This is a genomic window from Rhodococcus sp. NPDC059179 (assembly GCF_042754885.1).
In the GTDB taxonomy this organism is placed as follows: Bacteria; Actinomycetota; Actinomycetes; order Mycobacteriales; family Mycobacteriaceae; genus Rhodococcus_G.
The window spans coordinates 1-89882 of record NZ_JBHZBV010000012.1 but is presented as its reverse complement, the minus strand read 5'-3'; the positions used below and the strand labels follow the sequence as shown (position 1 = coordinate 89882).

The following is an 89882-nucleotide window of genomic DNA, read 5'->3' as shown; positions in this document are numbered from 1 at the left end:
AAGTTAAACCCGCTGGCGCCCCGGCCCCGGCGGGGCGGGCCCTAGACCGGGGGGGGGGGGGTTGCGCGGGGGCTTAAACCCAACCCCCCCCCCCCCGGGGGGGGGGGGGGGGGGCCCCCGCGGCCGAACTGTGCGCGATCGGCACCCTGGTGGGGTGAAAATCGCGCACGGGCGCCGGAGGTGCTACTTGCTGACGGTGATGTCCACGTTGTGGACGCCGTTGCCCTCGGGGGTGACGGTGGTGTCGCCGTTGCCGGTGCTGGACAGTGCGCGCACGGTCCAGGTGCCGGGGGCGGCGAAGAACCGGAAGTCGCCGGTGCCCGAGGCCACGACCTCGGCGGTGAACTCGCCGGTGCCGTCGAGCAGGCGGACGAACGCGCCGCCGACCGGCTGGCCGTCAGCGGCCAGCACGCGGCCGGTGATGACGGTCTCCTTCTCGACGTCGACGCCTGCGGGCAGGGTCTGACCCTGAACAGGTGCTCCACACATAACTAGGCTCCCAACTCGATCGGTGCACCCACGAGGGAGCCGTACTCAACCCAGCTGCCGTCGTAGTTCTTGACATTGTTCTTGCCGAGGATCTCCTGCAGCACGAACCAGGTGTGGCTCGAGCGCTCGCCGATCCGGCAGTAGGCGATGGTTTCCTTGCTGTCGTCGAAGCCCTTGGCCGCGTACAGAGCGGTCAGGTCGTCGTCCGACTTGAAGGTGCCGTCCTCGTTGGCGGTGGTGCTCCACGGGATGTTGATGGCGCCGGGGACGTGGCCACGCTGCTGCGCCTGCTCCTGCGGCAGGTGCGCGGGCGCGAGGATCTTGCCGGAGAACTCGTCGGGCGAACGCACGTCGACCAGGTTCTTGCTGCCGATCGAGTTGATGACCTCGTCGCGGAACGCGCGGATCGAGGTGTCCGGCTCGGCGGCCTTGTACTCGGTGACCGGGCGGGTGACCTCGGCTGCCGACAGCGGGCGCCCGTCGAGCTCCCACTTCTTGCGGCCGCCGTCGATCAGCTTGATGTCCTGGTGGCCGTACAGCTTGAAGTACCAGTACGCGTACGCGGCGAACCAGTTGTTGTTGCCGCCGTAGAGGACGACGGTGTCGTCGTTCGAGATGCCCTTGGCGGACAGCAGCTCGGAGAACTGCTCGCGGTTGAGGAAATCGCGACGGACGGCGTCCTGCAGATCCTTGCGCCAGTCGAGCTTGACTGCACCCTCGATGTGGCCGCCGTCGTAGGCCGAGGCGTCTTCATCGACCTCGACGAAGACGGTCTTCGGTGCGGTGAGGTTCTGCTCGGCCCAGTCGGCAGAGACCAGGACGTCGGAGCGAGCCATGGTTTTCCTTTCGATACTTCTTGCGTGGGTATGTGGGGGTGGTGCGGCCTAGGCCGGGTGGATCGGGCGGCTACGCCGCGGTGATCGATGTCGACCTGCGGAAGCGGGCCACGAGTGGGTAGATCTGGCAGCCGAGGCAGAACGCGAAGGCCGCGTTCAGCAGTGCGGCGAAGAGGGCGAACCCGGTGGCGACGGTGCCGACGACCGTGAGCCCGGTCAGGAACCCGACCACGCCGACGACGGCGAAGGCGAGCCCGACGAGCTGGGCGAACCGCAGTGGGGCGACCGGCTCACGCTCGGTGGTGGGGGACAGCCGCGGCGCGACGAATCGGGCGAACACCTGGCCGTACGGGCTGTTGCGGGGGCCGCGGGCGGCGCCGAGCCCGAACACCACGGCCTGCGCCGCGAGCAGCAGACCTGCTGCGACCAGTGAGAACGTCGAGAGGACGAGGACGGCGACGAGGACACCGGTGGTGATCCAGGCCGCGAACCGCGGACCGCGGACGTCGACCTGGTCGGGGAGTCCCGTGCCGGACCGGGGGGTGGTGGCGGTGGTGGACATTGGAGAATGCTCCTGCGCTTGAACGGATGCCTTGACGTGCGGAGATGAACCGCGGGTATTCCGGAAAAGTGATCACGGCGCGGTGCTCAGGCAGAAGGTGCCGGATGAGCGGAAAGCGTCAGCCGTGGAATCAGCAGCAGGTACAGCAACAACCGCCGAGGCGGCACAGGTCAACCGTGCGGCGTCGGGTGAGCATGAGCTCCTGGCTGGTTTGCACGTGAGCAGCTTACCCGTTTCCGGGCGAGTGTGAATCCCCGGGTGCGCACAGGGGCAGCAGCGCCGCCCGCAGATCGGCGGCCGTCGGCACCCCGGACACCCGGTACCGCTGCGCACCCGCGGCGTCGAAGATGAATGTGGTGGGCAGCGACAGAACGCCCAGTTCGGCTGCGAGCGCGGTGTTCTCGTCGATGTCGACCTCGATCTCGACGGCCCGCGTCGAGGTCGGGTCGAGCTCCTCGTCGAGGGACTCGAGGACCTGGCCGATCACCCGTCGGACGGCCGCGCACGGCCCGCACCAGTCGGCGGAGAAGTGCAGGACGGCCGGTCCGGCGCCCGCGACCCCCGCCTCGGCGAGCAGCGCCCGGCGGGTGTCGGTGCCGGAATCGGACGGTGCGGTGGCGCGCACGGCGCCCGACCTGGCCCGCAGCACCAGCCCGACCGCCACGGCCGCGACGAGGACCAGCGCGAGCACCAGCAGCCCGGTCATACCGGTCACGGCGTCTGCAGATCGTCGAGGTTGATCACCACGTTGTCGCCGGAGCCCTCGATCACGACCTGCGAGCCCTCCGCGTAGACCTTGGTGGGCAGCACGCCGAAGGGCAGCCGCTGCGCGTCGACGGTGCGGGTGAAGAGTCCGAGCACGGCGGGCTTGAGCGGCCCGGGGACGGTGAAGTCCGCGTTGCCCTCGGGGCCGAAGTAGAGGTCGGTCGCGACGATCTTGACGTTCTCGCCGTCGAGCAGGAGGTCGGCCTGCACGCTGATGGAGGCCCGCAGCGGTCCGATCGGAACGGTGCCGGTCAGCACCACGCCCCCGGTGGTGGTCATCCCGGAGCCGCCCGAACCGCCGGTGCCGTCGGACTTGTCGGCGGGCGGCGCGGACACCTGCAGGTCCGGGATGCCGAGGAACTGGCCGAGTGCAGTGGCGTCGATCAGGACCCGCCCGTCGAGCTGGTCGACCGGGACGGTCTTGACGCTGCCGTTGACCAGGTCGGATGCCGGGATGCTGACCCCGCGCAGGTTCGCCTCGATGGTGACCTCGCCGAGGACCTGGCTGTCGACACCCCTGGCGCGGATCTCCACGTCCTTGTACTTGCCGTTCGCGGCCTGGGTGAGGAACGGGAAGCCGCCGATGGTCACGTCGGGATCCGAGTTCAGCTCGCCGCCCTCGCGCAGGCTCCGCGAAACCCGATATTCGGAGTAGGCGGCCGCGCCGAAGTCGACGACCACGGCGAGCGCCACCAGCAACACCAGGCTGAGAATCAGTTTCCGCACCGCACCATTGTCGCTGACCGCAACGGGGCTGTGTGCGGTGCCCACCGGGCACGGCACGTTAGTCTGTTCGAGTATCGCGTCACTGTCGGCCGTGCCCGGGCACATGAAACGGCGAGAAGGGGAGGCCGCGTGGAGCTGCTCCTGCTGACCTCGGATCCACACCCTGAGTCGGTGCTGCCCTCACTCGCGCTCCTGGCACACACCGTGCGACCTGCCCCGACCGAGGTTGCGTCGCTCCTCGAGGCCGGTTCTGCCGATATCGCGCTGGTCGATGCCCGGACCGATCTGGCGGCCGCCCGTGGCCTGTGTCGGCTGCTCGGCAGCACCGGCTCAGCGGTTCCCGTCGTCGCCGTCCTGACCGAGGGCGGACTGGTCGCGGTGAACGCGGACTGGGGTCTCGACGACATCCTGCTGCCCGGCACCGGGCCCGCCGAGCTCGACGCCCGGCTTCGGCTCCTGGTCGGGCGCAGCGGCGGCATCGCCAGCCCGGAGAACTCCGGCAAGATCACGCTCGGCGAACTGGTGATCGACGAGGGCACCTACACGGCCCGGCTGCGTGGACGCCCCCTCGACCTCACCTACAAGGAGTTCGAGCTGCTCAAGTACCTCGCACAGCACGCGGGCCGGGTGTTCACCCGCGCGCAGCTGCTGCAGGAGGTCTGGGGTTACGACTTCTTCGGCGGCACCCGCACGGTGGACGTGCACGTGCGACGGCTGCGCGCCAAGCTCGGACCCGAGTACGAGGCCCTTATCGGGACCGTGCGCAACGTCGGCTACAAGGCCGTTCGGCCCAGCCGCAAGTCCGGCGCCGCGCAGCAGCCGGCCGATGACCAGGGCGACGACGACGGTGGCGCCGTCGACGATGCGGAGCTGACCCCGGCCAACGGCACGGTTTTGTAGTGCCCGAAGCAGCGATGAGCTGGTTCTCCCTGCTCGACGACGACCAGGTCGCGCAGGTGCACGGAATGCTGGACCGGGCGCTGGCCGCGGACGGGACCGCACCGCTCTCCGAGCAGGCGGTGCACCACATCGTCGGACGCTCGGAATCCCGGCACCTGCTGTGGACCCTCGACGACGTGATCGTCGGTTACGCGGGCCTCGAACCGCCGCATGCGGAGCATCCGGCGATGGTGGAGGCGGTCGTGGAGCCGGCCAATCGGGGCAACGGGATCGGCCGCGCGCTGGTCGCCGAGGCCGTGTCGCACGGCGGCGAGGGCGCCCGGGTCTGGGCGCACGGCGACCTGCCCGCCGCCCGCGCGGTCGCCGCACACCTCGGCCTGCGCCCGATCCGCGAGCTGCTGCAGCTGCGCCGCCCGCTGGACCGACCCGAGCTGCCGGACGTCGCGGTGCCCGACGGCGTGATCCTGCGGACCTACGCCGGGCCGCAGGACGACGCCGAGCTGCTCCGGGTCAACGCCGCGGCCTTCGACTGGCATCCCGAGCAGGGGTCCTGGACGGAACGGGAGATCGCCGAGCGACGCGCGGAGCCCTGGTTCGACCCCGCGGGCCTGTTCGTCGCGGCCGACGCGGAGACCGGCGCCTTCCTCGGGTTCCACTGGACGAAGGTGCACCAGGCGACGTCGGAATCCGCCGAGCTCGGCGAGGTGTACGTGGTGGCGATCGACCCGGGGGCGCAGGGCAGGGGCCTCGGCCGGCTGCTCACCGTCGCCGGACTGCGGTATCTGCGCGAGCGCGGGCTGGGAACGGTGCTGCTGTACACCGAGGCGGACAACGTCGCGGCGCTGCACACCTACGAGCGGCTCGGGTTCGAGCGGTTTCACGTGGATGTCGCCTACGCCTGAGGGCGGTCCGCCCTGGCCGGGGGTGATATTTGCCTCACCGGCGATGAGTTCACCCTCCGTTCACCATTCTGGGACGCTCTGTCCACCACCTACCCCTACCTTTCTCGTTGGGCGGCGCCGTGCTGCCTGGTGCAACGTTCATGCGAACTGCGCCACGGAACACCGCCCGACACGGGCGTGAAGTTGAGCCTCCCGGAGGAAATAGCGTGAACCTCAAGCGCAGTGCTGCGATGTTCGGTGTGCTGGCCGCAGGTGCCATGACCCTGGCCGCGTGCGGTAGCGACGACAACTCCGCCTCGGGCACGTCGGTGGACACGTCCACCTCGAACGCCGCCTGCGAGGGCAAGGGCACGCTGTCCGGCGCCGGTTCCTCCGCGCAGAAGAACGCGATGGACGCCTTCACCGCCACGTACATCGCGGTGTGCAAGGACAAGGGCAAGACCGTCAACCTGGCCTACAACCCCAGCGGTTCCGGCGACGGCCGCACCCAGTTCATCGCCAAGCAGATCGACTTCGCCGGCTCCGACTCCGCCATCAAGGGCGACCAGGCCGCCGCGGCCAAGGAGCGCTGTGCAGGCAACGACGCATGGAACCTTCCGCTCGTGTTCGGTCCCGTCGCGATCGCCTACAACCTCGACGGTGTCGACGACCTGACGCTCAACGGGGAGGTCATCGCGAAGATCTTCAACGGCGGCATCAAGAAGTGGAACGACCCGGCGATCGCCGCGCTCAACAGCGGCGCGACGCTGCCGGACCTGGACATCACCGCGATCGTCCGCTCCGACTCCTCGGGCACCACCGACAACTTCCAGCAGTACCTGACCACCGCCTCGAAGGGCGCGTGGACCCAGGGCGCGGGCTCCGACTTCACCGGCGGCATCGGCGAGGGCGCGAAGGGTTCGGCAGGCGTCGCGCAGGCCGTCGCGGGCGCGCCCGGCTCGATCACCTACGTCGAGAAGTCCTTCGCGGACCAGAACAAGCTCAAGTCTGCCCAGATCGACAGCGGCGCGGGCGCGGTGGCGCTGACCGAGGAGTCGGCCGCCAAGGCCATCAGCGGCGCCGCCTTCAAGACCGAGGGCGTCGGCGACCTCACGCTGGACCTGAAGTCGATCTACGGCACCACCGAGGCGGGCGCGTACCCGCTGGTCCTGGCGACCTACGAGATCGTCTGCTCCAAGGGCTACGACGCCGACACCTCCGCGGCCGTCAAGTCCTTCCTGACCAGCGCAGCCAACGAGGGCCAGGCCGAGCTGTCCGAGCAGGGCTACGTGCCGCTGCCCGCCACGGTCAAGGACAAGCTGAACGCGTCCATCTCGGCCATCGGCTGAGTGTTCCGACCGGTCCACGCTCTATATTCATACGAAGAAGATTGCGAGCGCAGATGAGCGACGCGCCCACCCAATCGGCACCTCGCACCCCCACCCCCGGTGATGTCGGGACCGGGGTGGGCGGTCCGCTCGGAACACCGGAGGCACCGATCACGCCAACACCTGCAGCCTCGTCCAAGACGGTGACGCGCCCGGGCGACCGGGTCTTCACCTCGATGGCGACCGGGTCGGCCGTGTTCATCACGGTGCTGATCGCAGCGATCGGTGCCTTCTTGGTCTGGCGGGCGGTGCCCGCACTCGCCCGCAACGAGGTGAACTTCCTCACCAGTTCCAAGTGGGACACCCAGGACATCAACGAGATGGCGTTCGGCGTCCTGGACCTGTTCCAGGTCACCGTGCTGGTGTCGGTGTTCGCCCTGCTGCTGGCCATGCCGGTGGCGCTTGGCATCGCGATCTTCCTCACCGAATACTCGCCGAAGCGGCTCGCGCGGCCGCTGGCGTACGTGATCGACCTGCTGGCCGCGGTGCCGTCCATCGTGTACGGCCTGTGGGGCCTGCTGATCTTCGCCCCCGCGATTAAGCCGCTGGCCGTCTGGCTGAACGAGAATCTCTCGTGGTTCCCGTTGTTCGCCACCGGCTCGGGTTCGATCGCGGGCGGCGGCACGATCTTCACCGCGGGCATCGTGCTCGCCGTGATGATCCTGCCGATCATCACCGCGGTCACCCGCGAGGTGTTCGTGCAGACCCCGACCGCCCAGATCGAGGCGGCTCTCGCGCTCGGCGCCACCAAGTGGGAGGTCGTCAAGACCACCGTCATCCCGTTCGGAAAGTCCGGCTACATCAGCGGTTCCATGCTCGGCCTCGGCCGGGCGCTCGGCGAGACGATGGCCCTCTACATGATCCTGCGCACCACCTCGAAGGCGTTCGGCTGGTCGCTGTTCGACAGCGGCTCCACGATCGCCTCGAAGATCGCCCTCGGTTACGCGGAGTTCAACAACGACATCCAGGCCGGCGCCTACATCGCGGTGGGCCTGGTGCTGTTCATCCTGACCTTCGTGGTCAACGCCGCGGCCCGCGCCGCGATCGCCGGAAAGAGGGACTGACATGACGGTGACCCTCGATCGTCCCGTCAAGAAGCCGACCTTTCAGGGGGTCAGCGGGCGGCGACGCTTCGCCGATCTGACGGCGGCGGTGCTCGTGACCCTCGCGGTGCTGGTGGCGCTGGTGCCGCTGGTGTGGGTGCTCGTCACCGTGATCGCCCGCGGACTGCCCGCGCTGACCAGCGCTACGTGGTTCACGCACTCGTTGAGCGGCCTGTCCGCGTCCGCCACCGGCGGCGGCATCTATCACGCCCTGATCGGAACCCTGATCCAGGGATTGGTGTGTGCGGCGCTGTCCATCCCGCTCGGACTGTTCGTCGCCATCTACCTGGTGGAGTACGCGGGCAGGTCAAAGCTGGGCCGGCTGACCACGTTCATGGTCGACATCCTCAGCGGCGTCCCGTCCATCGTGGCCGCGCTGTTCATCTACGCCCTGTGGATCGCGACCTTCGGCTTCCCCAAGTCGGCGTTCGCGGTGTCGCTGGCCCTCGTGCTGCTGATGGTCCCCGTCGTCGTCCGGAGCACCGAGGAGATGCTCCGGATCGTGCCGCAGGACCTGCGGGAGGCGTCCTACGCGCTCGGCGTGCCGAAGTGGAAGACGATCATGCGGATCGTGGTCCCCACCGCGCTGCCGGGCATCATCACCGGCGTCATGCTGGCCCTGGCCCGTGTGCTCGGCGAGACCGCGCCGCTGCTGATCCTGGTCGGCTACGCACCCTTCATCAACTTCGACATGTTCAACGGTGAGATGGGGTCGCTGCCCGGCGTCATGGTCGCCGAGATGAACAACCCGACCGACGCAGGCGCCAGCCGCATCTGGGGTGCGGCGCTCACGCTGATCGTGCTGATCGCGGTGCTGAACATCGCGGCGAAGGCGATCGGTCACCTCTCCCGGGTCCGGAGCAAGTGACCCCCAGGGCAGGAGCGAAGCCTGCGCAGCGACCAGATCTCAGTACCAGAATGCTCACACAACCCCGAGGGAGCCACCATGGCCAAGCGTCTTGATCTCAAGGACGTCAACATCTACTACGGCAAGTTCCACGCCGTCGCGGATGTGGGTCTGTCCGTGCCCCCGCGCAATGTGACCGCCTTCATCGGCCCCTCGGGTTGTGGCAAGTCGACGGTGCTGCGCTCGCTCAACCGCATGCACGAGGTCACCCCCGGTGCCCGGGTCGAGGGTGCCATCCTGCTCGACGGCGAGGACATCTACGGCTCGCAGGTCGATCCCGTCGGCGTCCGCCGCACCATCGGCATGGTGTTCCAGCGTCCGAACCCGTTCCCCACCATGTCGATTCGGGACAACGTGGTGGCCGGGCTGAAGCTGCAGGGCGTGCGCAACAAGAAGCAGCTCGACGAGGTCGCCGAGCAGTCGCTGCGGGGCGCCAACCTGTGGAACGAGGTCAAGGACCGTCTCGACAAGCCCGGCGGCGGGCTCTCCGGCGGCCAGCAGCAGCGTCTGTGCATCGCCCGCGCGATCGCGGTCTCGCCCGACGTGCTGCTGATGGACGAGCCGTGTTCGGCGCTCGACCCGATCTCGACGCTGGCGATCGAGGACCTGATCACGGAGCTGAAGAAGGACTTCACCATCGTGATCGTCACGCACAACATGCAGCAGGCCGCGCGGGTCAGCGACCAGACCGCGTTCTTCAACCTCGAGGCCACCGGCAAGCCGGGCAGGCTCGTCGAGATCGACGACACCGAGAAGATCTTCTCCAACCCCACCCAGAAGGCCACCGAGGACTACATCTCGGGCCGGTTCGGATAACCGCTCTTTCCGAACGGGCTGTTGTCGGGCGTCGCTCTCGGGCGATGTCCCGAGAACAGCCCGTTCGTCGTTCGGCGCCTGCCGCACTAAAACGCCCCGACCGGAACTCCGGTCGGGGCGTTGCTGGTTGTCGGGGTCAGGACTCGAGCGAGGTGGTCTCGTCCGGGTCGACCGGCATCTTGCCGGTGACGAGGAAGATGACCCGCCTGGCGACCTCGACCGCATGATCGGCGAAGCGCTCGTAGAACCGGCCCAGGAGTGTCACGTCGACGGCCGCGGCCACGCCGTGCTTCCACTCCCGGTCCATCAGCACGCTGAAGAGGTGACGGTGCAGGTCGTCCATCGCGTCGTCCTCCTCGCGGAGCTTCGCAGCCCGCTCGGGGTCGCGGGTCTCGAGGACCTCGCGCGCGCCTGCGCCCAGTGCGACCGCGATCCGGCCCATCTCGGCGAAGTAGCCGTTGACCTCCTCGGGCAGCACGTGGTTCGGATGTCGGCGGCGGGCGATCTTGGCGACGTGCAGCGCCAGTGCCCCCATCCGGTCGATGTCCGCGACGATCTGGATTCCGCTGACCACCGACCGGAGGTCACCGGCGACCGGCGCCTGCAGGGCCAGCAGGGCGAACGCCCGCTCCTCGCAGGAGACGCTGAGCTCGGTGATCTGGTCGTGATCGCTGATGACCTGTTCGGCGAGCGACAGGTCGGCCTGGAGCAGCGACTGGGTCGCCCGCTCCATCGCCGCGCCTGCCAGGCCCGCCATCTCGCCGAGCATGTCGGCAAGCTCGGTCATCTGTTCGTTGTAAGCCACGCGCATGGGATCCAAGCCTACGGCGTGTGGGGTACCAAGTCACGGTCGTTGGGTTAACGAGGCATGAATGACAGTGCACGTCAGGACGGCAAAAGCCGGCTATCCGCAGGAATCGTCCGCCGCGTTGGTGAACGCCAGATCGGCTGGCAGGGCGTCGGAGGCGGTGCCGTCCGAGGAGGTGCTCTTCGGGGCCAGCGTCGGGGTGAGCGCGGTGCCCTCGGGCTCCGGCTGGGCGACCGTGCCGGAGAAGCTCGACCCGAGCACCACCTCGACGATGCCGCCGAGGTCGGAGGACTCCTGCAGCACCGCACCGGGCAGCGAGGACGCCACCGTGGCGGCCTCCGCCTCGAGCCCGGGGGAGTAGCGGACCAGCGTGTTCGTGCTGGTGCCGGTGTAGTTGCCGACGCTGTAGATCTGGAATCCGTGGGCGCCGAGATCGTCGGCGGCGGTCGCGGCGAGTCCGGTCACACCCGATCCGTTGGACACCTGCAGCGAGACCGACAGCGGGCTGACCGCCTCCAGCCGCGGCTGCGCGGGCGCCACCGGCTTCGGGGCGGTCGCCGCCGCCGACGGAGCCGGTTCCTTGCGCTCCTCACCGGGGAGCGGCTCGTCGTCGATGATCGCCTCGAAGATCGCGTCGATGTCGTCCAGGCGCGGGATCTCGTTGCCCAGCTCGTTGGTGCCCGCGGTGGGGACGGTGAGGAAGGTGACCGCACCCGCATCGACGTTCTGCAGCGACCGGCCGAGCATCACCAGCGACTTGGTGTCGATGTTCTGCACGAACGTGTCCCGGGTGAAGGCGTTGATGAAGCCGTTGAGCTTGCCCGGGTCGAACAGCACCTTGTTGGACAGCGCGCCGCGCAGCAGGGATGACAGGAAGACCTGCTGGCGCTTGATCCGGCCGTAGTCGCCGTTGCCCTCGGCCTCGACCTTGCGGGCCCGAACGTAATTCAGCGCGGTGGCGCCGTCGATCGTCTGCGTGCCCGCGTTCGGAAGGACGGTGCCGAGTTCCCCGTCGATCAGGGGCGTGGTGGTGCAGATCTGCACCCCGCCGACCTGGTTGACCATCGATTCGAAGCCGGAGAAGTCCATGCCGACGAAGTGGCCGATCTTGAGGCCCGACATCTTCTGGATCACCTTCACCAGGCACTTGGGCCCGCCGTACGCGTAGGCCGAGTTGAGCTTGTCGTTGTCCGCGGGCGGGTTCATCGCGGTCGAGTACTGGCCCTTGTCGTTGTCCCAGTCCGCGCAGCTGGGCCGAGCGATGTCCAGGTCGCGCGGGAAGGAGACCGCGACCACCCGGCTGCGGTCGGCGGGGATGTTGACCAGGATCACCGTGTCGGCGCGGGCGCCCTCCGCGTCGGCGACCGAACCGGCGCCGACGCCGCCGTTCGCGCCCGCCCTGGTGTCGGTGCCCACGATCAGATAGGTCTCGTCGCCGGTCTGTCCGCCCGGGTCGACGACGTCGGTGCTGTCGAGGTCGAGCGCGGCCACCTGGCTGAAGCCGTTGTCGGTGGCGCGCAGGTAGCCCCACGCGACGCCGGTGATTCCGACGGAGGCCGCCGCGGCCAACGCGACTGCGCCGCGGCCAAGTACCCGCCAGCGTTTCTGCTTGCGGCTCTTGCTGGCGGCGAGCCGGGTCTCGCCGGGGGCGCCAACCCGGGCGGGCTCGCCCGCTGCGGGGCCGACGTGCTCGGGGGTCGCGCGGTGCAGCCAACCGGTGGTCGGCGGCGGAGGGGCGGGGGTCGGATCATGCCGCGGGCGGGCAGGCGGCAGCGGCGACATCGCGGGCGTCTTCATCCGGCCGGTGTCGGACGGGGGCGGGGTGACGCGGTTCATCAGGTCGGCGACGGAGAGTCGCTCGGTGTGCTCGCCCGGTTCGCCGCGTCGGCGTCCGGTCGACTCGATCCGGCCGCTGTCGGTCCACTGCTGGTCGGGCGGTGCCGGGGCGGGGTGCTGCGGCTCTGGTCGGTACTGGGGCCGGCTCACCTGCGAGAGCGGTCGTTCCCAGGGTGCGCGACCTTCAGGCACGGGGCCCGGAGTCTGATCGTCGCCCACCTACTTCAACCCTGCCTCTCGCGTCCGAAATCTCCGCCACCCCGGACGGTCCCAACATGATACTGATCGGGACCGCTGGTTCCAGTCGGGTCAGCCGCCCGAGTGCATCAGGTCGGCGCCCGCGGGCACGAGACAGTCCTCCGGATCGTCGAGCCAGCCCTCGGGCAGGGAGACCTTGCCCGGCGACCCCTGGCGTCCGCGCGGTCCCTCGGCGTCCTTGGGGAACGGCACCGTCGGGTCGAGTTGGACGAGCAGGTCGTCGAGTTCGGTGAGGGTGGACACCATCGCCATCGCCACCCGCATCTCCGACCCGGCTGGGAATCCGCGGAGATACCACGCGACGTGTTTGCGCAGTTCCCGCAGGCCCTTGTCCTCGCCGTGGTGGTCTGCCAGGAGTTCGGCGTGCCGCCGGATGATCGTGGCGACCTCGCCGAGGTTGGGCGGCGTTGGTTCCGGGGTGCCCGCGAGCGCGGCGCTCAGCTCGGCGAACAGCCAGGGCCTGCCGAGGCAGCCGCGGCCGACGACGACGCCGTCGCACCCGGTCTCCGCCATCATCCGGACCGCGTCCTCCGCGGCGAAGATGTCGCCGTTGCCGAGAACCGGGACGTCGGTGACATGTTCCTTGAGCCGGGCGATCTCGTTCCAGTCCGCGGTGCCCGAGTATCGCTGCGCGGCGGTGCGCGCGTGCAGGGCCACCGCGGCTGCGCCCTCGCCGGCGGCGATGCGTCCCGCGTCCAGGTGGGTGTGGTGGTCGGCGTCGATACCGACCCGGAACTTCACCGTGACCGGGATGTCGGTGCCCTCGGTCGCGCGGACCGCGGCCGCGACGATCTGGCCGAACAGGGTGCGCTTGTAGGGCAGGGCGGCGCCGCCGCCCTTGCTGGTGACCTTGGGCACCGGGCAGCCGAAGTTCATGTCGATGTGGTCGGCCATGTTCTCGTCGACGATCATCTTCGCGGCGGCATAGGTGGTGGCCGGGTCCACGGTGTACAGCTGCAGCGAACGCGGCGTCTCGGTGGGCCCGAACGTCGTCATGTGCAGGGTGGCGGGCTGGCGCTCGACCAGTGCCCGCGCGGTCACCATCTCGCAGACGTACAGCCCCGAGGTGCTGCCGGAACGGGCCAGCTCCAGCTCGCGGCACAGGGTGCGGAACGCGACGTTCGTGATGCCCGCCATCGGGGCGAGCACGACGGGGCTGCGCAGCTCCAGTGAGCCGATTCGGAGTGTAGACATCTGATACCTCGATAGAAATGGCTGTGCCCGGCACCTTGTTTCGGTACCGGGCACAGGATAGCTGGCGCTGTCAGCGCCGCTGTTGGCTCCGCTGTTGGTTCAGGAAGCCTGCTGCTCGCGCTTGGCCGCCTCGCGGGCAAGCATGCGGTCGCGCTGCTCCTCGAACTTTACGGCCTGCGCCTCGAGGTTCTCGAGGAACTTGGCCAGGTCCTCGCGAATCTGCTCGCCCTCGGCGGTGAAGTCGGTGCGCTCGAAGATGTTCCACTTGCGGAGCACCGGCATCACCACCTCCTCGAGGTGCTGACGCAGGTCGTAGATGCCGTGCTTGGCCATCAGCACGCCATTGCGACGGAAGTTGGGCATGCCTGCCCCGGGCATCTGGAAGTTCTGGACGATCTCGTTGATCGATCGCAGCGCCTGGTCCGGCGCCAGGTCGAGGGCCGCGGCGCAGACGTTGCGGTAGAAGATCATGTGCAGGTTCTCGTCCGCGGCGATGCGCTGCAGCATCTTGTCGGCGATGGGCTCGTTGCAGGCCTTGCCGGTGTTGCGGTGCGAGACGCGGGTCGCGAGTTCCTGGAATGTCACGTAGGCGACGGAGTGCAGCAGGCCTGCCGCGCCGCCGTCGGGCAGCGAGGAGTAGCCGTTGGTCATGTGCTCCATGCGGAAGCGCTCGAGCTCGACGGGGTCGACGGCGCGGGTCACGACGAGGTAGTCGCGCATCACGATGCCGTGCCGGTTCTCCTCGGCGGTCCAGCGACCGACCCAGGTGCCCCAGGCGTGGTCCATCGAGAAGTTCTCGGCGATCTCGCGGTGGTAGGACGGCAGGTTGTCCTCGGTGAGGAGGTTGGTGATCATGGCGGCGCGCGCGACCTCGTCGAGCTGAGACTGCTCGATGTCCCAGTCGTCGCCGCCCATGGCGGCGAAGTTGCGGCCCTCGTCCCACGGCACATAGTCGTGGGGATGCCATTCCTTGGCCATGGAGATGTGCCGATTCACGTTGTCCTCGGCGACCTGCGCCAGCTCCTGAAGCAGTTCGAGTTGGGTCAGATCCCTGGCCATACGCATGCCCTCCAAAATGTCGTCTGAAATCGGCTCAACGTAGCCTACGGGACCGTAACCACGTTGTGAATCGTTTCGAACTGGTCACAGCCCTGGGAAGTTACTGCCGGGTACAGGCCAACCCCCCTCCAGCACATCGGCCCAGCGCGGCCGTTCGTTACAGCGCGGCGTGGGGGAATTCCGGTGAAAGCCGCCGACAGAAAAGGCGGCGCCCCGATATTCGGGACGCCGCCATTCGGCAGGGCTGTGCGTCGGACTACTTGCGTCCGCCGCCGAGGAGGCCGCCGAGCAGATCACCGAGGCCGCCGGCCGCGCCGCCGCCCGACGCGCCGCCGAGGAGGCTGCCGAGGACGTTGCCGAGGCCGCCTGCCGACTGCCCGCCGCCGCCGAGGAGGCCGCCCAGCAGGTCGCCGATGCCGCCGCCGCTTGCCTGGGCCTGCGCGGGTGCGGCCGCGCCGCCACCGGAAAACTGCTTGGCGACGAACGCCAACACGATGGGCGCGAGGATCGGGAGCAGCTTGCCGACGAGGTTGCTGCCGCCGGCACCGCCCGTGCCGCCCAGCGCGCTGATGACCTGGTTGGTGTTGTCGCCGAACACATTGTTGACGATCTTCTCGCCGTCGGCCTGGTCGACCTGGTCGATGTCGACGCCGCCGGTGAGCAGGGCGGGGTCGGCGTGCTGTGCGAGCGCGTTCTCGAGCGAGGCGGCGCCCGCCGGGTCCTGAGCGTTCGCTTCGAGGCCACCGACCAGGGTCGGGATGGCCGTCTTCACGGCAGCGGTCGCGGTCTGCTCGTCGACCCCGAGCTTCGCGGCGATCTGGCTGATGGGGATCTGGGACAAAAGGTCGTCAAGTGATGCCATGAGAGCCCGCCTCTTCGTGGACGCTCTTTTCTCGAGTGTCCGGTGCATCCGAGACTAGTGACCGTCGCGACGGGTTGGGCAGATTCGGCGCGCGAACCGGCGCGTCGGTCTAGACGGTCACGGCGGACTTCTCCCGCGGCACGAGGCACGCGAGCAGCGCCACGACGAGACCGCCCGCCACCAGGTTGAGGCCCGTCTGGTTGCTCAGCAGGTTCGACGCCTGGTCGCGGAACTGGTCGCCGAATCGTTCGTCAACTCGAAAGAAGAACGCGCCCAAGGTGATCGCTCCGGCGAGGATGCCCAGCCAGCCGAGGATCCGGGAGCCGGTGAGCGCGCTGAGCAGGATGAGCGCGGCCGCGATCAGCAGTAGCAGCGCCATCGACTTGTAGAAGGTCACCGACTGATCGCCGAGCTGCTCGAGGGCCCAGCCGGCGGGGAATCCGTTGCGGAGGTCGTCGATCTCGACATTGGTGGGTTCGGTGCCTCGCATGATCGGCAAGAAGGCACCGATTCCGATCGCGATGCCGCACAAGAGCAGAACGAAGTGGACCCAGGTTCGCATGGCGTTCTCCCTCAGGATCGAATTCGGGTGTCACGCGTGCATGACTCACGGTAACAATCCGGCCGCTCTGTCGCGCGGAAGTGGTCCGATGGGCGCAGGATTCAGCGAAGGGCCACGGACGTCAGGTACCCAGGAGGACGGCAGCATGACCGAGAGCAATGCGGCAACCGGCGCGGCGCCCCCCGAGAAGGGCGGCCTGCCCGGCTGGGCGAAGAAGGTGATCGCCGGGCTGATCCTCGTTGTCGTCCTGGTCATCACGTACTTCATCCTGGCGGCCTTCCTGCCGCGGTGGTGGGCGCAGCAGGCCGGAGCGTTGTCGTCGGGCAGCTTCACCAAGGGCATCGCCTGGGGGCTGATGTACGGAGTCCTCTGTACGGCGGTGCCGCTGTTGTTGTTCTTCCTGGCCTGGCGGGTCCGCGGCAAGAAGCACAGCCGGGTGGTGCAGGTGGTTGCGGTGGTCCTGGGAATCGTTGCGGCGCTGCCGAACCTGCTGACCCTGACCGTGGTGTTCGGGGGAAACGCCGCAGCGCACGCGGGGGAGCGGATCCTCGACGTCGACGCGCCCGGATTCCGGGGCGCGTCGGTCGTCGGCGCGATCATCGGGGCGCTCGCCTTCGCGGTGTTCGTGGCGCGCAGCATGTCCTACCGGCGTCGCGGGGCCGAGCTGAGCAGAATGCGTGAGGATGCCAAGGCTCGCGAGGAGGCGGCCACGCCCGACGCGGGCGGGGCGAACCCCGACCGGCACGGCTGAGCCCTCGCCCGATGATGCTGCGGACGAAGCGAGGTCAGGCGTGCTGACGTGCGCTGGTCAGCGGCAGGGTCTCCGGCTGCCGACCCACCAGGCCGAGTGCGCCCGCCACCGCCACGATTGCCCCGGCCACCACGGTGACGGTGGCCGCGGTGGTGGTGCCGCTCGGGAAGTCCATCGCCAGCGGTGTGGCAAGCAGGAAGAGTCCGAGTGCGATGAGACCCCAATGGCTCAACCGCGATTCGGTGGACATCGCCCACAGTCCGGCGGAGTAGGCGAGCAGGCCGAGGATGAGGATGGCGCCGGTGATCTGCCGGTAGCCCTGGTCCGGCACCCACATACTCAGGAGCACGAGGGCGATTCCGGTCACGACGACGATCATGTCGCGGCGTACCTCGCGGACGTGTTCGGAATCTCTCATGGCGGCCTCCCTGGTGGTTCGCCGTCACGCTCATGGCTTCAGGGATCGGAGCGTGACGTCACTCGCTTCCGATGTCACCATTCTGGACCGGAGGTGGGAGGGTGTCGAGCCTCGAATCGGCTTCGGTGACCACTCAGTCCAGGCCGACGTTGCCCTGCGTCGGGCTGCTGAAGCGGGGCTGCGGGGCGGGCGCGGCGCTCGGCGTCGCGGCCGAGTCCGTGAGACTGGTGGTTTCGGGGTGGCTGAAGAGCGGGCCCGAGGGATCGATCATGTGTTCCATTGGGTGAGCATGCTCCAATCTGGCGCGGAAGGCCATCGACGCGGCTGCGGCGCGTCGCGGCGGCCTCGGATACGAAATCGCCCCACCAGGCGATGGCCTGGTGGGGCCTGTGGTGCCCCCAGTAGGGCTCGAACCTACGACCTGCGGATTAAAAGTCCGTAGCTCTACCAACTGAGCTATAGGGGCGCGGTGCAGAAGTCTAGTGGCTTCACCGTGTCCGCGAGGACGGGACCCCGGCAATGGGAAGTGCGCCGATCTCGGCCACGTCGGCACCCGTTCGTGGGTGGGTGCGCGATGATGACGGGGAGGTCAAGGGAGGGCCGATGGAGAAGCCACGAATCGACCCGGTTCAGGTGTCGTGCAAGGTCCGAAACCGGCTCTACCGCAAGGCGGTGCTGGCAGGCTCGGATCTGCCGCTGGACGAAATCGCCTCGCACCGCTCCGACGACGACGCGCTCATCTGGGTCGATCTGCTGGCCCCCACGGTCGGCGACATCGTCGCGTTGTCCCCGTTGATCGGCGGCGCGGTGGCGCTGCACCCGTTGGCCGTCGAGGGGGCGATCACCGGACATCAACGACCCCGACTGGTCAGGTTCCGGGATCACAGCATGTTGCACACGCGCGCTGTGCGTTTCGATGCGACGAGCGGCCAGCTCAGCTCAACGGACATCTCGATATTCATCCTCGACCGTGCGCTGATCACCATCCGGTCCGATGACGGTTTCGCGGTCGATCCGATCCTCGGGGACTGGGACGACAACCCTGATCTCGCGGGATACGGTGTCGGATTCCTGCTGCACACGTTCCTCGACGAGATCGTGGACGGGTACTTCGTGGCCCTCGACGCCCTCGACGAGGAGATCCAGGGCCTGGAGGACGAGCTGCTGATCGAGGACGGTGCGCAGAGCGCGGGACGGTCGAAGAATGCGGTGCAGTTGGAGAGCTTCAGGCTTCGCAAGTCCGTCGTGCGGCTGTCGCGGGCGGTGCTGCCGATGAACGAGGCCTTCAGTGCGCTGCTCCGGCAGGGCGCGCACGTGCTCCAAGCCGAGATGACGCCCTACTACCAGGACATCTACGACCACTCCCTGCGTGCGACCGAGCGAATCGACGGCCTGCGAGACACCATCGAGTCCATCCTCGCGACCCACCTTGCGATGCAGGGCAATTCGCTGAACGAGATCATGAAGAAGCTCACCGCATGGGCCGCGATCATCGCCATTCCCACCGGGGTGACGGGCTACTTCGGCCAGAACATCCCGTTTCCCGGTTTCGGTCAGGCGGAGGGGTTCTGGCTGAGTGCGGTCCTGCTCGTCGGGCTCGCGTTCGGGCTCTGGCTGAGTTTCAAGCGCCGAGACTGGCTGTGAGGCCGCGAACTGGAGCGGCGCGAACACGAACGGCTCGGGTGCGCACCCCCTGCGCCGCACCCGAGCCGTATTAAATCATACCACCCGGTGTGTTCTGCGGTTTGGACACCTTACCCGCAGGTAGGCGGATAACGCGGGAGGTTGACGCGAAATTGTCCGAATTAGGGCTATGGTGACAACGAGGTCGTCTGGTGGCCTGTCGGGGCACGGGATAGAGCTGCACGGTTTCGGAGGCGACTGGCTCACATGGCACGTCAACAGGAACGCGCGCGCAGGACGCGCGCCGCGATTGTCGAAGCTGCGGCGGTGGAGTTCGCCCGCCGGGGTTATGCCGCGGCGTCCGTGAACACGATTCTGGAGGGGTCGCACGCCACGAAGGGCGCGATGTACTTCCATTTCGAATCGAAGGAGGAGCTGGCCCGGGCCGTCCTCTCCTCGGCGCTCGAGCGCTACACGGAGACCACCGATCGCTGGAAGGCCGTCGAGGCCGACCCGTTCCAGGTGCTGCACGCGATCATCGTGGACCTGGCGGAGCGGTTCGCCAACGACGTCATCGTCCAGGCGGAGTTCCGTCTGATCATCGAGCCCGAGTTCTATGCCGAGGTGCGGTCGGGCGGTTCTCAGGTGTGGGGTCACACGGCGGTCGAACTCGTGCAGCGCGCGCAGGCCGACGGGCAGCTCCGGCCGGGCGCAGACCCCGATACGTTCACCCGCGTCCTCGGTGCAGCGCTGGCCGGCCAGCGGTACATGCTCGACCTGACCACCGACAGCACGCCGCTGCGCGATCGATTCGAGGAAGCGCTCGCGGTTGTGCTCGAGGCGCTGGCGTCGCAGGAGTGGCTCGAGGGCTGGCGACGCACCGGTTGGCTGGATCTGAGTGCCGATGCGGCGGTCGTGACCCCCGAAAACGGGCCAGAAACCGGCTCTGACCATTCGATTTGAGTTTTTCCGAATCCGTGTCTTAAGCTATCCCAGCTCCCAACGGAAAGCCGTTGAGGGAATTGCCGGAGAGATCCGGTGGGCCCCCTTCGTTTAGCGGCCTAGGACGCCGCCCTTTCAAGGCGGTAGCGCGGGTTCGAATCCCGTAGGGGGTACGTTAGACCAGTAAGATCAAGTGTTGTTGACACCAACACTTTGCAAGGCCCTGTGGCGCAGTTGGTTAGCGCGCCGCCCTGTCACGGCGGAGGTCGCGGGTTCGAGTCCCGTCAGGGTCGCAAGGTGCCGTTCATTCGGCACAGTGCGATAGGCATTCGGTTCGGGTGCCACCCGGCCAGGTAGCTCAGTTGGTACGAGCGTCCGCCTGAAAAGCGGAAGGTCGCCGGTTCGATCCCGGCCCTGGCCACCACGAGTGGTACATCAACTCCGGCTTCGAGTTCAACTCGAGGTCGGAGTTTTTCGTTTCAGGCGCGCATCGCCAGTTTCCGTCGGGCAACCACGTGATCTCCCCAATGTCACAGTGATTCGGCTCAGTCGAATCACTGTGACATTGGGGAGATGGTGGACTAGCTGGCCGAGGCCCAGCTGTCCGGGCCGAACACCTCGTAGTGGATGTGGTCGGCCGGGACCTGACGCGCGATCAGCGTCTCGCGGACGGAGAGCATGAAGGGCAGCGGCCCGCACAGGTATACCTGGGTGCCCGATTCGATCTGGAGGTCGGACAGGTCCGCCCGGCCGAGGTGCGTGGTCTCGCCTGCCGCCCGCGTGCCCAGGTCCTCGTACCACCGATGCATCACCGCGAACGGCATCCGCTGTACCAGTTCGGTCAGCTCCGCCCGGTGTGCGTGCTGGGCGGGGGAGCGGTCCGCGTGCAGCACGGAGACCTGGCGCGGGTCACCGGTGGCGGCGAGGTGGTTGAGCATGCCGATCATCGGCGTGCAGCCGATCCCGGCGGACACGAGCAGCAACGGAGCGTCGTCGTCCTCGAGGACCAGGTCGCCGAACGGCAGCGACACGGATACCTCGTCGCCCTCGAACAGGTTTCGGTACAGGTGATTCGAGACCTCGCCGGCCGGAACCGTCGACCCGTCGGGCCTGCCCTCCGCCGGGACGGCCTTGATGCTGATCTGCCACTCGGACTCGGACGGCGCGCCGACCAGGCTGTACTGCCTGATCTGGCGGGCGCCATCCGGCAGTTGGACGCCGATGGAGACATACTGTCCCGGCCGGTACGCGGGCAGGGGTTCGCCGTCGGCCGGGCTCAGGATGAAGGTGACGGTGTCCGCGGACTGGAGGACGCGCCTGCCCACCACCATCTGGCGCCAGACGTCACCGGCTCGGACCCCGGACGAGGAGTAGAGGTCCGCCTCGAGTCCGATCAGGGTGTTGGCCATCAGCCAGTAGACCTCGTCCCACGCGGCCGCGACCTCCGGGGTGACGGCGTCGCCCAGGACCTCCACGATCGCCTCGAACAGGTACTTGTGCACGATCAGATACTGATCCGCGGTGATGCCAAGCGAGGCGTGCTTGTTCGCGATCCGCGACATGATCAGTTCGGTGCGCGGGGCGTCGGGGCTGACCTGCAGCGCCGCGAACGCCGCGATCGCGCCGGCGAGGGCCTTCTGCTGCTGGCCCTGCTTCTGGTTCCCCCGATTGAACAGATCGCGTTCGAGTTCGGGGTGGGCGGCGAACATCTTCGGGTAGAAGAGCGCGGTGATGTCCTCGATGGCAGCTCCCACGGCGGGGAGGGTCGCCTTGATGACTTCGGTCGATGCTGGAGAGAGGGTCATGACCCGACGGTATTAAACTTGCATATGAGATGCCAGTATTGTGACGCACTCCACTACATTGCGTAGTAGGCCGTCTACCTGTGGGTTCGCCGAAATCTCAGGCCGCGTCCGGCAGGTCTGTGGGGCGGGCCGCGGCGTGAGCGGCCAGGAACAGCTCGGCGTCGTCGCCGCGGCCGGTGGTCGCCAGCAGTTCGGCGAGGGTGTGCGCCTGGCGCAGGGTGGCGGCGCGTGCGACGGCCTCGAGGAAGCCGCGGTCTGCGAAGAGGTCCGCGGTGTCACCCGCGCGCTGGAGGATCATGCCGATGTCGTTCATCTCGGGCTCCAATCGGTGTGCGGATCCGCTGGGCGCATCCGGCGGTCGGGTTGTTCCGATGTACCGATGGTGACGGCGATCTGTGAGTGCACGGTGTGCGCTCCTTGGCATTTCGCTAAGGGTTGGGTGGGCCGGATGGCTCCCATGCGGACAGGCGTCGTCCGCTCACGAAGCGTCTCGGTTCGCCGGTGTGGGGGTCGGTGAACGCGACCGAACGCGCCAGCAGCTGCAGCGGATTCGAGTAGTCGTCCGGCGCAACGTCATACAGTCGCGGATAGAAGTTGTCGCCGAGGATCGGTATGCCGAGCGAGTTCAGGTGCACCCGTAACTGATGCATCTTCCCGGTCCGCGGGAGCAGTCGGTAGCGCGCCAGCCCACCGCGGGCCTCGAGTAGCTCGATGTCGGTGTGCGCGTTGGGTTCTCCCGGGGCCTCGGTGCACTGCAGCATTCCGCGTTCCTTCACGATGCGGCTGTGGACGGTCCGGGGCAGGGTCAGTGACGGGTCGAATCCGGCGATCGCCTCGTACTCCTTGGTCACCAGTCGCCGTTCGAACAGCAGCTGGTACGCCCGCCGCGCCTCCTGCCGGACCGTGAACACCAGCACGCCTGCCGTCACCCGGTCCAGGCGATGCGCGGGTGTGAGCGCGGGAAGGTCCAGGTCACGGCGCAGGCGGACCAGCGCCGACTCCACGATGTGCCTGCCGCGTGGGGTGCTGGCCAGAAAGTGCGGCTTGTCCACCACCAACAAATCCCGGTCGCGGTGCAGTATCTCGATCTCGAACGGCACCCGCGTCTCGACAGGTGGGTCGCGATAGAGATACACGAAAGAGCGCGGGGCGAAGGCGGACTCGGCGGTGACCGGTACCCCGTCCCCGCCCACCACCTCGGCCAGCGCGACCTTCTCCCGGAGCCGAACCGCGTCGTCGGGGAACCGGGCCAGCAGATACTCCAGCACCGTGGTCCAGGGGCCGCGTTCGGGCAGCCTCAGCCGGGTGGGGTTGAGGCCGTCTCGGACGGGGAGCGGGGAGGCGGGCACTCTCGCCAGACTAGGCGAGGGCCCGGCCGCCCCCATACCGTCTAAACGGTCTCGACCCGCACGGACCGCCCCTCGCGCGCCGAGCGGCGAATCGCGTCCAGCACGGCCTGCCCCGCGACGCCGTCGCGGAAGGTCGCCGCCACCGGCTCGTTCGGATCCGGGGTCTGGCCGAGGATGCGCCTGCGGAACGCGTCGGCGAGCCGGGTGTACGGGGCGCGGTCCAGGCCGGTCGAGTGCATCCAGTCGTAGGTGGTCTGGAAGAGGTCGTGCGGTGGCGGCTGCGGGGCCGGGTTGGCCAGGTCCTCCGGTATCGGCACCTCGCGCTCCCCGGCCGCGTCGGCGTGACACACCGTGTCGCCGTTGATCCAGAGAGTGCCGTGGGTGCCCGCGACCCGGGTGGTCATCATCAGTGGCCCCCACGCGCCGACCGTGCTCTGCAGCACCCCATCGACGCCGGTGGTCGTGCGGAAGTGCACGGTGAAGGAGTCCTCGGCACTCTGCCCGCGGTCCGCGACGACCGGAAGTCCGGCGCTCACCGTGTCGAATTCGCCCAGGGTGCTGCGAATCTGGTCGATCATGTGGGTGCCCTGGGCGCCGAGCCAGCCGCCGCCGCTGCTCGCGTCGGTCCACCATCCCGGCGCCTCGCTGCCCTTGGCCGCGAACAGCGGGAGGTGCATCAGGAAGGTGGCCAGTCGCGGGTCGCCGATCGCGCCGTCCCGAATCTGCCTGGCCAACAACGCCTGCGGGGTCGAGTAGCGGAACTCGGTGCCGACCATGTGGACGATGTCGGACTTCTCGGCGGCGGACAGCATCGCGCGTGCCTCGTCCAGGTCGGCCGCGAACGGCTTCTCGCACACCACGTGCAGACCGCGTTCGGCGGCCTCGACGGCCAGTGCGGCGTGGGTGTGCGGCGGGGTCGCGATGGTCACCGCGTCGATGTCGGCGGCCGAGAGGGCCTCGTCCAGCGAGGTCGCCGCGTGCGGGATTCCCATGCGTTCGGCGCGGTCCGCGGTGCGTGCCCGGTCGCGGCCGATCAGTGCGCGCACCTCGAACCCGGCATCCCTGAAGGCTGGCACGTGGGTGATGCAGCCGAACCCGGTGCCGATCACGGCGAGCCCAAGTCTCTTGTCCGTCATGTTTCCTGCCTGAAGTTCGGTAGTCATCCGATGTGACTACTGCGGTACTCGCAGCATGGCATGCCTGGTGGTGGGCCGCGGCAAACCCCTGTGTGAGGAGATTGGATCGCGTGCAGCGTAGCGATATTCGCAAAATCAGCGTGCGCGATTGACGGCTGGTATAGCGTCCCGCGCATCAAGAGCCGGTGCCGATGTAGGCGCCGGATACGACCACAACGGAGTTTGGGAATGAACAGGCGTTTTGTTGCGAGTCTCATGTTCGTCGCTGCGGGTGTATTGGCGGTACCCGCGACTGCACACGCCACGCCGACCACGGCGGACGAGACTTGCTCGACCACGAACCAGACGAACGACAACGAGGACTGCGCGAGCGGCGGATCCAGCATCCTCGACCTCGCCGAGCTACTGAAGTCCTTCTCCGGTGGGGCTGTCAGCGGCCTCGGCTGAGTCGTATCGCCGAACATCGGATGCGGCCGCAGATCCCATCGGATCTGCGGCCGCACTCGTCGTAAGCTGAGCCGGTGACGACATGGACCGCCCGCGACATCGCCGACCAGCACGGCCGTACCTTCGTGGTGACCGGCGCGAACAGCGGGTTGGGGGAGGTGGCGGCGCGCGCCCTCGGGGCATCGGGCGCGTCCGTGATCCTGGCCTGCCGCAACGTCGACAAGGGCGGCGCCGTCGCGGCTCAGATCGGCGACAACGCCGAGGTGCGGCGCCTCGATCTGGCTGACCTGGCGTCGGTGCGTGAGTTCGCCGCCGGGATCGAGAAGGTCGATGTGCTGATCAACAACGCGGGCGTGATGGCCGTGCCGCGGGGGACCACCGTCGACGGGTTCGAGACGCAGTTCGGTACCAATCACCTCGGCCACTTCGCGCTGACCGGTCTGCTCCTCGACCGGATCGCCGACCGGGTGGTCACCCTCTCCAGCGGTATCCACCGGATGGGGACGATGAACCTGGACGATCCGAACTGGGAACGCAGGCGGTACAGCCGCTGGCTGGCCTACGGGCAGTCGAAGCTGGCGAACCTGCTGTTCGCCTACGAGCTGGACCGCCGCCTGTCCGCGGCCGGTTCCGAGGTCAAGTCCATGGCCGCGCATCCCGGTTACGCGTCGACGAATCTGCAGTCGCACACCGCCTCGGTCTGGGACAAGCTGATGCTGGTCGGGAACCTGGCCGCGCAGAGCGCCGAGATGGGCGCGTTGCCCGAGCTGTACGCCGCCACCGTCGACACCGTCGCGTCCGGCACCTACATCGGCCCGGACGGCCCCTTCGAGCAGCGCGGCTACCCGAAGGTGGTGGGCTCGAACGCCAAGTCCCGCGACCGGACGGTGGCAGCGGGCCTGTGGGGCGAGTCCGAGCGGCTCACCGGCGTCACCTACTCGTTCGGAAAGTGAGCGCGCACATGCCGATTCGCCGACTCAACCACGCCGTGCTGTTCGTGGCCGACCTCGAGCGCAGCCTGGCGTTCTACCGGGACGTGCTCGGATTCCGTCCGCTTCCTGGAGGGTTTCCTGGCGCGGCCTTCCTGCAGGCCGCGAACTCGGCCAACGATCACGACCTCGGCCTGTTCCAGAGCCCGAGCGGGCCGAGTCGTGCCAGGCGGGGCGACGTCGGGCTCTATCACCTGGCGTGGGAGGTGGACACCCTCACCGACCTGGCGTCGATGTGCGAAAAGCTCATCGAGGCAGGGGCATTGACCGGAGCGAGCAACCACGGGTCGACCAAGGCCCTGTACGCACGGGACCCGGACGGCATCGAGTTCGAGGTGTGCTGGCTGGTACCCGACGGTCGGGTGGAGGAGGAGCTGGTGCCGGGTATGCCGCCGACCCGTCCCCTCGACATCGACGGTGAGATCGAGAGGTACGGGCCGGACACGCCGAGCGGTCCGCGCACGGATCCTGCTGTGTGGGAGCGAATCTTTTCCGGCCGCTGAGGGTTCAGTCCTCGGCGTCGGTGACCAGGACGGTCACGTCAATGTTGCCGCGGGTGGCGTTCGAGTAGGGGCACACCTGGTGCGCCTTGTCGGCGAGTTCTTGAGCCTGCTCGCGCGACAGGTGCGGCAGGGTCACCTCCAGGGTCACCTCGAGGCCGAAGCCGCCGCCTTCGGTCGGGCCGATGCCGACACGGGCGCCCACCGCGGAGTCGGTGACGTCGGCGCCTGCCTGGCGGGCGACCATCCGCAGCGCCGAGTGGTAGCAGGCCGCGTAGCCGATCGCGAACAGCTGCTCCGGGTTGGTGCCGTTGCCGCTGCCGCCCATTTCCACGGGGAGTGCAAGGTCCAGGTCGAGGCGGCCGTCGGAACTGCGGCCGTGCCCGTCGCGGCCCTCGCCGGTGACGAGTGCTTCGGCGGTGTAGATGACGCTCATGTATTTCTCCTTGTGGTGGTGGGTGATTCGGCCGCGTCAGGGACCCGGACCGCATTGCGTAGTTCGTGCGTGAGTCGTTCGAGGGTCGAGCGCAGTGCGATGAGTTCCTCCGGTGGCAGCCCCGCGCACCCCGCCAGTTGCCGCGGAATGCCCAGTGCTCGCTCGCGCAGGCCCCTGCCGGTGTCGGTCAGGTGGATCTGGACGCGGCGCTCGTCCTCCGGCAGTCGGCGACGCTCGACGAGGCCGAGGATCTCGAGCCGCTTGAGCAGTGGGGAGAGGGTGCCGGTGTCGAGGTCGAGTTCGTCGCCGATCTCGCGCACGCCCCGACCGTCGCGTTCCCACAGCACCAGCAGCACCAGGTACTGCGGATAGGTGACGCCGAGTTCGTCGAGCATCGGGCGGTAGACCGCGGTCGTGGCCCGCGACGCCGCATACAGCGCGAAGCACAGTTGCTGGTCGAGGGCGAGTTCGTCGGTCACACGATTGAAGGTAGTGCACGGTTTAGTTGTGCACAACCTAGTGTGTCGGGGCTCAAACAAATCAGTGGCCGCGCTCGATGCCGTTCCGGTAGCGTTCGCGGTTCCAGTAGTCGTTCGACCGAGGAGGTGAGACCGGTGTTCGTTTTGGCAACCCGGGTGCTCTCACCGTTGCGGTCCGACTGAGGTAGGTGACCGCGAGAGCGCCCGATCGGCATTCCCCGAAAGGCGTTCCCATGTCAGCTTTCCCGTCGCTGTGCCCGCAATCCCTTGTCGTCGCCCGGCTCCGCGCCGCCGGGTGTGTCTTCGCCGAGGACGAGGCGCATTTGCTCGCCTCCGCGGCCCGGACCCCGGACCATCTCGCGGCCATGGTGGATCGGCGGGTGGCAGGACTGCCCCTCGAACAGATCCTCGGCTGGGCGGAGTTCTGCGGCCTGCGGATTGCGGTGGATCCCGGTGTCTTCGTGCCCCGCCGCCGCACCGAGTTCCTCGCGAACCAGGCGACTGCCGTCGCTCGCCATCGGGCGGTCGTCCTCGACCTCTGCTGTGGGTCGGGTGCGGTGGGCGCCGCCCTGACCGCCGTCAAGAGCGAGGTGGAGTTGCACGCCGTCGACGTCGACCCGGCGGCGGTCCGCTGCGCGCGTCGCAATACCGCGGCCGCTCGGGTGTACGAGGGCGATCTCTACGATCCGCTGCCCCGGTCCCTGCGTGGTCGGGTCGACGTCCTGGTGGCCAACGCGCCCTACGTGCCCACCGGGTCGATCGGGATGTTGCCGCCGGAAGCCCGCGACCACGAGCCGCGGGTGGCGCTCGACGGCGGTGCGGACGGCGTCGACATCCAGCGCAAGGTCGCGGCCGAAGCCACTCGGTGGCTGGCGCCGGGCGGCCACCTGTTGATCGAGACGAGCGAACGGCAGGCGCCGCTGACGGTCGACGCCTTCGCCCGCGGCGGGCTGGTCCCGTGGGTCGCGCGTTCCGACGAGCACGGCGCCACCGTCGTGATCGGAACCAGGCGACCCGACTGAGTGCCGGGCAGCGCCTGCGGGCGTCGAGGCAACCGCGCCGCGGTGTCGCCGCTGTCCCAGAGCGCGCGCCGATCTGGATCGCCGAGATGGTGAGCCGTCAGAAAGAGAGGTAGAACGGTTCGAGATCACGCCCGCCGCGGGGCGCTGCTACAGTGGCGGCCATGCAGCGCGCGTATTTCTGGTTTAGCAGGCTGGCCCCGGGTGGGCCGGTCGGCGTAACCACGCGCTGACCTCCTCCGCCCCGAGCCGCTATCGACCGGCTCGCGGGTGTGCACGCATTCTCCTGGGTCGGCCTGAACGAACAGGACACCCATGACCCTCACTCTTGACACCGATGCGCTTGGCCTTGACGACCAGCGCACCGTCTCCATCAGCCCGCTGGCCGCCCCGGCCGAGCTGCGGCGCGAGCACGCGATCGACGCCGCCGTCGCCGCGACGGTGCGCGGCGGCCGGGACGCGACCATCGACATCCTCGACGGCCGTGACGACCGGCTGATCGTCGTGGTCGGGCCGTGCTCCGTGCACGACACGAACGCCGCGATGGACTACGCCAACAGGCTTGCCGAGAAGGCCGAGCAGCATCGCGACAACCTGCACATCGTCATGCGGGTGTACTTCGAGAAGCCGCGCACCACGCTGGGGTGGAAGGGGCTGGTCAACGACCCGCACCTCGACGGCAGCTTCGACATCAACACCGGACTGCGGATGGGACGCAAACTGCTGCTCGACATCTCGTCGTTGGGCCTGCCGGTCGGCTGCGAGTTCCTCGACCCGATCACACCGCAGTACATCGCGGACCTGGTGAGCTACGGCGCGATCGGCGCCAGGACCGCCGCCAGCCAGGTGCACCGCCAGCTCTGCAGCGCGCTGTCCATGCCGGTCGGGATCAAGAACTCGACCGAGGGCGACGTGCAGGTGGCGGTCGACGGGACCAGGGCCGCGGCAGCCAGCCACGTCTTCCCCGGCACCGACCTCAACGGCCTGTCCGCGCTGATCCGCACGGCGGGCAACCCGGACTGCCACGTCATCCTGCGTGGCGGCACCGACGGGCCGAACTACGACGCCGCGACCGTCGCCGACACCATGGCGAGACTGGCGAAGGCGGGCCTGCCCGAGCGGGTCGTCGTCGACGCCAGCCACGGCAACAGCCGCAAGGACCACAACAAGCAGGTCGACGTCGTCACCGATGTCGCCGAGCGGATCGAGGCGGGTGAGCGCGGCGTGGTCGGGCTGATGCTGGAGAGCTTCCTCGTCGCGGGCCGTCAGGACCTGACCCTCGGCCGGGCGGACGAGCTCACCTACGGGCAGTCGATCACCGACGCGTGCCTGGACTGGGACACCACCGCCGCGCAGCTGGACCGGCTCGCGGGCGCGGTCAGCGCACGCCGCGGGGCCGGAACTGCACGCTGATCCGCGGCCCGGTGGGGCGGGTGGTCTTGGGGACGGCGTGCTCCCAGGTCCGCTGGCAGGACCCGCCCATGACCAGCAGGTCGCCGTGGCCGAGCGAGTACCGAATGGAGTCGCCGCCGCCGCTGCGGCGGCGCCGCTCATCAGCGCGGGGCCGCAGCGCGAGAGTCCGTGCGGCGCCGAGGGAAACGATCGCCACCATGGTGTCCTCGGTGGCGCCGCGTCCGATGGTGTCGCCGTGCCAGGCGACACTGTCGGCGCCGTCGCGGTAGTAACACAGTCCTGCAGTGGCGAACGGCTCGCCGATCTCGCGTCGGTAGTGCCGGTCGAGGGCGGCCCTGGCCTCGGTGAGCAGCGGGTCGGGGAGCGGGGCGTCCTCTGCGTAGAAGCTCACCAGCCGCGGCACGTCGACCACGCGGTCGTACATCTGCCTGCGTTCGGCCCGCCACGGGACCGCGTCGACGAGATCGGCGAACAGCTGCTCGGATCCCTGTAGCCAGCCGGGGCGCACGTCGATCCAGGCACCCGCGGTCAGCACCCGCCTGCGCAGGCAGCTGTCGAGCGGCTCGAGTCGAGCGCCCCCGGTCGGATCGTCGAACAGCGACGCCTGTACCGCGATGTCCACGACCCGCATCCTACGCCTGTATCGAACAGGTGTTCCCTGGGTTGGGTGTCGATCTGCAGAGCAGGGAAACGCCGCCGACTCGGCATCGCTCACGGTGTTGACGCCGAGAAAACCGTGCCTCTCGCACGGTGCCTCTGAAACAATGCAGGTCCAAGCGCTCGAGGGGGAGACAACATGGGGAGTTTCGTCGACGACCGGTACGCCCCGGTTCGGCGAGAACTGGTCGAACGCGATCTCGACGTTCGCGGCGTGATCCCCGAGTGGCTTGACGGGCGATACCTCCGGAACGGACCCAATCCCGTCGCGGACGTCGCGCCCGACGAGTACAACTGGTTCACCGGAGACGGGATGGTTCACGGCATTCGACTGTGCGACGGTGATGCCCTCTGGTACCGCAATCGCTGGGTCGACTCGGAAGTGACTTCGCGACTGCTGGATCGGACGAGCCCGGACGAGCGGGGCAGGTCGGCACTGCACGGTCCTTCCGCGAACACGAACGTGATCGGGTTCGCGGGCCGGACGTTGGCACTGGTCGAAGGAGGGACTGCCTGTGCGGAGTTGTCGAGTGACCTCGAGACGCTCGATGTCTGTGACTTCGGCGGAACCGTACGAGGGGGCTACACCGGCCACCCGGTGCTCGATCCGAACACCGGAGAGCTGCACGCCGTTTCGTATCACTTCGGCCGGGGGAACACAGTCCAGTACACCATAATCGGGCCAGATGGATGTCTTCGGCGCAAGATGGCTGTCCCGGTCCAGGGCAGCCCGATGATGCATGCATTCTCCCTGACTCGTGACTACGTTGTCCTGTACGACCTACCCGTCACCTTCGATCCTCGGTCAGCGGTGCATGTCGGTGTCCCCAGGCCGCTGCGTCCGCTCGCCCAGCTGGCGCTGAGTTCGATCGTCGGTAGGGTCCGCATTCCTCCGATGATCATGAATCGCGTGCCGCGAATACCTGCCGGCCGCTTCCCCTATCGATGGAACCCGGACTACCCAGCACGCGTTGGCCTGTTGCCACGGTCCTCCCACGACCCGATAGCGGTGACGTGGATAGAACTCGACCAGCCCTGCTATGTGTTCCACCCGATGAACGCCCACAATGACGATCGCGGGCTCGAGATCGACCTGGTGGTCCACGAACGAGTTTTCGACGCCGACCCCCTCGGACCAACGGATGGGCGGCCCAGGCTGGAACGGTGGCGAATCGATCTGCGAACCGGATCGCTCCGGCGTGAAGCTCTCGCCGATGAACACATGGAGTTCCCCCGGATCGACGACCGACGCGTCACCAGCACCTATCAGCACGGGTGGGCCGTAGGTGGCACCGACGATGTGTCCGGAGAACACCGACTTCTTCGAACGAACGCCACCGCTGGCATTGCGGCTCAACGCGACTTCGGAAACCACTCTGCGGTCGGTGAATTCAGCTTCGCCCCGTCCTCTCCCTCGGCGCCGGAGGGCGACGGTGTGGTGATGGGGTTGGTAACCGACCTGGCCGAGAACACCACTGAACTACGGATTCTGGACGCCCAGAGCCTTGAGGACGTTGCAGCTGTGCGTCTACCTCAACGCGTTCCAGCCGGCTTTCACGGCAATTGGATCCAGCAACCACAATGAAGGATCCGGTGGGACCGCGCCACTTTCAGCCGCCGGGCGAGTGAGCCACGTCGAGCCGTAGGTCTTGTTGGGCGATCAGCGGCGGGCGAGGGCGTTCAGTGCGCGGTCGACGTCGTCCGCGCCGTTGTGCAGGTGGAACGCGAACCGCAGGGCCCCGCCCCGTGATGTGGCGATCACCCCGGCCGCGGCCAGCCGATCCGCGCGGTCGGATGCTCCCGGGATGGCGACGATGGGGGAGCGGCCGGGCACGGCACACAGGCCCAGGTCGATCAGTCCGGAGCGGAACCGGTCGGCGAGCGCCAGGTCGTGCGCGCCGATCGTGTCGACCGTCAGTTCGTCGATCAGTTCCAGCCCGGCCGCGGCGGCGACCACGCCCAGCCAGTCCGGTGTGTGGTCGAAGCGGCGCGCGGTGTCGGCCAACCGCTGCGGCACATACATTTCCGCCCGCTTGTCGGCGGCCGCGTACCAGCCGGGCGAGACCGGACGAACCGTATTCGCCGCCTCCGGGTTCGCCGCGAACAGGCTGACGCTGCGTGCGCCGAGCAGCCATTTGAACGTGGCGCACACCCAGAAGTCCGCGTCGGAGAATCGCAGCGGCAGCCAGCCGGCCGCCTGGGTGGCGTCGAACAGAAGTCGCGCACCGTGCGCTCGGGTCGCCGCTCGCAGTTCCACCGGGTCGATGGTGCGCCCGTCCGAGGATTGCACGACGCTCACCGCGACCAGCGCCGTCTCCGGCCGCACCTCGGCGGCCAGCCGGTCCAGCGGCACCGTGCGCACGAACAGGTCCCCGCGGTACCGGAACGGATTCGGCACCGAGGCGAAATCGCCCTCGGCCACAAGGACTTCCGCGCCGGTCGGGAGGGCGGTCGCGACCGGAGCGATCAGCGCGCCGACGCTGCCGCCCACGGCCACGTCATCGGGGGTGGCGCCGGGCAGCAGCCGGGCGAACGCCGCCCGGAGCCCGTCCACCTTGGGATCGTGGACGGCAGGCGCACCCCGCCCTGCGGCCCAGTCATCGGTGACGGCGCGGACGGCCGACAGTCCGCGGGCGGGTGGCAGGCCGTAGGAAGCGGTGTCGAGATACGCAGTTTCGGTGGCGAATTCGCCGGGCGCCAAGGATTCCATGGTCGCAGTCTCGCGTCGTGGTGGGCCCGCGTCCATAGCCACCGGCCACGGCCTGGACTGATCTTGCGATAACCAGTGCCGCTCAACTGGCCCTCGACGTCGCTCCGTTGCCCGTGTGAACCTCGTGGTCATGATCTCCGGCGCGGCAATCCTCGGGGTCTCGGCGGTGGCGCTCGGCATGGTGCTCACCCCCGGGCCGAACATGATGTACCTCGTCTCGCGCAGCATCACCCAGGGCAGGCGGGCCGGGCTGATCTCGCTCGGCGGCGTCGCGGTCGGCTTCGCCTGCTATTTGGCGGCGGCCGCCGCGGGTCTGACCGCGGTGTTCATTGCGGTGCCGCAGCTCTACGTCGCGGTGAAGCTCGCGGGTGCGTGCTACCTCGGCTGGCTGGCCTGGCAGGCGGTTCGTCCGGGTGGGACCTCGGTGTTCGCGCCCCGGCGGCTGCCCGCCGATTCCGCGGCGCGGCTGTTCGCGATGGGCCTGGTCACCAACCTGCTCAACCCGAAGATCGCGATCATGTACCTGGCGCTGATCCCACAGTTCATCGATCCCGGTGCGGGCCGGGTGTGGTTGCAGAGTCTCGGGCTCGGTGGTGTCCAGATCGCGGTCGCGCTGACCGTCAACGCCGCGATTGTCGTCGCGGCGGGCGCTGTGTCGGGCCTTCTCGTCGCGCGACCGGGCTGGCTCAAGGCGCAGCGATACGTGATGGGCTCGGTGCTCGGCGGGCTGGCGGTCGTCCTCGCCACCGACCGCTCCCGGCCCGCCGTCGGCTGATCGCCTCGTTGCATCGCGGTTTCCTCGTCCGTTGATGGTCGGCAGGGCTTTGCGCTGCCTATGATCAACAGGCACGGCGGTTGCCGACAGCGGATGGATCGGGGTGTCCAGATGCAGATAGCGGATGTGTTGCGGAACAAGGGTCCGGCGGTGGCGACGGTCGACCCGGGGATCACGGTCAGCGTGCTGATCGGCGAACTCGCCAGGCACAACGTGGGCGCCCTCGTCGTGGTCGAGAACGACCAGGTGATCGGCATCGTGACCGAGCGCGACGTGGTGCGCCGCATCCACGAGCGCGGCGCCGAGCTGCTGAACTCGCGGGTCGCGGACATCATGACCACCGCCCTGTTCACCTGCCTGCCGACCGACAGCGTGGACAGCCTCGCCGAGACCATGACCGAGCGCCGGATCCGGCACCTGCCGGTCGTGGTGGAAGGCCGCCTGGTCGGCATCGTCAGCATCGGCGACGTGGTGAAGAGCCGGATCGGCGAACTGCAGGGCGAACGTGACCAGCTCGAGGCCTACATCGAACACGGCTGAGGGGAGTGGTTCGGTCCCTGAATCCCGGCAGCGGAGCATGTTCTCCGAGTGCCGGGATGGCATCGGCACCGTGCGGCTTCATCACGAATGACGCGGAGACCTCGGCCAGGCCGGCCGCGGCGCCGGGACCCTGAGCTGATCAGGGACAGCCGCCGGCCGCCAACGGAAAGCCTCATTCGAGTACGGAATGAAAAGGTACAGACTGCCAACTCTGTACAGACTGCCAACTCTGCACAGACTGCCAACTCTGTACAGACTGCCAACTCTGTACAGACTGCCAACTCTGTACAGACTGGCCGATCGGTACAGAATCGGCGTTTTGTACACAATGCGCGAGTTGTACCTTTTGATTTCGTGTGGACTTGCAGTGTCGTGGACGGGTGCAGGCATCGCAGGCGACCTGCGGTGGACAGCACCGCCCAGACAGGAGGAGTCCCGCCTGCGATCAGGGTTCCGAGTTACCGAGCAGGGAGACGGATTCTACGGGCGGGGCCCCGAGTGAACACTCAGCTCTCGGGAATCGCGCTGCGTTCCAGCCGGCGGCTTCGTTCGGTTGGCGCCCTCGCCCAATCTAAATGTCGGTGCCCGGTCGTAGTGTCGCTGCATGGGATACGAATTTCAGGTGACAGTGGACGCCGCCGATCCGCACACGCAGGCCAAGTGGTGGGCGCAGACCCTCGGTTGGCGGGTGGAGCCGAGCGATGAGGACTTCATCCGTGGGCTGGTCGCGGCCGGGCACGCAGCCGAGGAGGACACCCAGGTATTCGAGGGCGTCCTGGTCTGGAAGCTGGGGGCCGCGATCAGCGACCCCGAGCACCCGGACCGTCCACGGGTGCTGTTCCAGGTGGTGCCGGAGTCGAAGTCGGTGAAGAACCGGCTGCACTTCGACGTCCGGGTCGGCGAGGAGAAGCAGTCGGTGGCCGATGCCCTCGTCGCCCGCGGTGCGACGATCCTGCATCGCGGCCAGGTGGGTCCGCAGTGGTGGATCACCATGGCGGACCCCGAGGGCAACGAGTTCTGCGTCAGCTGAGCGTGGTCTGCGCCTACCGGTACGCGCCCGGGGTTTCCCCGGTCCACCGCTTGAAGGCCCGCCGGAACGCGCTCGGCTCGGAGAACCCCAGCCTCGCCGACAGGTCGTCGACGGACTCGCCGCGGCCGAGGCCGGAGATGGCCGCGTCGCGGAGCACCTCCTCGCGGAGCTGATTGAGCGAGGTGCCCTCCTGACGCAGCAGCCGGCGCAGGTGCGGGACGCTGATCGAGAGCATCTCCGCGATGTCGTCGGCGGTGGCGGTGCGGCCCTTGACCCCGGACTCGAGGACCTTGCGGACCTGTGCGGAGGCGGTGCTGTCGTAGTCCCGTTCGGAGAACAGCAGATTCGGCGACTCCCGCAGGTAGTCCTCCAGCGTCTCCTCGGTCTGGATGATCGGCGCGCGCAGCACGGCGTTGTCGAACTCGAGCGCGGCCGTCTCGGCGCCGAACGTGACCCGGACGCCGAAGATGACGTCATAGTTCTTGGCCAGCAACGGATCCGGAGCCGGATAGGGCAGCTCCACCGCGATCAGCTTGACCCGCCTGCCGACCAGCCAGGCCGCGAACCGGTGCAGGAGGATCAGTTCGAAATCGGTGAGCAGCCGGTCCGCGGCCTCCGCGGTCGCGACGGGCAGCGTGTCGTCCCGCCGTGGGATCACGACCTGGAGCCGGGTGGTGGACTCGCCGGTCCGGACCCGCAGCGGCGGCAGCCCCGGCAGTGCCCGGATCACGTCGGCCATCCGCTCGATCGCGCGGCCGAGGTCGGGCGAGTGGATCAGCGACAGACAGACCAGTTTGAAAGTGCCGCGCGGCACCGGCGCCGCACCGAGGCCGAACAGTTCGTCACTGGTCAGTTGCCAGGCCGCCTGGGTGAACAGCGTCAACTGCTTGGCGGTGAGCAGGGCCTTCTCGTCGCGGAGCGCGGGGAGCGAGATGCCGGCAGCCTCCAGGGGGATCGTCATGTCGAACCCGCCGTTCGCCGCCAGGGTAGCGGCCCTGCGCACGAAGTCCGCGGGCACGGTGCGCTGACTCATCGGTGCCTCACCACCGCCGTGCCAGGCGGAGCAGGCGTTCGGCGGCCTCGGCGAGCACCTCGTCGCGCTTACAGAAGGCGAAGCGGACCACGTGATTCCACGGTGTCTTGTGGTCCGCGAAGACGCTCACCGGGACCGCTGCCACCCCGATCCGCTCCGGCAGCGCCCGGCAGAACGCTTCGCCGTCGGTGGTGCCGAACGGGGTGATGTCCGCACACACGAAGTAGGTGCCGCCGCTCGAATACACCCCGAATCCCGCCTCGCGCAGCGCCGCGCTGAGCACGTCCCGCTTACGCTGCAGGTCCTCGCGCAGGCCCGCGACCCACTTCTGCTCGTGGCTCAGTGCGTGCGCGACCGCGGGCTGGAACGGACCGCCCGCGACGAAGGTCAGGAACTGCTTGGCCGATCGGACCGCGTCCACCAGTTCGGCTGGCCCGCACGCCCAGCCCGTCTTCCATCCGGTCACGCTGAAGGTCTTGCCCGCGCTGGACACGGTGACGGTCCGCTCCGCCATCCCGGGCAGCGCCGCCAGCGGGGTGTGGGTGGCACCGTCGAAGACCAGGTGCTCGTACACCTCGTCGCTGAGAACCAGCAGGTCGCGCTCGACCGCGAGCTCGGCGACGGCCAACAGTTCCGCGTCGGTGAACACGGTGCCGGTCGGATTGTGCGGGGTGTTGAGCACCAGCATCCTGGTGTTCGGGCCGACCGCGGCGCGCAGCGCGTCGAGATCGAGGGCGAACCCATCGCCGTCCTGGACCAGGGACACGGTCCGGCGCACCCCGCCTGCCAGCGCGACGGCCGCCGCGTAGGAGTCGTAGTACGGCTCGATGAGCACCACCTCCTGGCCGGGCTCGACCAGCCCGAGCAGGGCGGCGCTGATCGCCTCGGTGGCGCCGACGGTCACCAGCACCTCGGTGTCCGGGTCGTACACCAGCCCGTACCTGGCCGCGCGGTCGGCGGCGATGGCCTCGCGCAGAACCGGCATCCCCGGTCCAGGCGGATACTGGTTGAGCCCGTCGGCGATCGCGGATCTGGCGGCCTCGAGCATGGAGTTCGGACCGTCGGTGTCGGGAAAGCCCTGGCCCAGGTTGATCGCTCCGGTCGCCGTCGCGAGCGCCGTCATCTCCGCGAAGATCGTGGAGCTGAACGGTTGTAAGCGCGAGACCGTCTGCGAATGGCGTGCTGCGGGCATCGTCACAGCCTATTCGCCATTCGGGCGAGCACCGACCCGGTGGTCGATGAACGACCGACACGACACTCGGCAAACCCCAGCCGGTCGTGGCCCGACCGTTCTACCGTCGAGGTATGAGTGCAGCCATCGACATCGCGAAGCTGGTCAAGACATTCGGTCAGACACGCGCCCTCGACGGTCTCGACCTCGAGGTGCGAACCGGGGAGGTGCACGGCTTCCTCGGGCCCAACGGTGCCGGGAAATCGACCACCATCCGGGTACTGCTCGGGCTGCTCCGTGCCGACCGCGGCGACGTGCGACTGCTCGGCGGCGACCCCTGGCGCGAGGCCGCCGAACTCCACAAGCGCCTCGCCTACGTCCCGGGAGATGTGAATCTGTGGCCGAACCTGACCGGCGGCGCGGTGATCGACCTGCTCGGCCGGTTGCGCGGCGGCCTCGACGAGCGGCGGCGCGCCGACCTGCTCGAGCGGTTCGACCTCGACCCGACGAAGAAGGGCCGGGCATATTCGAAGGGAAACCGGCAGAAGGTGGCACTCGTCGCCGCCCTGTCCTCCGACGTGGAACTGCTGATCCTGGACGAGCCCACCTCCGGGCTCGACCCGCTCATGGAGGCGGTGTTCCAGGAGTGCATCGACGAGGTCAGGGAGCAGGGGCGCACGGTCCTGCTGTCGAGTCACATCCTCGCCCAGGTCGAGGCCCTGTGCGACCGGGTCACGATCATCCGGCTCGGCAAGGCGGTCGAGACGGGCAGCCTGGCGGACCTGCGTCACCTCACCCGCACCTCCATCTCGTGTGAGACCACGACCCCTACGGGCGGACTGTCCGAGCTGGCGGGCGTGCACGACCTGGTGGTGGAGGGAAATCGGACCCGGTTCCAGGTGGACACGGTCGACCTGGACGCGGCGATCACGCATCTCACGCGGTTCGGTATCCGAACACTGACCAGCCAGCCGCCGACGCTGGAGGAGCTGTTCCTTCGGCACTACGGCGACGAGCTCGCGGCCGCAGGGGTGGAGGAGTCGTGACGGCGCTCGCGGGCACCGGGACGCTGACCCGATTCTGTTTCCGGCGTGAACGGTTCGCGCTGGTCCTGTGGATTCTGGGCGGGGTGTTCGTGTACTACTCGCAGGCCGTCGGCGTCGACGTCGCCTACCCGACCCAGGCGGAGCTCGACGCGGTCGCGGTCAGCATGGAGAACAACGCGGCGATGGTGGCGATGGCCGGACCGCCGCGCGTCCTCGACACCATCGGCGGTCAGGTGGCCTTTCAGGCCAGTGCCTTCGGCATGATCGTCGCGGCCCTGATGAGCATGTTCCTGATCGGGCGGCACACCCGTGCCAACGAGGAGACCGGCCGCGACGAGCTGATTCGATCCGCCGTCGTCGGGCGCCGAGCCCCGTTCGCCGCGGCGACGATCCTCGCGACGATCGCGAACCTGCTCTACGGCGGCGCGGTCGCGTTGAGCCTGATCTCCTATGGCCTGCCCGCGGCCGGATCGCTCGCCCTCGGCGTCGGGGCCACCTGTGCGGGCCTGGTGTCCATGGCGATCGCGTTGCTGGCCGCCCAGATCACCGAGAGCACCCGCACGGTCTACGGCATCACCGGCGCGGCGATCGGCGTCGCCTACGTGCTCAGGGCGGTGGGGGATGCGGGAAACGACGCGCTGTCCTGGCTGTCGCCGCTCGGTTGGGGCCAGGCGATGCGGCCGTACGACGGCGAGATCTGGTGGCCTGCGCTGCTGTCGCTGCTGGTTGCGGTGGCCGTCGGCCTCGGCGCGCTGCGCGTACTCGGCCACCGCGACACGGGGGCAGGAGTGTTTCCGTCGCGGCCGGGCCCGGCCAGGGCTCCCGTCTGGTTGCGGGGCGAATTCGGGCTCGCCTTGGGGCTGCAGAGGGGTTCGCTGATCGGGTGGTCGGTCGGGATGCTGCTGGCCGGAGTCGCTTTCGGGACGATCGGCAACGACGTCGGCGACCTGATGGGCGACATCGACATCGGCGAGCTGCTGGGGCAGGAGAACGCAGGCATGGTCGACGCCTTCTATGCGATGGCAGCCGCGATGCTGGCCATGATCGGCTCCGCGTTCACGATCTCCTCCGGGTTGCGGTTGCGTTCGGAAGAGGCCGCCGGGCGTGTCGAGCCGCTGCTCGCCACCCTGCTGACCCGTGTCCGGTGGGTCGCGAGCCATGCGGTCATCATGCTCGCCGGATCGGCGATCGTGCTCGTGTTCGCCGGACTCGGGATGGGGTTGATGTACGGGATCATCGCGAACGACATGTCGCAGGTGACGCGGATGCTCGGTGCCACCCTCGTGTATCTGCCTGCCATGTGGATCCTCGGCGGAATCACCTTGCTGCTCTTCGGCTTCCTGCCGATGGTTGCCTCCGCGGCCTGGCTGGGTCTGGCGTTCTGCTTCGTGGTGTTGATGTTCGGCACGACGCTGCGGTTCCCGGACTGGCTGATGAGTGTCTCGCCGTTCGACAATCTGCCGCTCGTGCCCGCGGTGGACTTCCGGTTGGCGCCGGTCCTCGTGACCGCACTGGTCTCCGCCGCCCTGTGCCTGCTGGGGACGGCGGGCTTCCGTGGGCGCGACGTGCAGACCAACTGACGGCCGCTGTCACATTTGGCGCGGCTGTCTCGTCCTAAAGACAGACGACCCGAACGGGTCGCGACACCGCGAAACAGGAGGGCATCATGACTCGAATCCAGCCGGTGGCACCGAAGGACGCAGGACTGCTGGTCAAGGTGGCCTACAAGTTCGCGGCCCGCAAGCTCGGTGAGGTGCCCGAACCCTTCGCCGTGCTCGCGAACCATCGCAAACTGTTCCTGGCGTCCGCCAGGCACGAGATGGCCGTGCAGAAGGCCTCGACCGTGCTGCCTGCCAACGTCCGTGAACTGGCCGTGTTCCGCACCGCGTGGACCGTCGGATGTTCCTGGTGCGTGGACTTCGGGTCCATGCTGATGCGCCTCGACGGGCTCGACATCGACCGGCTGAAGCAGATCGGCGATTACCAGACCTCCCCGCTCTACAGCGAGGACGAGCGCGCGGCGATCGCGTACGCGGACGCGATGACGGCGACCCCGACGGAGGTCACCGACGAGCAGGTCGCGGACCTGGAGCGCCGGTTCGGCCGGGACGGCGTCGTCGAGCTGACCTATCAGATCGCGCTGGAGAATCAGCGGTCCCGGATGAACTCCGCACTCGGGATCACCGATCAGGGGTTCAACTCGGGGGAGGCGTGCCGGGTTCCGTGGGCCGATCAGCCGTCGGAGTCCGGTCGGGGAGCCTGATTCCTGCGAACTTCTCCGGGTTGGCAATGTCGTAGGCGGCGCACACCTTGCCGTCGCGGACGGTGAAGCCGCCGACCCGTGACGGGAAGCCCGGGTGCGTCGCGTCCCCGGGCGACCCGTGCGAGAAGAACCCGAGCTGGCCGTTGACAAGGGCCGGTTCGATCGCCAGGAATGCCTGTGGCCCATAGCGTTTCAAAAGGCCCAGGAAGAACCGGGCGAAGTTGTCGGCGCCGTGGATCACGTTCACGGCGGTGCGGGTGGTGCCGTTCGCGTCGCCCATCACCAGGGCATCCGGGTGCAGCGCGTCCAGCACGGCCTGCAGGTCGCCGCTCGCCATCGCGGCCATCAGCCGGCCCACCGCCTCTGCGTGCTCGTCGTCCGGCGTCGGCTTGTCGACAGCTGCCACGGCGCGGCGCCCGCGCGAGGCCAGCTGCCGTGTCGCGGCCGTCGAGGTGCCGAGGATTTCCGCGATCTCGTCGAACGGGACGCCGAACCCGTCGTGCAGCACGAACGCAGTCCGCTGATCCGGGCCGAGGGTGTCGAGTATCACCATCGCCGCCAGCCGTGCATCCTCCTCGCGCACAACGGCTTCCAGCGGATCGATCGAGACCGGCGATTCGAGCGGCATCACGATCGGCTCGGGAAGCCACTGCCCGACATAGCTTTCGCGCCGGACGGCCGCGCTGCGCAGGTGGTCGAGGCAGATCCGCCCGACCACGGTGGTCAGCCAGGCGCGCAGGTCGCGGACGGAATCGGGGTCGGTCTCGCTCAGCCGGAGCCACGCCTCCTGCACGGCGTCCTCGGCATCGGACACACAGCCGGTCATCCGGTAGCCGACCGACAGCAGGTGTCTGCGGTGGGTCTCGAAGGTCTCGGCGAGTGCGACGGTTCCCATGCGGTCGATCCTTCTACAACCACCGCCGCTGGTCACCCTGAGTAGGATCACCCTCATGCGTTTCGGGATGTTCGTACCGCAGGGCTGGCGTCTGGACCTGGTGGGCATCGACCCCGCCGATCAGTGGGACGTGATGAAGTCGCTCACCCTGCGGGCCGAGTCCGGACCGTGGGAGTCGGTCTGGGTCTACGACCATTTCCACACCGTGCCCGCGCCCACCGAGGAGGCCACTCACGAGGCCTGGTCGCTGATGTCCGCGCTCGGTGCGGTGACCTCGACCATCCGCCTCGGTCAGATGTGCACCTCGATCGGCTATCGCAACCCCGCCTACCTGGCAAAGATCGCCGCGACCGCGGACCTCATCTCGGGCGGCCGCATCGAGATGGGTATCGGTGCGGGTTGGTATGAACACGAATGGCGCGCCTACGGTTACGGATTCCCCTCCGCCGGTGAGCGTCTGGCCCGGCTCGACGAGGGCGTGCAGATCCTGAGCCAGGCCTGGACCGCCGGGTCCGCGACGCTGGACGGAAAGCACTTCCAGGTCGACGGCGCCATCGTGCGCCCGCTGCCGCTGCAGGAGGGCGGCATCCCGCTGTGGATCGCGGGTGGTGGCGAGAAGGTCACCCTCAAGATCGCGGCGAAATACGCCCAGTACACCAACTTCGACGGCACCCTCGAGGGCTTCACCCAGAAGTCGGCCGTGCTCAAGGGGCACTGCGCGGCGGTCGGCACCGACTTCGACGCGATCGTGCGCTCGGCCAACTACAACATCGCCATCGGTGCCACCGAGGCCGAGGTGCAGGACCGACTGGCCGAGACGAAGGCCAGGATGGCGAGGTACGTGGGTGAGGATCTCGCGGAGGCGTCGATGTCCGCGTTCCGCGGGATGCCAGGGGTGGGGACGCCCGAGCAGATCGTGGAGAACCTGACCGCGCTGCGCGATCAGGGCCTGAATTACGGGATCTGCTATTTCCCCGAGGCCGCGTACGACACCTCGGGCATCGAATTGTTCGAACGCGAGGTCATCCCCGCACTGGCCGGTTAGGCAGGTAACGACATGCTCGTCGAATCACTCTCCACCCCAGGTCTCTGGCTGACGCCGCCCCTGCACGGCGACATCGAGTCCATCACGAGGTGCTGCCTCGACGAAGCGGTGGAGGAGTGGACCACGCTGCCCGTTCCGTACACACAGGACGACGCGCGACGGTTCGTCGAGCGGGTGGTGCCCGTCGGCTGGGCGGACCGCAGCCCCACCTGGGCGATGCGGCACACGCCCGAGGGTGCGGTGGTCGGGATGATCGGTCTCGCCGGCCGCGATGACTCCGCCGCGGACCTCGGCTTCTGGCTGAACCAGGCGGTCCGCGGCCGGGGGCTGATGGCCAGGGCGGTGAACTTGGTGTGTGACTTCGGCTTCCGCCCGGACGGGATGGCGCTGGAGCGGATCGAGTGGCGCGCGTACGTCGGGAACAAGCAGTCCGCGTCCGTGGCCCGACGGGTGGGCTTCCGGTTCGAGGGCACGCTACGGGCGGGCGGTCTGCAGCGTGGGCGCAGGCGCGACGAATGGGTCGCGGGGTTGCTCTACGAGGATCCTCGGGAGCCGGCGGAGGGCTGGCCGGAGATCTAGCGCAGGTCGGCCGGGTCGACGGGGATCTGCTGGTTCTCGGCGTGCGGCACCTGATCGGCCAGCGGAATCGACTTCGCCAGCAGCTTCCACTCGGCGCCGCTGATCGAGTCCGCCGCCCGCCGGATCACCTTCGGGTCCTTGGTGCCCCAGGCGATCGGCATCGGGCTGACCATCTGCCAGGTGTCCGACGTGGACTTGGTGCTGCGGTCGGAGAGGACCGCGATCGAGGGCACCCGCTCGCCGACGTTGGTCAGTGAATGCCCGGGCAGCGCCCGGACGGTGCGGGTGACCAGCGCGTAGTGCGGGCCATCCGCGGACGGCTTGGCCACGTCCACGAGCGCCAGCAGCGTGGCCCCGCGCGGCCTGGCCACCGCCACCACCGCGGGCACCAGCGGGCCCTTGGCGTAGAGGTCCTCGACCGAGCCGACCTTCTTCGGGGCCCAGAACGCCACCCACACCGACGTGACGGCCAGCAGGGCGGCCACCGCGCCCACGATGTAGGACCAGGGATGCGCCAGGTAGATCAGCCAGGCCGCGAGACCGGCCAGAAGCAGTGCCGTGACGATCGCCGAGACCCGGAGGCGCCTGACGTCGCCGACGGTCTCGTTGACGGAGTTGGCGTGGGAGTGATCGACGGGAAACTCGAAACTGCGCACGGTCCCATTTCTACCCGATGACAGGGCCTACCCGATGGTCGGGCCGAGCAGGTCGTCAGCATCGGTGATCCGGTACGCGTATCCCTGCTCGGCGAGGAAACGCTGGCGGTGCGCGGCGTACTCGGCGTCGAGGGTGTCGCGGGAGACGACCGAGTAGAAATGCGCCTGGCCGCCGTCCTGCTTCGGGCGCAGCAGTCGCCCGAGCCGCTGCGCTTCCTCCTGCCGGGATCCGAAGGTCCCCGAGACCTGCACCGCGACCGAGGCCTCGGGCAGGTCGATGGAGAAGTTCGCGACCTTGCTCACCACCAGGGTCCGGATCTCACCGCGCCGGAACGCGTCGAACAGGGCCTCGCGTTCCTTGTTCTTCGTCGAGCCCTGGATGACCGGCGCGTTCAACGCCTCGCCGAGTTCCTCGAGTTGGTCGAGGTAGGCGCCGATGACCAGCGTCGGCGAATCAGGATGCCGGTCCAGGATCGACTTCACCACCGCGATCTTGGTGTGCGCGGTCGAGCACAGCTTGTACCGCTCCTCGGGCTCCGCGGTGGCGTACGCCATCCGCTCGGCGTCGGTCAGCGTCACCCGGACCTCGATGCAGTCCGCGGGCGCGATCCAGCCCTGCGCCTCGATGTCCTTCCACGGCGCGTCATACCGCTTGGGGCCGATCAGCGAGAACACGTCGCCCTCGCGGCCGTCCTCGCGGACCAGGGTGGCGGTCAGGCCCAGGCGCCGCCTCGACTGCAGGTCCGCGGTCATCCGGAAGACCGGCGCGGGCAGCAGGTGCACCTCGTCGTAGATCACCAGTCCCCAGTCGCGGGAGTCGAACAGCTCCAGGTGCTTGTATTCGCCCTTGGTGCGGCGGGTGATCACCTGGTAGGTGGCGATGGTGACCGGCCGGATCTCCTTGCGCTCGCCCGAGTACTCGCCGATCTCTTCCTCGGTGAGGGAGGTCCTGGCGATCAGCTCCCGCTTCCACTGCCTGCCCGCGACGGTGTTGGTCACCAGGATCAGGGTGGTGGCCTTGGCCTTGGCCATCGCCGCCGCGCCGACCATCGTCTTGCCCGCGCCACAGGGCAGCACGACGACGCCGGAGCCGCCGGCCCAGAACGAGTCGGCGGCCATCTGCTGGTAGTCGCGCAGCTCCCAGTGCCCCTCCTCGAACGCGAGGTCGATCGGGTGCGCCTCGCCGTCCACGTAGCCGGCCAGGTCCTCGGCCGGCCAGCCGATCTTGAGCAGCATCTGCTTGAGGTGGCCGCGCTCGCTGGGGTGCACGACGACGGTGGCGTCGTCGACCATGGCGCCGAGCATCGGCGAGATCTTCTTGTGCCGCATCACCTCGGTGAGCACCGCGCGGTCCAGGCTGATCAGGATCAGGCCGTGCACCGGACTCTTCACCAGCTGCAGCCTGCCGTACCTGGCCATGGTGTCGACGATGTCGACCAGCAGCGGCTGCGGGACCGCGTACCGGGAGAACCTGACGAGCGCGTCCACCACCTGCTCGGCGTCGTGACCGGCGGCGCGCGCGTTCCACAGCGCCAGCGGGGTCACCCGGTAGGTGTGTACGTGCTCGGGCGCGCGCTCGAGCTCGGCGAACGGGGCGATCGCCTGCCGGGCCTGGCCTGCGAGCTCGTGGTCGACCTCCAGGAGCAGGGTCTTGTCGGACTGGACGATCAATGGTCCGTCGGTCACGCGTCCTCCTCAGTCGGGCGTAGCCACCCCATTGTCCACGTCCCGACGGTGGGCGGTCGCCCGCGCGAGCCCGCGGCGCCGGGTCGGGTGCACGGGTCCATTCGCACAAAAAGGTAGGACTTCCCGAAACAGGGGAAGTCCTACCTTTTCCGTTCACTTTATCTCTGTGTAGCGATCGACTTTCTCGTGTCTATCACCTGGACCGGAGACTCGGAAATTTCGGAGCGGTATCCATGCTGACGTTCACTGTTTCCGATGATCGAGTCGAGCTCGCTTACCAGGCGTCCCCGGATTTCATCCAATGCGAGCAGCGTCAGCTTCATCACGAGCCATCGGCGTCCAGGTCAACGGAGGTCAGTGGCCCTTTCTTTTCCGGACGAACTCCATTGACTCGAGGGACTTCTCCCTCTTTTCCGCGCGCTTCTCCTTGATGGACAGTGCGGGCTTTTTCAGTGTTCTACCCGAGTTTCGGTCGGCCATTGTCTCTCCTCGAAATGCGAAGTGGCAATCACTTGTCCGCGACCATACGTCATTCTGTGGAAAATGCCAGCTGTGCAGGCAGCGGGCGTTTATTTTCGGGTGCGACGTCAGTCGACCAGGTCGACGGACGTGATCCGGTGCAGGGTGAACCGTCGAACCGCGCCGGTGGCCGGGTCCAGCGCGTCGAGCTGCCCGCCGCCGACGCTGACCGGATCGACGACACGCTCCATCGCCACGCCCTGCGCGTCCACGTAGCCGATCGTCACGCTGCGCCGCACCTTCGCCGCGAGCTGCAGCAGCGCCATCGTCGCTGCGCCGCCCGCTCTGGTGCCGTCCGAACGCACGCCCTGACCGCGCCTGGCTGTGGCCGCCCGCTCGCCCGCGCGGAGTTGGCCGACCAGGGACCGGAGCTGGTCGTCGTTGGGGACGGCTGGCATCCGTAGCTGGGAACGTGTCCGGCGCCGCAGCACCCGAGCGCCGCGCGGGCGCAGGTCCACGATCGTGCCGGAGGAGTCCTCCCCGGCCGGGGCGAACCCGGCCGTCCGGAGCCGGTCGAGCACCTCACTCAGCGGTGCCTGCGAGATCGCGACGGTCGGGGCAAGGGCACGCAGCGCAAGCGGCTCGGCCGCCGCGGAGGCCAGCACCTCGGCGAGCAGGGTCGGGTCCTCGCAGCGGATGAAGGCGGACGCCACCCCGGCCCGCAGCCGGCCGTGCCTGCGCGCAACGTCGTCGATGAGATAGGTCAGGGCCTGGGGCACCGGCGTCTTCGAGCGCTTCTCGAACAGTGCGTGCAGCTCCGAGGCGCTCTGCCCGGCGTCGAGCGCCCGCCGCACGCTGTCCTCGCGGATCCGGTACATGGTGGCCGCGCCAGCCGATTCGATGTCCGCGACCAGGGTGATCTGCTCCTGCAGCTCCGGGACGAGCGGGCCGGGCGCCATCACCGTCAGGTCCGCCTGCACCAGGACATAGTCGAGGGGCGCGGGCAGGCTCGCGGTCATCTCCGCGATCACCGCCTCCGTGGTGGCCCCGTGGAGCAGTCCGCGGCCGGGGGAGGAGAGCGCGCCGCGGCCGATCAGCCCGACCGCCGCCGCCTCGGCAACGGTGTGCTCGACGGCGCCGGCCCCGAACCGGGCGGACCAGCGCGGGCGACGCCATGCCACCAGAGCGGCGAGCTCGGAGGTCGTCGCGCCCTGCCCGGCGGCGAGCTCGCCGAGCAGTTCCAGCACGAATCGTCGGTCGCGGGGTGCGCCCGAGGCGCGCACCTCCTCGGACAGCGCGACGATCGCCTTGTCGTTGGGATCGCGCAGCCCGATCACCCAGGGCCTGCGCGGCATCTCCAGCCAGGCGTGGGCGAGGGTGTGCCATCGCTGGGCGGCGCTGGTATTGAGCCAGGCGTCCGCGGCCACGGTCGGCGCCCAGTAGTCGTCGCCGGTGTCGGCGGCGGGGGCCGGGTCGGGGGCACCGCTCGCGATCAGGCCCGCGGCGGACAGCAGTTCCACGATCAGGCTCACCCGCGCCTCGTCGACGCCCGCGGTCTTCGCCAGGCGCCGCGTCTCGCGGACCCCGAGCCCGCCCGCCTTCAGGGTCGGCGCGGGCTGGTCGCCGAGGGCCGAGATCAGGTCCTCACAGTGCCGGATCAGCTCGAGCGCCTCGCCGGCCGCGACGGCGTTCACGTCGGCGACCTTCTGCTTGTGGGTACGGATCGGCGGAGGGGTGAGCGCCGTCGGGTCGGTGACGGTTTCGCCGCGCAGCGCCTGACCGACCTGGTGCGGCAGCTCGACGGTCTGCTCGTCCACCCAGTTCAGCAGGCCGAGCGACAGCAGCCGCTGCACGGGTCGGTCCGGCGGTGTGCCGGGCGCGGCGTCGCGGGTGCGCCCGATCGGGGAGCTGGTGGCCAGGGTTTCGAGCAGCCTGCGTTCGGCTTCGGTGACGGTCGCGAGGCCCGCGATGATCTGTGCGGCGGTCATCGACTCCGGCTTCCGGTCGACCCGCCAGGTGACGGCGTCGTTCGCGGCCGCGACGACCCGCAGCACCTTCGTGCCCCAGACCAGGGCGCGGGCGCGCAGCGACTGCAGCGCCCTGTCGACGGACCTGACCGGCGCCCGGCCTGCCAGCGCCTCCGCGAGGATCTCGCGGGGAACTCCCACCTCGGCGCCACGTTCGAGCGAGAGCACGCCGATCACGGTGAGCTCGAGTACGTTGAGGTCGTCGGCGACCCGCAGGACCGATGCGCGCTGTTCGGCGCGGGCGGCAAGCACCGCGAGGTTCGCGGGTGGCGGCACCGCGAGATCCGGGCGCAGCCGGAGCAGCTCCGCCAGCTCCGTGTCGGTCCTCGCGGTCAGCCAGGTGACCAGGCTGTCGGGCACCGCGGTGTCGCCGCCACGGGTTTCGTCGGCGGGGGAAGTACCTTCGGTGTCGGTCATCGAAGGTTTGGCGCGGATACGCCCCCGTTCGCCGGGGAGAGGAAGCGCCATCCTCCTTCCTGAGTTTGTGTTGACTGGATCTGTCGGTGGCCGTCTCTAGGCTCTTCGGCATGGAGGAAGTCGTCCGCTACAACTACCGGCTGCGTCCTGGTACGCAGGCGGAGAGCGCTCTGACCGCCGAGTGGCATCGTTGCCGGTTCCTGTGGAACGAGGCTGTGCACCAGCAGAGGTCGGGGAACAGGCCGACGTTCGGGAAGCTCTCGAAGCTCCTCACACAGGCGCGCTCGCGCAGCGCGTGGCTGCGGGAGGGTTCGCAGGTCGCGCAGCAGCAGAGTTTGCATACGTACGCGCAGGCCCTGGGGCATTCGTTCAAGGTGAAGGGGCGTGGGCGGCCGACATTCAATCCGCGCAAGACGACGCTGCCCTCGTTGGAGTTCACACGCCGCGGGTTCAAGATTCACGACGGCCGCCTGGTCTTGCCGAAGGGGATCAGCGTTCCGGTGGTCTGGTCGCGGGTGTTGCCGTCCGACCCGACCAGTGTCCGTATCACCCGGGATTCGCTCGGGCATTGGTACGCGTCGTTCGTCGTCCGCCGCGCGATCGCACCGGCACCGGAGGCCGCGGGTGGGATCGGTGTCGACTGGGGTGTGAGCACGACGGCCACGACCACAGATCAGGTCTTCGACCTGCCGTATCTCGGGCATCGGAAGCGTTGCGCAGCGGAGCTGGCCAAGGCGCAACGAAAGATGGCCCGCCGCCGCAGCGGGAAACGCGGACCACGGTCGGGTGGATACCAGCGGGCCGCCCGCGAAGCGGCGAAGCTGCACAAGAAAGCCGCCCGCCAAACCCAACACGACAGCCGAGTGTGGGCGAAACGTGTTGTCGCCAACCATGACCTGATAGCGGTGGAGGACTTCACTCCGAAGTTCTTGGCGAAGTCCACGATGGCCCGCAAAGCTGCGGACGCGGCTATCGGCGGGGCGAAGCGGGAGCTGATCGAGCGCGGCACGCGGGCTGGCCGAAAGGTGGTGTTGGTGCAGCCCGCCTACACGAGCATGACGTGTTCGAGTTGCTTCGCGAGAGCCAAGCAGCGACTCGGACTCGCACAACGAACCTTCCGGTGCCATGCCTGCGGTCACACCGACGGCAGGGACCGGAACGCTGCCAGAGTGATTCTGGCTGTGGCAGAACGCGGCCACACAAGTGTTGACGACGTGAGACATGTGCGGCCCTCCTCCGGGTCGGTTGTGTGTGCGGTCTGAGCTTGAAATCTCCTACCAACAGGGCAGGAGAAGCGTTAACAACTATCAGATTAGATACCTGGGGTGTACCACGGCGCCGGCTCCTGCCAAAATGGGTTCGTGGCTAACAATTCGAGCAAGCGATACGTAGATCCAGGCTGGCCGGCACCGGAGCTCCAGGACGGCGACCATGCCGTCACGGAGCTCTCGTCGAGTCGCTCCGGTGGACTGTCCCCCTTCGGGGAGGACACCGAGTTTCCGTTGCCCGCATCGGAACTGCCCTACACCCATCCGCACACGGTCATCAATCGCTGACCTCGGATACCGAACGTGAAAGGCCCCGCACCTCGAAGGTGCGGGGCCTTTCACGTGAACGGGGAACCTTGGCGATGGGGAGTGCCCTAGCGGGGCAGCAGACCCGAGTTCGCCTTCAGGAAATCGATGACCTGCGGGTTCAGCTTGGCCTGCTCGTAGAGCGCCTCGATCTGCGGGTCGAGAGCGATGCCCTTGGCCTGGACCGCCGCGAGGGCGCTGTCGAGGCTGTCGAGCACGTCGGCCGCGCCGTCGGTGGTCGGGAGGCTGGTCAGGGAGGGCAGCTCGGCCGCGGGTGCAGGCGCGGGCGCCTCGGCGGCGGGCGCGGAGCGCGGGGTCGAGCCGCTGGTCAGGCCGAGGCTCGAGGAGCAGGACGGCCAGGCGCCCCAGCCCTGCGACGCGAGCACCTTCTCGGCGACCGCGATCTGCTGCGCGCGGCTGGCCTGGTTGGCGGTGGCGGCGTACTGCCCGCCGCCGTGGGCGGTCCAGGTGCTGGGGGAGAACTGCAGTCCGCCGTGGTAGCCGTTGCCGGTGTTGATGCCCCAGTTGCCGCCTGCTTCGCACTGCGCGAGGCGGTCCCAGTCGGAATCGGGGGCTGCGTTGGCCGGGGCCGCGAAGGCCGCGCCGGCTGCGCCCAACACTGCGCCGGTCACGACGACCTTGGCTGCGTTGCGGCGGGTGTTCGTGGGCTTGCGATGGCGTCCAGTGCTCATGCGGGTTTTCCTCTCCTCACGCGCCTGCGAGGTCAGCTGTCGGGTTCGGGCTGAGAGGTCGCCCGGCCTCGCCGCTCCTGGATGGTGCGGGTCTGGCTTCACCCCAAGAGGAATGCGCTGGCGCTTTCCTCGGTGTCCACTGGGGACGTGGGTCCCCCGTCCTCGTCCCTGGGTAACTCGTGGGAATCCGGTTCCGCGGGACGAGGTTTGGCGCGGCGGATCGGATCTGGCCGGACTTCTCCGGCCGCTGATGACCGTACGTGGCCGATGGCGTGTAGTCATCTGTTACCTGAATTTCGAGTCCCTCGGCGTTTCGCTCGAAATTTCAAGCATATTTGCAGGTCAGAATGGGTTGTCGTTGCCCGAGACCGTCCTGTTACGTTACCGTGATGTGAGGTAGATCACAGTTTCGATCGGTGCCGACCTCGGGTTCCGGTCGGGGGCGGCGCGGGCGCAGCGCCACCAACGTGACGACGGCGATCACGACGAACATCAGCGGGTACACCGCGGCGAAGAAGGGTGCCAGGAGGTCTGAGGTGGGGACCATGAACAGCCCGATCGCCTGCACGCCACCGGGGAACTCGTGGCTCCAGCAGAGCAGCGGCAGCGCGATCGCCACGGGTAGTAGCCACGCGGTCGCGCGCCCGGCGTTCAGCGCCCGGTGCATCGCCAGAATCAGCAGCGGCACGAACCACACCCAGTGGTGACCCCAGGAGAAGGGCGAGACCGTCGCCGCGGTCAGTCCGCACAGGGTGGTGGCCAGCAGTGCCTGACCCCGCCGGTGGGCCAGCCAGGAGGCGCCGAGCCCGAGCGCGGTCAGCCCGGCCGCGCAGAGCAGCCACAGCATCAGCGGTGGCTCCGCGACGTCCAGCCAGCGCGCCAGCACCCCGGAGGCGGACTGGTTGGCGGGCCACGCGGTCTCGCCGATTCGCGTCGAGTGCAGGATGACGGCGGTCCAGTAGGACCAGGAGTCGGAGAAGATCACCACGAATCCGACGACGACGGTCGCGAGGAAGCCTGCGATCGCGGTCACCGCCGCGCGCCACTGCCGGGTGACGAGCAGTTCGACGATGAACAGCCCGGGCGTCAGCTTGATCCCGGTCGCGATCCCGACACCGATGCCGCGCAGCCTGCTGCCCTCGGGGCGACCCAGGTCCCAGACGATCAGCAGCATCAGCAGCAGATTGACCTGCCCCAGCCAGATGGTGGTGCGGACCGGCTCGAGCCAGGTGAAGATCACCGTCAGCAGCCCGGTGACCACGTACAGCCGTCGGTCTGTCCGATACCCGAGTTGCCGCCAGCACAGCAGGACCACGAGGTAGAGGATCCCGAAGTTCGCCAGGTAACCGAGGACGGTGGTCAGATCGGCGGAGACGGCATTGAGCGGGGCGAACACCACGGCCGAGAACGGCGGGTAGGTGAACCACATGCCGCCGTGCAGCGCGTGGTCGTAGAGCCCGACGGGCAGCAGCACGGTGGCGCCGCCGCTGCGGTACACCAGCAGGTCGAGGCCGTTCTGGAACAGGCCCCACAGCGGGTATCCCATCGGGACCACCCGGTCGTGCGCGGCGATCACGGCGATGGCCAGGGCGGCGAGCGAGCCGACGAACAGTGGGTGGGAGGGGAGTGCGCGCCCCGCGGCCGGGGTGGCACGGGGCTGCGGCGTCACGCCGGGTAGCTCGCTGTCGTCGGGGCCGCCGAGCCGACGTCGACGATCTCCTTGCCGAGCGGCATCAGAGAGATCGGGATCATCTTCAGGTTTGCGATGGCCAGCGGGATCCCGATGATCGTGATCGCCATCGCGATCGCGCTCACCACATGTCCGATCGCCAACCAGACGCCGGCCACGATCAGCCAGATCACATTGCCGATCAGCGAGCCGATCCCCGACGTCGGCTTGTCGATGACGGTCTTGCCGAACGGCCACAGGGCGTAGACGCCGATCCGGAACGACGCGATCCCGAAGGGGATGGTGATGATGAGGATGCAGCAGATGATGCCGGCGACGAAGTAGCCGAGCGCCAACCAGAGGCCGCCGAAGATCAGCCAGATGATGTTGAGCAGGATTCTCATTGCTGTCCCTCTCGTCGGACGCGGCGCCCGGACCGCAGCGCGAACACGATGCCGAGCAGGAACCCGACCGGGCAGGCGAGGGCGGTCAGGTACAGCGCCAGCCCCGGCTCGCGACCGGTCGCCGCCACCACGAAGATCGCGACGATGGCGAGCACCCCGACGAAGAAGAACACGAGTGCGGCACGCAGGAGAGCAGTGTCGCGGGGAGAGGATTGGCTGACCACCTGCCAACCGTATCTCGCCGAAACCCCGGTGCCCGCGAGGGGCACGCGGGGGTAGACTTCGCTTCATCGCGTCCCGCAAACGGTGGGGCGCGTTCATTTATGTAGATGAGCAGGTGAACGCAGTGCCTACCGGCAAGGTCAAGTGGTACGACGTTGAAAAAGGCTTCGGCTTTCTCTCCCAGGAAGAGGGGGAGGACGTCTACGTCCGTTCGTCTGCGCTGCCCGACGGTGTCGAGGGACTGAAGGCGGGTCAACGCGTCGAGTTCGGGATGGCCGCTGGGCGTCGCGGCCCGCAGGCGCTGAGCCTCAAGGTGCTCGATCCCGCGCCGTCGATCCGGCAGGGCGGCGGCGCCCGCAAGGACGACGTGGCACGCAAGCACACGCCCGACGAGCTGCACGGCATGGTCGAGGACATGATCACCCTGCTCGAGGCCAAGGTGCAGCCCGACCTGCGGAAGGGCAAGTACCCGGACCGCAAGACCGCGCAGCGCATCTCCGAGGTCGTGCGCGCCGTCGCCCGCGAGCTCGACAGCTAGGTCTCACCAACGCCAACGCCGAGGGGCACCGTCACGCGACGGTGCCCCTCGGCGTTTGTGTACCCGGATCAGGCGGTCTTGATCGCCCAGGTCGCGTGCACCAGCGGTTGGCCCTGTTCGTTGACGACGGCGGACGGCAGCTGGATCTCGATGCCGTTGAGCTGCATGCCGTCAGGCGTCTCGACGGTGATGGCGGCGGATTCTCCCGGCTCGTGGTACCGCTCGTCGAGCCCGACGGTGCCGTCGTCGAGCTGATAGACCATCACCACTCGCCACAGCCCGTCGGAGATGTCGCTTGGCACCGAGATCTGCAGCGGCTTGCCGCGGGGGACCGAGAGCTCGGCGACCGGGCTTTCGACGCAGTCCTCCAGGTAGAGGTTGCAGTACTGGGCCGGTGCCACCTCGAGGGACTTTCCGCCCGCGAACGCGGTGATCTGTGGAGGCCGCTCGTCGGCGCCGCGCACCAGCGCGGTGACGACGGCGGCGAACCCGGCGAGCGCGATCACCAGCCCCAGGGTCACTACGAGTGCGATCTTCTTTGTCTTGGTCACGACGTTCGGTTCCCTGCGTTCACGGAGATCGGTCGAGTGATCTCCTGGTTGGCCACATTCGGGCGTTTGCCACCGAGGCCGGGGAGCAGCGTCGAACCCCGGTAGGTGAGGAAGGTTTGCGCGAGGCCGATCACGAGCAGCACCGACACCACCGAGAACCCGATCCAGTACTCGGTGGGCAGCAGCACGCCTAGTGCCCCGCCGATGACCCAGCTCAGCTGCAACACCGTCTCGGAGCGCCCGAAGCCGGACGCGATGGATTCCTCGGGCAGGTCGTGCTGCAGCGAGGCGTCCAGCGACACCTTGGCGAGCGCGCTCGCGCCCGACGCGACCAGGGTGGCGATCGCCGCGGTGAGCAGGCTGTCGGTGAACGCCGCGATGATCGCGATCGCGGTGACCGCGGCCGTGCAGCGCAGCACGATCACCGGGGGCCTGCCGAGCTTGAGCCGCGCGCCGGTGGCGTTGCCGGAGAAGTTGCCGATCGCGGCCGCGGCGCCGACCAGTCCGAGCATCGCCGCCTGCGCCATCGGTTCGTGCTCGGTGCGGGACTTCGCGACGAACGCGATGTAGAGGGTGAGGAACCCGGTGAGCACCCGGATCGTGCTGTTGCCCCAGAGCCCGGTGATGACCGCGCGGCCGAGCGGCTGGCGTCGCTTGCTCGCCTTCACCGTCTCGCGGGCGTCTCTGCTGATCGCCTCGGTGCGCGCGTCGTCGCCGTGATAGGTCAGCGTCGCGGGCACCTCGCCCTCGGTGACCTCCACCCAGGCCGGGATGCGCATGCTCAGGTAGGCGCCGAGCGCGGCGATGGCGGCGGCGAACCACAACGGCCCGCTGGACGACCCGAGGATGAGGGCGAGCGCGCCCGCGAGCGCGCCCGCGCCGATGGTGCCGCCGATCAGGCCGAAGACGGTCAGTCGCGAGTTCACTCGGACCAGGTCGATCTCCGGCGGCAGCACGCGCGGGGTGACAGCGCTCTTGAGCACCGAGAACGACTTGCTCAGCACCAGCATCGCGAGCGCGGCCGGATACAGGCCCCAGCTGTCGAAGTTGAAGACCAGCACCACCGCCAGCACGGTGCGCAGCGCGAAGGAGGAGGCGAGGGCGATCCGGCGTCCGTGTTGCAGCCGGTCCAGCATCGGGCCGATCAGCGGAGCGATGACCGCGAACGGGGCGATGGTGATCAGCAGGTACAGCGCGACCTTGGTTTTGTCCTCGCCGGTGGCCGCGGAGAAGAACAGCGTGTTCGCCAGCGCCACCGCGATGGCCGCGTCGGTGGCGAAGTTGGCCATCACCGCATACGTCAGCGCCGTCAGGCCCGACTTCTCCGCGCCGTCCGCCTTGGCCGCCCGGTGAAAGGTGGCGATGCCCCGGTTGGTCAGCTCGCGACTGCGCATCGCCGCCACCCGGGTGACGGTGAGCTTGCGGGGGATCGGCGGCGGCTTCGGCGCGCTGGAACCCTGTCGGGTGTCACCGACCGGGTGCAGCGGGGGCAGCGGTGCGCGACGGGCCGAGGTCCGGCGCGTGGGCGGGTAGTTCTCGAATCCCGGATGGCTCTGGCCCGGTCCGCGGTCGCCGGGGTCCCGACTCCCGTCGGGGTCGTTGGGCAGGCGTGGTCCGGTCACGGGTCAATTCTGTCCTAGATCGCCGACAAACGACCACGCGCCTCGCGCAGCGCGGTGCTCAGGAGACAAACCGGACCTCGAACAGGCGTGGGTAGTACTTGCCGGTGATCAGGAACCGGTCGGTGCCGGGCACTTCCGCGATCCCGTTGAGCACGTCCACCGAGCGGCTCTCCTCGTCGGTGAGCAGGCCGGACGCATCGATCACCGCGGTGACGCGGCCGGAATCCGGATCGATCCGCACGATCTGCTGGGTCTGCCACACGTTCGCGTAAACCTCTGTGTCCCCGACACATTCGAGCTCGTTCAACCGGTCCAGCGGTTGCCCGTCCAGGGTGACCGCGACGGTGCCGCGCGGCTCGAAGGTGCCCGGGTCGCGGAAGGTGAGGGTGTTCGATCCGTCGCTCATCACCAGCCGGTCCGACTGCGCGCACAGGCCCCACCCCTCGCCCTCGTACCCGGCGCGGGAGCGTTCGGCGAGGGTGTCGCGGTCACGCGCGATCGCCACGCCGTCGCGCCAGGTGATCTGCCAGACGGTGTCCCCCGCGACGGTGATGCCCTCGCCGAACAGGTCGTCGGGCAACGGCACCCGGAGCCGCTCGACGCCGGTCGCGAGCGAGGCGGCGCGCAGGTCGGACCGTCCGGCCAGCCCGGTGCCCTCGAGCAGTTCGCCGTCGGACACCTCGAGGCCCTGGGTGAAGGCGCCGCGGTCGTGCGGGCGTTCGCCCACGACCTCGACGCGAAGGTGTTCGACGCGGTCCGAGTCGGAGTTCGCGTCCGAATTCGTGGCTGCGTTCGCGCAGCCGGCAAGCATCAAGGCGGCCACTGCGGCCGCGATCTGGGGTAGCCGTCGCCCGGTCATCGGACCAGCATGGCAGCCCGTTGCGCCGATGATTTGCTGCGATACGGCAAAATGGGGGTGTGAGTGCCCAATCTGCCCCCGAGCTTGCCCCCGTGCGCCCCGTCCTGGCCGATGCCGTGGACCTGGCCCGTCAGGCGTTGATCGACCTCGGTGAGGGGGAAGTCGGTGCGCACCTGGGCGTCACCTCCGAGGGCGAGTGCGCCGCGACTCATCGGTTCGTCGCGCAGCTACCCGGCTACCGCGGCTGGCAGTGGGCTGTGGTGCTCGCGGCCGATCCGGAGTCCGACCGGGCGACCGTCAGCGAGCTCGCCCTGCTGCCAGGACCCGACGCGCTGACCGCACCGGACTGGCTGCCGTGGGATGAGCGGATCCGCCCCGGCGACCTGTCGCCCGGTGACCTGCTGGCTCCGCTGCCGGGTGACCCGCGGCTGGTGCCCGGCTACGTCGCGAGCGGCGACCCCGAGGTCGACGACGTGGCGCGCGAGGTCGGGCTCGGTCGTAAGCAGGTGATGAGCCTGGAGGGCAGGCTGGACGCCGCGGAGCGTTGGCGCGACGGCGACTACGGCCCCGACTCCGAGATGGCGAAGTCCGCGCCGTCCACCTGCGAGCTGTGCGGGTTCTATCTGCCGCTGGCCGGTTCGCTGCGGGTGGCGTTCGGGGTGTGCGGCAACGAGCTGGCCGCGGACGGTCACGTCGTCTACGCCGAGTACGGTTGCGGCGCGCACTCGGACACCACGTTGCCCACCGGCGCGGGCAGCCCGCAGTTCGACGCCTACGACGACGGCGCGGTGGAAGTGGTGGAGTTGCCTGAGCGCACGGAACCGGCATCGACGGACTGACGACCGCCGACCCCTTCGGCGCCGATGCGCTGAGGGAATCGACGCTGCTCGCGTGGCGTTCCTCGCCGACCAGGCTCCGCGAGGACACCGCCACCGAGGCGGATCTCGCGGTCGCGGGGTATCGCGACCGGTTGCTCACCGAACTGGCCCAGAACGCCGCGGACGCCGCCGCCCGCGCCGGGGTGCCCGGTGCGATGCGGATCCGGCTCGACGGCACCCGGCTGCACGTCGCGAACACCGGCGCCCCGCTCGATCGGGCGGGGGTGCAGGCCCTGGCCGCGCTGCGGGTCTCGGGCAAGGACACCGACGGCGGGCCCGGGGTCGGTAGGTTCGGCGTCGGCTTCACCGCAGTGCTCTCGGTGAGCGACGAGATCGAGCTGCGGTCGACCACCGGCTCGATCGCCTTCTCCGCCAACCGGACCCGCGACGAGCTCGGCAACGCCGGGCTGGAGGAACCCGAGCGGGGGCTGCCGGTGCTGCGACTGGTGTGGCCCATCGACGCCCGGCCCGCACCGGGATTCGACTCGGAGGTGGTGCTGGCACTGCGACCGGGTGTGGACGGCGACCGGCTGCTGCGGCAACTGGCCGCCGACGCCCCCGACCTGTTGCTGGAACTGCCCGCGCTGACCTCGATCGAGCTGGCCGACGAATCGTTCACCCGATCCGAGAAGCCGCTGGCCGACGGGCTGACCGAACTCTGTGTCCGGGTCGCTCCGCAGGCTCCGCTCCTGCCCATCGACGGCCGCACCTGGTGGCAGTACTCGACAGGGCCGTCCGCCCGCTGGCTGGTGCCGGTCGAAGACGGCCGGGTCCGCCCGGTCACCGCCGACGTGTTGCGCGCGCCGACCAGGTCCGACGAGGAGCTGTCGCTGCCCGCGATCCTGATCGCCGACGCGGCGCTGCAGCCCGACCGCAGGCGGCTGATGCCCGGCGCGGCCCTCGCCCACCTGTCCGACGGATACGCCGATTTCGTTGCCGCGCTTCCGGAGTCGCAACGACTGCGGCTGGTGCCGGTGCCCGGGTTCGCCCGAGGCGAGGTGGACGCCGTGCTGCGGGAGGCGGTGCTCCGTGAGCTGACCGCCAACCCCTGGCTGCCGGGCGCCGACGGGCGGTCCCTGGTGCCGAGCTCCGCCGTCGTGCTGCCGGGGCTGACGGCGGAGCTCGCCGACCTGCTGCTGGACGTGATCCCCGGGCTGCTCGGCCCCGGGCTGTCCACCGAGCGCGACGCCCAGCCCCTGTCCGTGGTCGGGGCGCACCGGATCGGGCTGGCGCACCTGACCGAACTGCTCGCCGGGATCCATCGCGAACCGGACTGGTGGGGAAGGCTGTACGCGGCGCTGGAGCCGCTGGTCGTGGACTCGGTGGCGGCCGAGGAGCTGGCCGCGATCCCGGTGCCGCTGACCGACGGCCGCACCGTGACGGGACCCAGGACGGTCGTGCTCGGTCACGACCTCGGCACCGATGTGCACGGCATCGGGTGGATGCGGCTGGTGCATCCAGGCGCCGCGCACCGGCTGCTGGCCCGGCTCGGGGCGGGCAACGCGACGGCACTCGACGTCCTCTCCGATCCCGCGCTGCTGTCGGCGATCGAGGAGGTCGACCTCGACGACCACACCGCCGCACACGAACTCGCGGACTCGGTGCTGCCGCTGGCCGCAGCGGTGAGCGCGACTGGTGAGCTGCCCGGCTGGCTCGGCCGGCTACCGCTGCCCGATGCGGACGGAACGCTGCGCGGCGCGGACGAGCTGCTGCTGCCCGGCGCCCCCCTCTCAGGTGTGCTCGCGGCCGACTCCCCGTTCGGGACCGTGTCGTCGGCGTTGGTCGAGCGGTACGGCGAGGCCGCGTTGCGTGGCATCGGGGTGGGCTGGGGGTTCACCGTGCTGCGGTCGGAGCTGCCGACCGGACCCGAACAGGACCTCGACGACGAGGACGCCTGGTGGTCGACGCTCGCCGACGATCCGGAGGTGCTGCTGGCCGTCCGAGATCTCGACCTGGTGGATTCCGACGCCTGGCCGGACGCGCTCGGCCTGCTGGCCGCGGAGCCGTCGACGGCGGCGCTGCTCGCGGACCGGAACGGGTACACGGCCTGGTGGCTGCGCAGGCATGCCCGCCTGGGCGGGGTCCGGCTGGGGGCCCTGCGCCGGTCGGACGATCGCACCTTCGAGGGCCTGCTCGACGTGCTCGACCACCGCGACGCCGCCGCGTTGTCCGGGGTGCTCGCCACCGACCGGGTCGACGGCGTGGAGATGGCGGAGCTGCTGCTGGACCGGCTGGCCGACCGGGACCGGGACCCGAGCCCGGCGGTGGTCGCGCGCACGCACCGATTGCTGGCGGAGGCGACCGCGTCGGGCGTCCTCGACCTGGACGAGCTCTCGCCGCCAGCCGCGGTCCGGACGCTGTCAGGGACGCTGGCGGACCCAGCCGAGGCGGTCGTGCTGGATCGGGCCTGGATGGCGGCGGCCGTTCCGCCGGAGCTGCTGGTGGTGGGGGACCTGCCGAGCGCGGCCGGGTTGGCGGAGCTGCTCGACCTGCCGCCCGCGTCGGAGGTGATTCGCGGCGAGGTGCTCGGTGCCGGTCGCCGGGTCAGCGCCTGGGACCGCGAGCCGGCCGCTGTGCTGGCGCACGTCGCTCTCGGGCTGCCGCTGCCCGACGGCACGCTTGTGGTGCACGACCGGCTGACGGTGCGGCTGAGCGGGGCAGTGCAGCGCGACGTCGAGCTGCCCTGGTGGGTGGACGAGGACGGGCGCACGCACTGCACCGAGAACGGCTTCATCCCCGCGATCGACCCGTCCGGCGGAAGGGAACGCCCCGGTGCCGATTGACCGGTCCGTGCTCGACGCCATGCTCGACCTGCGCACACCCTGGCTCACCGACGTCGTCACGGTGATCACGAATCTCGGTGGCACGGTGGCCTCCTGGGTGATCACCTCGGTGATCGTGCTCGCGCTGCTGGCGCGACGGCATCGGGCGGAGGCGCTGCTGGTCGGTGGCGCCATGTTCACCGGCCAGCTGGTGATGTCCCTGCTGAAGCTGGCGTTCGGTCGGGCCCGCCCGCCGTTTCCCGAGCGGCTGGTGGACGAGCTCACGCATTCGTTCCCGTCCGGACACGCGATGATGTCGGCGATCCTGGTGTGCGTCGTGGCCGCGGTGATCGTGCGGCTCGCCGGGGTGCGATGGCGGACCCCGGTGGTGTTCACGGGGCTGGCGTTGTGGGCGGGTGCGATCGGGCTGTCCCGGGTGTACCTCGGCGCGCACTGGCTCACGGACGTGATCGCGGGCTGGTTGTTCGGGGCGGTGTGGGCGGGCCTGTGGATCTGGGCGGTCGGCAAATATGCGCGAAACGCCGCGAGTGCGCGCCTTCTTCCCTAAGGTGACCGCTTTGGACGATCGTCCAGCATGCGGTTACGAGAAGAGGCCAGACCATGGCGGCAGCAGCCACCCCGGGCGTTCCCGACCAGCCCACGCGTCGAGTGCACCTCAGTCGCGCGGTGCTCGCCGCGATCGTGATCGCACCGCTGGCGCTCATCGGCTTCTACATGTGGGCGCTGTTCAACCCCGGTGACACCCTGGACCGTCTGCCCGTGGCGATCGTCAACAACGATGCGGGCGCCGACATGGACGGCACCCGGCTCGAGGCGGGCAAGGAGGTGGCCGCCTCGCTGGTCGAGAGCGGCGACGTCGCGTGGCATGAGGTCGACCTGGCACAGGCGACCGCAGGCGTCGAGGACGGGGAGTACTACTTCTCGCTGGTGATCCCGCAGGACTTCAGCGCCGACATCGCGAGCGCCGGATCGGGCGAGGGACGCAAGGCGCGGCTCGAGGTGGTCTACAACGATCACAACAGTCTGGTCGCGACGCCGGTCGGCGAGGGCCTGATGGCCCAGGTGCGTGCCGCGGTGTCCGAGTCGATCGGCGAGCAGTCGGTGGACCAGGTGCTCGTCGGGCTGGGCGACGTCGGCAAGGGGCTCGACGAGGCCGCCTCCGGTGCTCGCCAGCTCTCGGCAGGCACCGGCGAGGCACTGTCCGGCACCACCCAACTCGCGGACGGCAGCGTCGAGCTCTCGGCAGGTCTGGGCGAGGCGTACGCGGGCAGCGGCGAGCTCTCGAACGGCGCCTCGCAGCTGGCCGCAGGCAGCGACGAGGCCGCGGCGGGCGCAGCCGAACTGGCGAACGGCCTCGCGCAGCTGGTCTCCGGCACAGACGAGCTCGGCGCAGGCGCGAAGCAGATCAGCGAGGTGATCGACACGGTCGTCGGTCCGCTGGTCGAGACGATGGCCGCCGCAGGACTGCCTGCAGGCGACGAGGACGTGGCCGGTCAGCTCAAGCAGCTGCGGGACGGCGCGCGGGAGCTCGCCTTCCAGCTCTCCGATCCGGCGGCGGACTACCGCGGGGGTCTCCAGTCGGCGGCGGCGGGTGCGGCCGAATTGTCCGGTGGCCTGGGTCAATTGGCCGACGGCGCGCACCAGCTCGACGCCGGCGCCGGGGAGCTGCATTCCGGACTGGGCCAGCTCGACGCGGGCGGAGTCCAGTTGCGGGACGGACTCGGCGAGCTGCAGGTGGGCGTCGGACAGCTCGACGACGGCAGTGCGGAGCTCGCCAAGGGCCTCGCCGACGGCGCCGCGCAGGTGCCCGCGTTCACGGCGGAGGAGCGCAAGGCCACCGCCGCGGTGCTCGCGTCGCCGGTGAGCCTGAGCCCGCAGAACATCAACGTGGCGGCCGGGTTCGGTCCCGGCGCCGTGCCGGTCGTGATGTCGGTGGCGCTGTTCCTGCTCGGGATCCTCATCTGGTTCGCGGCCAGGCCGGGCAGGCGCGACGGGCTCCGTCGCTACCGGGTGCCCGCCGCGATCATGGTCGGCGGCGTCATCGCGGCCTCGATCGCGTCGCTCACGCTGGCAGGCGCGGAGCCGCCGAGCGTGATGATGATGGCCGCGGTGATGCTGCTGATCGGTGCGGCGGGCCTTGCGCTCGGCCGGATGTTCACCATCGTCTTCGGCGCGGTCAACGGCACCTTCATCGCCCTTGGCCTGCTGATGGTCCAGCTCTTCTCGTTCGGCGGCGTGTTCCCGATCGAGCAGATGCCGCAACCGTTCCGGTGGCTACACGCGCTGATGCCGCTCACCTACGCGAAGAACGCCCTCCGGATGACGCTCAGCGGCTACTACGGGCCGAGGTTCTGGTTCGCGGTCGTGGTGCTGCTGGCGTTGGTGGCCGGCGCCGTCGCGGTGACGATCTGGTGGCGCCGCCACACGGCCGTGACGGCGGCCACGACCGGCGAGACGTACGACGACGGACTGGATGAGTTGGACGGGTTGGAGTCTGGCGAGGACCCGACGCTCGAGCCGATCCGGCTCTAGGGCATGTCTCCCAATCCCCATTTCGGCGCCCCTGGCGTCCAATCGCCGCCCTGCGGCGTTGTCGTCGTCGCCGATACAACAGCGGTATCGGCTCCTCCTCCGCCTTGCCGGACGACGATTGTCTCGCCAGGTGCATCCGAGAGGGATTAGGAGACACGCCCTAGCCCAGACCGCGCTGCGCGGTCCGGCTGCCGCGTCGCGCGGCGCCGCGCTGGGCCAGGAATAGGGCGAATCCCAGTAGCCCGACGGCCAATCCGGCGTAACAGATCGGCAGAGCCGCCTGCCAGCGGTCGCCCGAGACGAGCACCACGACGGTGGCCACCAGCCAGGCGAGGGCGCCGATCGCGACCACCGGACGGGGGTCGGTGAGCCTGCGCGGGATCAACGGGTCATCGCGGGTCTCGGTCACATAATTAAGCTACCCGTTCCCTTTTGCCCTAATCTCCCAGGTGCGACGCGCACCTTCGGCGATTGGGACATGGGACGTTATGGCTGGAACCTCGAGGCTCCTGGACAACTACTTCAAGATCACGGAACGTGGATCCACGGTCAGCAACGAGGTCCGCGGCGGTCTGGTCACCTTCGTGGCGATGGCGTACATCGTGGTGCTCAACCCGCTGATCCTCGGTAGCTTCTCCGCCGACGACGCGGCCGCGAAGACCGATGTGCTCGGCAACATCCTGCCGGTCACCCAGGTGGCGGCGGTGACCGCACTGGTCGCGGGCGTGATGAGCATCGCCTTCGGAATCATCGCGAACTACCCGTTCGGCATCGCGGCCGGCCTGGGCATCAACGCGCTGCTCGCGGTCACGATCGCGCCCCAGGTCACCTGGCCGGAGGCGATGGGCCTGGTGGTGATCGACGGCATCATCATCGTGGTACTGGCGATCTCGGGCTTCCGGACCGCCGTGTTCAACGCGGTGCCCGACGCCCTCAAGTCGGCCATCGTCGCGGGCATCGGCATGTTCATCGCCTTCATCGGCTTCGTCGATGCCGGCTTCGTCCGGCGCATCCCCGATGTCGCGGGCACCACCGTCCCGGTCGGACTTGGCATCAGCGGGTCGATCTCCAGTTGGCCGACGGTCATCTTCGCCTTCGGTGTGCTGCTGATGGGAATCCTGGTGGCGCGCAAGGTTCGCGGCGGCCTGCTCATCGGCATCGTCGTGACCACGGTGCTGGCCGCCGTCCTGGAGGCGGTCTTCGACATCGGCGCGTCGAAGGGCGTCGACCCCAAGGGCTGGAACCTCAGCGTCCCGGCGATGCCCGACGTGCTCGCGCAGATGCCGGACCTGAGCCTGGTCGGCGACGTGAACCTGTTCGGGGCGTTCACCCGGATCGGCGTGCTCGCCGCCAGCCTTCTCGTCTTCACGCTGGTGCTCGCCAACTTCTTCGATGCGATGGGCACCATGACCGGCCTCGGCAAGGAGGCAGGGCTGACCGATGAGCACGGCAACCTGCCGGGGATCGGGAAGGCCTTCGTCGTGGAGGGCGCGGGCGCGATCGTCGGCGGCGGCGCGTCCGCGTCGTCCAACACGGTGTTCGTCGAATCCGCCTCGGGAATCGCCGAGGGGGCGCGCACCGGGCTGGCGAATGTGGTGACCGGACTGCTGTTCCTCGCCGCGATGTTCCTGACCCCGCTGTATTCGGTGGTGCCGATCGAGGCCGCGGCGCCCGCGCTCGTGGTGGTCGGCGCGCTGATGATCGGGCAGGTCCGCGACATCGATTTCACCAAGTTCGACATCGCGCTGCCGGCCTTCCTCACCATCGTCGTGATGCCCTTCACCTACTCGATCGCGAACGGCATCGGCGTCGGCTTCATCGCGTGGGTCGTCATCGGTGCGGCCAGCGGCAAGGCCAAGCACATCCACCCGCTGTTGTGGGTGGTAGCAGGCCTTTTTGTGGCGTACTTCGCAGTCGGGCCCATCACGGACGCGATTACCTGAACCGCTTGTCAGGTAGTGCCGTATCCTCCGGAGGGTGACATTGGATACTCGCACTCTGGCCAGTGATCTTTCGTTGGCCGTCGTGCGTCTCACGCGACATCTCCGCGGGCGGCGCACGGATTCTCAGGTGTCGTTGACGCAGCTGTCCGCGCTCGCCAGTCTCTCCGCGGACGGGCCGATGACGCCGGGTGCGCTTGCGGCCAAGGAGAGGGTGCAGCCGCCGTCGATGACCCGGGTCATCGCCTCGCTCGCCGACCTGGGTCTGGTCGTGCGGACCCCGCACCCGACCGACGGCCGTCAGATCATCGTGTCGCTTTCGGGGCCCGGCGAGGCGCTGGTGACGGACGAGACCAGCGCCAGGGAGAAGTGGATGAACGAGCGGCTGGCTGCGCTCGACGAGGCACAGATCGCCGTGCTGCGCGAGTCGGTGGAGATCATCAGCTCGATGGTCAGCGACTCGGAGTAGCGTTTCTCCGCAGGCTCCGCTCCTGACCACCTAGAAGTGCCAGCCGGCGAACGGTTCTCGGTCGGTGCCGAAGGCGATGTCCAGCCGGTCCAGGACCTGCTCGTCCCGGGTCCACAGCCGCCCCGCCCGCGCGAACGACCGGGCCCGGTGGCCGCCGAGGTAGAGGCTGCCGAGAACGTCGAGATCGAGGCGGGCCTGCGGTGGCTCATCGGTTCGGGTCACCGTGGCCCGACCGTCCGCAACCCGCAGCGAGAAGGTGCCGCCCGCGTCGAGGAACGGGTCGCGTACCTCGATGACCACGTCCAGGTCGACGGCGAAGCTGCGCGCGGTGAGCGCGGCGGGCACGTCCATGATCCGCACCCAGACGGCGTCGTCGCGGGCGGTGGCCCGAGGCAACCGGGCGTCGGTTAGCAGCCACGGCAGCGGGTCGTCCGCGGTCTGGTCGACCCGGATCTCGCGCATCAGGTCCATGCCCGAGAGCACCCGCCATAGCGCCGCGTACGACTCGTCGGTCGCCGCGATCAGATCCTCGACGACAGCGACCATCCCCGTCGGCGTCTCCTTGCGCCGGTAGGTGGCATAGCCGTCGGCGTGCACCAGGTAGAACAGGGCCGAGGCGCCGCCGCGGCGGTGCTCGAGGTCCGCGAACATTCGGTCCCAGTACACCTGCGGCCGGGCCAGCGCCCCTGCCGTGCGCGCCTGCCAGCGGTCGTAGATTCCCGGCAGCGCGGGCCGGGCGGCGGCGGGCGGCACCAGGGCCACCCCGCCGGGATCGGCTGCGGTGTCGCGGATTCGGGCGGAGCGCCGGTCCACCGACACCGCGAGCTCACTGGTGGCGGGGCCGTAGCCGAATCGGCCGTAGATGGTGGCCTCGGTGGCGGTGAGGATCGACAACGGCGCACCCGCCGCGACGAAGCGCCGGTGCTGCTCGGTGAACAGCGCGCGCAGGATGCCGCGCCTGCGGTGGGTCGGGGCGACCGACACCCAGGAAACGCCTGGCAGTTCGAGTTGGGTGCCACCGGGGACGGTGATCCGCATCGCGAAGTTCATCACCACCGCGACCGGCCGGTCGTCGTCGGTGGCGAGAATGACGTCCTCGGTACGGGCGAACCGCCGGGTGAAGGCCATGTCCTCGTCGGTGGGGTGGAAGCCGAACGCGTGCGCATCGAGCAGCGCGACCGCGTCCCAGTCCGTCTCCGTTGCCGTCCTGATCGCGATCGCCGAGTCGCCCATCCCTCGAGGGTGGCACAGTCGCGGCGGTCGGCGCCTGGGAATTTCCGGTTCGCAATGGTGAATACGGCAGGATGGCCCCTGTGGTTCACGTAATCGATATCGACGATCCGGCCGACCCCCGCCTGGACGACTTCCGCGACCTGAACTCCTCGGATCGCCGCCCGGATCTGCCGGAGGGCAAGGGGCTGGTGATCGCCGAGGGCGTGCTGGTGGCGCAGCGGCTGCTCGCATCCCGGTTCGAACCGATCAGCCTGCTCGGCGTGGACCGGCGACTGGGCGAGCTGGCCGACGATCTCGTCGGCGTCGACGTGCCCTTCTACCGGACCTCCGCGGACGTGATGGCCGAGGTGGTCGGGTTCCACCTCAATCGCGGTGTGCTGGCCGCCGCGCACCGACCGCCCCCGCTGGAGTTGGAACAGGTGCTGCGCGGCGCTCGCACCGTCGCGGTGCTCGAGGGCGTGAACGACCACGAGAACATCGGCTCGATGTTCCGCAACGCCGCGGGGCTGGGCGTGGACGCGGTGCTCTTCGGCGGTAGCACCGCGGACCCGCTCTACCGGCGCGCCGTGCGGGTGTCGATGGGGCACGTGCTTCGGGTGCCATTCGCACGGGTACCGGAGTGGCCTCGCGGGCTGCATGTGCTCAGGGACAACGGTTTTCAGACCATTTCGCTGACCCCGAATCCGTCCGCGGTGACGCTGGCCGAGGCGATGACGGGGGAGAAGGTGGCGCTGCTGCTCGGGGCGGAGGGGCCGGGGCTGTCGGAGTACGCGATGCGGAACACCGACGTGCGTGCGCGGATCCCGATGGCGCCGGGAACCGACTCACTGAATGTGGCGACCGCGGCCGCGATGGCGTTCTATGAACGGGTCAGGACGGCCGGATGAGCGGTCCGGCCTGCGCTCCTACGCCGTGGGCCACCGGCTTGCTGGTGGCGGGGTTCGCGGCCGCGCCTGCCGGGGTCGGTGTTGCCGCCTGCGGGGCGGCGATGGCGGCCGTGCACCCACTGCTGGCGTTGGTGGTCAACCTGCTGGTCGCGGTCGGGGTGGCCCCGACGTTGTGGCAGTGGCGGGCGGTGCCGGTGTGGCGCTGGGCGGTGCTCGGCTGTGCCGCGGGTGTCGTCGCCGGGTGGATCGCGCTGCTGGCCGGGGCCGGCTGAGGCCGGGTCAGTTGAATCCGAAGCCGAACCACTGTCGGATCCCGCGGATCAGCCCGACCCGGGGCGGGTGGTCGGGCTTTGCCGCGACGACCGCGGGCGGTTCCTCGCCCTCCTTGTAGACCGCGAATCCGCAGACGCCGACCGCACCGGCGTCGATCTCGCCGTCGCGGACGGGGCCGGTGTAGCGGAACCCGAGCCATTCGGCGTTGGCGGCCTCGGCGAACTCGCCGGGGTGGAATGGCAGTGACTGCGGATCGGGCAACATGCCCACCGGGTAGGCCAGGGGATGTTCCCCGGCCCAGAACTCTCTCTCCCAGACCAGTGGCAACCCGAAGTCCTCGTAGATGTCGACCGGTGTCGCGCTGAACGAGCGGCGCAGCGCCCCGCGTTCCCAGTACGCGAAGGAGGCCCACGCGGTGTCCGGTTCGGTACACATCAGATACGTACGCTCGGAAGCCAGTGGGCGAGTCCAGGATTCGTCGAGCTTCGATGGCTCGTGCACCGTGAGGTTTGACCCGCAGACGACGGTGAGTCCGGGGTAGCTGCCGACGTACACGACCCCGGGCCGGACGCCTGCCGAGGTGGCGAGCGGGCCGGGTTCGAGTGGGGTGACGATCATTTCGGGGTAGAGCTTGCCGACCAGGGCCAGTGCCGCATCGGCGTCGGGTTCGGGGTGTTCGCGGAGCACGGCCATGGGATCGGGGGCGTCGACGTACCAGATCGTTGATGCTTTGGCCCCCACAGCCGGCACCTCCCTTTTCGTTGCTTACCTGAGAGGGTACGACCTGGGCGGCTGTTCGTGTGGGAGCGAAACCCGGACCTGTTGAGCGGCATACGCGTCCACATACTCCTGGTCGGAGTTGGCGAGCAGGGTCCGCATCAGCGCGTCGGTCGCCTCGCGGACCGCCGGCTCGCTCGGGACGGCCGCGTGCAGGTGGGTCAGATCCAGCGGTGCGCACACGGTGATGTGCACCTTGCCGAACCGCCACATCCGTGAACCGATCGGATTGACGGCAGGCGTCCCGCACATCACCACGGGCACGACCGGCGCGCCGGTGGGCAGCGCGACCCGCATGACGCCGGTCTTGCCCCTGTGCAGTCGGCCGTCCGGTGAACGGCTGCCCTCGGGGTAGATGCCCCAGGCGCCGCCCGCCTCGACGATCCCCCTCGCGGTCGCCAACGCATCTCGCGCCGCATCCGCGCCGCTGCGGTCGATAGGGACCTGGCCCGTGCAGGTGAAGAACCAACGAGTCAGCCGGCCCCTGATTCCTGTGCCGGTGAAGTACTCGCTCTTCGCCACGAAGGTGATGCGGCGCCGCACCATGAGGACCAGGAAGAACGAGTCGGCGACCGTCAGGTGGTTGCTCGCCAGGATCACCGGCCCGGTTGGCGGAATGTGCTCGGCGCCCTCGATCGTCGGCCGGCCGAACAGGCGCAGGATGGGCCCGATCAGGACGTTCTTGAACAACCAGTACCACATGGTGTGAATACCCCCGAGGAGACCGAACGACGCGAGTAGACAGTGTCTACGATGGGTATCGATGATGCCATCCCGTGTTAGACAATGTCTACGTGGAGGACGAACCGCTTCGGGACAGGCTGGTCAGGTGTGGCGTCGAGCTGCTCGAGCGGGAGGGCATCGCCGGGGTGAGCCTGCGCGCGATCACCAGGGAGGCGGACGTGTCACACGGCGCCCCGCGTCGATACTTTCGCACGCACAAGGCGCTACTCGCGGCGATCGCCGGGGAAGGCCTGGCCGACCTGACGGCCGAGGTCCGATCGATCCTGGCGAGTGGAGATCCGTCCGCGCGGGACCGACTCGTGGCGCTCGGCCGGGTCTATGTGCGTTTTGCGGAGCGTCGGCGGGCGATGTTCGAGCTGATGTTCCGCCACGACCTGCTCGAGGGCTCGGGTGCGGACCTGCGGCGCACGAGCCTCCCGTTGTTCGATGTGCTCGTCGCGCTGGTGGACGAGGCCACCGCCGGGAGCGTGGATTCGCGGGAGCGGGCGCTGGCGATCTGGACGGGACTGCACGGGATGGCGGTCCTCGCGGCCGACCGCGCCCTCCAGGTCATCTCTGACCCGCGGGGCGCGGCGGCCCTCGTCGACCGGACGGTCGACGCGCATCTCACGTAGGTCAGACCAGTTGCGGCACAGCCTCGGTCAGGAAGTCGTCGATGTGCGCCCACGTGGTCTGCTTCGCGCCGGGACCGGCGACCAGTCCGAGGTGGCTGCCCGGCACGGCCTCGAACCGGACCGACTGGGACCCGGTCAGCACATCGGTGATCCGCCGCACCGACGCGACCGGGGCGATGACGTCGTCGGTGCCGCCGACCGCGAGCACCGGCGCGGACAGGGCGGCAAGCTCGACGGTGCGAGATCCGAGCCGGAAATTCCCTGCGGCCAGCGCGTTTCCGAGGATCAGCTGGGTGCACATCTGATGGAACAGGCGGGCGGGGTAGCCGGGCATGGCGGCCATGAACCTGTCGATGGACTCCATCCGGGCCAGCGTCTCGGTGTCGTGCAGGTTGCGCGCGATGAACCACGGCTTGGTCAGCTCGCGCTGCAGTGCCGTCACCCGGTAGCTGGCCTGCACGACGGGGGCGGGCAGGCCGCCCAGCGCCCAGGTGGCCGAGGTGAGCGGCTTGTCCCCGGTGAACCTGCCGATGACGCGCAGCGGCGCGATGTATCCGATCTCCTCGTAATCGATCGGGGTGCCGATCGCGGTGATCGACCGGATCGGGAGGTCGGCGTGTGCCGCCCCGGTCAGCAGCGAGATCGTCCCGCCCAGGCTCCACCCGATCAGGTCCACGGGTGCGCCGTCGTGCAGTTCGGAGACGCGGCGCATGGCCTCGGGGATGATGTCGTCGACCCAGGTCTCGAAGCCGAGGCCCCGGTCCGCCGAGGTCATGGTGCCGTAGTCGACGAGGTAGGGCGTGCGACCGTTTCCGAGCAGGTGTGCGGCGAGGCTCTGCCCTTGGCGCAGGTCGTAGCAGTGCGCGGGCACGGCGAGCGGGGGCACCAGCAGGACCGGATTGTCACCTGCCATGGCGCCGAATCGGTACAGGTCGCGGTGCGGGCCGTGGGCGATCCGCTCCGACGGGGTCGGCTCGGCGGGCTGGACTCCGCCCCCGAACGTCAGCCCCCAGGCGTTGCGGGTCAGCGTTTCCAGGCGCGGACGCCAGTCGAAGTCCAGCACAGTCTTCCCCCTGCTCAGGTCCGAATACTTAGTGTTACTCGAAGTAACTCTAAGTGATCCTGGCAGCAGGCGCAGGTCCGGGTGTCTTCAGCCGCGACCGCTGCTGCGCACGCCGAGCAGAACGTCGTCCCAGGACGGCAGTGCGGGCTTGCCGCGCTTGTCCTTGGCGCCCTGGTGCTGCGGCGCGGGCTTAGGCCGGTGATCGTCGTCGTCCTCGGGGGCCGTGTCCTCTTCGTGGAAAAGGGAATCCATGGCGCCCGGCTCGTCGAGCGACTCGTACTCGTCCGCTTCGACCTCGACCTCGGCCTCGATCACGGCGTCGAGCGCGGGGGCGTACGGATCCTCGACTGCGATCGGGGCGAGCCCGCGCAGTGGGCGTCCGAAATCGGGGTCGATCAGGTCGGTCGCGGCCGCGTCGAGCGGGGCGATGGTGCCGCCGTGCGAGTCCGGCTGGAAACGCCAGTGCGCGGCGTTGCGGGTGCGGCCTGCCTGCCATTCGAGTTGAGCGATCCAATGCCCCTCTTCGTCGCGCCACGCGTCCCACTCGGCCTCGTCGAGATTGTGGCCGCGGGCGCGGAAGGCGAGGCCGACGATCTCGGCGAGGGTCAGGACGGTTGGGCCGTTCTCGCGTACCGGGTGACCGGCCTGGGCCATCTCGGCGGCACGCGAGCGTTCGAGCAGGACCGGGTGCGCGAAGCTCTCGATCTTCTTGATCGACACACCGGCCTCGGTCGCCACCTGTTCGACGGTGGCGCCGGATCGGATGCGGGCCTGGATGTCGCGGGGTCGGATTCGGCTCTCGGTCTCGATTTCGATCTGCCCGAACCGGGCGACGTCGCCACGCGATGCGGCGCGAAGCTTGTCGTCGGCGGGGACGCGAAAGCGTTCACCGCTCTCGTTGTCGGCACACACGACGTGCGTTCCGTCGGGCTCAAGTCCGATCACTCGAAGTTCTCGCACCGTGACCTCCCTCATCGCGTAGCTCGCGATATCGCCCTTGCCGACTGTAATGGACCCGTGATCGGGGTGAGGTCAGGACACGCGTCGCCCGGTCGACCGGTTTGGTTTGTGGCGCGCTATTGTCTCTGGCCGAAATTCGGCCGGAGCGGGAGCCGCTCGGAGTTACCCTCAGGGGAATCTGGCTTGGTCGGACCGGGAGGGCAGCGGCGATGGTCGAGAAGGTTCCGGACACACAGACAGATTCGTCTCCCGTTCGCCGCGCGTGGAATGCGCTCGGGGCGATGCTCGACGGCCCCCTGACCGGACTGGCCCCGTGGATCGTGCTCGCGGTCGTGGAGGGGCCGGGACGCGTCGCCTGGGCGGCCGGGATCGCGCTGGCCATCTCTGTCGTGTTCATCGCCCTCGATCTGCTGCGCGGCCGTTCCCTGAAACTGCTCGGTGTGGTCGACGTCGTGTTCTTCGCGGCGCTGTTGGCGGTCCATTTCCTGCTCGACCAGGCGGGGCAGGACTGGATGGAGACGTGGGTCGGCGAGATCGCAAACATCACGCTGGTCGTCATCGCGGTCGGCTCGATGCTGGCCCGGGTGCCGTTCACCATCCAGTACGCGCGCGAGGAGGTCGACGAGCAGTACTGGCGGACGCCGACGTTTCTGAGGATCAACTACGTGATCACCGGTGTGTGGGCCGCGGCGTTCCTGGTCGCGGCGATCGCGGGCTTCTACGGGGATGCGGTACTGCGCGACAGCGACAATCTGTGGACGGGGTGGGTCATCCAGACCGCGGCGATTCTGTGCGCGTTGCAGTTCTCGGCCTGGTATCCGGAGGATCCGCGGCCGCCGCTGACCGCGTTGTTTGCCCCGTTGGCGGTGTGGCTTATCCCGCTCGGCATCCTGATCGTGACGATGGGTGACGGCCCGGACTGGTTGGGCTACACCGTCATCGCGGTCGGGGTGGGTACCCAGGCGTTGCTACGAAGGGAGAGTCATGGGTGACCTCGATGACGACGACCGCACGCACCTGCGCCGGGCGATCGAGCTCGCGAACGAGACCGGGTCGGCGGGCAACCGGCCGTTCGGTGCGGTGGCGGTCGGGGCGGACGGCGCGGTGATCAGCGAGGGCGCCAATTCCGTTGCCACCTCCGGTGACGTGACCGAGCACGCGGAACTCGACGCCATCACCACCGCCTGCGCCGAGGGCCGAACGGACGACCTGGTCGCCAGCACCGTGTACGCGAGCGGGGAGCCGTGCCCGATGTGCAGCGCCGCGATGGTGTGGGCGGGCGTGCGCCGGGTCGTGTTCGCGGCGTCGTCCGAGGAGTTCGGGCAGATTCTCGGCGGGGGGCCGCGGTTCGGCCTCGGCTGCGCGGAGGTGATCGCGTCCGCCGATGCCGACATCGCGGTGAGCGGCCCGCACCTCGGCGAGGAGGCGCTCGACCCGTTCCGGCGCTTCGTGGCGGCGAACCCGGACTGGCCTGCGGACGGCGATGCGGCGCCCTGACAGAATCAGCGCCATGTCGAATCGAAACAACATCTCGTCCGGCTCCGACTGGGAGTCGAAGATCGGTTACTCGCGGGCCGTCCGCATCGGCCAGCAGGTGTCGGTGTCCGGAACCACCGCGTCGGGTCCCGACGGTCCGGTCGGCGGCGACAGCCTCGCCGAGCAGACCCGCGAGGCCGTGCGCCGGATCGTGGCCGCCCTCGCCGAGGCGGGCGCGAAGCCCGAGGACGTGATCCGCACCCGGATCTACCTCACCGACATGAGCCGCTGGGAAGAGGCCGGGATCGCGCACGGCGAGGTCTTCGGCGAGATCCGTCCCGCCACCACCATTCTCGAGGTGAGCGCGCTCATCGATCCCGCGCTGTTGGTCGAGATCGAGGCCGACGCGATCATCGCGGAGTAGTCCAGGTGCAAAGTGTGGGATTCCTCTCGGATGGCGGGAGGAATCCCACACTTTCAACCGAGGGCAGCGGCTATCTGCCCAAGCACCTTGGCTGAGTCATGGCGCAGCTGGTGCCAGCTGAACCTGAGTACGTGCCAACCAGCGTTCACCAGTACGTTCTGTCTTTCGAGGTCGTGGTTGAACCGTTCGACGTCACGGTGCCATGCCCAGCCGTCCACCTCGATCGCGACTCGCGCGCGGACGAACGCGACATCGATCTCGTAGCCGCAACTGGTCAGGTGCGGCCGCCAGCCGGTGACACCAGCCTTGCGTAGCAGGCGGTGAAGCATCCGCTCGGCCTCCGACGCGCCGCCCTCGCCTGCCGAATGCAGGAGTCTCGCGGCGGCCACCGCGCCGCGCCGGCCGAGGTTCCGCTCGTGCACTGCCTGCAGGATTGGCAGAGTTGTGTGCCGCTGCAGCGCGCGGTCCATCATCACTGAACCGGCCCGCAGCTCGACCGCGGCCTCGAGCACGGTCAGTGGAAGTTCCGTGCACGGCAGCGACTTCACGTTCCCGACATCGGGCCATTCCAGGTCTCGGCGCCGAACGCGGACGTCCTTGCGGGACCGCACCGTTCGACGTTGTGGAACGTTCACGTCGCACCGAGTCGGAGGGTTCTCGATGAGTCCGAGCCACCAGGCCGCACTCGGACCGAACGCGACGGCGTCCGGCCCGCTGCCGTACACCGCCGCCCGCAATCGGACCGCCGCAGTGTGGGGCCGATCGGCGCGCAGGTAGACCCCGGTACACACCCGCCGCCATTCACCCGACGCGACACGTCGACTCACGGCGGAGTCGCTCATCCCCGATTCGAGCGACTGGTGCAGGGTGATCACACCGTCCTGCCTGGCCATCGTCGAGTGCACACGCTTCGGGGTCATGCACGGTTGGACGCACCGTCAGGGCTTCGGTTCCATCCATGGCAGAAAGTGTGGGATTTCTCCCGGATGCCGGGAGGAATCCCACACTTTCGACACGTGTTAGCTGAACTGCATGGCGTCGTCCTCGAGCCTGCCGTGCCGCAGCGTCACGAGGTCGTGTGCGTAGCTCATGCCGAGCTGCCACGGTGCCTTCGTGCCGGTCTTGGGGAACTCGTCGATCGAGCGCTGGACGTACCCGGCCGCGAAGTCGAGCAGCGGGCGGGTGGTGAGCGTCGGGTCGTCGTTGGTCGGGACGCACACGGTGTGACCCCGCTCGTCCATGTGCGTGAGCAGCCGGCACACGTAGTCGGCGACGAGGTCGGCCTTGAGGGTCCAGGATGCGTTGGTGTAGCCGACCGTGAACGCGAAGTTCGGGACGTCGCTGAGCATCATGCCCTTGTACGCCAGGGTGTCCGGCAGCGACACCTCACGGCCGTCGACGGCGAGTTCGATCCCGCCGAACGCGAGCAGGTTCAGGCCGGTCGCCGTCACGATCACGTCCGCTTCGAGAGCCGAGCCGGACTCGAGCTCGAGGCCGCGCTCGGTGAAGGTGGCGATCCGGTCGGTGACCACCGACGCCCTGCCGTGCCGGATTGCCCGGAACAGGTCACCATCAGGCACCAGACACATTCGCTGGTCCCACGGGTTGTAGCTCGGGGTGAAATGGGTGTCGATGTCGTAGCCCTTGGGCAGCGCCCGCTCCTGCGCCTTTCGGAGGAACGCCTTGACCAGGCGCGGCAGCCGCTGGCTGAGTTGGAACGTGACGGTGGAGAACGCGACGTTCTTCCAGCGGGCGATCGGGTAGGAGAGCTTGTCGCCGAGCAGTCGGCGCAGCCCGTTGGTGACCGGGTCCTTCGCGGGGAGGGCCGCGATGTAGGTGGGGGAGCGCTGCAGCATCGTCACGTGCTCGGCTCGGTCGGACATCGACGGCACCAGGGTCACGGCGGTGGCCCCGCTGCCGATGACCACGACCTTCTTGCCGGTGTAGTCGAGGTCCTCGGGCCAGTGCTGCGGATGCACGATCTGCCCCTGGAAGCGGTCGGTGCCCTCGAAGCTCGGCGTGAATCCCTCGTCGTAGCGGTAGTAGCCGCTGCAGACGTACAGGAAGCTGCAGGTGATAGTGACGGCGTCGTCGCCGTGTGCGGCTTCGACGGTCCACCGGGCGTCCTCGCTCGACCACTTGGCCCGCACGACGCGGTGGCCGAAGCGGATCTGCTTGTCGATGCCTGCCTCGCGCGCGGTGTCGCGGACGTACTTCAGGATCGCCGGGCCGTCCGCGATCGACTTCTCGTCCGTCCACGGACGGAAGCGGTAGCCGAGGGTCTGCATGTCGGAGTCCGATCGGATTCCGGGGTAGCGGAACAGGTCCCAGGTGCCGCCGATGGCGTCGCGGGATTCGAAGATCGCGAATGATCGGCCGGGGAAACCGGCCTGGATCTGGTGGGCGGCGCCGATCCCGGACAGTCCGGCACCGACGATCAGCACGTCGATGTGTTCGGTCACGACGGACCTCCTCAATGAACGAGATATAAGTGTGATTGACGGTACCGCATAGGTTCCCGTCCCGAAACGGCCGCCGTTAAGTACTGGACGGTCAATCAGTCGCTTACCAGCAGGTATGCGCCTGTGATTGCTGCCACATCTGTTGACTCGGGACCCCCGGCACGCCTTTACTGAGGCGGCCCTAACGAAGGGCAACCTAAGCTAAATCTGTCGCCTGGGTCGGGGGCGGCACCAATCGAAAAGGACACATCGAGTGGCTACCTCAATCAAGCGGCGCCTGGCGAGCGCGGGCGCCATCGCAGGACTCTCGACTCTCGCGTTGATCGCTGTCCCGGCGGTGGGTTCGGCGGCCGTCACCGGCGCCGCAACCGTGGTCGCGAACGCGGGAAAGGGCACCATCACGACCACGATCACCGGGCTGAACACCACGAAGGCGTTCGTCAAGTGTGAGGGCACCGTCTACCGTGCCGACGCCACGGTCCTGGACAAGACCACCAAGGTCGGCGAGAGCTACCTCGTCGTGGGCGAGTCGATGGTCGCCGGTCAGGTGCTGACCGACGCATCCGGCACCGGCACGTCGGCGACCTTCGCCGACGGCGAGTACCAGGTCCGGACCAAGTGCAAGGAAGAGGGCGACGTCGACTACCAGGATCCGATCGCCTCGGTCCGCGTCACCGTCACCGGCGGCGCCGCCACCGAAGCGGGAGGATCGAGCGATCTGGGCTCGATCCAGGCCCTGCTGAGCGGCCTGCTCGGCCAGTTCGGCAGCTAGTCACTCCGCGGTGGTCGGCGTTCGCACCGGCGAACGCCGACCGCCGCATCCGGATCGACAGTCTTTCTTCAGCCGCACCCTTCAGGATCTGTCTCCCATGTACGACATCTTCACCCTGGCCCGCGCCGCCGACGCGGTCGCCGACCTGTTCGACGACCCCGCCTTCCTCGCCGACATGGCCCGCCGCGCATCAACGGCCGAGGCCACCGCGTTCTCCGCGCTGCTCGAGGCGGCGGGCCGAGACGACATCAGGACGAGCTTCCTGGCCACGATCACTGCGCCATAGCCTCGGCTACCCGCCCGCGCCGTTGTTCGGGTTGGTGCAGATGGTGCCCTCGCACGGGACGGCCGTTCCGTCGCCGTTCGGGTTCTGCATCACCGCGCCCCCGTTCTGATGCGGGTCGGTCCCTGCCCCGTGGTCCGGGTTCGTGCAGATCGTGCCCTCGCATGGAACGTACTTTCCGCTGCCGTCGGGGTGCGGGATGGCGTCCGGTGCGACGTAGCTGCCGATGGGACATCCCGGATCCTGGTTGCGCGCACAGTATTCGGTGCTCAGATTGTTGCCGGTGGACCCGTCCGCTCCGACGGGCCCGGGCGCCGGGGGGATCACCACCGGCGGGAGCGAGACCGTCGCCGGTGGCACCACAGGAGCAAGTGACACGGGGCCAGGCGCCGGTACCAGCGATGCCGGGGTCGCAGGCACGGTCGCGGTCGTCGTCGACGTCGCAGCCGATGTTGTCGTCTTGGTCGTGTCCGAGGCGTCGTCGCTGCATCCCGCGGCGAACGCGGTCAGGGTCAGCGCGGCGAGGATGACGAAACTACGTTTGAACATGAACGATTCCCTCCCAATCGGTGTCAGTCGCTGCCGATCCTGTCACCTCCGGGCCGAAATGCGCGCCAACCCAATCGGACACAATCCGTGTCAAAAAAGTCAGCCCCCGGCACTGAAGTGCCGGGGGCTGACTGAACTGCCTGGTTGACTCAGAGCTGGCCGACCACCCAGTCGATGCTCTTGGTCAGCGCGGTGATGTCCTCGGGATCGATCGCCGGGAACATGCCGACGCGCAGCTGGTTGCGGCCCAGCTTGCGGTACGGCTCGGTGTCCACGATCCCGTTGGCGCGCAGGATCTTCGCCACCGCGGCGGCGTCGACCTTCTCGTCGAAGTCGATGGTGCCGACGACCTGCGAGCGGTGCGCCGGATCGGCGACGAACGGCGTCGCGTACTCGCTGGCCTCGGCCCAGTTGTACAGGCGCGAGGACGAATCGGCGGTGCGCTTGGTGGCCCAGTCCAGGCCGCCGTTGCCATTCATCCACTCGATCTGGTTCGCGAACAGCAGCAGGGTGGCCAGCGCCGGGGTGTTGTACGTCTGGTCCTTGGAGCTGTTGTCCACCGCGATCGGCAGCGACAGGAAGTCCGGGGTCCAGCGGCCCGAGGACTTGATCTCCTCGACGCGGGCAAGGGCGGCCGGGCTCATGATCGCGATCCACAGTCCGCCGTCGGAGGCGAAGCACTTCTGCGGGGCGAAGTAGTAGACGTCCGAGTCGGCGATGTTCACCGGCAGGCCGCCCGCACCGGAGGTGGCGTCGATCGCGATGAGCGCGTTCTCCGAGCCGGCCGGACGCGACACGGGGATCGCGACACCGGTGGAGGTCTCGTTGTGTGCCCAGCCGATGAGGTCCACCGACGGGTCCGACACGGGCGCGGGCGCGCTGCCCGGCTCGGCGGAGACGACGATGGGGTCACCGATGAACGGGTTAGCCTTGGCCACGGAGGCGAACTTGGAGCTGAACTCGCCGTTCGTCAGGTGCAGCGACTTCTCGCGGATCAGGCCGAACGCGGCCGCGTCCCAGAACGCGGTGGTGCCGCCGTTGCCGAGCACCACCTCGTAGCCCTCGGGGATCGAGAAGAGGTCGGCCAGGCCCGAGCGCACCCGGGCGACGACGTCCTTGACCGGCTTCTGGCGGTGGCTGGTGCCGAACACCGAGGCGCCCACGTCCACGAGCGACTGCAGCTGCTCGGGGCGGACCTTGGACGGTCCGCAACCGAATCGGCCATCGACGGGCTTGAGGTCGGCGGGAATGATCGGGGTGCTCATCGCGTCTTGACGTCCTTCTGTGTTGATGGTGACGAGGCCTGCACGGCCAGGGGGCGGGCCGAACTAGCCGGCGATCTGGTTCCAGCCCTCGACGGACTCGGGGGTGCGGGGCTCGGGTCCGGTGTAGATGGCGGCCGGGCGGACCAGCTTGCCGAGACGCTTCTGCTCCATGATGTGCGCGCACCAGCCGGCGGTGCGGCCGCAGGTGAACATCGCGGGCATCATGTGCGCCGGGACCTCGGCGAAGTCGAGGATGACCGCGGCCCAGAACTCGACGTTGGTCTCGATGGCGCGGTCCGGGCGGCGCTCACGCAGCTCGGCGAGGGCGGCCTGCTCGAGCGCGGCGGCGGCCTCATAGCGGGGCGCGTTCAGGCGCTTGGCGGTGGCGCGGAGCACGCGCGCGCGGGGGTCCTCGGCGCGGTACACGCGGTGCCCGAAGCCCATCAGCTTTTCCTTGCGGTCCAGGATGCCCTTGACCAGCGCGCGGGCGTCGCCGCTCTTCTCGGTCTCCTCGATCATCGGGAGCACGCGGGCAGGCGCGCCGCCGTGCAGCGGGCCGGACATCGCGCCGATGGCGCCGGAGAGCGAGGCCGCGACGTCGGCGCCGGTGGAGGCGATGACGCGGGCGGTGAACGTGGAGGCGTTCATGCCGTGCTCGGCGGCGGAGACCCAGTAGGCGTCGATGGCCTCGGTGTGTGCCGGGTCCGGGTCACCCTTCCATCGGGTCATGAAACGCGCGGTGACGGTGGGACATTCGTCGATGACCTTCTGCGGCACGGCGGGCTGGTAGACGCCGCGGGCCGACTGCGCCACATAGGACAGCGCCATCACCGAGGCGCGGGCGAGCTGCTCGCGGGCGGTCTCGTCATCGATGTCGAGCAGCGGCTGGTATCCCCAGATCGGGGCCAGCATCGCCAGTCCCGCCTGCACGTCGACGCGGACGTCGCCGGTGTGGATCGGCAGCGGGAACGGCTCGGCGGGCGGCAGCCCCTGGCCGAACTGGCCGTCGACGAGCAGGGCCCAGACGTCGCCGAAGGTGACACCGCGAGCGACCAGGTCCTCGATGTCGACTCCGCGGTAGCGCAGCGCGCCACCGTCCTTGTCAGGCTCGGCGATGTCGGTGGTGAAGGCGACGACGCCCTCGAGACCGCTGACAAAATCCTCGGGTACTGCCGCGCTCGCTGCCATTGCTCGTGGACTCTCCTCGTCGTCTTCGGTATTCGCCCGGTCGGGGCTGCTCCGCCTAAGTCATCGCCGTCGTGCGGGGCGCAGGCATGGTGTGCAGGCTCTGTGCCGCCGTGACTGGAAGCCCTGCGTCGCGGGAATCGCGGGTGCGATACACGGTCGACAGGGTGGGTCACGTCAAACTCTAGCCCGTTGCGTGGCGTGGGTGAGCGGCACGTACCCGGGAGTAACGTCAGCGGCTGTGTCGCCCGATTCCGAGCCCGAGTCCGCCGCGAACCCCGACCTCGCCGCGATGCGGGTCGGCTACGCCCACCAGGAGCCGAATCAGGCTGTGCCGGAGGGGAATCTGGGGGCCAGATCGCTGCGCGGAGGCTGGTTTCCGCTGCTGCGCCGGTGGCTGGACCAGGCCCGCTCGTCCGGCATCGCCGAACCCAACGCGATGGTGCTGGCCACGGTCGACGCGGAGGGCAGGCCGGCCTCGCGGACCGTGCTGTGCAAGGGGCTCTCCGAGGACGGGTTGGTGTTCTACACCAACTACGAGTCGAACAAGGCCCGCGAACTGGCGGGCTCGCCGTACGCATCGGCGACGTTTTCCTGGATCGCCTTCGCGCACCAGGTCACGGTCAGGGGATCGGTGACCCGCGTCGACCCGCAGGTGACCGAGGAGTACTGGCGCAGCAGGCCGCGAGGATCCCAGCTCGGGGCCTGGGCGTCGCACCAGTCGAGCCCCATCGGATCGCGGGCCGCGCTCGAGGCGCAACTGGCCGAGGTCACCGCCAGGTTTGACGAGGTCGACGACGTGCCGGTGCCGCCGAACTGGGGTGGCTTTCTGCTCCGGCCGGACAGTGTCGAGTTCTGGCAGGGCCGGGCGAATCGGATGCACAACCGGGTGAAGACGACCCTGGCGGACGGCGCCTGGACCGTGGAGCGATTGCAGCCGTGACCGAGGTCCGGACCCGTCGGCGCCTGCTCGCCGACACCACACCGCTGCGCAACGAGGACTTCCGTCGGCTCTGGGTGGCCGGAATCGTCACGGTGATCGGCGCCCAGATCAGCGTGGTGCTGGTGCCGCTTCAGGTCTATCAGATCACCCTGAGCTCGGCCTATGTCGGATTGACCGGCGTGTTCGGGCTGGTCCCGCTGGTCATCTTCGGGCTCTGGGGCGGCGCGCTCGCGGACGTGATGGACCGTCGCAGGCTGATGACGATCACCACCATCGGGCTCGCGGTCACCTCGGTGCTGTTCTGGGCTCAGGCCGCCGCAGGGGTGAACAACGTCTGGCTGGTGCTCGTGCTGTTCTCGCTGCAGCAGGCCTTCTTCGCGGTGAACTCGCCGACCCGAAACGCGATCATCCCGCGGCTGCTGCCCGGGCGGCAGTTGCCCGCGGCGAACTCGTTGAACATGACCGTCTTCCAGTTCGGCGCGATCGCGGGCCCGCTGCTGGCGGGCGTGCTCGTCCCGCTGACCGGGCTCGCGGTGCTCTACCTGGTCGATGCGATCGCGCTGATGGCGACGCTGTGGGCGGTGCTGCGACTGCCCGCGCTACCGCCGACCGGCGCCACCACCAAGGCCGGGTTCCGGGCGGTCCTCGACGGCTTCCGCTATCTGTCCACGCAGAAGGTGCTGCTCGCGTCGTTCGTGGTCGACATCATCGCGATGGTGTTCGGCATGCCGCGGGCGCTGTTCCCGGCGATCGCGCACGAGAGCTTCGGTGACCCGGTGAGCGGAGGCGTCGCGCTCGGACTGCTGTTCGCGGCGATGTCGGCGGGCGCGGTGATCGGCGGGGTGTTCTCCGGCTGGCTGCCGGGGGTCAGGTATCAGGGCCGAGCTGTGGTGGCCTGCATCGTGGCCTGGGGCCTGGCGATGGTGGGATTCGGCGTCGCGGTGGGGTTCGCCGACCCGGACGGCGGCCGGGTGCTGCTGTGGGTCGCCCTCGGCTTCCTCGCGTTCGGCGGCGCGGTGGACATGATCTCGGCCGCCTTCCGCAGCACCATGCTGCAGCAGGTGGCGACCGACGAGATGCGCGGACGGCTGCAGGGCGTGTTCATCGTGGTGGTCGCGGGCGGTCCCCGGATCGGCGACGTCCTGCACGGCGCGGCGGCCTTTGCGGTGGGAACCGCGGTCGCCGCCGCGGGCGGCGGGGTGCTCGTGGTGCTCGGTGTCGGGCTGGCCTGTCTCGGGTTCCCGATGTTCCTGCGGTACCGGGTGGGGCGCGGCTGACGATCGGTTCGGCGGCTTTGGCGGGATGGGTGCCGTCGCGCGCCGATTGGTGGACACTGTGTGCCATGTGTGAGTCGTGCCATGTCTGAGTCCGTCAACGGCGTCGTTCGACCTTCCGGTGTGCGGAGCCTCAAGATCGAGCACGGGGACTATCGAGCCGAGATCGTCTCCCGTGGGGCGGGTCTTCGGCTGCTCGAGTGCGGCGGTAGGCAGCTCACCGAGACGTCGCCCGCGGGGGAGAGGCCGCCGCTGTCGGCGGGACTGGTGCTCGCGCCCTGGCCGAACCGGATTCGCGACGGCTACTTCATCTTCGACGGCGTCGAGCATCAGCTGGCGATCACCGAGCCCGCCCGAAACAACGCCATCCACGGGCTCGTCCGGCGCGACGACTGGCAACTGGTGGAGCACACGGCCAACCGGGTGCAGCAGAGCATCCGGCTCGGCCTGCACAAGGGCTGGCCGTACCCGTTGCAGCTGACGGCCACGCACGAACTCGGCCAGGACGGCCTCACCGTCACGCACACGGCCACGAACATCGGGGCGATGCCCGCGCCGTTCGGGATGGGCGTGCACACCTTTGTCCGGGCGGGCGACACCCCACTCGACGAGTGCACCCTGCGGTTGACCGCAGGCACCAGATTGCCGCTGGACCAGGAGCGGATGCTGCCGATGGGCAATTCCGAGTCCGTGTACGGCACCGATTACGACTTCACAGCGCCGCGCTCGCTCGACGGGGTCTGGCTGGACACGCCGTTCAGTTCGATCGTGCCCGATCCGGACGGCCGTGCCCGGCACGAGTTGCGCGCCCCGGACGGTTCGGGGGCGGTGCTGTGGACCGACCGCCAGTTCGGCTGGATCCAGGTGTTCACGGCGGACCCGGAGCACGGCCAGGGCTATCCCGATCGCGGTCGCGCACTGGCAATCGAACCGATGACCTGCCCTCCGGACGCCTTCAACTCGGGCATCGGCCAGGTGGTGCTGCGGCCCGGGGAGACGTGGACAGGGACCTGGGGTCTCGGCGCGCTCTAGTGGCAAATCCCACTCGCCGTGGACCCTCCCTGGGCAAGCGGGCGTAACAGCGACTAGGTTCTATCCGACTGATAGTGCTACTCGCTGATCCGAGTTTGAGAGGGATCCTTCGTGCCCGCTGCCGATGACACCACACCCACGCTCAGCTACCCCGGTGGCGACCATGCGATGTCGATTGCCAAAGCCTCTGAGGGCAATGACGGCATCGAGCTGGGCAAGCTTCTGTCCGAGACCGGGTACACCACCCTGGATCCCGGATTCGTCAACACCGCCTCCACCAAGTCGGCGATCACCTACATCGACGGCGAAAAGGGAATCCTGCGTTACCGCGGCTACCCGATCGAACAGCTCGCGGAGGGCTCGACCTTCCTCGAGGTCAGCTACCTGCTGATCTACGGCGAGCTGCCCTCGGTTGACGAGCTGGCCGCCTTCACCACCCGCATCCAGCGGCATACGCTGCTGCACGAGGACCTGAAGCGGTTCTTCGACGGCTTCCCGCGCAACGCGCACCCGATGCCGGTGCTCTCCTCCGCGGTGAACGCCCTGTCGGCGTACTACCAGGACTCGCTCGACCCCGACGATCCCGAGCAGGTGGAGCTGTCCACCACGCGACTGCTCGCGAAGATGCCGACCATCGCGGCCTACGCCTACAAGAAGTCCGTGGGCCAGCCGTTCCTGTACCCGGACAACTCGCTGTCGCTGGTGGAGAACTTCCTCCGGATGACGTTCGGCTTCCCGGCGGAGCCCTACGAGGTCGATCCGGAGATCGCCAAGGCGCTGGACATGCTGCTGATCCTGCATGCGGATCACGAGCAGAACTGTTCCACCTCGACGGTGCGCATGGTCGGTTCGTCCGACGCGAACCTGTTCACCTCGGTCTCCGCGGGCATCAACGCGCTGTGGGGCCCGCTGCACGGCGGCGCCAACCAGGCCGTGCTCGAGATGCTCGACGAGATCAAGGCCAACGGCGGCGACGCCAAGGAGTTCGTCCGCAAGGTCAAGAACAAGGAAGACGGCGTGAAGCTCATGGGCTTCGGGCACCGCGTCTACCGCAACTACGACCCGCGCGCAGCGCTGGTGAAGAAGGCCGCGGACACCATCCTGTCCAAGCTCGGCGGCGACGACGAGCTGCTCGACATCGCGAAGTCCCTCGAAGAGGCGGCCCTGACCGATGACTACTTCATCGAGCGCAAGCTGTACCCGAACGTCGACTTCTACACCGGCCTGATCTACCGGGCGATGGGCTTCCCGACGCGCATGTTCACCGTGCTGTTCGCGATGGGCCGCCTGCCGGGCTGGATCGCGCACTGGCGTGAGATGCACGAGGACCCGGCCACCAAGATCGGCCGCCCGCGTCAGATCTACACCGGCTACACCGAGCGCAACTACATCGACCTGGGAAGCAGGTGATCGCATGAGCGACGAGCCCGTGATCGAGTTCCAGGACGGCCCCGCGCCGACCGAGCTCGTGATCAAGGACATCACCGTCGGCGACGGCGCGGAGGCCACCCCCGGCGCCAAGGTCGAGGTCCACTACCTCGGTGTCGAGTTCGACACCGGTGAGGAATTCGACTCCTCGTGGAGTCGCGGCGAGTCCATCAACTTCCCGCTGTCCGGCCTGATCGCCGGTTGGCAGGAGGGCATCCCCGGCATGAAGGTCGGCGGCCGCAGGCAGCTGACCATCCCGCCGGAGCTGGCCTACGGCCCGGCAGGCGCAGGCCACCAGCTTTCGGGCAAGACCCTGGTCTTCGTCATCGACCTGCTCGACGTGGTCGTTCCGCCCGCCGCACCGGTCATCGAGCCGGCGACCGGCCCGGCCCCCGCTGAGCTGGTGATCGAGGACATCACCGTCGGCGACGGCGCGGAGGCTCAGCCCGGTGGAGTCGTCGACGTGCACTACCACGGCGTCGAGTTCGACACGAACAAGGTGTTCGACTCCTCGTTCCAGCGCGGCGAGTCCGTGAAGTTCCCGCTCCCGCGGCTGATTCCCGGCTGGCAGGAGGGCATCCCCGGAATGAAGGTGGGCGGTCGCCGCAAGCTGACCGTCCCGCCGGAGCTCGCCTACGGTCCGGCCGGCTCGGGTCACCCGCTCGGCGGCAAGACCCTGGTCTTCGTCATCGATCTGCTGGGCACCTAGTAGATCTTTTGTTGAAAGGCCCCGTATCGCGTTGCGGTACGGGGCCTTTCGCGCAATCAGGGCTCGAGAACAAACGGTACGTTCAGGACGCAGGTGATGACGGGAACCGTTGTCAGCTGATAGCTGCCGGCGACGCGTCCGATTCCGAATCCGCCCGCGGCCGGGCCGGTCGTGACGATGATGGTCTTGATGTCTCCGGGATCGAGACTGACCGATGTGGCGGGTCCACCCATCGGGAACTGGAAGAAGTTCGTCACGATGATGCCGTTGAGGCCCGTGGGGACCTGCGCGTTGCGGATCTTGAAGGACCCGGACGGACCCGGCTCGACCGGTCCGCAGGCCGGATCGGGCCCGACTTGAGCGCCGAATGGCGTGGCGGCGCTTGCAGCCGGCGCGGCAAACAGCGCGCCCGCGGCGGCTCCAGCGATCAGCAGCGCGGCGGGCGCACGGACGTTTCTCCTGGTGAACATGGTTTTCCCTTCGCGAGTCGTCTAGGGATGGCGACCGCCCGGTCGACGGCGTGCCGCCCACCATCGTTACTCGCTCAGGGGCGATTGCACATCCCCCGGCTCACGTCCGGTACGGGAACTCCAGCACCAACCGCGCCCCTCCTAAGTCGCTGACCTGGAAGTATGCGCGGCCGCCGTGCAGCTGCGCCTGCTGTGCGACCAACGCCAGGCCGAGGCCGGAGCCGCCCTTGCTGGCGCCTGTTCCGCGGTAGAAGCGCTCGAAAACGGCGTCGCGCTCGGACTCGGGCACCCCGGTGCCGTCGTCGTCGATCGTGATGGTGACGGTGCTCGGGGAAACCCGGCGGGCGGCGAGGACCACCTTCGAGGCGCCGCCGTGGCGGATCGCGTTGGCGATGGCGTTGTCCAGTGCCAGCCGCAGACCGGCGGGCAGCCCGCGGATCACCAGCGAGGGTTCGGATTCGACGCGGACCTGCACGTCCGGGTGGTGGCGCCTGGCGTCCTGGGCGGCGAGGTCGCACAATTCGACGACGTCGGTGGGGACGTGGTCCTTGTCGCTGGACAGTTCCCCCGACGCGAGGCGTTCGAGCGCGGACAGCGTCGCTTCGACGCGGCCCTGGGTGCGGGCCAGGTCGGCAAGGATCTCGGCCTTCTGCGGTTCGTCGAGTTCGAGGGTGCTCAGCACCTCGATGTCGGTGCGCATCGCGGTGAGCGGGGTGCGCAGCTCGTGTGCGGAGGCGGCCGCGAAATCGCGGGCGGTGTCGAGGGCGGCGGCGGTCTGGGACTGGGCCTCGGCGATGCGCTGCAACATCAGCTCGACGGCGTCGGCCAGTTCCTCGGCCTCGCGGACTCCGGACACCTTCGGCGGCGGGCCCTCTGGCGGCGGTCCGTCGCCGATCTGGTGGGTCAGCTGCACGATCGGGCGGACGGCGCGGCCGCCGAAGATCCAGCCGAGCCCGGCCGCGGCGGCGATCGCGAGCAGGCCGGCCACCAGCACCCATTGCTGCTGGTCCGTGGTGATGTCCTTGGCCTCGGCGGCCGGCACCGCCAGCGACACCGTTGTGCCGGTGCCCGCCACCGCCGTGGTGTTCACCCGGTACGCGGTGTCGTCGACGTCCACGGTGGCTGCGCCGACGGGCAGCTCGGGGAGCTGGGTGGGCGTGCTGGCGGCGAGCGTGCCGTCGTTGCGGATCGTGACGGCGAACGCGCCCGCATCGCCGAACCGGGGCAGGAACATCGAGGCGGTGCCGATGTTGACGATGAGCACCCGCGAGGCGGTTTCCAGCCGGCGGTCGAGCTGGCTCAGGTTGTTGCGCGAGATCGCGAGTGCCACGAAGACGCCGAGCAGCGCGACGATGATGGTCGCGCCGAGGGCGGTGGCGGCCGCGACCCGGGCCCGCAGTGAGTAGGAATGCTTTCCCCTCACGGCATCTCCCGGAGCACGAACCCGACACCGCGGATGGTGTGCAGGAGTCGGGGCGAGCCGTTCGATTCGAGCTTGCGCCGCAGGTAGCCGACGAACACGTCGACGACGTTGGTGTCTGCGACGAAGTCGTAGCCCCACACCAACTCGAGCAGTCGCTCCCGGCTCAGCACGACGCCGCTGTTGCGGGCGAGAATGGCCAGCAACTCGAATTCCCTTTTGGTGAGCTCGATTTCGCGGTCGCCATCGTGTGCTCGGCGTCCCAGCAGGTCGACGGTCAGCGACCCGACGGTGATCGAGCCCTGCGGTGCGGCCGCGGCGGGAGGCGTCGTTCTGCGGCGCAGCATCGCGCGGATGCGCGCGACCAGTTCTGCGAGCACGAACGGTTTGACCAGGTAGTCGTCGGCGCCCGCCTCGAGTCCGGACACCCGGTCGTCGACCGAGGCGCGGGCGCTGAGCACACAGATGGGGATGTCATTGCCCATCGCGCGCAGCGCCGTGACGACACTCGCGCCGTCGAGGACCGGCATGTTCATGTCGAGAACGATGGCATCGGGGGAGCGGTCGGCGACGACGCTGAGCGCCTCCGCCCCGTCGGAGGCGGTGAGGATCGTGAACCCGGACAGGCGCAGCCCACGTCGCAGGGAGACGAGCACGTCCTCGTCGTCATCGACGACGAGCACGGTGGCGTTGGCGGATTCGGTCACGCAGCCATTGTGCCCGGAATGGTCGTGGAATTTCCGTGGTGGGGCGATGTCAATCTGTGGTGACGCCCAAATCGGTCGGCACCCATCCCGGCATCGCAACTGTGTCGCTGCGGGCGGGGGTGTCCCTATCGTCTGGTCCTACCGGTAGCTCATCAAATCAGGAGGCTTGCCAGGGTTGTTGATCAGCCACCCTGGTCAAGTGGATGCGGAGGGCATCAGCAACGATTTCGGGGTTCTCGAGCATCGGAATGTGGCCGACGCCCGAGAGGGTCACCTCTTCGACGTGGTCGGGCAGTTCATCGATCAGTCGCCGCATGCATTTGTTCCGGGTGAGGAAGGTGTCGAACTCGGACAGCATCAACGATGTCGGCGCGGTGACACGACGGATGTCCTGGTCTGTAAGTGGTCCATCGCGGAGATACGCCAGTTGCATTGGCAGGTAGATGGGACAGTGAGAGACTGCGCGGATCGTATTTGCCGCGTCAGCGGGGGTGACCGCAGTCATGTCACTGACGCAGTTTCGGATGATCGGGCGTTGAAAGATCTCGCGAGTTGTCATTCGATCACCGAATACGCGGGCAGCAGCGGCGAGTGGAAACTGTGCGATAAATACCAAGCCAAGGTGAAACTCTGTGTAGGAGAACCGTTTCCACCCTCCACTGGGGTTGATCGCAGCGAGGGATCTTGCGCGGCCGCGGCGCTCGAGTTCGAATCCGATCTCTCCGCCCAGTGAGCTTCCGGCTATATGGCAGGTTTCCCAACCGAGCTTGTCGAGTTCACGTTCGACGCCATCGGCGATCCCGCGGACCCCTACATCGCGCAGTCGCAGCCGAGGTCCGTCCCAATGTCCTGGCATCGTCATCGCGAGGACGTCGTAGTCGTTCGAGAGGTTGTCGACAACTCTGTGCCATGAATGATGGGACAAGGTGTATCCGTGTAGCAGCAGTACAGGCTCACCCGATCCAGCCCGGTTCATATGGTTCACAAGTCCCCCTCGCGCCCTTGACTACTCAGTAGTAGCAAAGATGGTCTGGAGGTGTCTAGCGCTGGGAACCGTGTTGCTCAGGACGGAATGCTGACGACAGGACCGGTCGGCGCCTTGTGTCACGCCACCGTCGCCGACAATGGGCCTCGGTAGAACTCCTTGTTGGGAGCATGGCGTGCAACACGTCGCAGCGTCTGCGGGATAGGCAGATGAGCCCGGCATTGCGCCTCTTGCCCTCCGGTGTGTCGATGCCCGGCAACATCACCCCTCCGGATCATGCGAGCGGCAGGGGAAGTAGTCATACCGGGCCTGGTGACCGTGACCCACGGAAGGGGTCGCGAAGAAGGTAACGGGGGCTCGTGAGGATGCGTGGGAATCGCGCTCCGTCGGGCGGCTCGGAACGCCCAGTGTGCAGGCCGGATACAGCACATCAGTGGTGTGCGCGCCCGGTCGGTATTTCGATCCTCGTCGGGCTGACGGCGGCCGCGGTCGCGCGGGCCCGGTAGTTCAGGTGGGGCCACTCCCTCAATGCTCGTCGGTATCGGTTGTGTCAGTGCAGGTTTCGGGCAACGGTGCGGCTTCGTCAGGTTTGGGAGCTGTTCCGGTCTTGCGATCGCGAGCGGGTTCGCCTGGTTGGCCGCCCTGCCGGTCCGGGGCGTGGGGCTGGTCATTTGGGGCTACGGCGGAGCGGTAGCGAGTCGACCGCATCGGACTGATGTCCTCCGCCCAGAATTCTGTTGTCGGACCCTGGCGCCTGTCGGACCTGAGGCGTACTATCGAATGCATGTTCGAATCGCGTGGTGAGGTCAGGGACAGCGAGGTGAGGTCCGGCGCCGAGGCGGGGGCCTTTTCGCTGCTCGATGATGTTGCCGCGTTGGAGGATGTCGGGTTGTCGTGTGTGGCCGAGAATCGTTTCGCGGCGCGGAAGGTGTTGGCGGCGGGTCGGTTCTGGGAGTCGTGGATCGA

At 68.8% G+C, this 89882-nt stretch carries 95 protein-coding genes, 4 tRNA genes, 2 pseudogenes and 1 riboswitch; of the genes and pseudogenes, 50 read left to right on the top strand and 51 right to left on the bottom strand.

All coding sequences use genetic code 11. From position 1 onward, the window contains the following. Positions 1–183: 183 nt before the first annotated feature. The 5 genes from ACFXMV_RS19555 to ACFXMV_RS19535 all read right to left on the bottom strand — a co-directional run bounded on the left by ACFXMV_RS19555 (position 184) and on the right by ACFXMV_RS19535 (position 3378). Complete coding sequence (locus ACFXMV_RS19555; RefSeq protein WP_027503393.1) at positions 184–489, bottom strand: DUF1416 domain-containing protein; 306 nt, start codon at positions 487–489, stop codon at positions 184–186. A 2-nt stretch (positions 490–491) separates the two neighbouring features. Further along, positions 492–1325: a sulfurtransferase gene (locus tag ACFXMV_RS19550; protein WP_378500773.1), complete on the bottom strand. Its 834-nt coding sequence runs from the start codon at positions 1323–1325 to the stop codon at positions 492–494. Between the two features lie 70 nt (positions 1326–1395). Next, the gene (locus ACFXMV_RS19545; protein ID WP_378500772.1) at positions 1396–1887 is read right to left on the bottom strand and encodes a DUF4395 domain-containing protein; all 492 of its coding nucleotides are present in this window, start codon (positions 1885–1887) and stop codon (positions 1396–1398) included. Positions 1888–2113: 226 nt separating this feature from the next. Beyond that, positions 2114–2593: a thioredoxin family protein gene (locus ACFXMV_RS19540; protein WP_378500775.1), complete on the bottom strand. Its 480-nt coding sequence runs from the start codon at positions 2591–2593 to the stop codon at positions 2114–2116. Between the two features lie 5 nt (positions 2594–2598). After that, entirely contained in the window at positions 2599–3378 is a 780-nt protein-coding gene (locus ACFXMV_RS19535) for an LmeA family phospholipid-binding protein (RefSeq protein WP_378500771.1), read from the bottom strand. Positions 3379–3507: 129 nt separating this feature from the next. Here ACFXMV_RS19535 and ACFXMV_RS19530 point away from each other — a divergent pair, with 129 nt between their 5' ends. From ACFXMV_RS19530 to pstB, 6 genes are all read left to right on the top strand, one after another. Continuing rightward, entirely contained in the window at positions 3508–4278 is a 771-nt protein-coding gene (locus ACFXMV_RS19530; protein ID WP_378500770.1) for a winged-helix domain-containing protein, read from the top strand. Between the two features lie 14 nt (positions 4279–4292). Beyond that, positions 4293–5180, top strand: a complete 888-nt coding sequence (gene mshD, locus ACFXMV_RS19525; RefSeq protein ID WP_378500774.1) for a mycothiol synthase — start codon at positions 4293–4295, stop codon at positions 5178–5180. A gap of 206 nt (positions 5181–5386) precedes the next feature. Next, positions 5387–6508 carry a phosphate ABC transporter substrate-binding protein PstS gene (gene pstS, locus ACFXMV_RS19520; RefSeq protein ID WP_378500769.1) on the top strand — a complete coding sequence of 374 codons (1122 nt, stop codon included), beginning with the start codon at positions 5387–5389 and terminating at the stop codon, positions 6506–6508. Between the two features lie 53 nt (positions 6509–6561). Next, positions 6562–7611 (top strand): phosphate ABC transporter permease subunit PstC, encoded by a 1050-nt coding sequence (gene pstC / locus ACFXMV_RS19515; RefSeq protein WP_378503421.1) that lies wholly within the window; start codon positions 6562–6564, stop codon positions 7609–7611. 1 nt (position 7612) lies between these two features. Continuing rightward, the gene (pstA, locus tag ACFXMV_RS19510) at positions 7613–8518 is read left to right on the top strand and encodes a phosphate ABC transporter permease PstA (RefSeq protein WP_378503422.1); all 906 of its coding nucleotides are present in this window, start codon (positions 7613–7615) and stop codon (positions 8516–8518) included. 78 nt (positions 8519–8596) lie between these two features. Next, positions 8597–9373 (top strand): phosphate ABC transporter ATP-binding protein PstB, encoded by a 777-nt coding sequence (pstB, locus tag ACFXMV_RS19505; protein WP_027503383.1) that lies wholly within the window; start codon positions 8597–8599, stop codon positions 9371–9373. A 136-nt stretch (positions 9374–9509) separates the two neighbouring features. On the opposite strand, the gene phoU is transcribed toward pstB, so the two are convergent. The 6 genes from phoU to ACFXMV_RS19475 form a co-directional block, all read right to left on the bottom strand. Continuing rightward, positions 9510–10184, bottom strand: coding sequence for a phosphate signaling complex protein PhoU (phoU, locus tag ACFXMV_RS19500; RefSeq protein ID WP_378503423.1), 675 nt, complete (start codon positions 10182–10184; stop codon positions 9510–9512). Positions 10185–10277: 93 nt separating this feature from the next. After that, positions 10278–12236 (bottom strand): LCP family protein, encoded by a 1959-nt coding sequence (locus ACFXMV_RS19495; RefSeq protein WP_378503424.1) that lies wholly within the window; start codon positions 12234–12236, stop codon positions 10278–10280. A 90-nt stretch (positions 12237–12326) separates the two neighbouring features. Then, on the bottom strand, positions 12327–13469 hold the full coding sequence (gene dusB / locus ACFXMV_RS19490; protein WP_378500914.1) for a tRNA dihydrouridine synthase DusB: 1143 nt from the start codon (positions 13467–13469) through the stop codon (positions 12327–12329). A 99-nt stretch (positions 13470–13568) separates the two neighbouring features. Next, positions 13569–14528: an acyl-ACP desaturase gene (locus ACFXMV_RS19485; protein WP_378503438.1), complete on the bottom strand. Its 960-nt coding sequence runs from the start codon at positions 14526–14528 to the stop codon at positions 13569–13571. Positions 14529–14784: 256 nt separating this feature from the next. Further along, a complete protein-coding gene (locus ACFXMV_RS19480) occupies positions 14785–15390 on the bottom strand; it encodes a DUF937 domain-containing protein (RefSeq protein WP_378500913.1) in 606 nt (201 codons plus the stop codon). A gap of 109 nt (positions 15391–15499) precedes the next feature. Then, complete coding sequence (locus tag ACFXMV_RS19475; protein ID WP_378500912.1) at positions 15500–15952, bottom strand: hypothetical protein; 453 nt, start codon at positions 15950–15952, stop codon at positions 15500–15502. A 145-nt stretch (positions 15953–16097) separates the two neighbouring features. On the opposite strand from ACFXMV_RS19475, the gene ACFXMV_RS19470 reads away from it, so the two are divergent. Beyond that, on the top strand, positions 16098–16703 hold the full coding sequence (locus tag ACFXMV_RS19470; RefSeq protein WP_378500911.1) for a hypothetical protein: 606 nt from the start codon (positions 16098–16100) through the stop codon (positions 16701–16703). Positions 16704–16737: 34 nt separating this feature from the next. Here the strand turns inward: ACFXMV_RS19470 and ACFXMV_RS19465 are convergent, their stop codons facing one another. From ACFXMV_RS19465 to ACFXMV_RS19455, 3 genes are all read right to left on the bottom strand, one after another. Further along, positions 16738–17121, bottom strand: a complete 384-nt coding sequence (locus tag ACFXMV_RS19465; protein ID WP_378500910.1) for a hypothetical protein — start codon at positions 17119–17121, stop codon at positions 16738–16740. Between the two features lie 133 nt (positions 17122–17254). Continuing rightward, complete coding sequence (locus tag ACFXMV_RS19460; protein ID WP_378500909.1) at positions 17255–17401, bottom strand: hypothetical protein; 147 nt, start codon at positions 17399–17401, stop codon at positions 17255–17257. Positions 17402–17511: 110 nt separating this feature from the next. After that, positions 17512–17587 (bottom strand) — tRNA-Lys (locus tag ACFXMV_RS19455). A 137-nt stretch (positions 17588–17724) separates the two neighbouring features. Here ACFXMV_RS19455 and ACFXMV_RS19450 point away from each other — a divergent pair. The 5 genes from ACFXMV_RS19450 to ACFXMV_RS19430 all read left to right on the top strand — a co-directional run bounded on the left by ACFXMV_RS19450 (position 17725) and on the right by ACFXMV_RS19430 (position 20110). Beyond that, the gene (locus tag ACFXMV_RS19450; protein ID WP_378502095.1) at positions 17725–18765 is read left to right on the top strand and encodes a magnesium transporter CorA family protein; all 1041 of its coding nucleotides are present in this window, start codon (positions 17725–17727) and stop codon (positions 18763–18765) included. A gap of 246 nt (positions 18766–19011) precedes the next feature. Continuing rightward, on the top strand, positions 19012–19707 hold the full coding sequence (locus ACFXMV_RS19445) for a ScbR family autoregulator-binding transcription factor (RefSeq protein WP_378502096.1): 696 nt from the start codon (positions 19012–19014) through the stop codon (positions 19705–19707). Positions 19708–19786: 79 nt separating this feature from the next. Continuing rightward, positions 19787–19859: transfer RNA gene (locus ACFXMV_RS19440), tRNA-Glu, on the top strand. 46 nt (positions 19860–19905) lie between these two features. After that, positions 19906–19979 (top strand) — tRNA-Asp (locus ACFXMV_RS19435). A 54-nt stretch (positions 19980–20033) separates the two neighbouring features. Beyond that, positions 20034–20110: transfer RNA gene (locus ACFXMV_RS19430), tRNA-Phe, on the top strand. Between the two features lie 157 nt (positions 20111–20267). Here the strand turns inward: ACFXMV_RS19430 and ACFXMV_RS19425 are convergent. From ACFXMV_RS19425 to ACFXMV_RS19410, 4 genes are all read right to left on the bottom strand, one after another. Then, positions 20268–21491: a globin domain-containing protein gene (locus tag ACFXMV_RS19425; protein WP_378503425.1), complete on the bottom strand. Its 1224-nt coding sequence runs from the start codon at positions 21489–21491 to the stop codon at positions 20268–20270. A gap of 97 nt (positions 21492–21588) precedes the next feature. Continuing rightward, a complete protein-coding gene (locus ACFXMV_RS19420; RefSeq protein WP_378501986.1) occupies positions 21589–21804 on the bottom strand; it encodes a hypothetical protein in 216 nt (71 codons plus the stop codon). A 115-nt stretch (positions 21805–21919) separates the two neighbouring features. Further along, the gene (locus tag ACFXMV_RS19415) at positions 21920–22840 is read right to left on the bottom strand and encodes a pseudouridine synthase (RefSeq protein WP_378501985.1); all 921 of its coding nucleotides are present in this window, start codon (positions 22838–22840) and stop codon (positions 21920–21922) included. A gap of 41 nt (positions 22841–22881) precedes the next feature. Further along, positions 22882–24003, bottom strand: a complete 1122-nt coding sequence (locus ACFXMV_RS19410) for a Gfo/Idh/MocA family protein (protein ID WP_378503426.1) — start codon at positions 24001–24003, stop codon at positions 22882–22884. Positions 24004–24204: 201 nt separating this feature from the next. Here ACFXMV_RS19410 and ACFXMV_RS19405 point away from each other — a divergent pair, with 201 nt between their 5' ends. The 3 genes from ACFXMV_RS19405 to ACFXMV_RS19395 all read left to right on the top strand — a co-directional run bounded on the left by ACFXMV_RS19405 (position 24205) and on the right by ACFXMV_RS19395 (position 25915). After that, positions 24205–24423 carry a hypothetical protein gene (locus ACFXMV_RS19405; protein ID WP_378502502.1) on the top strand — a complete coding sequence of 73 codons (219 nt, stop codon included), beginning with the start codon at positions 24205–24207 and terminating at the stop codon, positions 24421–24423. A 74-nt stretch (positions 24424–24497) separates the two neighbouring features. Then, entirely contained in the window at positions 24498–25376 is an 879-nt protein-coding gene (locus ACFXMV_RS19400) for an oxidoreductase (protein ID WP_378498291.1), read from the top strand. Between the two features lie 8 nt (positions 25377–25384). Beyond that, entirely contained in the window at positions 25385–25915 is a 531-nt protein-coding gene (locus ACFXMV_RS19395) for a VOC family protein (RefSeq protein ID WP_378498292.1), read from the top strand. Positions 25916–25919: 4 nt separating this feature from the next. On the opposite strand, the gene ACFXMV_RS19390 is transcribed toward ACFXMV_RS19395, so the two are convergent. Further along, positions 25920–26348 (bottom strand): organic hydroperoxide resistance protein, encoded by a 429-nt coding sequence (locus tag ACFXMV_RS19390; protein ID WP_378498293.1) that lies wholly within the window; start codon positions 26346–26348, stop codon positions 25920–25922. Next, on the bottom strand, positions 26345–26827 hold the full coding sequence (locus tag ACFXMV_RS19385) for a MarR family winged helix-turn-helix transcriptional regulator (RefSeq protein WP_378498294.1): 483 nt from the start codon (positions 26825–26827) through the stop codon (positions 26345–26347). Before ACFXMV_RS19385 ends, ACFXMV_RS19390 begins: the two co-directional genes overlap by 4 nt. Before the next feature lie 233 nt (positions 26828–27060). Between ACFXMV_RS19385 and ACFXMV_RS19380 the strand changes: the two genes are divergently transcribed. Together ACFXMV_RS19380 and ACFXMV_RS19375 are read left to right on the top strand one after the other, a co-directional pair. Then, positions 27061–27849 (top strand): putative protein N(5)-glutamine methyltransferase, encoded by a 789-nt coding sequence (locus tag ACFXMV_RS19380; protein ID WP_378498295.1) that lies wholly within the window; start codon positions 27061–27063, stop codon positions 27847–27849. A 312-nt stretch (positions 27850–28161) separates the two neighbouring features. After that, a complete protein-coding gene (locus ACFXMV_RS19375; protein WP_378498296.1) occupies positions 28162–29259 on the top strand; it encodes a 3-deoxy-7-phosphoheptulonate synthase in 1098 nt (365 codons plus the stop codon). On the opposite strand, the gene ACFXMV_RS19370 is transcribed toward ACFXMV_RS19375, so the two are convergent. Beyond that, positions 29225–29890 carry an alpha-ketoglutarate-dependent dioxygenase AlkB gene (locus ACFXMV_RS19370; RefSeq protein WP_378498297.1) on the bottom strand — a complete coding sequence of 222 codons (666 nt, stop codon included), beginning with the start codon at positions 29888–29890 and terminating at the stop codon, positions 29225–29227. The genes ACFXMV_RS19375 and ACFXMV_RS19370 overlap by 35 nt on opposite strands. Positions 29891–30055: 165 nt before the next feature. Between ACFXMV_RS19370 and ACFXMV_RS19365 the strand changes: the two genes are divergently transcribed. After that, entirely contained in the window at positions 30056–31501 is a 1446-nt protein-coding gene (locus ACFXMV_RS19365; RefSeq protein ID WP_378498298.1) for a carotenoid oxygenase family protein, read from the top strand. 75 nt (positions 31502–31576) lie between these two features. On the opposite strand, the gene ACFXMV_RS19360 is transcribed toward ACFXMV_RS19365, so the two are convergent. After that, positions 31577–32626: an aminotransferase class V-fold PLP-dependent enzyme gene (locus ACFXMV_RS19360; protein ID WP_378498299.1), complete on the bottom strand. Its 1050-nt coding sequence runs from the start codon at positions 32624–32626 to the stop codon at positions 31577–31579. A gap of 130 nt (positions 32627–32756) precedes the next feature. Between ACFXMV_RS19360 and ACFXMV_RS19355 the strand changes: the two genes are divergently transcribed. The 3 genes from ACFXMV_RS19355 to ACFXMV_RS19345 all read left to right on the top strand — a co-directional run bounded on the left by ACFXMV_RS19355 (position 32757) and on the right by ACFXMV_RS19345 (position 34971). Then, a complete protein-coding gene (locus ACFXMV_RS19355; RefSeq protein WP_378498314.1) occupies positions 32757–33401 on the top strand; it encodes a LysE family translocator in 645 nt (214 codons plus the stop codon). Positions 33402–33512: 111 nt separating this feature from the next. Then, a complete protein-coding gene (locus ACFXMV_RS19350; protein WP_378498300.1) occupies positions 33513–33941 on the top strand; it encodes a CBS domain-containing protein in 429 nt (142 codons plus the stop codon). A gap of 604 nt (positions 33942–34545) precedes the next feature. Beyond that, positions 34546–34971, top strand: a complete 426-nt coding sequence (locus ACFXMV_RS19345; protein ID WP_378498301.1) for a VOC family protein — start codon at positions 34546–34548, stop codon at positions 34969–34971. A 13-nt stretch (positions 34972–34984) separates the two neighbouring features. Here ACFXMV_RS19345 and ACFXMV_RS19340 read toward each other — a convergent pair whose 3' ends face one another. Together ACFXMV_RS19340 and ACFXMV_RS19335 are read right to left on the bottom strand one after the other, a co-directional pair. Then, positions 34985–36004, bottom strand: a complete 1020-nt coding sequence (locus ACFXMV_RS19340) for an AraC family transcriptional regulator (protein WP_378498302.1) — start codon at positions 36002–36004, stop codon at positions 34985–34987. Positions 36005–36011: 7 nt separating this feature from the next. Further along, positions 36012–37196: a pyridoxal phosphate-dependent aminotransferase gene (locus ACFXMV_RS19335; RefSeq protein WP_378498303.1), complete on the bottom strand. Its 1185-nt coding sequence runs from the start codon at positions 37194–37196 to the stop codon at positions 36012–36014. Between the two features lie 113 nt (positions 37197–37309). Between ACFXMV_RS19335 and ACFXMV_RS19330 the strand changes: the two genes are divergently transcribed. The 3 genes from ACFXMV_RS19330 (at position 37310) to ACFXMV_RS19320 (ending at position 40484) form a co-directional block, all read left to right on the top strand. Continuing rightward, positions 37310–38221 (top strand): ATP-binding cassette domain-containing protein, encoded by a 912-nt coding sequence (locus ACFXMV_RS19330; protein WP_378498304.1) that lies wholly within the window; start codon positions 37310–37312, stop codon positions 38219–38221. Continuing rightward, positions 38218–39801: an ABC transporter permease gene (locus ACFXMV_RS19325; RefSeq protein ID WP_378498305.1), complete on the top strand. Its 1584-nt coding sequence runs from the start codon at positions 38218–38220 to the stop codon at positions 39799–39801. Before ACFXMV_RS19330 ends, ACFXMV_RS19325 begins: the two co-directional genes overlap by 4 nt. An 86-nt stretch (positions 39802–39887) precedes the next feature. After that, positions 39888–40484, top strand: a complete 597-nt coding sequence (locus tag ACFXMV_RS19320) for a carboxymuconolactone decarboxylase family protein (protein ID WP_378498306.1) — start codon at positions 39888–39890, stop codon at positions 40482–40484. Here the strand turns inward: ACFXMV_RS19320 and ACFXMV_RS19315 are convergent. Beyond that, on the bottom strand, positions 40417–41379 hold the full coding sequence (locus tag ACFXMV_RS19315) for a sigma-70 family RNA polymerase sigma factor (RefSeq protein ID WP_378498307.1): 963 nt from the start codon (positions 41377–41379) through the stop codon (positions 40417–40419). The genes ACFXMV_RS19320 and ACFXMV_RS19315 overlap by 68 nt on opposite strands. A 55-nt stretch (positions 41380–41434) precedes the next feature. On the opposite strand from ACFXMV_RS19315, the gene ACFXMV_RS19310 reads away from it, so the two are divergent. Both ACFXMV_RS19310 and ACFXMV_RS19305 read left to right on the top strand, forming a co-directional pair. Continuing rightward, on the top strand, positions 41435–42424 hold the full coding sequence (locus ACFXMV_RS19310; RefSeq protein ID WP_378498308.1) for an LLM class F420-dependent oxidoreductase: 990 nt from the start codon (positions 41435–41437) through the stop codon (positions 42422–42424). A gap of 12 nt (positions 42425–42436) precedes the next feature. Next, complete coding sequence (locus ACFXMV_RS19305) at positions 42437–43003, top strand: GNAT family N-acetyltransferase (protein WP_378498309.1); 567 nt, start codon at positions 42437–42439, stop codon at positions 43001–43003. On the opposite strand, the gene ACFXMV_RS19300 is transcribed toward ACFXMV_RS19305, so the two are convergent. The 3 genes from ACFXMV_RS19300 to ACFXMV_RS19290 form a co-directional block, all read right to left on the bottom strand. Further along, positions 43000–43659, bottom strand: a complete 660-nt coding sequence (locus ACFXMV_RS19300; protein WP_378498310.1) for a DUF3239 domain-containing protein — start codon at positions 43657–43659, stop codon at positions 43000–43002. The two genes, ACFXMV_RS19305 and ACFXMV_RS19300, sit on opposite strands and share 4 nt — an antisense overlap. Positions 43660–43686: 27 nt before the next feature. Then, a complete protein-coding gene (locus ACFXMV_RS19295) occupies positions 43687–45345 on the bottom strand; it encodes a DNA repair helicase XPB (protein WP_378498311.1) in 1659 nt (552 codons plus the stop codon). 587 nt (positions 45346–45932) lie between these two features. After that, the gene (locus ACFXMV_RS19290) at positions 45933–48248 is read right to left on the bottom strand and encodes a helicase-associated domain-containing protein (RefSeq protein WP_378503427.1); all 2316 of its coding nucleotides are present in this window, start codon (positions 48246–48248) and stop codon (positions 45933–45935) included. Between the two features lie 110 nt (positions 48249–48358). On the opposite strand from ACFXMV_RS19290, the gene ACFXMV_RS19285 reads away from it, so the two are divergent. Together ACFXMV_RS19285 and ACFXMV_RS19280 are read left to right on the top strand one after the other, a co-directional pair. Continuing rightward, positions 48359–49510: an RNA-guided endonuclease InsQ/TnpB family protein gene (locus ACFXMV_RS19285; RefSeq protein WP_378503428.1), complete on the top strand. Its 1152-nt coding sequence runs from the start codon at positions 48359–48361 to the stop codon at positions 49508–49510. A 99-nt stretch (positions 49511–49609) separates the two neighbouring features. After that, complete coding sequence (locus ACFXMV_RS19280) at positions 49610–49804, top strand: hypothetical protein (RefSeq protein WP_378403844.1); 195 nt, start codon at positions 49610–49612, stop codon at positions 49802–49804. An 86-nt stretch (positions 49805–49890) separates the two neighbouring features. Here ACFXMV_RS19280 and ACFXMV_RS19275 read toward each other — a convergent pair whose 3' ends face one another. The 4 genes from ACFXMV_RS19275 to ACFXMV_RS19260 all read right to left on the bottom strand — a co-directional run bounded on the left by ACFXMV_RS19275 (position 49891) and on the right by ACFXMV_RS19260 (position 52811). Further along, the gene (locus ACFXMV_RS19275) at positions 49891–50514 is read right to left on the bottom strand and encodes a transglycosylase family protein (RefSeq protein ID WP_378501768.1); all 624 of its coding nucleotides are present in this window, start codon (positions 50512–50514) and stop codon (positions 49891–49893) included. A 5-nt stretch (positions 50515–50519) separates the two neighbouring features. After that, positions 50520–50702: riboswitch (cyclic di-AMP (ydaO/yuaA leader) on the bottom strand. A 188-nt stretch (positions 50703–50890) separates the two neighbouring features. Beyond that, a complete protein-coding gene (locus ACFXMV_RS19270; RefSeq protein WP_378501767.1) occupies positions 50891–52183 on the bottom strand; it encodes a glycosyltransferase 87 family protein in 1293 nt (430 codons plus the stop codon). Then, positions 52180–52587, bottom strand: a complete 408-nt coding sequence (locus tag ACFXMV_RS19265; RefSeq protein WP_378501766.1) for a YccF domain-containing protein — start codon at positions 52585–52587, stop codon at positions 52180–52182. Before ACFXMV_RS19265 ends, ACFXMV_RS19270 begins: the two co-directional genes overlap by 4 nt. Next, entirely contained in the window at positions 52584–52811 is a 228-nt protein-coding gene (locus tag ACFXMV_RS19260; RefSeq protein WP_378501765.1) for a hypothetical protein, read from the bottom strand. Before ACFXMV_RS19260 ends, ACFXMV_RS19265 begins: the two co-directional genes overlap by 4 nt. Positions 52812–52933: 122 nt before the next feature. On the opposite strand from ACFXMV_RS19260, the gene ACFXMV_RS19255 reads away from it, so the two are divergent. After that, positions 52934–53347 carry a cold-shock protein gene (locus tag ACFXMV_RS19255; protein WP_378501769.1) on the top strand — a complete coding sequence of 138 codons (414 nt, stop codon included), beginning with the start codon at positions 52934–52936 and terminating at the stop codon, positions 53345–53347. Positions 53348–53415: 68 nt separating this feature from the next. Here ACFXMV_RS19255 and ACFXMV_RS19250 read toward each other — a convergent pair whose 3' ends face one another. The 3 genes from ACFXMV_RS19250 to ACFXMV_RS19240 are packed head-to-tail and all read right to left on the bottom strand — an operon-like array spanning position 53416 to position 56379. Further along, a complete protein-coding gene (locus ACFXMV_RS19250; RefSeq protein WP_378503429.1) occupies positions 53416–53898 on the bottom strand; it encodes a DUF2771 domain-containing protein in 483 nt (160 codons plus the stop codon). Further along, positions 53895–55520: an MFS transporter gene (locus ACFXMV_RS19245; RefSeq protein WP_378499091.1), complete on the bottom strand. Its 1626-nt coding sequence runs from the start codon at positions 55518–55520 to the stop codon at positions 53895–53897. Before ACFXMV_RS19245 ends, ACFXMV_RS19250 begins: the two co-directional genes overlap by 4 nt. Before the next feature lie 58 nt (positions 55521–55578). Continuing rightward, positions 55579–56379 (bottom strand): glutaminyl-peptide cyclotransferase, encoded by an 801-nt coding sequence (locus tag ACFXMV_RS19240; protein ID WP_378499090.1) that lies wholly within the window; start codon positions 56377–56379, stop codon positions 55579–55581. A 59-nt stretch (positions 56380–56438) separates the two neighbouring features. On the opposite strand from ACFXMV_RS19240, the gene ACFXMV_RS19235 reads away from it, so the two are divergent. Genes ACFXMV_RS19235 through ACFXMV_RS19220 form a run of 4 tightly spaced genes read left to right on the top strand, consistent with a single transcriptional unit; the run spans position 56439 to position 62572 of the window. Beyond that, positions 56439–57218 carry a DUF3027 domain-containing protein gene (locus ACFXMV_RS19235; RefSeq protein ID WP_378499089.1) on the top strand — a complete coding sequence of 260 codons (780 nt, stop codon included), beginning with the start codon at positions 56439–56441 and terminating at the stop codon, positions 57216–57218. Positions 57219–57247: 29 nt separating this feature from the next. Next, positions 57248–60040, top strand: a complete 2793-nt coding sequence (locus tag ACFXMV_RS19230) for a sacsin N-terminal ATP-binding-like domain-containing protein (RefSeq protein ID WP_378499093.1) — start codon at positions 57248–57250, stop codon at positions 60038–60040. Further along, complete coding sequence (locus ACFXMV_RS19225; RefSeq protein ID WP_378499088.1) at positions 60030–60587, top strand: phosphatase PAP2 family protein; 558 nt, start codon at positions 60030–60032, stop codon at positions 60585–60587. The genes ACFXMV_RS19230 and ACFXMV_RS19225 overlap by 11 nt, the downstream gene beginning before the upstream one ends. 53 nt (positions 60588–60640) lie before the next feature. Beyond that, complete coding sequence (locus ACFXMV_RS19220) at positions 60641–62572, top strand: YhgE/Pip family protein (protein ID WP_378499087.1); 1932 nt, start codon at positions 60641–60643, stop codon at positions 62570–62572. Between the two features lie 160 nt (positions 62573–62732). Here the strand turns inward: ACFXMV_RS19220 and ACFXMV_RS19215 are convergent, their stop codons facing one another. Continuing rightward, complete coding sequence (locus ACFXMV_RS19215) at positions 62733–62981, bottom strand: DUF2530 domain-containing protein (protein ID WP_378501023.1); 249 nt, start codon at positions 62979–62981, stop codon at positions 62733–62735. 79 nt (positions 62982–63060) lie between these two features. Between ACFXMV_RS19215 and ACFXMV_RS19210 the strand changes: the two genes are divergently transcribed. Beyond that, positions 63061–64515 carry an NCS2 family permease gene (locus tag ACFXMV_RS19210; RefSeq protein ID WP_378501022.1) on the top strand — a complete coding sequence of 485 codons (1455 nt, stop codon included), beginning with the start codon at positions 63061–63063 and terminating at the stop codon, positions 64513–64515. A 34-nt stretch (positions 64516–64549) separates the two neighbouring features. Continuing rightward, positions 64550–64981 (top strand): MarR family winged helix-turn-helix transcriptional regulator, encoded by a 432-nt coding sequence (locus ACFXMV_RS19205; protein ID WP_378501021.1) that lies wholly within the window; start codon positions 64550–64552, stop codon positions 64979–64981. A gap of 30 nt (positions 64982–65011) precedes the next feature. On the opposite strand, the gene ACFXMV_RS19200 is transcribed toward ACFXMV_RS19205, so the two are convergent. Next, entirely contained in the window at positions 65012–66214 is a 1203-nt protein-coding gene (locus ACFXMV_RS19200; RefSeq protein WP_378501020.1) for a GNAT family N-acetyltransferase, read from the bottom strand. Between the two features lie 80 nt (positions 66215–66294). Between ACFXMV_RS19200 and ACFXMV_RS19195 the strand changes: the two genes are divergently transcribed. Next, complete coding sequence (locus tag ACFXMV_RS19195) at positions 66295–67101, top strand: TrmH family RNA methyltransferase (RefSeq protein WP_378501019.1); 807 nt, start codon at positions 66295–66297, stop codon at positions 67099–67101. After that, positions 67098–67373, top strand: coding sequence for a DUF2537 domain-containing protein (locus tag ACFXMV_RS19190; protein ID WP_378501018.1), 276 nt, complete (start codon positions 67098–67100; stop codon positions 67371–67373). Before ACFXMV_RS19195 ends, ACFXMV_RS19190 begins: the two co-directional genes overlap by 4 nt. Positions 67374–67380: 7 nt before the next feature. Here the strand turns inward: ACFXMV_RS19190 and ACFXMV_RS19185 are convergent, their stop codons facing one another. Both ACFXMV_RS19185 and ACFXMV_RS19180 read right to left on the bottom strand, forming a co-directional pair. Beyond that, on the bottom strand, positions 67381–68115 hold the full coding sequence (locus tag ACFXMV_RS19185; RefSeq protein WP_378501017.1) for a DUF6928 family protein: 735 nt from the start codon (positions 68113–68115) through the stop codon (positions 67381–67383). 24 nt (positions 68116–68139) lie between these two features. Further along, on the bottom strand, positions 68140–68853 hold the full coding sequence (locus ACFXMV_RS19180; RefSeq protein WP_378503430.1) for a lysophospholipid acyltransferase family protein: 714 nt from the start codon (positions 68851–68853) through the stop codon (positions 68140–68142). A 92-nt stretch (positions 68854–68945) separates the two neighbouring features. On the opposite strand from ACFXMV_RS19180, the gene ACFXMV_RS19175 reads away from it, so the two are divergent. After that, positions 68946–69509, top strand: coding sequence for a TetR/AcrR family transcriptional regulator (locus ACFXMV_RS19175; protein ID WP_378503431.1), 564 nt, complete (start codon positions 68946–68948; stop codon positions 69507–69509). A 1-nt stretch (position 69510) separates the two neighbouring features. Here the strand turns inward: ACFXMV_RS19175 and ACFXMV_RS19170 are convergent, their stop codons facing one another. Both ACFXMV_RS19170 and sepH read right to left on the bottom strand, forming a co-directional pair. Further along, on the bottom strand, positions 69511–70572 hold the full coding sequence (locus ACFXMV_RS19170; RefSeq protein WP_378503432.1) for an alpha/beta fold hydrolase: 1062 nt from the start codon (positions 70570–70572) through the stop codon (positions 69511–69513). A gap of 87 nt (positions 70573–70659) precedes the next feature. Beyond that, positions 70660–71532, bottom strand: coding sequence for a septation protein SepH (sepH, locus tag ACFXMV_RS19165; protein ID WP_378500664.1), 873 nt, complete (start codon positions 71530–71532; stop codon positions 70660–70662). 281 nt (positions 71533–71813) lie between these two features. Between sepH and ACFXMV_RS19160 the strand changes: the two genes are divergently transcribed. Genes ACFXMV_RS19160 through ACFXMV_RS19150 form a run of 3 tightly spaced genes read left to right on the top strand, consistent with a single transcriptional unit; the run spans position 71814 to position 73432 of the window. Further along, entirely contained in the window at positions 71814–72524 is a 711-nt protein-coding gene (locus ACFXMV_RS19160; RefSeq protein WP_378500663.1) for a hypothetical protein, read from the top strand. Continuing rightward, positions 72517–73029, top strand: a complete 513-nt coding sequence (locus ACFXMV_RS19155; RefSeq protein WP_378500662.1) for a nucleoside deaminase — start codon at positions 72517–72519, stop codon at positions 73027–73029. Before ACFXMV_RS19160 ends, ACFXMV_RS19155 begins: the two co-directional genes overlap by 8 nt. A gap of 13 nt (positions 73030–73042) precedes the next feature. Beyond that, complete coding sequence (locus ACFXMV_RS19150; RefSeq protein WP_378500661.1) at positions 73043–73432, top strand: RidA family protein; 390 nt, start codon at positions 73043–73045, stop codon at positions 73430–73432. A 53-nt stretch (positions 73433–73485) separates the two neighbouring features. On the opposite strand, the gene ACFXMV_RS19145 is transcribed toward ACFXMV_RS19150, so the two are convergent. Both ACFXMV_RS19145 and ACFXMV_RS19140 read right to left on the bottom strand, forming a co-directional pair. Further along, the gene (locus ACFXMV_RS19145; RefSeq protein ID WP_378503433.1) at positions 73486–74352 is read right to left on the bottom strand and encodes a DUF559 domain-containing protein; all 867 of its coding nucleotides are present in this window, start codon (positions 74350–74352) and stop codon (positions 73486–73488) included. A gap of 99 nt (positions 74353–74451) precedes the next feature. After that, positions 74452–75894 (bottom strand): flavin-containing monooxygenase, encoded by a 1443-nt coding sequence (locus ACFXMV_RS19140; RefSeq protein ID WP_378500659.1) that lies wholly within the window; start codon positions 75892–75894, stop codon positions 74452–74454. Between the two features lie 253 nt (positions 75895–76147). On the opposite strand from ACFXMV_RS19140, the gene ACFXMV_RS19135 reads away from it, so the two are divergent. After that, positions 76148–76666 (top strand): hypothetical protein, encoded by a 519-nt coding sequence (locus tag ACFXMV_RS19135; RefSeq protein WP_378503434.1) that lies wholly within the window; start codon positions 76148–76150, stop codon positions 76664–76666. Between the two features lie 97 nt (positions 76667–76763). Further along, a complete protein-coding gene (locus ACFXMV_RS19130; RefSeq protein WP_378500114.1) occupies positions 76764–76952 on the top strand; it encodes a hypothetical protein in 189 nt (62 codons plus the stop codon). A 6-nt stretch (positions 76953–76958) separates the two neighbouring features. Here ACFXMV_RS19130 and ACFXMV_RS19125 read toward each other — a convergent pair whose 3' ends face one another. The 3 genes from ACFXMV_RS19125 to ACFXMV_RS19115 form a co-directional block, all read right to left on the bottom strand. Beyond that, entirely contained in the window at positions 76959–77498 is a 540-nt protein-coding gene (locus tag ACFXMV_RS19125) for a hypothetical protein (protein WP_378500113.1), read from the bottom strand. Between the two features lie 149 nt (positions 77499–77647). Beyond that, a complete protein-coding gene (serC, locus tag ACFXMV_RS19120; protein WP_378500112.1) occupies positions 77648–78763 on the bottom strand; it encodes a phosphoserine transaminase in 1116 nt (371 codons plus the stop codon). 63 nt (positions 78764–78826) lie between these two features. Beyond that, a complete protein-coding gene (locus ACFXMV_RS19115) occupies positions 78827–79951 on the bottom strand; it encodes a citrate synthase 2 (RefSeq protein WP_378500111.1) in 1125 nt (374 codons plus the stop codon). A 289-nt stretch (positions 79952–80240) separates the two neighbouring features. Between ACFXMV_RS19115 and pdxH the strand changes: the two genes are divergently transcribed. The 6 genes and pseudogenes from pdxH to ACFXMV_RS19085 all read left to right on the top strand — a co-directional run bounded on the left by pdxH (position 80241) and on the right by ACFXMV_RS19085 (position 85334). Next, positions 80241–80891, top strand: a complete 651-nt coding sequence (gene pdxH, locus ACFXMV_RS19110) for a pyridoxamine 5'-phosphate oxidase (RefSeq protein ID WP_378500116.1) — start codon at positions 80241–80243, stop codon at positions 80889–80891. Then, entirely contained in the window at positions 80888–82168 is a 1281-nt protein-coding gene (locus ACFXMV_RS19105) for an MFS transporter (RefSeq protein WP_378500110.1), read from the top strand. Before pdxH ends, ACFXMV_RS19105 begins: the two co-directional genes overlap by 4 nt. Before the next feature lie 81 nt (positions 82169–82249). Further along, complete coding sequence (locus tag ACFXMV_RS19100) at positions 82250–83197, top strand: aldose 1-epimerase family protein (RefSeq protein WP_378500109.1); 948 nt, start codon at positions 82250–82252, stop codon at positions 83195–83197. Positions 83198–83308: 111 nt separating this feature from the next. Then, entirely contained in the window at positions 83309–84607 is a 1299-nt protein-coding gene (locus ACFXMV_RS19095) for a citrate synthase (RefSeq protein WP_378500108.1), read from the top strand. Positions 84608–84611: 4 nt separating this feature from the next. After that, positions 84612–84962 (top strand): annotated as a pseudogene (locus ACFXMV_RS19090) (FKBP-type peptidyl-prolyl cis-trans isomerase); the annotation flags it as partial. Between the two features lie 3 nt (positions 84963–84965). After that, the gene (locus ACFXMV_RS19085; RefSeq protein ID WP_378500115.1) at positions 84966–85334 is read left to right on the top strand and encodes an FKBP-type peptidyl-prolyl cis-trans isomerase; all 369 of its coding nucleotides are present in this window, start codon (positions 84966–84968) and stop codon (positions 85332–85334) included. Positions 85335–85390: 56 nt separating this feature from the next. Here the strand turns inward: ACFXMV_RS19085 and ACFXMV_RS19080 are convergent, their stop codons facing one another. The 5 genes and pseudogenes from ACFXMV_RS19080 to ACFXMV_RS19060 form a co-directional block, all read right to left on the bottom strand. After that, complete coding sequence (locus ACFXMV_RS19080; protein ID WP_378503435.1) at positions 85391–85804, bottom strand: hypothetical protein; 414 nt, start codon at positions 85802–85804, stop codon at positions 85391–85393. 100 nt (positions 85805–85904) lie between these two features. Further along, positions 85905–87227: a sensor histidine kinase gene (locus ACFXMV_RS19075; RefSeq protein WP_378501735.1), complete on the bottom strand. Its 1323-nt coding sequence runs from the start codon at positions 87225–87227 to the stop codon at positions 85905–85907. Then, positions 87224–87931 carry a response regulator transcription factor gene (locus tag ACFXMV_RS19070; protein ID WP_378501734.1) on the bottom strand — a complete coding sequence of 236 codons (708 nt, stop codon included), beginning with the start codon at positions 87929–87931 and terminating at the stop codon, positions 87224–87226. The genes ACFXMV_RS19075 and ACFXMV_RS19070 overlap by 4 nt, the downstream gene beginning before the upstream one ends. A 157-nt stretch (positions 87932–88088) precedes the next feature. Continuing rightward, positions 88089–88907, bottom strand: coding sequence for an alpha/beta fold hydrolase (locus ACFXMV_RS19065; RefSeq protein WP_378501736.1), 819 nt, complete (start codon positions 88905–88907; stop codon positions 88089–88091). A gap of 64 nt (positions 88908–88971) precedes the next feature. After that, positions 88972–89154, bottom strand: a pseudogene (locus ACFXMV_RS19060) (hypothetical protein); the annotation flags it as partial. Between the two features lie 546 nt (positions 89155–89700). Here ACFXMV_RS19060 and ACFXMV_RS19055 point away from each other — a divergent pair. After that, positions 89701–89882: hypothetical protein (locus tag ACFXMV_RS19055; protein WP_378503436.1), on the top strand; the 182-nt coding region annotated here is incomplete at its 3' end.

Excerpts from the sequence above, each read along its gene's own strand:
- ACFXMV_RS19335 (WP_378498303.1), bottom strand. The coding sequence starts at position 37,196 with ATGCCCGCAGCACGCCATTCGCAGACGGTCTCGCGCTTACAACCGTTC.
- ACFXMV_RS19485 (WP_378503438.1), bottom strand. The coding sequence starts at position 14,528 with ATGGCCAGGGATCTGACCCAACTCGAACTGCTTCAGGAGCTGGCGCAG.
- ACFXMV_RS19345 (WP_378498301.1), top strand. The coding sequence starts at position 34,546 with ATGGGATACGAATTTCAGGTGACAGTGGACGCCGCCGATCCGCACACG.
- dusB (WP_378500914.1), bottom strand. The coding sequence starts at position 13,469 with ATGTCTACACTCCGAATCGGCTCACTGGAGCTGCGCAGCCCCGTCGTG.
- ACFXMV_RS19275 (WP_378501768.1), bottom strand. The coding sequence starts at position 50,514 with ATGAGCACTGGACGCCATCGCAAGCCCACGAACACCCGCCGCAACGCA.
- ACFXMV_RS19410 (WP_378503426.1), bottom strand. The coding sequence starts at position 24,003 with ATGACTACCGAACTTCAGGCAGGAAACATGACGGACAAGAGACTTGGG.
- ACFXMV_RS19160 (WP_378500663.1), top strand. The coding sequence starts at position 71,814 with ATGCTCGACGGCCCCCTGACCGGACTGGCCCCGTGGATCGTGCTCGCG.
- ACFXMV_RS19540 (WP_378500775.1), bottom strand. The coding sequence starts at position 2,593 with ATGACCGGGCTGCTGGTGCTCGCGCTGGTCCTCGTCGCGGCCGTGGCG.
- ACFXMV_RS19425 (WP_378503425.1), bottom strand. The coding sequence starts at position 21,491 with ATGACCCTCTCTCCAGCATCGACCGAAGTCATCAAGGCGACCCTCCCC.
- ACFXMV_RS19100 (WP_378500109.1), top strand. The coding sequence starts at position 82,250 with ATGTCTGAGTCCGTCAACGGCGTCGTTCGACCTTCCGGTGTGCGGAGC.
- ACFXMV_RS19330 (WP_378498304.1), top strand. The coding sequence starts at position 37,310 with ATGAGTGCAGCCATCGACATCGCGAAGCTGGTCAAGACATTCGGTCAG.
- ACFXMV_RS19115 (WP_378500111.1), bottom strand. The coding sequence starts at position 79,951 with ATGGCAGCGAGCGCGGCAGTACCCGAGGATTTTGTCAGCGGTCTCGAG.
- ACFXMV_RS19350 (WP_378498300.1), top strand. The coding sequence starts at position 33,513 with ATGCAGATAGCGGATGTGTTGCGGAACAAGGGTCCGGCGGTGGCGACG.
- ACFXMV_RS19475 (WP_378500912.1), bottom strand. The coding sequence starts at position 15,952 with ATGCGAACCTGGGTCCACTTCGTTCTGCTCTTGTGCGGCATCGCGATC.
- ACFXMV_RS19265 (WP_378501766.1), bottom strand. The coding sequence starts at position 52,587 with ATGAGAATCCTGCTCAACATCATCTGGCTGATCTTCGGCGGCCTCTGG.
- ACFXMV_RS19315 (WP_378498307.1), bottom strand. The coding sequence starts at position 41,379 with ATGGGAACCGTCGCACTCGCCGAGACCTTCGAGACCCACCGCAGACAC.
- ACFXMV_RS19360 (WP_378498299.1), bottom strand. The coding sequence starts at position 32,626 with ATGGAATCCTTGGCGCCCGGCGAATTCGCCACCGAAACTGCGTATCTC.
- ACFXMV_RS19380 (WP_378498295.1), top strand. The coding sequence starts at position 27,061 with ATGTCAGCTTTCCCGTCGCTGTGCCCGCAATCCCTTGTCGTCGCCCGG.
- ACFXMV_RS19180 (WP_378503430.1), bottom strand. The coding sequence starts at position 68,853 with ATGTGGTACTGGTTGTTCAAGAACGTCCTGATCGGGCCCATCCTGCGC.
- ACFXMV_RS19190 (WP_378501018.1), top strand. The coding sequence starts at position 67,098 with ATGAGCGGTCCGGCCTGCGCTCCTACGCCGTGGGCCACCGGCTTGCTG.
- ACFXMV_RS19065 (WP_378501736.1), bottom strand. The coding sequence starts at position 88,907 with ATGAACCGGGCTGGATCGGGTGAGCCTGTACTGCTGCTACACGGATAC.
- ACFXMV_RS19555 (WP_027503393.1), bottom strand. The coding sequence starts at position 489 with ATGTGTGGAGCACCTGTTCAGGGTCAGACCCTGCCCGCAGGCGTCGAC.
- ACFXMV_RS19550 (WP_378500773.1), bottom strand. The coding sequence starts at position 1,325 with ATGGCTCGCTCCGACGTCCTGGTCTCTGCCGACTGGGCCGAGCAGAAC.
- ACFXMV_RS19305 (WP_378498309.1), top strand. The coding sequence starts at position 42,437 with ATGCTCGTCGAATCACTCTCCACCCCAGGTCTCTGGCTGACGCCGCCC.
- ACFXMV_RS19390 (WP_378498293.1), bottom strand. The coding sequence starts at position 26,348 with ATGAGCGTCATCTACACCGCCGAAGCACTCGTCACCGGCGAGGGCCGC.
- ACFXMV_RS19125 (WP_378500113.1), bottom strand. The coding sequence starts at position 77,498 with ATGTTCAAACGTAGTTTCGTCATCCTCGCCGCGCTGACCCTGACCGCG.
- mshD (WP_378500774.1), top strand. The coding sequence starts at position 4,293 with ATGAGCTGGTTCTCCCTGCTCGACGACGACCAGGTCGCGCAGGTGCAC.
- ACFXMV_RS19545 (WP_378500772.1), bottom strand. The coding sequence starts at position 1,887 with ATGTCCACCACCGCCACCACCCCCCGGTCCGGCACGGGACTCCCCGAC.
- ACFXMV_RS19080 (WP_378503435.1), bottom strand. The coding sequence starts at position 85,804 with ATGTTCACCAGGAGAAACGTCCGTGCGCCCGCCGCGCTGCTGATCGCT.
- ACFXMV_RS19465 (WP_378500910.1), bottom strand. The coding sequence starts at position 17,121 with ATGAGAGATTCCGAACACGTCCGCGAGGTACGCCGCGACATGATCGTC.
- serC (WP_378500112.1), bottom strand. The coding sequence starts at position 78,763 with ATGAGCACCCCGATCATTCCCGCCGACCTCAAGCCCGTCGATGGCCGA.
- ACFXMV_RS19395 (WP_378498292.1), top strand. The coding sequence starts at position 25,385 with ATGCCGATTCGCCGACTCAACCACGCCGTGCTGTTCGTGGCCGACCTC.
- ACFXMV_RS19445 (WP_378502096.1), top strand. The coding sequence starts at position 19,012 with ATGGCACGTCAACAGGAACGCGCGCGCAGGACGCGCGCCGCGATTGTC.
- ACFXMV_RS19370 (WP_378498297.1), bottom strand. The coding sequence starts at position 29,890 with ATGCGGGTCGTGGACATCGCGGTACAGGCGTCGCTGTTCGACGATCCG.
- ACFXMV_RS19285 (WP_378503428.1), top strand. The coding sequence starts at position 48,359 with ATGGAGGAAGTCGTCCGCTACAACTACCGGCTGCGTCCTGGTACGCAG.
- ACFXMV_RS19365 (WP_378498298.1), top strand. The coding sequence starts at position 30,056 with ATGGGGAGTTTCGTCGACGACCGGTACGCCCCGGTTCGGCGAGAACTG.
- ACFXMV_RS19355 (WP_378498314.1), top strand. The coding sequence starts at position 32,757 with ATGATCTCCGGCGCGGCAATCCTCGGGGTCTCGGCGGTGGCGCTCGGC.
- ACFXMV_RS19375 (WP_378498296.1), top strand. The coding sequence starts at position 28,162 with ATGACCCTCACTCTTGACACCGATGCGCTTGGCCTTGACGACCAGCGC.
- ACFXMV_RS19470 (WP_378500911.1), top strand. The coding sequence starts at position 16,098 with ATGACCGAGAGCAATGCGGCAACCGGCGCGGCGCCCCCCGAGAAGGGC.
- pstB (WP_027503383.1), top strand. The coding sequence starts at position 8,597 with ATGGCCAAGCGTCTTGATCTCAAGGACGTCAACATCTACTACGGCAAG.
- ACFXMV_RS19460 (WP_378500909.1), bottom strand. The coding sequence starts at position 17,401 with ATGGAACACATGATCGATCCCTCGGGCCCGCTCTTCAGCCACCCCGAA.
- pstA (WP_378503422.1), top strand. The coding sequence starts at position 7,613 with ATGACGGTGACCCTCGATCGTCCCGTCAAGAAGCCGACCTTTCAGGGG.
- ACFXMV_RS19150 (WP_378500661.1), top strand. The coding sequence starts at position 73,043 with ATGTCGAATCGAAACAACATCTCGTCCGGCTCCGACTGGGAGTCGAAG.
- ACFXMV_RS19310 (WP_378498308.1), top strand. The coding sequence starts at position 41,435 with ATGCGTTTCGGGATGTTCGTACCGCAGGGCTGGCGTCTGGACCTGGTG.
- phoU (WP_378503423.1), bottom strand. The coding sequence starts at position 10,184 with ATGCGCGTGGCTTACAACGAACAGATGACCGAGCTTGCCGACATGCTC.
- pstC (WP_378503421.1), top strand. The coding sequence starts at position 6,562 with ATGAGCGACGCGCCCACCCAATCGGCACCTCGCACCCCCACCCCCGGT.
- ACFXMV_RS19480 (WP_378500913.1), bottom strand. The coding sequence starts at position 15,390 with ATGGCATCACTTGACGACCTTTTGTCCCAGATCCCCATCAGCCAGATC.
- ACFXMV_RS19290 (WP_378503427.1), bottom strand. The coding sequence starts at position 48,248 with ATGACCGACACCGAAGGTACTTCCCCCGCCGACGAAACCCGTGGCGGC.
- ACFXMV_RS19130 (WP_378500114.1), top strand. The coding sequence starts at position 76,764 with ATGTACGACATCTTCACCCTGGCCCGCGCCGCCGACGCGGTCGCCGAC.
- ACFXMV_RS19320 (WP_378498306.1), top strand. The coding sequence starts at position 39,888 with ATGACTCGAATCCAGCCGGTGGCACCGAAGGACGCAGGACTGCTGGTC.
- ACFXMV_RS19340 (WP_378498302.1), bottom strand. The coding sequence starts at position 36,004 with ATGAGTCAGCGCACCGTGCCCGCGGACTTCGTGCGCAGGGCCGCTACC.
- ACFXMV_RS19240 (WP_378499090.1), bottom strand. The coding sequence starts at position 56,379 with ATGACCGGGCGACGGCTACCCCAGATCGCGGCCGCAGTGGCCGCCTTG.
- ACFXMV_RS19155 (WP_378500662.1), top strand. The coding sequence starts at position 72,517 with ATGGGTGACCTCGATGACGACGACCGCACGCACCTGCGCCGGGCGATC.
- pdxH (WP_378500116.1), top strand. The coding sequence starts at position 80,241 with ATGCGGGTCGGCTACGCCCACCAGGAGCCGAATCAGGCTGTGCCGGAG.
- ACFXMV_RS19220 (WP_378499087.1), top strand. The coding sequence starts at position 60,641 with ATGGCGGCAGCAGCCACCCCGGGCGTTCCCGACCAGCCCACGCGTCGA.
- ACFXMV_RS19420 (WP_378501986.1), bottom strand. The coding sequence starts at position 21,804 with ATGAACGACATCGGCATGATCCTCCAGCGCGCGGGTGACACCGCGGAC.
- ACFXMV_RS19405 (WP_378502502.1), top strand. The coding sequence starts at position 24,205 with ATGAACAGGCGTTTTGTTGCGAGTCTCATGTTCGTCGCTGCGGGTGTA.
- ACFXMV_RS19450 (WP_378502095.1), top strand. The coding sequence starts at position 17,725 with ATGGAGAAGCCACGAATCGACCCGGTTCAGGTGTCGTGCAAGGTCCGA.
- ACFXMV_RS19200 (WP_378501020.1), bottom strand. The coding sequence starts at position 66,214 with ATGGGCGACTCGGCGATCGCGATCAGGACGGCAACGGAGACGGACTGG.
- ACFXMV_RS19210 (WP_378501022.1), top strand. The coding sequence starts at position 63,061 with ATGGCTGGAACCTCGAGGCTCCTGGACAACTACTTCAAGATCACGGAA.
- ACFXMV_RS19145 (WP_378503433.1), bottom strand. The coding sequence starts at position 74,352 with ATGACCCCGAAGCGTGTGCACTCGACGATGGCCAGGCAGGACGGTGTG.